The sequence below is a fragment of the Sphingobium sp. TA15 genome, from assembly GCF_037101235.1.
Classification (GTDB): domain Bacteria; phylum Pseudomonadota; class Alphaproteobacteria; order Sphingomonadales; family Sphingomonadaceae; genus Sphingobium; species Sphingobium indicum.
Genome location: NZ_AP025356.1, coordinates 543,187 through 653,819, shown reverse-complemented (window position 1 = coordinate 653,819; position 110,633 = coordinate 543,187). Strand labels below are relative to the sequence as shown.

At 65.4% G+C, this 110,633-nt stretch carries 112 protein-coding genes (2 of these 112 only partly in view); 40 read left to right on the top strand and 72 right to left on the bottom strand.

Features of this window, described 5'->3' with window-relative positions; all coding sequences use genetic code 11:
* Positions 1-1,269 carry the 3' portion of an ATP-binding protein gene (locus Sj15T_RS20120; RefSeq protein WP_013054102.1) on the top strand. Its footprint begins 441 nt before the window's first position, so the window shows 1,269 of its 1,710 coding nt (coding positions 442-1,710); its start codon lies off the left edge, out of view; the stop codon is at positions 1,267-1,269.
* Positions 1,270-1,462: 193 nt separating this feature from the next.
* Here Sj15T_RS20120 and Sj15T_RS20115 read toward each other — a convergent pair whose 3' ends face one another.
* The 6 genes from Sj15T_RS20115 to Sj15T_RS20090 form a co-directional block, all read right to left on the bottom strand.
* A complete protein-coding gene (locus Sj15T_RS20115) occupies positions 1,463-2,074 on the bottom strand; it encodes a hypothetical protein (RefSeq protein ID WP_013054101.1) in 612 nt (203 codons plus the stop codon).
* A 173-nt stretch (positions 2,075-2,247) separates the two neighbouring features.
* Complete coding sequence (locus tag Sj15T_RS20110; protein ID WP_013054100.1) at positions 2,248-4,050, bottom strand: fatty acyl-AMP ligase; 1,803 nt, start codon at positions 4,048-4,050, stop codon at positions 2,248-2,250.
* 121 nt (positions 4,051-4,171) lie between these two features.
* Positions 4,172-5,038, bottom strand: a complete 867-nt coding sequence (locus Sj15T_RS20105) for a cyclopropane-fatty-acyl-phospholipid synthase family protein (protein ID WP_013054099.1) — start codon at positions 5,036-5,038, stop codon at positions 4,172-4,174.
* A complete protein-coding gene (locus Sj15T_RS20100; RefSeq protein ID WP_007684547.1) occupies positions 5,035-5,337 on the bottom strand; it encodes an acyl carrier protein in 303 nt (100 codons plus the stop codon). Before Sj15T_RS20100 ends, Sj15T_RS20105 begins: the two co-directional genes overlap by 4 nt.
* Complete coding sequence (locus Sj15T_RS20095; RefSeq protein ID WP_041386865.1) at positions 5,337-6,128, bottom strand: acyl-homoserine-lactone synthase; 792 nt, start codon at positions 6,126-6,128, stop codon at positions 5,337-5,339. Before Sj15T_RS20095 ends, Sj15T_RS20100 begins: the two co-directional genes overlap by 1 nt.
* 119 nt (positions 6,129-6,247) lie before the next feature.
* Positions 6,248-6,796, bottom strand: coding sequence for a hypothetical protein (locus tag Sj15T_RS20090; protein WP_013054097.1), 549 nt, complete (start codon positions 6,794-6,796; stop codon positions 6,248-6,250).
* A gap of 243 nt (positions 6,797-7,039) precedes the next feature.
* Between Sj15T_RS20090 and Sj15T_RS20085 the strand changes: the two genes are divergently transcribed.
* Complete coding sequence (locus tag Sj15T_RS20085; RefSeq protein WP_013054096.1) at positions 7,040-9,232, top strand: TonB-dependent receptor; 2,193 nt, start codon at positions 7,040-7,042, stop codon at positions 9,230-9,232.
* 171 nt (positions 9,233-9,403) lie between these two features.
* Positions 9,404-11,521 (top strand): EAL domain-containing protein, encoded by a 2,118-nt coding sequence (locus tag Sj15T_RS20080; RefSeq protein WP_041386863.1) that lies wholly within the window; start codon positions 9,404-9,406, stop codon positions 11,519-11,521.
* A 119-nt stretch (positions 11,522-11,640) separates the two neighbouring features.
* On the opposite strand, the gene Sj15T_RS20075 is transcribed toward Sj15T_RS20080, so the two are convergent.
* A complete protein-coding gene (locus tag Sj15T_RS20075) occupies positions 11,641-12,492 on the bottom strand; it encodes a glucose 1-dehydrogenase (RefSeq protein WP_013054094.1) in 852 nt (283 codons plus the stop codon).
* Between the two features lie 512 nt (positions 12,493-13,004).
* Between Sj15T_RS20075 and Sj15T_RS20070 the strand changes: the two genes are divergently transcribed.
* Complete coding sequence (locus Sj15T_RS20070; RefSeq protein WP_013054093.1) at positions 13,005-14,294, top strand: MFS transporter; 1,290 nt, start codon at positions 13,005-13,007, stop codon at positions 14,292-14,294.
* A gap of 23 nt (positions 14,295-14,317) precedes the next feature.
* Positions 14,318-15,049 (top strand): SDR family oxidoreductase, encoded by a 732-nt coding sequence (locus tag Sj15T_RS20065; RefSeq protein WP_013054092.1) that lies wholly within the window; start codon positions 14,318-14,320, stop codon positions 15,047-15,049.
* 220 nt (positions 15,050-15,269) lie between these two features.
* On the opposite strand, the gene Sj15T_RS20060 is transcribed toward Sj15T_RS20065, so the two are convergent.
* The 9 genes from Sj15T_RS20060 to Sj15T_RS20020 all read right to left on the bottom strand — a co-directional run bounded on the left by Sj15T_RS20060 (position 15,270) and on the right by Sj15T_RS20020 (position 29,645).
* Complete coding sequence (locus Sj15T_RS20060) at positions 15,270-17,306, bottom strand: M3 family metallopeptidase (protein ID WP_013054091.1); 2,037 nt, start codon at positions 17,304-17,306, stop codon at positions 15,270-15,272.
* Between the two features lie 84 nt (positions 17,307-17,390).
* On the bottom strand, positions 17,391-17,780 hold the full coding sequence (locus Sj15T_RS20055; protein ID WP_013054090.1) for a nuclear transport factor 2 family protein: 390 nt from the start codon (positions 17,778-17,780) through the stop codon (positions 17,391-17,393).
* A gap of 215 nt (positions 17,781-17,995) precedes the next feature.
* A complete protein-coding gene (locus Sj15T_RS20050; RefSeq protein ID WP_013054089.1) occupies positions 17,996-19,021 on the bottom strand; it encodes a glycosyl hydrolase family 8 in 1,026 nt (341 codons plus the stop codon).
* Entirely contained in the window at positions 18,996-19,472 is a 477-nt protein-coding gene (locus Sj15T_RS20045) for a hypothetical protein (RefSeq protein WP_013054088.1), read from the bottom strand. Before Sj15T_RS20045 ends, Sj15T_RS20050 begins: the two co-directional genes overlap by 26 nt.
* Positions 19,472-22,843: a cellulose biosynthesis protein BcsC gene (locus Sj15T_RS20040; protein ID WP_049775255.1), complete on the bottom strand. Its 3,372-nt coding sequence runs from the start codon at positions 22,841-22,843 to the stop codon at positions 19,472-19,474. The genes Sj15T_RS20045 and Sj15T_RS20040 overlap by 1 nt, the downstream gene beginning before the upstream one ends.
* Positions 22,844-22,845: 2 nt before the next feature.
* The gene (gene bcsA, locus Sj15T_RS20035; RefSeq protein WP_013054086.1) at positions 22,846-27,171 is read right to left on the bottom strand and encodes a UDP-forming cellulose synthase catalytic subunit; all 4,326 of its coding nucleotides are present in this window, start codon (positions 27,169-27,171) and stop codon (positions 22,846-22,848) included.
* Complete coding sequence (locus Sj15T_RS20030; protein WP_013054085.1) at positions 27,171-27,908, bottom strand: cellulose synthase operon protein YhjQ/BcsQ; 738 nt, start codon at positions 27,906-27,908, stop codon at positions 27,171-27,173. Before Sj15T_RS20030 ends, bcsA begins: the two co-directional genes overlap by 1 nt.
* Positions 27,908-28,234 (bottom strand): hypothetical protein, encoded by a 327-nt coding sequence (locus Sj15T_RS20025; protein WP_007686416.1) that lies wholly within the window; start codon positions 28,232-28,234, stop codon positions 27,908-27,910. The genes Sj15T_RS20030 and Sj15T_RS20025 overlap by 1 nt, the downstream gene beginning before the upstream one ends.
* 653 nt (positions 28,235-28,887) lie before the next feature.
* A protein-coding gene (locus tag Sj15T_RS20020) for an IS5 family transposase (protein ID WP_115288555.1) occupies positions 28,888-29,645 on the bottom strand; the annotation gives its coding sequence in 2 pieces (ribosomal slippage) (positions 28,888-29,309 and positions 29,309-29,645; 759 coding nt in all).
* A 154-nt stretch (positions 29,646-29,799) separates the two neighbouring features.
* Here Sj15T_RS20020 and yaaA point away from each other — a divergent pair.
* The gene (gene yaaA, locus Sj15T_RS20015; RefSeq protein WP_013054084.1) at positions 29,800-30,552 is read left to right on the top strand and encodes a peroxide stress protein YaaA; all 753 of its coding nucleotides are present in this window, start codon (positions 29,800-29,802) and stop codon (positions 30,550-30,552) included.
* Positions 30,553-30,618: 66 nt separating this feature from the next.
* Here the strand turns inward: yaaA and Sj15T_RS20010 are convergent, their stop codons facing one another.
* From Sj15T_RS20010 to Sj15T_RS19985, 6 genes are all read right to left on the bottom strand, one after another.
* Positions 30,619-31,335 carry a MucR family transcriptional regulator gene (locus Sj15T_RS20010; RefSeq protein ID WP_013054083.1) on the bottom strand — a complete coding sequence of 239 codons (717 nt, stop codon included), beginning with the start codon at positions 31,333-31,335 and terminating at the stop codon, positions 30,619-30,621.
* Between the two features lie 85 nt (positions 31,336-31,420).
* Entirely contained in the window at positions 31,421-31,768 is a 348-nt protein-coding gene (locus tag Sj15T_RS20005) for a hypothetical protein (RefSeq protein WP_013054082.1), read from the bottom strand.
* Between the two features lie 31 nt (positions 31,769-31,799).
* Positions 31,800-31,973, bottom strand: a complete 174-nt coding sequence (locus Sj15T_RS20000; RefSeq protein WP_253720735.1) for a hypothetical protein — start codon at positions 31,971-31,973, stop codon at positions 31,800-31,802.
* A gap of 106 nt (positions 31,974-32,079) precedes the next feature.
* Positions 32,080-32,619: a pseudouridine synthase gene (locus Sj15T_RS19995; protein WP_013054080.1), complete on the bottom strand. Its 540-nt coding sequence runs from the start codon at positions 32,617-32,619 to the stop codon at positions 32,080-32,082.
* Between the two features lie 6 nt (positions 32,620-32,625).
* On the bottom strand, positions 32,626-33,771 hold the full coding sequence (locus Sj15T_RS19990) for a cupin domain-containing protein (RefSeq protein WP_013054079.1): 1,146 nt from the start codon (positions 33,769-33,771) through the stop codon (positions 32,626-32,628).
* A gap of 65 nt (positions 33,772-33,836) precedes the next feature.
* Entirely contained in the window at positions 33,837-34,289 is a 453-nt protein-coding gene (locus Sj15T_RS19985) for a hypothetical protein (protein WP_007686433.1), read from the bottom strand.
* A 70-nt stretch (positions 34,290-34,359) separates the two neighbouring features.
* On the opposite strand from Sj15T_RS19985, the gene Sj15T_RS19980 reads away from it, so the two are divergent.
* Positions 34,360-35,040, top strand: coding sequence for a hypothetical protein (locus Sj15T_RS19980; protein ID WP_013054078.1), 681 nt, complete (start codon positions 34,360-34,362; stop codon positions 35,038-35,040).
* 67 nt (positions 35,041-35,107) lie between these two features.
* Here the strand turns inward: Sj15T_RS19980 and Sj15T_RS19975 are convergent, their stop codons facing one another.
* The 5 genes from Sj15T_RS19975 to Sj15T_RS19955 form a co-directional block, all read right to left on the bottom strand.
* Complete coding sequence (locus Sj15T_RS19975) at positions 35,108-35,308, bottom strand: hypothetical protein (protein WP_253720734.1); 201 nt, start codon at positions 35,306-35,308, stop codon at positions 35,108-35,110.
* Between the two features lie 74 nt (positions 35,309-35,382).
* Positions 35,383-35,559 (bottom strand): hypothetical protein, encoded by a 177-nt coding sequence (locus Sj15T_RS19970; protein ID WP_013054076.1) that lies wholly within the window; start codon positions 35,557-35,559, stop codon positions 35,383-35,385.
* Positions 35,556-35,729, bottom strand: coding sequence for a hypothetical protein (locus Sj15T_RS19965; protein WP_233431815.1), 174 nt, complete (start codon positions 35,727-35,729; stop codon positions 35,556-35,558). The genes Sj15T_RS19970 and Sj15T_RS19965 overlap by 4 nt, the downstream gene beginning before the upstream one ends.
* Positions 35,730-35,854: 125 nt before the next feature.
* The gene (locus tag Sj15T_RS19960) at positions 35,855-36,505 is read right to left on the bottom strand and encodes a TetR-like C-terminal domain-containing protein (protein WP_013054075.1); all 651 of its coding nucleotides are present in this window, start codon (positions 36,503-36,505) and stop codon (positions 35,855-35,857) included.
* A complete protein-coding gene (locus Sj15T_RS19955) occupies positions 36,502-37,341 on the bottom strand; it encodes a LytTR family DNA-binding domain-containing protein (protein ID WP_007686444.1) in 840 nt (279 codons plus the stop codon). Before Sj15T_RS19955 ends, Sj15T_RS19960 begins: the two co-directional genes overlap by 4 nt.
* A 143-nt stretch (positions 37,342-37,484) precedes the next feature.
* On the opposite strand from Sj15T_RS19955, the gene Sj15T_RS19950 reads away from it, so the two are divergent.
* From Sj15T_RS19950 to Sj15T_RS19930, 5 genes are all read left to right on the top strand, one after another.
* The gene (locus Sj15T_RS19950; protein ID WP_013054074.1) at positions 37,485-38,330 is read left to right on the top strand and encodes a MipA/OmpV family protein; all 846 of its coding nucleotides are present in this window, start codon (positions 37,485-37,487) and stop codon (positions 38,328-38,330) included.
* Between the two features lie 46 nt (positions 38,331-38,376).
* Positions 38,377-39,459 carry an efflux RND transporter periplasmic adaptor subunit gene (locus Sj15T_RS19945; protein WP_013054073.1) on the top strand — a complete coding sequence of 361 codons (1,083 nt, stop codon included), beginning with the start codon at positions 38,377-38,379 and terminating at the stop codon, positions 39,457-39,459.
* Between the two features lie 3 nt (positions 39,460-39,462).
* Entirely contained in the window at positions 39,463-42,513 is a 3,051-nt protein-coding gene (locus Sj15T_RS19940) for an efflux RND transporter permease subunit (RefSeq protein WP_013054072.1), read from the top strand.
* Positions 42,510-43,907 (top strand): efflux transporter outer membrane subunit, encoded by a 1,398-nt coding sequence (locus Sj15T_RS19935; protein WP_013054071.1) that lies wholly within the window; start codon positions 42,510-42,512, stop codon positions 43,905-43,907. The genes Sj15T_RS19940 and Sj15T_RS19935 overlap by 4 nt, the downstream gene beginning before the upstream one ends.
* 207 nt (positions 43,908-44,114) lie before the next feature.
* Positions 44,115-45,311 (top strand): cation:proton antiporter, encoded by a 1,197-nt coding sequence (locus tag Sj15T_RS19930; RefSeq protein ID WP_269076465.1) that lies wholly within the window; start codon positions 44,115-44,117, stop codon positions 45,309-45,311.
* Positions 45,312-45,426: 115 nt separating this feature from the next.
* Here the strand turns inward: Sj15T_RS19930 and Sj15T_RS19925 are convergent, their stop codons facing one another.
* Both Sj15T_RS19925 and Sj15T_RS19920 read right to left on the bottom strand, forming a co-directional pair.
* A complete protein-coding gene (locus tag Sj15T_RS19925; RefSeq protein WP_007686450.1) occupies positions 45,427-46,065 on the bottom strand; it encodes a 3-oxoacid CoA-transferase subunit B in 639 nt (212 codons plus the stop codon).
* Positions 46,065-46,784, bottom strand: a complete 720-nt coding sequence (locus Sj15T_RS19920) for a CoA transferase subunit A (protein ID WP_007684919.1) — start codon at positions 46,782-46,784, stop codon at positions 46,065-46,067. Before Sj15T_RS19920 ends, Sj15T_RS19925 begins: the two co-directional genes overlap by 1 nt.
* 70 nt (positions 46,785-46,854) lie before the next feature.
* Between Sj15T_RS19920 and Sj15T_RS19915 the strand changes: the two genes are divergently transcribed.
* The 5 genes from Sj15T_RS19915 (at position 46,855) to Sj15T_RS19895 (ending at position 51,756) form a co-directional block, all read left to right on the top strand.
* The gene (locus Sj15T_RS19915) at positions 46,855-47,652 is read left to right on the top strand and encodes an IclR family transcriptional regulator C-terminal domain-containing protein (protein ID WP_007684916.1); all 798 of its coding nucleotides are present in this window, start codon (positions 46,855-46,857) and stop codon (positions 47,650-47,652) included.
* A gap of 35 nt (positions 47,653-47,687) precedes the next feature.
* Positions 47,688-48,899, top strand: coding sequence for an acetyl-CoA C-acetyltransferase (locus Sj15T_RS19910; RefSeq protein ID WP_013054067.1), 1,212 nt, complete (start codon positions 47,688-47,690; stop codon positions 48,897-48,899).
* Positions 48,900-49,267: 368 nt separating this feature from the next.
* Complete coding sequence (locus Sj15T_RS19905; RefSeq protein WP_013054066.1) at positions 49,268-49,987, top strand: hypothetical protein; 720 nt, start codon at positions 49,268-49,270, stop codon at positions 49,985-49,987.
* A gap of 150 nt (positions 49,988-50,137) precedes the next feature.
* Entirely contained in the window at positions 50,138-51,148 is a 1,011-nt protein-coding gene (locus tag Sj15T_RS19900; protein WP_013054065.1) for an NADP-dependent oxidoreductase, read from the top strand.
* 143 nt (positions 51,149-51,291) lie between these two features.
* Positions 51,292-51,756, top strand: a complete 465-nt coding sequence (locus tag Sj15T_RS19895) for a helix-turn-helix domain-containing protein (protein WP_025161107.1) — start codon at positions 51,292-51,294, stop codon at positions 51,754-51,756.
* An 18-nt stretch (positions 51,757-51,774) separates the two neighbouring features.
* Here the strand turns inward: Sj15T_RS19895 and Sj15T_RS19890 are convergent, their stop codons facing one another.
* The 3 genes from Sj15T_RS19890 to Sj15T_RS19880 all read right to left on the bottom strand — a co-directional run bounded on the left by Sj15T_RS19890 (position 51,775) and on the right by Sj15T_RS19880 (position 53,877).
* Positions 51,775-52,410 (bottom strand): TetR-like C-terminal domain-containing protein, encoded by a 636-nt coding sequence (locus Sj15T_RS19890; protein WP_007684910.1) that lies wholly within the window; start codon positions 52,408-52,410, stop codon positions 51,775-51,777.
* Between the two features lie 4 nt (positions 52,411-52,414).
* Positions 52,415-53,419, bottom strand: coding sequence for a nitronate monooxygenase family protein (locus Sj15T_RS19885; protein ID WP_013054063.1), 1,005 nt, complete (start codon positions 53,417-53,419; stop codon positions 52,415-52,417).
* A gap of 83 nt (positions 53,420-53,502) precedes the next feature.
* A complete protein-coding gene (locus tag Sj15T_RS19880; protein ID WP_148225618.1) occupies positions 53,503-53,877 on the bottom strand; it encodes a hypothetical protein in 375 nt (124 codons plus the stop codon).
* Here Sj15T_RS19880 and Sj15T_RS19875 point away from each other — a divergent pair.
* From Sj15T_RS19875 to Sj15T_RS19845, 7 genes are all read left to right on the top strand, one after another.
* Entirely contained in the window at positions 53,861-56,182 is a 2,322-nt protein-coding gene (locus Sj15T_RS19875) for a TonB-dependent receptor (RefSeq protein ID WP_338756238.1), read from the top strand. The genes Sj15T_RS19880 and Sj15T_RS19875 overlap by 17 nt on opposite strands.
* Before the next feature lie 148 nt (positions 56,183-56,330).
* A complete protein-coding gene (locus Sj15T_RS19870; protein ID WP_013054060.1) occupies positions 56,331-57,080 on the top strand; it encodes an SDR family NAD(P)-dependent oxidoreductase in 750 nt (249 codons plus the stop codon).
* Between the two features lie 25 nt (positions 57,081-57,105).
* Entirely contained in the window at positions 57,106-58,239 is a 1,134-nt protein-coding gene (locus Sj15T_RS19865) for an alcohol dehydrogenase catalytic domain-containing protein (RefSeq protein WP_013054059.1), read from the top strand.
* Positions 58,240-58,303: 64 nt separating this feature from the next.
* Positions 58,304-60,283, top strand: a complete 1,980-nt coding sequence (locus tag Sj15T_RS19860) for an NAD(P)/FAD-dependent oxidoreductase (RefSeq protein ID WP_013054058.1) — start codon at positions 58,304-58,306, stop codon at positions 60,281-60,283.
* Positions 60,280-61,017, top strand: a complete 738-nt coding sequence (locus Sj15T_RS19855; protein ID WP_013054057.1) for an SDR family oxidoreductase — start codon at positions 60,280-60,282, stop codon at positions 61,015-61,017. The genes Sj15T_RS19860 and Sj15T_RS19855 overlap by 4 nt, the downstream gene beginning before the upstream one ends.
* Complete coding sequence (locus Sj15T_RS19850; RefSeq protein ID WP_013054056.1) at positions 61,014-62,003, top strand: alpha/beta hydrolase; 990 nt, start codon at positions 61,014-61,016, stop codon at positions 62,001-62,003. Before Sj15T_RS19855 ends, Sj15T_RS19850 begins: the two co-directional genes overlap by 4 nt.
* A complete protein-coding gene (locus tag Sj15T_RS19845) occupies positions 62,000-63,499 on the top strand; it encodes an NAD-dependent succinate-semialdehyde dehydrogenase (protein WP_013054055.1) in 1,500 nt (499 codons plus the stop codon). The genes Sj15T_RS19850 and Sj15T_RS19845 overlap by 4 nt, the downstream gene beginning before the upstream one ends.
* Before the next feature lie 171 nt (positions 63,500-63,670).
* On the opposite strand, the gene Sj15T_RS19840 is transcribed toward Sj15T_RS19845, so the two are convergent.
* The 11 genes from Sj15T_RS19840 to Sj15T_RS19790 all read right to left on the bottom strand — a co-directional run bounded on the left by Sj15T_RS19840 (position 63,671) and on the right by Sj15T_RS19790 (position 76,014).
* Positions 63,671-65,965 carry a TonB-dependent receptor gene (locus Sj15T_RS19840; protein ID WP_013054054.1) on the bottom strand — a complete coding sequence of 765 codons (2,295 nt, stop codon included), beginning with the start codon at positions 65,963-65,965 and terminating at the stop codon, positions 63,671-63,673.
* An 82-nt stretch (positions 65,966-66,047) separates the two neighbouring features.
* Positions 66,048-67,211, bottom strand: coding sequence for a thiolase (locus Sj15T_RS19835; RefSeq protein ID WP_013054053.1), 1,164 nt, complete (start codon positions 67,209-67,211; stop codon positions 66,048-66,050).
* A 2-nt stretch (positions 67,212-67,213) separates the two neighbouring features.
* On the bottom strand, positions 67,214-67,621 hold the full coding sequence (locus tag Sj15T_RS19830; RefSeq protein WP_041386938.1) for an OB-fold domain-containing protein: 408 nt from the start codon (positions 67,619-67,621) through the stop codon (positions 67,214-67,216).
* 28 nt (positions 67,622-67,649) lie between these two features.
* Positions 67,650-68,564, bottom strand: coding sequence for an SDR family NAD(P)-dependent oxidoreductase (locus Sj15T_RS19825; RefSeq protein ID WP_013054051.1), 915 nt, complete (start codon positions 68,562-68,564; stop codon positions 67,650-67,652).
* A gap of 46 nt (positions 68,565-68,610) precedes the next feature.
* The gene (locus tag Sj15T_RS19820; protein WP_013054050.1) at positions 68,611-70,032 is read right to left on the bottom strand and encodes an aldehyde dehydrogenase family protein; all 1,422 of its coding nucleotides are present in this window, start codon (positions 70,030-70,032) and stop codon (positions 68,611-68,613) included.
* 33 nt (positions 70,033-70,065) lie between these two features.
* Positions 70,066-72,372, bottom strand: coding sequence for a CoA transferase (locus Sj15T_RS19815; RefSeq protein WP_013054049.1), 2,307 nt, complete (start codon positions 72,370-72,372; stop codon positions 70,066-70,068).
* A gap of 44 nt (positions 72,373-72,416) precedes the next feature.
* Entirely contained in the window at positions 72,417-72,845 is a 429-nt protein-coding gene (locus Sj15T_RS19810) for a MaoC/PaaZ C-terminal domain-containing protein (protein ID WP_007687822.1), read from the bottom strand.
* A 10-nt stretch (positions 72,846-72,855) separates the two neighbouring features.
* A complete protein-coding gene (locus Sj15T_RS19805) occupies positions 72,856-73,362 on the bottom strand; it encodes a MaoC family dehydratase N-terminal domain-containing protein (protein ID WP_013054048.1) in 507 nt (168 codons plus the stop codon).
* A 20-nt stretch (positions 73,363-73,382) separates the two neighbouring features.
* Positions 73,383-74,615 carry a cytochrome P450 gene (locus Sj15T_RS19800; protein ID WP_013054047.1) on the bottom strand — a complete coding sequence of 411 codons (1,233 nt, stop codon included), beginning with the start codon at positions 74,613-74,615 and terminating at the stop codon, positions 73,383-73,385.
* Between the two features lie 43 nt (positions 74,616-74,658).
* Complete coding sequence (locus Sj15T_RS19795) at positions 74,659-75,759, bottom strand: NAD(P)-dependent alcohol dehydrogenase (protein ID WP_013054046.1); 1,101 nt, start codon at positions 75,757-75,759, stop codon at positions 74,659-74,661.
* 42 nt (positions 75,760-75,801) lie between these two features.
* Positions 75,802-76,014, bottom strand: coding sequence for a ferredoxin (locus Sj15T_RS19790; protein ID WP_025160874.1), 213 nt, complete (start codon positions 76,012-76,014; stop codon positions 75,802-75,804).
* A 434-nt stretch (positions 76,015-76,448) separates the two neighbouring features.
* Here Sj15T_RS19790 and Sj15T_RS19785 point away from each other — a divergent pair, with 434 nt between their 5' ends.
* The 7 genes from Sj15T_RS19785 to Sj15T_RS19755 all read left to right on the top strand — a co-directional run bounded on the left by Sj15T_RS19785 (position 76,449) and on the right by Sj15T_RS19755 (position 83,395).
* Positions 76,449-77,099, top strand: a complete 651-nt coding sequence (locus Sj15T_RS19785; protein ID WP_013054044.1) for a TetR/AcrR family transcriptional regulator — start codon at positions 76,449-76,451, stop codon at positions 77,097-77,099.
* Between the two features lie 439 nt (positions 77,100-77,538).
* Positions 77,539-78,654: an alkene reductase gene (locus tag Sj15T_RS19780; protein ID WP_007687833.1), complete on the top strand. Its 1,116-nt coding sequence runs from the start codon at positions 77,539-77,541 to the stop codon at positions 78,652-78,654.
* An 83-nt stretch (positions 78,655-78,737) separates the two neighbouring features.
* Positions 78,738-79,025, top strand: a complete 288-nt coding sequence (locus Sj15T_RS19775; protein WP_007687835.1) for a DUF1330 domain-containing protein — start codon at positions 78,738-78,740, stop codon at positions 79,023-79,025.
* Between the two features lie 145 nt (positions 79,026-79,170).
* Positions 79,171-79,659, top strand: a complete 489-nt coding sequence (locus Sj15T_RS19770; RefSeq protein ID WP_007687838.1) for a MarR family winged helix-turn-helix transcriptional regulator — start codon at positions 79,171-79,173, stop codon at positions 79,657-79,659.
* A gap of 369 nt (positions 79,660-80,028) precedes the next feature.
* On the top strand, positions 80,029-80,991 hold the full coding sequence (locus Sj15T_RS19765; RefSeq protein WP_007687840.1) for a glutathione S-transferase family protein: 963 nt from the start codon (positions 80,029-80,031) through the stop codon (positions 80,989-80,991).
* A 68-nt stretch (positions 80,992-81,059) separates the two neighbouring features.
* Entirely contained in the window at positions 81,060-82,040 is a 981-nt protein-coding gene (locus Sj15T_RS19760) for an MBL fold metallo-hydrolase (protein WP_013054041.1), read from the top strand.
* 158 nt (positions 82,041-82,198) lie between these two features.
* Entirely contained in the window at positions 82,199-83,395 is a 1,197-nt protein-coding gene (locus tag Sj15T_RS19755; protein ID WP_013054040.1) for a cation:proton antiporter, read from the top strand.
* 534 nt (positions 83,396-83,929) lie between these two features.
* Here Sj15T_RS19755 and Sj15T_RS19750 read toward each other — a convergent pair.
* The gene (locus Sj15T_RS19750; protein ID WP_013054038.1) at positions 83,930-84,892 is read right to left on the bottom strand and encodes a ring-cleaving dioxygenase; all 963 of its coding nucleotides are present in this window, start codon (positions 84,890-84,892) and stop codon (positions 83,930-83,932) included.
* Positions 84,893-85,125: 233 nt separating this feature from the next.
* Here Sj15T_RS19750 and Sj15T_RS19745 point away from each other — a divergent pair, with 233 nt between their 5' ends.
* Both Sj15T_RS19745 and Sj15T_RS19740 read left to right on the top strand, forming a co-directional pair.
* Complete coding sequence (locus tag Sj15T_RS19745) at positions 85,126-86,103, top strand: LysR family transcriptional regulator (protein WP_253720732.1); 978 nt, start codon at positions 85,126-85,128, stop codon at positions 86,101-86,103.
* 326 nt (positions 86,104-86,429) lie between these two features.
* Positions 86,430-87,488: a maleylacetate reductase gene (locus Sj15T_RS19740; protein ID WP_007687859.1), complete on the top strand. Its 1,059-nt coding sequence runs from the start codon at positions 86,430-86,432 to the stop codon at positions 87,486-87,488.
* A gap of 111 nt (positions 87,489-87,599) precedes the next feature.
* Here Sj15T_RS19740 and Sj15T_RS19735 read toward each other — a convergent pair whose 3' ends face one another.
* Positions 87,600-88,217, bottom strand: coding sequence for an esterase (locus tag Sj15T_RS19735; RefSeq protein WP_013054035.1), 618 nt, complete (start codon positions 88,215-88,217; stop codon positions 87,600-87,602).
* 965 nt (positions 88,218-89,182) lie between these two features.
* On the opposite strand from Sj15T_RS19735, the gene Sj15T_RS19730 reads away from it, so the two are divergent.
* The gene (locus tag Sj15T_RS19730; RefSeq protein WP_013054033.1) at positions 89,183-89,809 is read left to right on the top strand and encodes a glutathione binding-like protein; all 627 of its coding nucleotides are present in this window, start codon (positions 89,183-89,185) and stop codon (positions 89,807-89,809) included.
* Between the two features lie 488 nt (positions 89,810-90,297).
* Here the strand turns inward: Sj15T_RS19730 and Sj15T_RS19725 are convergent, their stop codons facing one another.
* Positions 90,298-91,062, bottom strand: coding sequence for an IS6-like element IS6100 family transposase (locus Sj15T_RS19725; RefSeq protein ID WP_013054031.1), 765 nt, complete (start codon positions 91,060-91,062; stop codon positions 90,298-90,300).
* A 107-nt stretch (positions 91,063-91,169) separates the two neighbouring features.
* Here Sj15T_RS19725 and Sj15T_RS19720 point away from each other — a divergent pair, with 107 nt between their 5' ends.
* Together Sj15T_RS19720 and Sj15T_RS19715 are read left to right on the top strand one after the other, a co-directional pair.
* A complete protein-coding gene (locus Sj15T_RS19720; RefSeq protein WP_013054032.1) occupies positions 91,170-91,730 on the top strand; it encodes a relaxase/mobilization nuclease domain-containing protein in 561 nt (186 codons plus the stop codon).
* A 39-nt stretch (positions 91,731-91,769) separates the two neighbouring features.
* A complete protein-coding gene (locus Sj15T_RS19715; protein WP_013054031.1) occupies positions 91,770-92,534 on the top strand; it encodes an IS6-like element IS6100 family transposase in 765 nt (254 codons plus the stop codon).
* 188 nt (positions 92,535-92,722) lie between these two features.
* On the opposite strand, the gene mobC is transcribed toward Sj15T_RS19715, so the two are convergent.
* The 8 genes from mobC to Sj15T_RS19675 form a co-directional block, all read right to left on the bottom strand.
* Positions 92,723-93,274, bottom strand: a complete 552-nt coding sequence (gene mobC, locus Sj15T_RS19710; RefSeq protein ID WP_004213273.1) for a plasmid mobilization relaxosome protein MobC — start codon at positions 93,272-93,274, stop codon at positions 92,723-92,725.
* 190 nt (positions 93,275-93,464) lie between these two features.
* Positions 93,465-94,490, bottom strand: coding sequence for a ParB/RepB/Spo0J family partition protein (locus Sj15T_RS19705; RefSeq protein WP_013054030.1), 1,026 nt, complete (start codon positions 94,488-94,490; stop codon positions 93,465-93,467).
* Positions 94,487-95,245, bottom strand: a complete 759-nt coding sequence (locus Sj15T_RS19700; protein WP_004213275.1) for an AAA family ATPase — start codon at positions 95,243-95,245, stop codon at positions 94,487-94,489. Before Sj15T_RS19700 ends, Sj15T_RS19705 begins: the two co-directional genes overlap by 4 nt.
* Positions 95,246-95,275: 30 nt before the next feature.
* A complete protein-coding gene (locus tag Sj15T_RS19695) occupies positions 95,276-95,623 on the bottom strand; it encodes a hypothetical protein (RefSeq protein WP_004213276.1) in 348 nt (115 codons plus the stop codon).
* Positions 95,624-95,632: 9 nt separating this feature from the next.
* Complete coding sequence (locus Sj15T_RS19690) at positions 95,633-95,884, bottom strand: helix-turn-helix domain-containing protein (RefSeq protein WP_007016081.1); 252 nt, start codon at positions 95,882-95,884, stop codon at positions 95,633-95,635.
* Positions 95,885-95,991: 107 nt separating this feature from the next.
* A complete protein-coding gene (locus Sj15T_RS19685; protein WP_004213277.1) occupies positions 95,992-96,306 on the bottom strand; it encodes a single-stranded DNA-binding protein in 315 nt (104 codons plus the stop codon).
* Positions 96,307-96,699: 393 nt separating this feature from the next.
* Positions 96,700-97,398, bottom strand: a complete 699-nt coding sequence (locus tag Sj15T_RS19680) for a recombinase family protein (protein WP_004213279.1) — start codon at positions 97,396-97,398, stop codon at positions 96,700-96,702.
* Complete coding sequence (locus tag Sj15T_RS19675) at positions 97,388-98,122, bottom strand: sigma factor-like helix-turn-helix DNA-binding protein (protein ID WP_006953917.1); 735 nt, start codon at positions 98,120-98,122, stop codon at positions 97,388-97,390. The genes Sj15T_RS19680 and Sj15T_RS19675 overlap by 11 nt, the downstream gene beginning before the upstream one ends.
* Positions 98,123-98,277: 155 nt before the next feature.
* On the opposite strand from Sj15T_RS19675, the gene Sj15T_RS19670 reads away from it, so the two are divergent.
* Both Sj15T_RS19670 and Sj15T_RS19665 read left to right on the top strand, forming a co-directional pair.
* The gene (locus Sj15T_RS19670; RefSeq protein WP_013054029.1) at positions 98,278-98,535 is read left to right on the top strand and encodes a helix-turn-helix transcriptional regulator; all 258 of its coding nucleotides are present in this window, start codon (positions 98,278-98,280) and stop codon (positions 98,533-98,535) included.
* 32 nt (positions 98,536-98,567) lie between these two features.
* Complete coding sequence (locus Sj15T_RS19665) at positions 98,568-98,828, top strand: hypothetical protein (RefSeq protein ID WP_230463539.1); 261 nt, start codon at positions 98,568-98,570, stop codon at positions 98,826-98,828.
* Here Sj15T_RS19665 and Sj15T_RS19660 read toward each other — a convergent pair.
* A complete protein-coding gene (locus tag Sj15T_RS19660) occupies positions 98,825-99,085 on the bottom strand; it encodes a hypothetical protein (RefSeq protein ID WP_021225591.1) in 261 nt (86 codons plus the stop codon). The two genes, Sj15T_RS19665 and Sj15T_RS19660, sit on opposite strands and share 4 nt — an antisense overlap.
* 129 nt (positions 99,086-99,214) lie before the next feature.
* Between Sj15T_RS19660 and Sj15T_RS19655 the strand changes: the two genes are divergently transcribed.
* Entirely contained in the window at positions 99,215-100,039 is an 825-nt protein-coding gene (locus Sj15T_RS19655; protein ID WP_081440725.1) for an IS5 family transposase, read from the top strand.
* Positions 100,040-100,055: 16 nt separating this feature from the next.
* On the opposite strand, the gene Sj15T_RS19650 is transcribed toward Sj15T_RS19655, so the two are convergent.
* The 9 genes from Sj15T_RS19650 to Sj15T_RS19610 form a co-directional block, all read right to left on the bottom strand.
* On the bottom strand, positions 100,056-100,277 hold the full coding sequence (locus tag Sj15T_RS19650) for a hypothetical protein (protein ID WP_004213291.1): 222 nt from the start codon (positions 100,275-100,277) through the stop codon (positions 100,056-100,058).
* A 297-nt stretch (positions 100,278-100,574) separates the two neighbouring features.
* On the bottom strand, positions 100,575-100,892 hold the full coding sequence (locus tag Sj15T_RS19645; RefSeq protein ID WP_020819825.1) for a hypothetical protein: 318 nt from the start codon (positions 100,890-100,892) through the stop codon (positions 100,575-100,577).
* Positions 100,893-101,113: 221 nt separating this feature from the next.
* A complete protein-coding gene (locus Sj15T_RS19640; protein ID WP_021225590.1) occupies positions 101,114-101,392 on the bottom strand; it encodes a hypothetical protein in 279 nt (92 codons plus the stop codon).
* A gap of 52 nt (positions 101,393-101,444) precedes the next feature.
* Positions 101,445-102,068, bottom strand: a complete 624-nt coding sequence (locus Sj15T_RS19635; RefSeq protein ID WP_013054023.1) for a DUF6884 domain-containing protein — start codon at positions 102,066-102,068, stop codon at positions 101,445-101,447.
* Between the two features lie 11 nt (positions 102,069-102,079).
* A complete protein-coding gene (locus tag Sj15T_RS19630; RefSeq protein WP_013054022.1) occupies positions 102,080-102,889 on the bottom strand; it encodes a hypothetical protein in 810 nt (269 codons plus the stop codon).
* Positions 102,886-103,134, bottom strand: a complete 249-nt coding sequence (locus Sj15T_RS19625; RefSeq protein WP_013054021.1) for a hypothetical protein — start codon at positions 103,132-103,134, stop codon at positions 102,886-102,888. The genes Sj15T_RS19630 and Sj15T_RS19625 overlap by 4 nt, the downstream gene beginning before the upstream one ends.
* A gap of 317 nt (positions 103,135-103,451) precedes the next feature.
* On the bottom strand, positions 103,452-104,903 hold the full coding sequence (locus Sj15T_RS19620; RefSeq protein ID WP_230463538.1) for a DUF4942 domain-containing protein: 1,452 nt from the start codon (positions 104,901-104,903) through the stop codon (positions 103,452-103,454).
* Between the two features lie 2 nt (positions 104,904-104,905).
* Positions 104,906-105,166 (bottom strand): hypothetical protein, encoded by a 261-nt coding sequence (locus Sj15T_RS19615; protein ID WP_006953895.1) that lies wholly within the window; start codon positions 105,164-105,166, stop codon positions 104,906-104,908.
* A 399-nt stretch (positions 105,167-105,565) separates the two neighbouring features.
* Positions 105,566-105,802, bottom strand: coding sequence for a hypothetical protein (locus Sj15T_RS19610; protein ID WP_006953891.1), 237 nt, complete (start codon positions 105,800-105,802; stop codon positions 105,566-105,568).
* Between the two features lie 465 nt (positions 105,803-106,267).
* Here Sj15T_RS19610 and Sj15T_RS19605 point away from each other — a divergent pair, with 465 nt between their 5' ends.
* Positions 106,268-106,558, top strand: coding sequence for a hypothetical protein (locus tag Sj15T_RS19605; protein ID WP_006953889.1), 291 nt, complete (start codon positions 106,268-106,270; stop codon positions 106,556-106,558).
* Positions 106,559-106,599: 41 nt separating this feature from the next.
* Here Sj15T_RS19605 and Sj15T_RS19600 read toward each other — a convergent pair whose 3' ends face one another.
* The 8 genes from Sj15T_RS19600 to Sj15T_RS19565 form a co-directional block, all read right to left on the bottom strand.
* Positions 106,600-107,133 (bottom strand): hypothetical protein, encoded by a 534-nt coding sequence (locus Sj15T_RS19600; RefSeq protein WP_013054019.1) that lies wholly within the window; start codon positions 107,131-107,133, stop codon positions 106,600-106,602.
* A complete protein-coding gene (locus Sj15T_RS19595) occupies positions 107,130-107,339 on the bottom strand; it encodes a hypothetical protein (protein WP_004213310.1) in 210 nt (69 codons plus the stop codon). The genes Sj15T_RS19600 and Sj15T_RS19595 overlap by 4 nt, the downstream gene beginning before the upstream one ends.
* 12 nt (positions 107,340-107,351) lie before the next feature.
* Positions 107,352-107,618 carry a hypothetical protein gene (locus tag Sj15T_RS19590; RefSeq protein WP_004213311.1) on the bottom strand — a complete coding sequence of 89 codons (267 nt, stop codon included), beginning with the start codon at positions 107,616-107,618 and terminating at the stop codon, positions 107,352-107,354.
* Positions 107,615-107,902 (bottom strand): hypothetical protein, encoded by a 288-nt coding sequence (locus tag Sj15T_RS19585; RefSeq protein ID WP_006953883.1) that lies wholly within the window; start codon positions 107,900-107,902, stop codon positions 107,615-107,617. Before Sj15T_RS19585 ends, Sj15T_RS19590 begins: the two co-directional genes overlap by 4 nt.
* An 11-nt stretch (positions 107,903-107,913) precedes the next feature.
* Positions 107,914-108,303: a DUF3768 domain-containing protein gene (locus Sj15T_RS19580; protein WP_013054018.1), complete on the bottom strand. Its 390-nt coding sequence runs from the start codon at positions 108,301-108,303 to the stop codon at positions 107,914-107,916.
* 327 nt (positions 108,304-108,630) lie between these two features.
* A complete protein-coding gene (locus Sj15T_RS19575; protein ID WP_013054017.1) occupies positions 108,631-109,911 on the bottom strand; it encodes a Fic family protein in 1,281 nt (426 codons plus the stop codon).
* A 3-nt stretch (positions 109,912-109,914) separates the two neighbouring features.
* Entirely contained in the window at positions 109,915-110,175 is a 261-nt protein-coding gene (locus tag Sj15T_RS19570) for a hypothetical protein (protein WP_006968047.1), read from the bottom strand.
* Between the two features lie 147 nt (positions 110,176-110,322).
* Positions 110,323-110,633, bottom strand: the 3' end of a protein-coding gene (locus Sj15T_RS19565) for a zincin-like metallopeptidase domain-containing protein (RefSeq protein ID WP_004213405.1). It continues 562 nt past the right edge of the window; 311 of the gene's 873 nt are visible here — the last part of the coding sequence; its start codon lies off the right edge, out of view — the gene reads right to left on this strand; it ends in the stop codon at positions 110,323-110,325.

Below are 110,633 nucleotides of genomic sequence, written 5' to 3'. Positions count from 1 at the left end.
CCCACCGACAATGAGATCGCGCTGCTGGAGGCGCTGGCCCGCGCCGCGTCCACCGCGCTGGAAAACGGGCGGTTGTTCGCGTCGCTCGAAGCGCTGAACGAACAGCTTGAACGCCGCGTCCGGGAACGGACCGCGGAACTGGAACGGTCGCAGGACAGCCTGCGCCAGGTCCAGAAGCTGGACATGCTGGGCCAGTTGACCGGCCATGTCGCCCATGATTTCAACAATCTGCTGATGCCGATCGTCGGCGGGCTGGACCTGATCCTGTCGGGCAAGCGGACGCCGGAATCGATCGAGCGGCATGCGACCATCGCGATGCAGGCGGCGGAGAGCGCCCAGACGCTGGTGCAGCGGCTCCTGACCTTCGCCCGCCGGCAGCCGCTGACCGCAACGGCGGTGGACCTGCCGGACCTGCTGGGCGGAATGGGGGCCTTGCTGGCCAGCACGCTGGGGCCGCGGATCGCGCTGTCGGTCGACCTCCAGCCGTTGCTGCCCCCGGTGCGGGCCGATGCCCATCAGTTGGAGGTGGCGCTGCTCAACCTGGCCGTCAACGGCCGCGACGCCATGCCCGACGGCGGCGCGCTCAGCATCCGGGCGGAGGCGCGGCAGAGCCGCCTGCCCTCCGCGCTGGCGCCGGGCCGCTATGTCTGCCTGACCGTCAGCGACACGGGCGCCGGCATGACCCCGGCGGTCAGGGCAGCGGCGATGGAACCCTTCTTCACGACCAAGCCGTCCGGCCATGGCACGGGGCTGGGCCTTTCCATGGTCCACGGCCTTGCCGCGCAGCTTGGCGGCACGGTGGAGATCGACAGCGTCGTGGGGCAGGGCACCAGCGTGCGGCTGTGGCTGCCGGTCGAGCGGACGCCCGCCGAGAGGCCCGATCCCCCCGTCGTCGAGGAAGGGGCGAAGGCGCGTTCGGGCAGGGTGTTGCTGGTGGACGACAACGATCTCGTCCGGAACAGCACGCGGGAAATGCTGGTCGAAATGGGCTATGAGGTGGTCGATACCGACCGGGCGGAACGCGCGCTCGGCATGATCGAATCGGGCGACCGGCCCGACATATTGATCACCGACCATATCATGCCGGGCATGACCGGGGTGGAACTGGCGCTGCGCCTGAGGGCCGATCATCCGCAGATCGCGCTGCTGATCATATCGGGCTATGAGGGGGTGGACCTGATCGCGCCCGACATCACGCGCCTGTCAAAGCCGTTCCGGCAAAATCATTTGCAGGCCTGCATAGCCGCGGCGCGGGCGCAGGCGGCCTGATCCGGACGCTGTTTCCGGGGAGGGGGGCGCTTGCTTCTGCGCAGGCGGGGGTCCAGTTTTTGAAATTGCGCGGTCATGCAAGGGCGGGACTGGGCTCTCACCAGCCACGCGTCTCATTCGCGTGCCTGCGCAGGAGCACGTGGTGAGATGCGGGGGACGATGTCTCCATCCTCATGAGCGGCGAGGCTTCGCCTCAGGAACCGAGCGCCTGGTTGGGATCGACCGTCCTGATGCCGCCGGGCGCTTCCCGGCCTTCGGGCGGGGCGGCGACGGCGGGTTCTGGCGGGGCGGTAGGCCCCAGGGAAACCTCCCTGTCGACATAGACCTCGAACAGCGTGCCGGCGGGCAGCTTGACGTCCTTTCCGCGCACGATGACCGCCAGCGGCAGGAAGACGATGCCCGCGCCGACCGCGCCCAGGGTGCCGGACTTGCCCTGGGAACTGCGCTGGCCGCGCACCGGCACGTCCATTCCCCCCGTCCTGACGGTGCTGACCTTGATGTCGAGCTTGCCGGAACGGCCGAGCAGGCCATTGTCCCTGACCCGGCTGACCTCCCCCACCGCCGGGCTGCCGGCGGGGATGAGCGTCACGCCGCCGATGGTCACGGGCCTGGCCACCGCCAGTTCGATCCTGTCGCCGACGCGGGCGGACTTGGAGGAGATGTCCTGGCGCGTCTCCAGTTGGATCGCCATGCCTTCGGGAAGGATCGTCGATTGGGCGAGGGCGGCGGGACCGGCGGCGGCCAGCATCAGGGGGATGGCGGCGATCCATGAGCCGCTCCGGCGGCTCGGCGACATGCCAGTCATCGGCTCATCCTCTTCGCTGCGGGCCGTGGCCGCCCGGTCCAGCGCAATTTACGCCTGCCGGGCCGGGGCTTCAAGGAATGAGTCCGCTTTTTCGCGCATGGACCTTCAGGCTGTATCGGCATTCAGCCCTGGCGGCCATTTTCGGCTCGCCATCTTCTGAATGTCGATACAGCCTAGCGGGCGGCGGACATCCCCTGCCCGGACGGCCCGAACGCCTGGGCGAGCGGCCCCGCCATGCCCAGGACGGTGAGTTCCCCGTCCATCAGCATCCTGCCCGCCTGCTTGCGCTGCACCTTGCCGCTGGTCGTCCGGGGGATGGCGCTGGCGGGCACCATCGCCAGATCGGTGATCGCCAGTTCCAGCCGTTCCATGGCCAGGGCGCGCAGCCGGGCGGCGATGTCCTGGAGCTTCTCTTCGGACAGGGACCGGGCCTCGTCCCGCTTCATCTCCGCGATCAGGACGATATGCTGCGTGTCGCCCACCTCGATCTCCACGGCGGCGGCGCTGGCCTGGCCGACCGTTCCGGACAGTTCCGACCAGATCTGCTCGACATCGCTGGGCGCATGGTTGCGGCCGCGCACGATGATCACGTCCTTGAGGCGGCTGACGATGTAAAATCCGTCCGCCGTGGAAAAGCCGAGGTCGCCGGTCCGCAGGAACGGGCCGCCTTCGTCCAGCCGGCCGAAGCTCGCCTGCGTCGCGGCGGGATTGTCGACATAGCCGGCGGTGATGTGCGGGCCGCGCAGCCAGATTTCGCCCACCGCGCCGTCGGGCAGCGGATCGCCGGTTTCGGGATCGACGATCCGCGCCTCTCCCCCCGCCATGGCCGGGCCGCAGCAGGCGAGGTCCAGCACGGCGTCGCCGCCGGCGCTTTCCTCCGCCCGTCCGGCGGCCAGGGCGCGGCTGTCATAGCTTTTGACGATGGGGTCGCTCCGCGGCGGGACCGCGATGGTCACGAGGGTGGATTCGGCCAGGCCATAGCAGGGCAGGAAGGCGCGCCTGTCGAAGCCCGCATCGGCGAAGCATTCGGCAAAGCGGTCGAGCGTGGCGGGCCGCACCCGCTCCGCCCCGTTGAACGCCACGCGCCAGCCCGACAGGTCCAGCTCGTCCGGCATGCCCCGCCGCGTTGCGTAGTCGACGCAGAGGTCGTAGCCGAAATTGGGGCCGCCGCTGGTATGCGCGCGATGGCGGGAGATGAGTTGCAGCCAGGACATCGGCCTGTTGATGAACGCGGCGGGCGAGGTGATCACGCAGGTCGAGCCCAGGAACAGCGGTTGCAGGATGTTACCGAACAGCCCCTGGTCGTGATAATGCGGCACCCAGCCGACGAAATGGGAATCGCGGTCGTGGCCGAAGGCGGCGCGGATCATCGTCTCATTGGCGATGATGTTGCCATGGCTGATCATCACCCCCTTCGGGTTCGACGTGGTGCCGGAGGTGAACTGGAGCACGGCGAGCCGGTCGGGCGCGAGCGCCAGCGGCGAGAAGGCGTGCGATTCGGCCGCGAGCGCGGCAAATTCCAGATAGCGCACCGGGCCGGCGGACAGGGCGGCGGACAGTTCCTGCCCGAACAGGCCCGCCATGCCGTCGTCCAGCAGGATGCAGTCGGGCCGGATGTCGCCCAGCATGTTCAGGATGTTCTGAAGCCGCGCCTTGCGCCGACCGACCGGGGCGAGCGGAATGGCGACGCCGCCGACCGCGAGGCAGGCGAGCAGCGCGAGCGCGAAGTCGGTGCCCGCCGAGAAGAGGAGGGCGACCCTTGGACCGGCCTGCCCCTCGGCCGCCAACCCCCGTGCCGCCAACCCCCGCGCCTCCAGCGCGCCGGCAAGCTGCCTGACCCGCGCCGCCGCCTCTGCATAGGTCAGGCTGCTCTGCGGGCCGTCGCCCTGGTCGAATATCAGCGCCGGGCGATCCGGATCGCTGTTTCCATGGTCGAGGACGATGTCGACGATCGACCGGCTGAAGTCCATCTGCATCTTTTTTCTGCGAACCCGATGCTTTTAGAGCGTTTTCACATGGAGCGGAAAACGCCCTGTCTTTTTGATGCCGGGATTTTCCCGTCATTGACCCTCGACGGTCAACCGGAAAATGCCCTGGTCATTCCGTCGCGAAGGCTATCCGAAGCAGGCCGATCTTCCGCATGCGGAAACCGGCGGCCGACATGCGCAGATAGCGGGAATATTTCTCGACCGGATGGATCGCCGGATCGACCACCCCGCCGCGCACCGCGCCGCGCAGCCGGTTGCTCCACATCTCGCAGGTGCGCGCATAGTCCAGCCCGTCGTCGCGCAACCGCTCGATGCGGAACAGGCCCTTGGACGCGACCACGATGTCCTCCAGCGTCGGCAGTTCCGCCGCCGGGAAGATCTCGTTCGCGATGAAGGGATTGGCGTCCTCCGGCGACATCCTGCCATAGGCGATGGTCTGGAGCGACAGGCGGCCCTTGCCCGCCATCCAGTCGCGGCAGGCCTGGAAGAATTCGCGATAGACGCCGCGGCGTTCCTCCACGCTCTGCTGCGGATGGGCGAAATGTTCGAACGCGCCGACGGAGATGATCGCGTCGAACGGCCTGTCGGGACGATAGTCGTGCCAGTTGGAGAGGACGGCGCCGATGCCGGGATCGCCCAGTTGCCGGATATAGGCGAGCTGTTCCTCGCTCAGCGTCAGGCCGACGCATTCGGCGACGCCATGCGTTCGCCGCAGGTTGCGCATCATGCCGCCCCAGCCGCAGCCGACGTCCAATATCCGCATGCCTTCGCCCGCGCCGACCGATTGCGCATGATAGTCGAGCTTGCGCTGCTGCGCCTCCTCCAGCGGGGCGTCCTTGGACAGGCCGTCCCACATCGCGCTGGAATAGGTCATGCTGGGGTCGAGCCATGCCGAATAGAAGTCGTTGCCGACATCATAATGGTGGCGGATGGCGGCGGCCGAGCCGCCAAATTCGATCTGTTCGTCCTGGATCATGGCTGGACGCCGCCCTGCTGCGCCGCCATGTCGCTGACCGCCGCGGCGATGCCCGCCGCCGCGTCGCGGATCGCCTCCGCCTCGAACAGCAGTTCCAGCGGCAGTTCGTCGGGCAGGTTGAGCCAATTCTCCAGCTCCACCATCAGCGAGATCGCCTTGGCCGAATCGATCCCGAAACTGTCGAACGGCGCATCGGGCGAGACGGCGGCGGGCGCCACGTTCACGATTTCCGCGATGCGGGCAATGATCCAGCTTTCGATTTCCCCTGCCGATGCCTGTCGAATAAGGTCGGAATTCATCAATGTCCCCCTGAAGCCGAACGAGTTGTCCCGAATCTGCCATAATAGACGTCCGCCCCTGTGGTGGCGGACGGGTGCGTGGCGGAACCGATCTCCGGCTGGGCGGCGATCTTTTGCAGTTCCGGATGCTCCCGCGCCAGCCGGGCCGCGGCGACATGCGCATTCTCCTCCCCTGGAAGAAGCCGGTCGACGGTGACGTGCGAAGGCCTGGGCAGGCCCCACATCTGACGCATCTCGTCCAGCGCGGCCTGCGACACCTCCACCTCATAGGCGACGGCCTCCCCCTGGCCATAGTCCATGGCGGAGCCGAGCAGGGTCAGTTTCCAGCCGACGCCGTAGCAGAAGCTGAGCATGCGGACGTCGGTGAAGCCCACGCAACGGTCGATCCCCGCCTCATAGGCCAGTTCCAGCGGCGCGATCATGCACGCGGCCTTCCGTCGCAGATTGTGGCGGCGCATGCCCCGCTCAATGCAGAATCCCCGGCTCAGTTCCCAGGTGCGCCCGTCGTCGATGGGACGGATGCCGGCCGGCAGCACATGCGAAAAATGGTCGAGCAGCATCGAACAGTCGTCCGTGGGGCGGAAACGCAGCCCCATGACGACCCGGTTCTCGGTCGAAAAGCCGATGATGTTGCTCGCGCGCGCATCATCATATTCGTCATGTTCCAACCCGTCCCTGACCCTGAGATCCCAGCCGAGCTGGTTGACGAACACCTCCGCGCGGACTTGGTGCAAATCTCTGATCTCGTCCTGGTAAAGTGCGGAATTGTTCTTCGAAATCAGATGAATCAAATCCGTTCGCCCCCCGCATGCAGCGGCAGCGCCTGTAACATATTATACGGGGCAGGTCATCGGAAAGTTGCAGCGCGAAAGGCCGTGCGCGCCGTAAGGGAACCCTCGATGCAGGGCGCTCAGGCGGCCTGCTTCCGCCGGGCGCGCTGGACATGCACCTTCACCGCCTGGACGGATCGGTCGAGCGCCTCGGCAATGTCGAGGTCGCACAATCCGGCCTGCCGCTGGTCGAGGCAGAACTGCTCGGTCTCCGTCAGGGAAGAGGCGGTCAGATCGTCCCGCGCATCGAGCAGGGCGATGCCCCGGCAGAGGTAGAGCGTCGCCATGGCGTGCAGGTTTGCGCGTTCCTCCGGGCTTTCGAGCATGCTGATCAGGCGGATCTCCACCTCATAGGACCGTTCGTCCCAGCCGGTGATCGGAAAGCAGATCTGCGGCAGGACTTCCGGCTGTGCGATCGGGCCGCACCAGCCGGTCTCGCCGAACAGGAAGCGCCGTTCCCCATCGCCGACAGCGTAGCAGGCATGGCTCGCCGCCTGGAGGCCCAGCGCCTGGCTGAAGCGCGTCACGAGGCTGTCGATGCCGAGCGTGTCGTCGATCCCCGCGATGAAGTCGGCCGCGGTGGTCGAACTTCCGGCGCGAAGCTGGGTGCTGGGGATATATTCGCTCATGGTTCCTCACGCGGCATATGCCTGCCGTCATGCCGCGTCAGGTCTTAAAAGCGGGTTAAGCCTGCCTCCCTGCCGCCCGCTTCCTGTTTGCGGCGGAACGGGCGTTCGCCGGGGTGCGAGGCCGCCGGCCGCAGGCCGCAAGCTCGTCCGATCCGGAGCCGGACGCAGGAAGAGTTTAACCAGCGGTTTACCAAGTCCGCCTATTATCGGCGGATTGAAAAAATATAGCGGGTTTCGTGGGCGATGACGAATTTTGGGTACAGGCGGCGATGGAAGTGGGCACTTCTGGTTTCCGCGACGATCGAACTGGCAGCTTCCGGCACGGCCTGGGCGCAGGCCCCGGCCGATGCGGACATGCGCGCCGACATCACGGTGACGGCGCGCAAGGTGCCGGAACCGCTGCTGAAGGCGCCGCTGGCGGTCACCAGCATTTCGGGCGATTCGATCGTGGCGGCGGGGTTGCAGACCATCACCGACCTGACCCGCATGGCCCCCAATGTCGACATCAGCGGGGGTATTGCAGGCCAGTTGCAGGGGCAGATCTCGATCCGCGGCATCTCCACCCTGGTCCGTAATATCGGGCTGGAAACCGGCGTCGGCATCTATGTGGACGATGTCTATGTCGGCCGGCCGGAAAATTTCGTCCAGCATCTTCTGGATGTCGACCGGGTGGAAATCGTGCGCGGCCCGCAAGGGACGGAATATGGCAAGAACACCATTGCGGGCGTCGTCAACGTCCAGACGAAGCAGCCCGACGCCGATCCCGGCGCCTCCATCCGCCTGGACGCGGGCAATTACGATTACAGGCGGGGTGAGGCGGTGCTGGGCACGCGCCTCAACGAACGGCTTTCGGTGCGCGGCGCGGTCGCCTATGCCCGGCAGGACGGCTTCTACAAGCATCTGTCCGGCGGCAAGGATGCGGGATCGACCGACCTGCTGACCTGGCGGCTGTCGGCCAAATATGCGCCGACCGACCAACTGTCCTTCATCGCCCGTTGGGAGGGGCTGCGCGACCGCGGCACGCCCGCCTTCTTCCAGGCGGACGCGCTGGCCGGTTATCCGGCGGATTTCCCTTCGCGGGAGCCGCTGCACATCAACAACAACCGGCCCAACCGGCTGCACCGCGACAGCCAGGGCATTTCGATGAGGACGGAATGGGCATCGGACGCGATCACGCTGACGGCCATCACCGCCTATCGCGATTCCTCCTATCATGCTTCGCTGGACGACGATCAGGAGCAGGTCGACTTCGTCTCCGCGGACAATTTTAGCGACGATTCCCATTTCTTCAGCCAGGAACTGCGGCTGGCGGGCGGCACCGGCAAGCTGCGCTATCTGCTGGGCGCCTATTATTTCGACCAGATGGTGCGCACCGACCGGGGCCTGGGTCTGGGCGCCGATACCGGCGTGCCGGGCGAACCGATGCTGACCACCAAGGGCAGCGTCAAGACGGAGAGCGGGGCGCTGTTCGGGCGGCTCGACTATGAACTGACCGATCGCCTGTCGCTTTCCGCCGGCCTGCGCTACACCAGGGAGAAGAAGCGCGCCCATTTCGTCCAGGATGACGCCAGCGGGACGGGTATCTTCACCTATCTGGGCTTCCCGAACCTCACCTTCGACGGCCGGTCGACCGATGACGACCTGTCGCCCAGCGCGACCATTTCCTATGAGGTCGTGCCGGACGCCAATGTCTATGCGCGCTTCTCCCGCGGTTTCAAGAGCGCGGCTTACAATGTCGACCTCGCCTCCTCGCTGGGCGGGCTGACCGCCAGCCCGGAAAAGGCGACCAGCTATGAGGTCGGCTTAAAGATGCTGACGCTGGACCGGCGGATGCGGCTGAACCTTGCCGCGTTCCACACCGATTACGACCGGTTGCAGGTGTCGCAGGTGCTGGGCAGCGGGCTGGCGCTCACCAATGCCGGCCGCGCGCAGGTGGAGGGCGTGGAAGGCGAGCTGTCGCTGCAGCTGACGTCCCGGCTGCAGCTGGAGGGGAATGCCGCCATTCTGGACGCACATTATAAGAGGTTCGACAATTGCGGCGTTCCCGCATCGGTCATTCCCTCCGTCGGCAGCCCCAGCACCGACTGCACCGGCAACGACCTGGTGCTGGCGCCCCATTTCACCGGCTATGGCGCCGTCAGCTATGAGGTTCCGGTGCGGATCGGCACGATCTTCGTCCGCGCGGATGTGGATCACCGGTCGACCGTCTATTTTGAGCCGACCAATTCGGACGCCTTCAAGGCCGGGCCGCGCACGCTGGTCAACCTGCGTTTCGGCCTGCGTCGCGGGCAGTGGGACATCGCCGCCTGGGTGCAGAACCTGACCGACAGGATCTACAAAACCTATGCCGACGACCGGTCCGGTCTGGGCGTGTACCGAACGGCGGCATACGGGCCGCCGCGCACCTATGGCGTCAGCCTTTCGGCGACATTTTAGAACGTTGCGCTTGGGCGTGCTGGCTATGGCCCATATGGCGGCCATTAAGGAAATCTTAGCCAGCAAATGGTGAAACCTTCTTAAGGGCCGCGGCGCCGGGACAGCAGGAGTAGAATGGCGGACCAGATTTCATCGCGGTCACCTGATGAATTTCAAGGCAGGCAGGACCCGATGGATGGCGACCAGCAGATACTGGCGTCGGCAGGGGTCTTGCGGTGGTCGGTCGACGGGGATGGGCTATGCCATCCCGATGCCGCCACCGCGAGCCGTTTCGGCGTGCGGGACGGCCAGCCGCTGCTCCGCTGGTTCCGCGGCGTGCACCGGATCTTTCGCAAGCCCGTCCTCCAGCTTGCCCGTGCCGTTCTGCGCATGGGCAGGGCCGAAGCGACGCTGACGCTGGAGGATCGTGAAGGCATCATGAGGAATATGCGTGTCGTCGCGCGCATCCGTCGTGACGGGGCGGGCCGGCCGGCGGCCGACCTGGTGATGATCGACGTCACGACCGAACATGCCGAAATCGGACGGCTGCGCCGCAGTACGGAAAATCTGCGCCTGATCGTCGAATATAATCCTCAGCTTCCCTGGCTGGCCGATCCTGACGGCCGGATCATCGACTTCACCGATCGCTGGCTGGAAAGTTCCGGCCTGGACCGGGAGGAGGCGGAGGGCAATGGCTGGCTGGCGGCGACGCATCCGGATGACATCGGCCCGCTGACACAGCGGATCACCCATTCGCTGACCACCGGCGAGTCCTTCGACGTGCGGGTGCGGCTGATGGTCAACGACCAGTATCGCTGGATGCGGGCGCAGGCCTATCCCCGGCGGGACGAGGAAGGCCGGATCATCCGCTGGTACGGCTATACCGAGGACATCCATGAAAGCGTGCTGATCGAGGAGCAGATACGCTGGAACGCCGAGCATGACTCGCTGACCGAGCTGCCCAACCGGGCGATGTTCAACGCCTGCCTGGACAAGGCGCTGGCCAAGGCGCTGACCGAATTCAGGAAGGTCGGCGTGTTCCTGCTGGACATCGACAATTTCAAGGACGTCAACGACCTGATGGGCCATCATGCCGGCGACGATCTGCTGAAAAGCTTTGCCTCTCGCCTGAAGGACATCTTCGCCGGAGAGGGCGTGGTGGCGCGGCTGGGCGGCGACGAATTCGCCATATTGATCGAGAATGTCGAAAGCCGGCAGCAGCTTGCCGACCTGGCCAATCGCGTCCTCACCATCAGGGAGACGCTGTTCGCCGCCGGGCGATCGCTCGAATGCGGGGTCAGCATCGGCGTGGCGGCCTTCCCCGAAGACGGGCGCGTGGCGACGGAACTGCTGCGCCATGCCGACCTGGCGCTCTATCGCGCCAAGTCGCTGGGGCGCGGGCGGATGCAGATGTTCGAGCAGTCGCTGCTGGAGGACATGCAGGAACGCGTGGCCATGATCAACCGGGCGCGGACCGCCGTGCGCGACGGCACGATCATCAGCTATTACCAGCCCAAGGTGTCGTTGCAGACCGGCGAGCTGGTCGGGTTCGAGGCGCTGCTGAGGTGGCGCGACAGTTGCGGCACCATCCGATCGCCGGCGGAGATCTATGCCGCGTTCGACGATCATGACGTGGCCGACATGATCGGGCAGACCATGACCAGCCAGGTGTTCGCCGACATGGCCGCCTGGCGCGCGCGCGGCTTGCCGGTGGGGCATGTCGCCATCAACGTGTCGTCGGCCGAATTGCGGCGGGAGCGCTTCGCCGGCCGGCTGATCGAGACGATGGACCGCTATTCGATCGCGCCCGATTCGATCGAGATCGAGATCACGGAGGGCGTGTTCCTGGGCGCGGCGTCGGATACGGTGCGCCGTTCCATCGACGAACTGCACATGTGCAACATCCCGCTGGCCCTGGACGATTTCGGGACGGGCTTCGCCTCTCTTTCCCATTTGCGGTCGCTGCCGGTCAGCACGCTGAAGATCGACCGATCCTTCGTGAGCGGGGTGACGGCGCGCGAAAGCGACGGCGCCATCGTTTCCGCGCTGGTCACGCTGGGCCGGGCGCTCAACATGAAGGTCGTGGCCGAAGGGGTGGAGGAAGCCGACCAGTCGATCAAGCTGCGGGAGATGGGATGCGACTATGCCCAGGGCTTCTATTTCGGCCGGCCCGCCCCGTCGGAGAATATCCCCGCGCTGATCCAGTCCTGGGGCGAGAACAGCGCCATCGTCACCCTGAACCGGCGGGCCGCGGCCTGGCCCCCGCCCGGCATTCGCGGCGAAAGCCGGACGGGGTCGCGGAGCGCCTGAAGGGGCTCTTCGACGCCGCTTCGCGCTGCCACCTCCCCATCTATCGATGGGGAGGATCAGAAACATCCGCTCCCCACCCGAATCACTCAGTCTGGCGAGGCTTGATTTGTCCGCGCTGCCTAGCCGTTGACGATGGTGCCGCCATTGGGATGCAGCACCTGGCCCGACATGTAGCTGGCGTCGTCGCAGGCCAGGAAGAGGAAGGAGGGGGCGACCTCATTGGGCTGGCCGGGCCTGCCCATGGGCGTGCTCTCCCCGAAATGTTCCAGCTTCTCCGGGCTTGCCCCGCCGCTGGGGTTGAGCGGAGTCCAGATCGGCCCCGGCGCGACGGCGTTCACCCGGATGCCGTCTCCCACCAGATTTTCCGACAGCGACCGGGTGAAGGCGGTGATCGCGCCCTTCGTGCTGGAATAGTCGAGCAGTTCCTTCGACCCCTGGTACATGGTGACGGAAGTGCAGTTGACGATGGCCGCCCCGCGCTTCAGATGCGGGCGCACCGCCTGCGTCAGGAAGAACATGGCGAAGATGTTGGTCTGGAAGGTGCGGCGCAGCTGTTCCTCGCTGATGTCGGTGATGTCGCTGTCGGGATGCTGCTCCCCCGCATTGTTGACGAGTATGTCGATCCGCCCGAATTCCTCCACCACCCGCGCCACGGCGCGATGGCAGAAGTCCCGGTCGCCCAGGTCGCCCGCGATGGTCAGCGCCCGCTGCCCTTCCGCCCGGACGATGTCCGCGGTCTTTTCCGCATCGTCATGTTCGCACAGGTAGAATATCGCGACGTCGGCCCCTTCGCGGGCATAGAGCGCCGCCACCGCCCGCCCGATCCCGCTGTCGGCGCCGGTGACGATGGCCACCTTTCCCGCCAGCCTGCCTGAGCCGGGATAGCGCGGTTCCCATTCGGGCTTGGGTTCCAGCCGGCTTTCATGGCCGGGCAGGCCATCCTCATGGATCATCTCTTCGGTGTCGGGCATCGCACATCTCCTTTCCCGAAGAACTCGCCGCCTGCCGGGGAGTTCATTGGCCAAGGCCCGGTTCGGCGCGCGAATGGGGCGGGTGGAGACATGCGATGGGCCTCGCAGCGCTGGGTCGCGTGGACAAGTTCGAACATGTCGGGAAGTGGCCAATCCAAGACATTCCCCTCCCGCAGGCGGGAGGGGCCAGGGGTGGGCGCGACCCCGGACTTGATCCGGGGAGCTTCTGACTTGGCCGTTGCAAAACAACGCTGATGTTGCGCCAGCCCACCCCCTAACCCCCTCCCGCTTGCGGGAGGGGGAACGTCCGTTCTCCACCCAAATCAACTCAGTCCGGCGGGTCTTGAATTTGTCCCGCTGCCTGGGCTGTATCGACATCAGTTCAGCGCGAGCCGAATGTCGGGACAGCCGGGCGCCCGCCCATCCATGTCCATATTGCGCCAACTGGCCCCTTGACCCTGCGATGACGATCGTCATCTAACGCCGGTCGATCCATCGGGAACGGGGCCTTCATGCTGTCAGCGACTCTCGCCCGCCAAATGGGCGCGCGCCACATCCATTATGGCTGGGCCGTGCTGGCCGCGACCTTCCTCACCATGCTGGTCGTCGCGGGGGCCGTGGGCGCGCCCGGCGTGTTCATCATCCCCCTGCAAAGGGAGTTCGGCTGGAGCGCGGCCGACATTTCCGGGGCGCTGGCCATACGCTTCCTCCTCTTCGGCGGGATGGGGCCGTTCGCCGCCGCCTTCATGAACCGTTTTGGCGTGCGGCGGATGATGCTGGTCTCGCTGGCGATCATCGTCGTCGGGCTGTTGCTGTCCATGGGCATGACCCGGTTGTGGCAGCTCGTCCTGCTGTGGGGCGTCGTCATCGGCATCGGCACGGGCCTGACCGCCATGGTGCTGGGCGCCACCGTCGCCACGCGCTGGTTCACGCACAGGCGGGGCCTGGTCATGGGGTTGCTGTCGGCCAGCACCGCCACGGGCCAACTGGCCTTCCTGCCGCTGCTCGCCGCCTTGACGGAGCGGTTCGGCTGGCGCGCATCGGTCCTGCTGGTGTGCGGCGCGGTCCTGCTGGCGGCGCTGGTCGTGCTGCTGCTGATGCGCGACCGTCCCGCCGACCTCGGCCTGCCGCCCTATGGCGAGAGCGCGGTGCATCCCGCCCCCCCGCAGCCGGCCGGCCTGGGCGCCCTGCTGATGAGTCCGCTGCGCATATTGGCCGATGCGGCGCGGGTGCCCAGCTTCTGGATATTGTTCTTCTCCTTCTACATCTGCGGGGCCAGCACCAACGGGCTGGTCCAGACGCATTTCATCGCCCTGTGCGGCGATTACGGGCTGGCGGCGGTGGGCGCGGCGTCGATGCTGGCGATGATGGGGCTGTTCGATTTCGCGGGCACGCTGGGGTCGGGCTGGCTGTCGGATCGGTTCGACAATCGCTGGCTGCTGTTCTGCTATTATGGCCTGCGCGGGCTGTCGCTGCTCTACCTGCCGTTCAGCGACTTCTCTCTCTACAGCCTGACGGTTTTCGCGATGTTCTATGGCCTGGACTGGGTCGCGACCGTGCCGCCGACGGTCAAGCTGACGGCGCAGCGCTTCGGGCCGGAGCGGGCCAATGTGGTGTTCGGCTGGATCTTCGCCGGGCATCAGCTCGGCGCGGCGAGCGCGGCGCTGGCGGGCGGCCTTTCCCGCACCGTCTGGCAAAGCTATATGCCCGCCTTCGTCGCGGCGGGGATATTGTGCCTGATCGGGGCGGGAATGGTGCTGCTGATCAATCGCGGGCGGAGCAAGACCTTCGCCCTCGCCTGAGCGGCCGGGTGGAGGAGGCATGGATGCTGCAAGGGAAGATCGCCCTCGTCACCGGAGCCGGGCGCGGCCTGGGACGCGAAATCGCGCTGGGCCTTGCCGGGGCGGGGGCGCATGTGCTGCTCCATGGGCGAAGGGGGGAGCCGCTCCAGGCGACGGCCGCCGCCATCGCCGCGCTGGGCGGGACGAGCGCGCCGTTGATCTTCGACCTGGAGGATGGCGAGGCGCTTCGGGCGGCGCTCGGCGCATGCGGGCCGGTCGACATATTGGTGAACAATGCCGGCCATCGCGACCGCAGGCCGATCGGAGAGCTGGACCGGCCGGCGGCGCGGCGGATGTTGGAGATCAATCTGGTCGCGCCCTTCGACCTGGCCCGGACGGTCGCGGCCGGGATGGAGGCGGGCGGGCGGATCGTCAACATCACCTCCATCGCCGGGCAGATCGCCCGGTCGGGCGATGCGGCCTACACCATGGCGAAGGGCGGGCTGGACGCGCTGACGCGCGCGCTGGCGGCGGAACTGGGCGGCCGGGGGATCACCGTCAATGCCGTCGCGCCCGGCTATTTCGCGACCGAGGCCAATGAGGAGATGACCGCGGACCCCGCCGTCGCCGATCATCTGGCCCGGCGCACCTCGCTGGGGCGATGGGGACGGCCGGAGGAGATTGTCGGGCCGGTCCTGTTCCTGGCTTCGGACGCGGCGTCCTATGTGACGGGGCAGGTGCTGGCGGTGGACGGCGGCTACACCGCCCACTTTTAATCCAAGCCGTTCCCGCGAAAGCAAGAACCAAAATTCCTCCCTACGCGCAGCGTGGGGAGGGTCGAAGAGAGGCACGCGACTCTCTTCGACGCCGCCAAAGGCGGCGGTGGAGGGGGAATGGCGTGACCTGCGCATCTTCCCCTCCACCACGCTTCGCGCGGTCCCCCTCCATCTCCCGATGGGGAGAACAGGATAGGTCCGCTCTCGACCCACCCGCCACTCAGGCCGCCAATCCCCGCATGCGCAGCAGCGCATCGACCTCCGGCGCGCGCCCGGCGAAGGCGCGGAAATTCTCTGCGGCGGGGCGGCTGGCCCCGGCAGCCAGGATTTCGCGCCGGAAGGCGGTCGCGCCCCCGCCCGGAATGTCGGCATGCGCGAAAATCTCGAAGGCGTCGGCCGACAGCAGTTCGGCCCAGAGATAGGAATAATAGCCCGCCGCATAGCCGCCCGCGAAGATATGGCTGAACGCATGGGCAAAGCGGTTCCATTCCGGCGGATGGACCACGGCCACCGCCTTGCGCACCTGGTCCAGCATGGCGTTCACCCGCGCGCCCCGCGCCGGGTCGTAGTCGCGGTGGAGCAGCAGGTCGAAGGTCGCGAACTCGATCTGGCGCAAAATGGCCAGGCCCGCCTGGAACTGCCGCGCCGCCAGCAGCCGGTCGAACATCGCCCGCGGCAGCGGCTCGCCGCTGTCGACATGGCCTGACAGGCCGATCAGCGTGTCCCCGTCCCAGGCGAAATTCTCCATGAACTGGCTGGGCAGTTCCACCGCGTCCCACTCCACGCCGCTGATGCCGCCGATGGAGGGCAGGTCCACCTCGGTCAGCAGGTGATGCAGCACATGGCCGAATTCGTGGAACAGCGTCACCACGTCATTATGCGTCACCAGCGAGGGCCGGTCCGCGGCGGGCGGCGCGAAATTGGTGGTGAGATAGGCGATGGGCAGATGCAGCCGGTCGGCATCGCGGAAGCGCGAGCGGCAGACGTCCATCCACGCCCCGCCCCGCTTGCCCGCCCGCGCAAACAGGTCCAGATAGACGCCCGCCACCACGGCGCCGTCCGCGTCCAGCAGGTCGTAGAACAGCACGTCGGGATGCCAGGTCGACACGTCCTGCCGGGCGACGAGGCGAAGGTTGAACAGGCGCTCTATCAACGCCTGCGTCCCGGCAAGCACGCGGGGCAGGGGGAAATAGGCCTTCAGCGCCTCCTGATCGACGCCGTGCAGCGTGCGGCGCATCGCTTCGGCGACATAGGAAAGATCCCAGGGCCGCACATCGTCCAGCCCCAGATGCTCGGCGGCGAAGGCGCGGGCTTCGGCCAGTTCGCGCTCCCCCACCGGCCGCGCCCGCCGGGCGAGGTCGGCGAGGAATGCCAGCGCCTCGCCGGCGTCGGCCGCCATCTTGGTTTCCAGCGAATGGGCGGCGGAATCGGCAAAGCCCAAAATCTGCGCGGCCTCATGGCGCAGCGCCATGACCGCGTCGATCCTCTCGCTGTTGTCGTGGCTCTTGTCGTCCGCCTGGTCGGAGGCGCGGGTGTTGTAGGCGCGATAGACCCGCTCCCGCAGCGCCCGATCCCTGGCGTGGTAGAGGATCGCCAGCACGCTGGGCTGGCGCAGGGTGATCAGCCAGCCCGGCAGCCCCTTTTCCCGCGCATAGGCGGCCAGGATCGCCCTGTCGCTGTCCGGCACTCCTTCCAGCGCCGCTTCGTCGGTGACATGCTCGCTCCAGGCTTCGGTCGCGTCGAGCACCGCATTGCCGAATTTGGTGCTGAGGTCGCTCAACTCCACCCCGATGTCGAGGAAGCGTTGCCGCGCCTCCCCCTCCAGCGCGACGCCCGCCAGGCGGAAGCCGCGCAGGGCGAGATCGACGGCGCGCCGGGCGGCGGGCGGCAGGCTGGCGAAATCGGGGCGGGCGGCCAGCCGGGCGACGGCGTCGTGATGGGCGCGGTTCTGCCCCGCCTCCATCAGATAGGCGGTCATCAGCGCCTGGGCGGCGGCATGCGCCTCCCGCAATTCGGGCGTGTCGGCGACGGAGGCGAGATGCCCGACCGGCGACCAGACCCGCGACAGCAGGAAATCGGCGCGCTCGGCGGTCAGGATGACCGCGTCGAAATCGTCCTTCCCGCCGGCGGCGATCCCTTCGATGGCGGCGCGGTGGGCCGCGATCGCCGTCTCCATGGCGGGGACGACATGGGCGGGCCGGATGGCGGCGAAATCGGGCAGGTCGCTATCGGCAAGGAGGGGATTGTCGGCGGTCATGGCTACTCGCGGCTGGCTGGCCTCTGCGGGATGAGGAACAGCCTTTAATTGGGCGCTGGCGGGCGGCGGTTCAAGCGTTTCCGGTCAAGCGAGCGTCAGGTATATTTCCGCTTCGATGACCCAATCCGCGCCGACCTGCCGCCATTTGGCGCTGTAGCTTCCCGATGCCGGCGGGTGGCCCGAACCGGCGGTCACCCCCTGCCACCGGCCATGTTCCATCGCGATGGGTTCGACCGACGAGGCGACGATATTTTCCGGCGTGCGGGTGTAGACGGTCCGCCGCGCCGCCGCGAATTCCCGCTTCCAGGCCTGGAGCTGCGCCTTGCGGCCGGAGATGACCGCGCTGTCCGATCCGGTGACGAGCACGGCCTGGGGCGCGAGCAGGGGACCGATGGCGTTCAGGTCCGCCTCCGCCAGGGCGCGGTTGAAATCGGCGCGGCGCATGCGGATGGCGAGGTCGGGGGATGTGATCATCGGGCTTCTTTAGGATTTTTGGCGGGGAATGGCCAATCCAAGACATTCCCCCTCCCGCCTGCGGGAGGGGCTAGGGGTGGGCGCGACCCCGGACTTGATCCGGGGGAGCTTCCGGCTTGGCCGATGGAAATAGCCGCTTATGTCGCGCTAGCCCACCCCCTAACCCCCTCCCGCCTGCGGGAGGGGGAATGACGGGAAACCACCTGGAAAGCCGGTCAAATCCGCATCTGGTTCATCAGTCCCAGCGTTGCGGCATAATAGTCCTGATCGACGCCGCCGGCCGGCAGGTTGCGGTTCAGCAGGCGTCCGGCGATGGCGGTGGCGCCGGCGGAAAGCGCATAGGGCGCGGTTTCGCCCGTGACCACATTCACCCAGGCGGGCAGCGGCTTGCCGGCGCGGACGAGGGCGAGCCAATAGCGCGCGATCGCGTCGCATGCGCCGCGCCGTCCGCTCATCAGGCAGTAGAGCGGGACGCGGATGCCCTCGAAGCCGAAGACGGGATCGCGTCCCTCCGCCGGTTCGACCACGCCCTTGCCCTTGATGTCGAGCCAGTCGGCGGGCAGGCCCGATGGGCCGAAGCGCGCCGCCTTCAGGATCTTCATCCCATCGGCCGCCAACGGACCCCAGATGCGCGGTTCCAGCCGGGCGAAGGCGTCTATCGCCGGCCAGACATAATAGGATGGGTTGACGATCACCCTGTCCGCCTTGGCGAAGCCGACCAGGCCCGGCAGCAGCAGGGTGAAGCCGTGGCGCTGCACGATCAGCTTCTGCGCGACAGCGCCCCGGATCGCCGCCGATTGCTGGAGATAGTCCGGCTTGCCCCAGCGGCGGCCCGCCATCAGCAGCGCCCAGGCGATCAGCAGGTCGCCGTCGGTCGCATTATTGGGATCGGCCACCGGATCGGCGCGGCCGGGCGTGTAGCGCCAGCTATGCAGCGCCACGTCCTTGCGCAACAGGGTCTGGGCGGTCCAGCGCGCCATGCCCTCGAAGGCCGCGCCGTCGCCCGCCGCCTGCGCCAGCGCCATGCCATATCCCTGGCCCTCGCTATGGCTGACGCCGCCATTGCCATTGTCGACGATCCTGCCCTCCGGCGTCAGGAAGCGGGTCTTGTAGCCCTGCCAGAGCGTGGGATCGAGCATCAGGCCGTCCGAGGGTCTGGCGCGGGCGCAGCCGGTCGTGAGAGCAAAGGCGAGGGCGGTCAGGATCGCCCGCCGTTCAAATCCCATGACGCAGTTCGACATGCCCGCCCTGGCTGCGCGAAATCCGGGTGCTGAGCCGTTCGCCGCTGCCCATCTGCCGGAACCAGGCGTCATAGGCGCCCTCAAGGATGAAGGGCGCGACCCCGGCCCATATGCCGTCGGCATCGCCCTCCAGCCTTTCGGGCAGGCCGTCATGGAAGATGTCGATGCCTTCATCGTCCAGTTCGAATCGGACGCTGCCCCAATGCAGCCTGTCCCAGACCATGTTGCCGTGCTGGGTCAGCCTGTCCATATCCTTGGCATTGACGATCGGATGGCTTTTGGCAAGTCGCGCACCGACCGCCCGGAAAAAGCCCTGCATCTGTTCCGCCGTGGCGGCGGAGGCGATTTCGGCCAGGATCAGGCTGACGAAGCGCTGTGCGGCCTCCGCGCCGGATGCGAGCATGGCGATGTCCTGATCGCCCGCCACCGGGAAATCCTTCACGAACAACATCAATTGCCTCCGATATTCTGCTTGAGTCCGATCAGCGTCTTGAACTCCTTATATTCACCGAAAGTGTTGATATTCAGTTCCCCGCCCAGCCGCGTATTCGGGCTGACCCGATAGGAAATCGCGCCGCTCGCCGACAGGCCGAAGCCGGTCTTGCTGATGCTGTCATAGCTGGAACGCACGTCGCTGTTCTGGCTCTTGAGGAAATCCAGCACGCCCTGCGCGCCCGGCTCCGTCGGATAGACCGGCTCGCCCTGCTGGTCATAGCTTTGATAGCCGGGCGCGACGCTGGCCTGGATGCTCATCGGGCCGTCATTCGTCCAGTAGCGGATCGGGAAATTGACGCTGAGGAAGCTCTGCGGGCTGAAATAGCCGCCATGGCCATAGGTAAAATAGTTCTGGTTGTTGTCGTAATTCTGGTAATTGACGTTGAAGCCGACCGAAACGCCGGAACGCGCATTCTGCCACGCCCGCAAATAGCCGCCGGCATTGATTTCCACGCTGTCATTGTCGCGCACCGCCGTGCCGTCATAATGATAGAAGGAACCGTCGGCATAGACGCCGTTGCCGTTGCGGTCATAGGACAGGGACAGGCCGCCGCCGCTTTTCATCACCGCGCCCCAGAAGGCGCCGCTGCGCGGATCTTCGGTGCCCGCATAGGCGATGATGCTGTCGGTCACCGGCTTTCGGTCGGCCCAGATGCGGGCGGTGGCGTTGGTCGACAGGCGGGGGGTCAGTTCGATCCTGCCGGTGACATGCTCCTTGGGGAAGCCCAGCGGCGTGACGCCCGCCTCCAGCTTCAGCAGCTTGCTGACATAGCTGGCGGTGACCGCGACGCCGGACTGATGCTGGGTTTCGGCATCGGCGAGCTGGGACGGCTGCTCGTCCACGATCCCCTGCGCTTCGGGCGTGGCGTTGGTGCCGAAGCGGGCGAGCCCCGATCCGGTCGGGCGGCCGGAATCCAGCACGACCGCCGTTGCCTTGATGCCCGCCCGCCCGCCCGCGACAGGGGCGGAGAGGGAGGCGCCGCCGGTCATTTCGCGCAATTTGCTGAGGCCCGTTTCGCCGGAGCGGGAGCGGTATCCGGTGTCGACGTCCACGCGGGGGCCGCTTTCCTCGGCGGATTGCTGCAATTGCCGGTCGATCTCCGCCAGCACCGGATCGGCGGGGAGGTTCGCCATGCCGACGGCCGGATCGCCATAATAGGGCGCAGGAGCCGCCATGCCCGGAAGACCGGCGGCGGCATAGCCCGGCGCGGGCGGGTAGGCGGGCATGGCAGCCGGGGCGGGCGGGGCATAGGCTGATCCCGCCGGCTGCTGCGGGGCGAAGCCCATGGGCGGCGCGTAGGGCGCCGGCAGGGCCGCTGGATTGCTGCCCAGCGCGAAGGGATTGACAGGCTGCGGCGCGGCCATGGCGCGGAAGGGATTGGCCGATTGGGGCGCCGCCGCGAACGGGTTGCCGTTCGCCATGACCGCTCCGGGCGCCATGCCGGTTTCGCGCATGTAGAGCGCCCTGGCGGTCTTGAGGTAACGCGCCGCGTCGCCGTCGCTGCCGCGGGTCTGGGCCATGCGGGCCGCCGCCATATAGACGCGGTAATCGGCCGGGTGCGTCTGGATCGCCTGCTGGGCGACGGCGCGCGCCGTTTCCATGTCGCCCGATGCGCTGGCCGTGTCGATCAGGCCGACCATGGCGTCGCGATCCGCCGGCTTCTGCGCCAGCAGCATGCGGAAGGTCTGCGCCGCCTGCGCGTTGAGGCCGCCCGACTGGTACAGCCGCGCCAGGGCCGAAAGGATTTCCTCATTGCCCGGCGCATCGTTCCATGCCGCCTGCAACAGGTCGAAGGCGGGGGCGAACTGGCCCGCCTGCCGCATCCGGTCCGCCTGCGCGGCGGCCAGCGTCGCCTTCAGATTGCCGAGGCTGCGTTGGCCCTGGAGCGAGGGGCCGGCCAGCGCCGAGGCCTTCTGCACGGCGCTCATGGCCATGCCATCCTGCCCGGTCTGCGCCAGCACCCGCACCGCCGCGTCATAGGCGCCCGCGTCATTGGCGGGGGCGTCCAGCGCCTGCGCCGCCAGCTGGCCCGCGCCACGCGCATCGCCCAGTTCCAGCATGCCCTGCGCCAGCGCGCCCATGCGGTCGGCGGACAGGCCGCGCATCTCCGACGCCTGGCGCAACATGGCGAGCCCCTGGCCCTGCGCGCCCCGCGCCCCTGCGGCCTTCGCCTGCGCGATGGTGGCGGATATGCCGAGGCCGGCGATGAAATTGCGCATCTCCGCCGTGCGCTGCCCTTCCGGGATGCGCGCTGCGACGGCCTGCGCATCGCCGGTGCGGCCCGCCCGGTCGAGGATCAGCGCGGCGGCGTAGAGCGGTTCGGCCTTTTCCGAATAGGAAAGCTGGCGGACGAGCGCGTCCTGCTCCGCCACGCGGCCCTGCTGCTGGAGCAGCCCGGCAAGGTCGTAGGCGACCCAGGGGTCGTCGGGCGCATTGCCCATGGCGGCGCGCAGCAACTGTTCGGCGCGGGCGGCGTCGCCCGCGTCCAGGGCGGCGCGCGCCTCGTTGCGGGTGGCGCTGGCCTGGGCGGTGGCGGCTCCAGCGCCGGCCTTGCCCAATTGGCGATAGAGTTCGGCCGCCTCATTATAGCGGCCCTGCCGTTCATAGACGCTGGCCAGCACCGACACGGCAGGCCCCTTGTCGCGGAAGTCCGACTGGGTGAGCGCCGTGGCGATCCGCTCCGCCTGCGCCAGATCGCCCTTGTCGAGCGCCGTCCGGGCAGAGTCGAGATCGGCATAGAAGCGGGCGGACTGCAACGCCTCCGCCCATTTGCCCGCGCCGCCGATGCGCGAGGCGCGGGTCAGCAGGTCGCGGGCCTGCGCGAATTCGGACTTGCGCAGCCGCACGATCCCCATGCCGCCCAGCGCGTCCGCGTCGTTGGGATTGGCGGAAAGCGCTGCGCGGAATCGGGCGGCCGCGCTGTCGAGCTGTCCGGCCTCCAGCGCGCGGAAGCCGGCGGCGCGGGCATCGCCGCCCCGGTCGGTGCGCGCCGGGCGCGCGGACGCGGTGCGTGCCGGGGCGGATGCCGCCTGGGCGGGCGCGGGTGACGCCTTGGGCGCGGCTTTCGGCTGAGGCGCGGGCCTGGCCTGGGGGGCGGGCCTGGCCTGGGGCGCATTGCCGGCAAGGCCGCGCCGCGCCTCCGCATTGGAAGGGTCGATGGCCAGCACCCGGTTATAGGCCTGCCGCGCCAGGTCGCCGCGTCCCTTGGACTGCCAGTAGCGCGCCTGCTTGAGCAGCGGGGCGACGCCCTGCACCTCCGCCTGCGCCATGGGCATCGTCGCGATGGCCAGCAGGGGCAGGCCGAGGAGGGAGATCGTCTTCTTCATGTTCATTTCACCGCTTCGAGGCGCTGGGTTTCCTGCCGCTTGAACAGCAGATAGACCGGGGCGGAGATGAGGAAGGCGACCAGCAGGCCGCCGAGCGCGATCAGGAACGGCCGCTGGCTCATCCAATAGGCGATCTTCATCCAGACCGGCAGCGATCCGACCCAATAGCCGTCGCCCACCGCAAAGCTCGCCATGCCTTCGCCGTCCACCACCGAAAGGTCGCCCTGGACCTGCGCGTTGATCCGGGTGTCGTTGAGGCCGTTGACCAGCGTGGGCAGCGCTTCGGGATCGCTGGCCAGCAGCGCGACGACGCTGCGCTCCGCGTCGAAGGGCGACTGGAAGCCGACGATGCCGCTGAAACTGTCGGACCCGGAGAAGAAGCCGTCGACGGTGGCGCTGTCGCTGCGCTCATAGGGGGAGAAGAGGTCGAAGGCGCGCTCCACCGGCGTGCGTTCGGTGACGCGCAGCCGGCCGTCCTGGTAGAAGACGGGCGCGCCGGAAAAGAGCGATTCCGACTGGGCGATCTGTATGGGGCCGATGACCAATATGTCCTTGCCCGCCATCCGCGCGGCGTCGACCGACCGGGTGACGCTGGCCCGGATCGCGGGCGCGCCGGTGGCGTCCCCGAAGCGGCCCATGACGTTCAGGAACGCCTCGACCACGGCGGGCGTCGGGTCGCCGGGCAGCAGGACGACCGTCTCCGCCATGTCGGGGCGCACGGTGAAGGGATAGCCGCCGCCCGCGAAGCTCGCCAGGTCGGGCATGTGCAGCGCGTGATAGGCGTGGCTGAGGTCGATCGAGCTTTCCGGCAGGATGCTCACCCGCACATTGTCGGGCAGCATTCCCTCGCAGCGCTGCTTGGACTGGACCAGCAGATTATAGTCGAACACCAGCGAGTTCTGGCCGAACAGGTCGTAGCGCGGCAGCACGACGTCGGCGCGGGACGTATATGCCGCGGGCCGTCCGCCGCCGAACCATTTGTCCCACCAATGCTCGCCGGTCAGGGGCAGGGTGGTCAGATATTGGCCGTTCATCGACAGGTCGAGGCGCGAGCGGGACTTGTCGAGCCAGGGGGCGGAGGGATAGCGGTAGCGCAGGTCGAGCTTGGCGCCCTGGCGCGGCCAGAAGAACAGGTCGGGCGCGACATGGAAACCGGCGCTGAGCGGGCCGGGCGGCAGGCCGATGCCCTGAAGGGCGTAGCGCGGCACGATCTCGCCCAGGCGCACCGGCCGGTCGGTCCGCAGCCAGCGCGGCGCGGAATAGCGGGGGAAGGAGGGCAGGCGCACGCCGTCCAGCGACGCGCTCGCCCCGCCCAGCATGCCCCGTCCGATGGCGAGCGCCGCGGCGGCCTGCTTCAACTGCTTCTCGTCGCTGCCGCTGACGACCAGCAACTGGCCCTCGCTATCCACGGGATTGGCGATGACCGTGGCGGCGGGGCCGGCGGGCAGATCGATGCCGGGGATGCGGCGGCCCGGCGTCACGAACAGCACGGCGTTGCCGGCGGGGATCTGGCCGAAGCTGGGCTTGAAGGAATAGCCGCGATAGCTGGCCATGCCGCCGAACCAGGATGCGGTGCTGGCGGCCGCCTCCAGCTCGCCATTGGTGGGCTTGCCCGCGAAGACGAAGGGCAGTTTCAGCGCCACATTGTCGTTGCGGTCGAAAAAGGGCGCGGGCAGGCGCGCCAGGTCAGGCTTCAGCGGCAGCGACTGGGTGGTGATGTTCAGCACCGACCGGGTGTTGCTGACATTGGCCCAGAGCGAGCTGTGGAAGGGGTCTTCGCAGTCGCGGGTGTAATGGCCGATGAAGCGCAGGTTCAGCGAATTGTCGCCCGGCAGGAACAGCGCCGGGTTGATCGGCACGTTGACCGTCTGCGTCGTGCCGTCCGAAGGCCGAAGCGGCAGGGCGTTGACCACTTCTCCGTTCAGCAGGACGACGATCTGGCTGAGGTCGCCCAGCAGCGAGGGCGAGAAGTTGAAGGCCAGGGTCAGCGATGCGGCGGTCACGACCTGGTTGCTGCGCAGGCCGAAGGGAATGCCATATTCGCCCCGCGTTCCGGCGAGGCGGATGGGATTCCTGACCTGCAGGTCCTTGAGCGGCAGCCGCTGCGGCCTGCCCGTCGAAGCCGGGACCGGCGCGGCCGCCACGGGGCTGATCGCCGGCACGGCCGGAACCGCGTTGGCGGAGGTGGTGGCGAGCGCCCCGGCGGCCGCTGCGGCGGCCATGGCGCGCATCGCCTTCTTCCGGCGGCGCGGCAGGCGCCATATGTCGATGATGGTGTCGATGCCCACGCTGAAAATATCCCTGATGGATTTGAGGCCGGCGACCGGCGCCAGCGGCTTGTCCGATTGCCACGCGTCGGCGCGGCCCATGACGGCGCGCACCAGATGACGGGCGCGCACCATGTCGAGCGGCTGGAAGCGCAGCTTCGCCCGGCCATTGTCCAGGCGGACCGTGTCGACCGGAATGGTCAGCGTCTCGTCCCCCATCGGCAGCGAGATGTCCGTGACCTTGCGCCCCTGGAGCGCGAAACCGTCCGGCAGCTCCGCCGCCAGCCCGCCCAATGAAATGTCCACGGTCGTCCCGTCGACGACATAGCCGTCGTCGAAATAGAGCGTGACCGGCATTTGCGCGGTGATGCGGATATTCTCGCGCACCTGGCGCTGTTCCCGCGCGACCGAAATCGCGGCGATCAGGATCAGCAGGCTGAAGCTGGCCCATGCGGTGTTCAGCAGCACCGTGTCCCACTGCGCGTCGAACAGCAGGGGGAAGTTCAGCTTCATGAAGCCGAAGACGACGCCGAACACCAGCAGCAGCGCGGTGATGACATGCGGGCGCACCGTGGTGCCGTCGAAATAGGTCTGGTCCAGCAGGCCGCCCTTGTCGGTCACGTTGAACTTGCCCTTGCGCGGGTTCAGCAGCGTGAACAGCGTCGGCTTCACCAGATGGAAGGCGAGCAGCGTTTCGTAGATCTCGCCCCAGAAGGGCCGCCGGTCGCCGCCCTGGATGCGCTCGCTCGACATGGTGGAGATGAACAGGTGCGGCAGCGCATAGGCGAAGATCAGCGCGGCCGACGCATGGATGATGTTCTGTCCGCCGATCAGATAGGCGAGCGGCGATGTCAGGAACACGATGCGCGGCAGCGGAAACTGGAAATGCAGCATCGCGTTCAGGTAGCAAAGCCGCTGGTGCCAGTTCAGGCCCGGCCCGAACAGCGGATTGTCGATCCGCATGATCTGCGTCATGCCGCGCGCCCAGCGGATGCGCTGGCCGACATGCAGCACCAGCCGCTCGGTCGCGAGGCCCGCCGACAGGCGGATGCCGATATAGGCGGTGTTCCAGCCCATGCGCTGCAGTTTCAGCGCGGTATGCGCGTCCTCCGTCACCGTCTCGCCGGCAAAGCCGTTGGTCTGCTCCAGCGCGGATCGGCGGATGACCGCGCACGACCCGCAGAAGAAGGTCGCGTTCCACAGGTCGTTGCCCTTCTGCACCGCGCCGTAGAACAGGTCGCCTTCGCCCGGCAGTTCCTTCACATTGCCCAGGTTGCGCTGCACCGGGTCGGGCGAATAGAAATGGTGCGGCGTCTGCATCAGCGCCAGCCGCGCGTCCTTCTGGAACCAGCCGACCGTCATCTGCAGGAAGGCGCGGGTGGGGACATGGTCGCAGTCGAAGATCGCGATCAGTTCGCCGTCGGTCTTCTTCATCGCGGCGTTCAGATTGCCCGCCTTGGCGTGCAGATTGTCGGCCCGCGTCAGGTAGCCGCAGCCCGCCTGCCGCGCGAAGGCCCGGAATTCGGGTCGGCGGCCGTCGTCCAGGATATAGACGTGGAACCGATCGCGCGGATAATCCATGTCCATCGCCGCGAAGACCGTGTTCTGCACGATCGCCAGGCTCTCATTATAGGTCGGGATATAGACGTCGATGACCGGCCACTGGTCCGGTTCGCCCTCGATCTCCACCACCGGGCGGTCCAGCGGCCAGCTGGTCTGCAACAGGCCCAGGACCAGGATGACCCAGGCGTAGAGTTCCGCCAGATAGAGGCCCGTGCCCAGCAGGGCCGCGGGCAGGCTGTCGAAGTCCAGCGTGTGGGTCGTGCGCCAGAACAGGTAGCGGGTGGACACCAGCAGCGACAGCAGGCCGATGGCGATGGTCGACCGCTTGCCGGGCGAACGGTTGAACAGGATCACGCCCGCCATGGTGGTCAGCGCGAAGATCCATTGCGATTCCAGGTCGAGCGGCACCGTCACCACGACGATGACGACGGCCGCCACCAGGAGCCCTGCCGCAAGCCTGAGCAGGGCCTGCGGCGCGAAACGGGAAGGAAGGGACATCAGGCGTCCCCCGTGACCTGTATGCTTGCGTCTTCCGGGACGGGTCGCAGCCCGATGCGCTCCTCCACGGCGTCGGCGAACAGGCGCAGATCCTGCAACGCGGCGCTGGTCGGCGCATATTTGCCGATGAGTTCGAACCGGGCGAGCGCTTCATTGACAGCCTCGTCGCGGCGGATGGTGGCCAGCAACTGGTCTCCGAACAGGTCGCGGACGAAGCTGTGGCTGTGGCGGGACAGCTTCTGCCGGTCGTCGAGCTGGTTGAGGACGAAGACGGTGCGGTCGAGCTTCATCGCCGGGGCCGTCTCGCTGAGGCGGTTGAGCGTGGCGAGCGAGGCGGCGGTGGGCAGCAGCGGGCAGATGTGCAGCGCGCAGCGCGGCATCAGCAGCTCCAGCAGGCGCCGGTCCTCCGACGCGACGTCGACGACCCAGATATGGCCGGGGTCGAACATCCGCTCATATTCCCGGTCGGCCCGCGCCGCGAAGGCGGCGGAGCGGCTCTGGCCATGGCCCTGCATGACGCTGACGCCGAAGGCCACCAGCGGCTCCCCGCCGGCCGCGCCCCATTCCGGCACGGCCTGCGCCGGCATGAAGCCGAAATGCATCTTCAGCGAATCCTGGAAGGTGCAGTCGAGCGCGTTGACCTCATAGCCCTTGCCCGCCAGGTGCAGGGCAAGCTGGGCCGCCAGAAACGTCGCGCCGGTGCCCCCCTTGGGCGATTGAACCAGGACGACCGCCATCAATCCAGCTCCGAGAAGCGGTTGAAGAATTCCTTGAGGTCGACATTGGCCTTCGGCGCGGCCCGGCGCGGTTGCGCGTCATATCGGGCGAAGATCTGGCCGGGCGCGGCCGGGGGTTGCGGCGCCCTGGGGGCGGGCCGTTCGTCCTGCTGCCGCACCTGCGGGACGGGAAGCCGCGCCGCGTCGTCGCCCACCACCTTCTGGTCGCCCAGAACAGCCGCGAAAATGGGCCATAATTCCGTTTCCGAAAACCTGTCCTCGAATTCGCGATAGGCGAAATCCCTGCGGTTCAGCTTCTCCAGCAATTTGCGAGCGTCGCGGCGCATCGGCCCCCCATATGCGTGAACGAATGGTATATTGTTGATTACAGCTAATTTACTATATCTTTCTTAATAGAAAGACAGGTCAATGCGACAAAAATCTGAATGTTGATGTAGATCAGGATAAGACGGAATTTGTTTCGCTAGGCGATTGATTCGAAAAGATTGTGTCCTGTGATATGTGCATGCGAACCCTTTTCGTCATTCCCAATACGGAACAATATGCGGGCGACCAGAGGATAGGTCGGTCGATGCAAGGATGCGGATGGAAAGCGGTGGAAAAGCCTTCGAAATCTTGAACCAGGTAAATTCCAGGCAAGGATTTCAATGCATTGGCGAATAATGAATGGATAATGGCGGCCAGCTATTAGATCCGATCCGGCGAGAATCGTCGCCTGGGCAGCGCGCCCGGCCGGAATCGCGCGGCGAAGTCGTTTCGGTTCCGCAGAAGAAGATGGATTTTATTGGGCGGTATCGACTTCGGCCCTGACGACGCTGTCTAGGGTGTGTGGGGATTCAGTTCAGGGCGAGGCGAAAATAGTGGATTTCGAGAACTGGCGCGCAGCGTACTTCAGTACGTGAGCACCGGAAGCGCAGAAAGCCGCTATTTGCAGCCCGCCATGGGCTGAATCCCCACACACCCTAAGGCTTGTTGAGATTCATCGAGAGTTGATGACGGCACTGGCGAGATAGATCATGGCTGAGAAGCTCTGATCGGTCTTGTCGGAACGCATGGCGATTCGTTTGAACTCCTTGAGTTTGCAGAAGAAGTTCTCGATGAGGTGACGCCATTTGTAGAGTTCTGCGTCGATCCGGCGCTTGCTGGCCCGTCCGGGATGCTGTGAGATCACGACCCTTGCGCCCCGCGCGTCGAGTTCAGCAATGATGGCGTTGGTGTCGAACGCCTTGTCGGCCATGAAGCCAGCGAAGGCGAGGTTCTCGATGAGGGGCGGGACACCTATGATGTCGCAGCGCTGACCCGGTAGCAGCACGAAGCGAACGAGATTGCCCAAGGCATCCGTGAGTGCGACGATCTTGGTGGTCATGCCGCCCTTCGACCGCCCTATGGCCTGGCTTTGAGTCCCCCTTTTGCGCCCTGGCCGTGGCGGTGGACCTTGACGATCGTGCCATCGACCATTGCAAACTCCATGTCTGGATCATCCGACGCGGCGTCGAAAAGCCGTTGGAAAACATCGGCTTTCACCCAATCCCGATAGCGCTTGAAGATCGTGTTCCACTTCCCGAATGCAGCCGGAAGATCACGCCATGGACTGCCCGTGCGCGCAATCCACAACACCGCCTCCAGAAATAGCCGATTGTCGTGGCCGCTCCGACCCGGATCGCTTGCCTTGCCAAGACAATATGGCGCCATCTTTGCCCACTGATCGTCCCGAAGGACAAGTCGTTCAGCTTCCATCACAAACTCCTTCAAGGAGCTTGAATCAGATCAAAGCCTAAAGGGGAATCCTGAATCTCAACAAGCCTTAGGCCACTTCCCGGCTGCGGCGGCGCACGGGACGTGATGGCGCAGGCTTTTGACGCAGGGGCGGGTGGCCGCTACGGAGGCTGCGATGATCGTGCTGCTATCCCCCGCCAAGACGCTGGATTTCGAAAGCGCGCCGCCGCCCCTTCCGGTCACGGCGCCGCATTTCCTTGAAGAGGCGCATAGCCTGGCGAGATCGGCGGCGAACCTGTCGCAGAAGCGGCTGTCGGAGCTGATGCATATCTCGCCGCGCCTGGCGAAGCTCAATGCGGGCCGCTTTCGCGATTTTCCCCACCTGCCGGAGCGGCAGGCCCTGTTCGCCTTCGCCGGCGACGTCTATGCCGGTTTCGAAGCGCAGACGCTGGACGAAGCGGGCATCGCCTTCGCCCAGGACCATGTCCGGATGCTGTCGGGCCTTTATGGCCTGTTGCGGCCGCTGGATGCGATCCGGCCCTATCGGCTGGAGATGGGAACGCGCTGGGCGCCGCGCCACAGCAAGCTGACCGACTGGTGGGGCGATCGCATCGCCGCCCTGTTGCGCGGGCAGGTCGCGCAGGAAGGGTCGGGCGTGATCCTCAACCTTGCCAGCCAGGAATATTTCGCGGCGGTGGAAGGCAAGCTGGCGGGCATCCGCGTCATCGACGTCGATTTTCGCGAACCCGGCCCCGACGGACCGCGTTTCGTCAGCTTCAACGCCAAGCGGGCGCGCGGCATGATGGCCCGATGGATGTGCGAACATCACATAACCGATGTCGAGGCGATGCGCGGCTTCGACAGCGACGGTTATCGCTTCGACGCCGGGGAGAGCGAGCCGGACCGCTGGCGCTTCACCCGCGCCTGATCGAATCCGGCGCCGGGACCGCCGGGATGGGAAGCGGGGCCGCGGTCGCTCGCTTCCCGCCCATGATCAGGATTTGGCGGTCGCGGCTTCGGGGGCCTTTTCCCCGCCGCCCAGATGCGAACCGGCCGCCTGCAATGCCGCCTTGGGCGATTTGGGCCTGGCGGTTCCATTGGCCTTGGGCGCGGCCTTCTTCACCGGGGCCTTTTCCTGCGCGGGCGCCTTTTTGGCGGAGGCCGACGTCGCGGCGCGATTGCCGCGGTTCGATATGATGGGGGCGGGCGCGTCCTTCGCCTTGTCCTTCTTCGGAGCCGCAGCCTTTGCGGGTGCCTTGGGCGCCGCCGCCTTGGCCTGCGGCGCGGCGGTCGGGCTTGCGGCGGCGACCGGCTTCTTGCCCAGTCCCGCCTTTTCCGCCACGGCGCGGCGCGCCTCCGAATAGCTTTGCGCCACCAGCGGATAGCTGCTGGGCAGCTTGTAGCGTTCCCGATATTGTTCCGGCGTCAGGCCGTGAGCGGCCAGATGGCGCTTCAGCGTCTTGTAGGGCCTGCCGTCGATCAGGCTGAGGATGCGATCGGGCGAGGCGAGGCTCCTGCGCACCGAAACCGCCGGCGTGAAGGTTTCGGCGGCGGGTTCCGCAACGGCCGCGGCGGCATTTTCCGTCAGCGCCGCGCGGGTCGTCCTGATCAGGTCGGCCAGGCTGTCGCTCGGCACGCTGTTCCTGGAAACATAGGCGCTGAGCAACTGGACGGTGAGGGCGGTGATGTCGTTCTTGTCTTCGTCGGCCATGTCAGCGAACCCGTTTCAGGAGGATGTTAGCGCTATTGCGCAAAGGAATGCGGATTGTAAACGGCGGATTGAACCGCCGGGATGATCAGTTGCGCTCCACGGCATCGGTCCGGGGCAGGAGGCGGCAGTCGCGCCAGTTCCGGTCGCCCCTGGGCACGAAAGAAACATAGTCGCCATCGATGATGAGCGCCGCCCTGGGGCTGCGATAATATAGGCCGAGCGGCAATGCCCCGCGTTCCAGCGTGAGTTGTCCGTCCTTCCAGACGATCGTGGCGCGGTCTGCATCGGCGCGGAGGAAAAAGCGCCGTCCGGCGGCGCACCGCACCTCCATGTCGGTGGCCGGTCCCTGCGCGCCGGCTGGCGCCGGGGTCGCGGCGGCCGCCCATAGGGCCGCCGCCGGCAAGAGGGCGCCGAAAAAGGGGCGGCATGTCATTGCTGGAGCCTTGCCTGAAGGAACTCGGTCCCTAACTCGCCGTGGACTCGTCGGTTCCCGTGGCGAGGGCATTGGCGATCATGGCGGCCAGCGTTTCCTCCGCCCGTTGCTTGACGCCCGCATCCTTCGACAGCAGGTCGTGCCTGATCCATTGCGGCGCCCGGCTGAGAATGGTCATGATCAGAGTCGTCGTGTTCGCGTCCATGCCATCGCTATGCGGACCGCGCCCGTTCCGGGCAACCGCAAAAGGAATCACCCAGATCAAGCCGCGCCCCGGCCAATCCTGCGCGGCGGTCCTGCGCGCCATATCTTCATGCGTCGCGCCATTGCCCCTGGGGGATGCCGTCCAGCGTCCAGTCGCCGATCCGCCAGCGCACCAGCCGCAGGGTCGGATGGCCGATGGCGGCCGTCATGCGCCTGACCTGCCGGTTGCGTCCTTCGCGGATCGTCAGCCGCAGCCAGCGGTCCGGCACGCTCTTGCGGAACCGGACCGGCGGGTCGCGGGGCCAGAGCGCGGGCGCCTCGATGCGTTCGACCTGCGCGGGCAGGGTCGGACCGTCCTTCAGCCGCACGCCATGCCGCAGCGCCGCCAGCGCGGCCTCGTCCGGATCGCCCTCCACCTGGACCAGATAGGTCTTGGGCATCTTGAAGCGGGGGTCGGCTATCCGCGCCTGCAGGCGGCCATCGTCGGTCAGCAGCAGCAATCCCTCGCTGTCGAGGTCGAGCCGGCCCGCCGGATAGAAGCCGGGACGGTCGATATAGGCGGCCAGGGTCGGGCGGGGCGGCCCCGTCCGTTCATCGCTGAACTGGCAGAGCACGCCATAAGGCTTGTTGAACAGGATGAGCGCCATGACGGATCAGTCCGCGTCGAACGCCAGGCTGCCCTGGTCGATCAACGCGGCCACCAGCGCGACCACGGCCGGGGAAGCGGCGAGTTTCGCGTCCACGACCGTCATCGGTTCCCGGCACAGCGCTTCGGCCAGCAGGGCGGCGTCGCCGTCGCAATCGAAGCCATGGCCGTCCACGAACAGCAGCAGTTCCGGTTCGCCCGGCCGGATGAAGGCAAAGCGGCTGGCCGGATTGCGGCCGAGCGGAACGCCCTGGGCCAGCATGGCGCGCACCGTCCGCCGGTCCGCCGGTTCATCCGGCCGCCAGTCCATGTCCGCATATTTGGGCAGGCTGTTGTGCAGGCCGAACCAGCGGGCGAAGGCGTTGCGGTCGGACAGGGCCTCCATCGCCATGGCATGCATCCGGTCGATGGCCGACGCCGAGATCTCGCCGGCATTGGACTGGCGGATGAGGTCGGGATCGGCATAGCGATCCTCGTCCGTCATGGCGTCGGCCTGATGGCGGCACCAGTTTTCGACCAGTTCGGCGCGGGACGGCGCGCGGAAGCCGATGGAATAGGTCATGCAGTCGCCGCCCACCGCCACGCCGTCATGGGCGAAGCAGGGCGGGACATAGAGAATGTCGCCGGGTTCGAGGATATGATCCTCCGTCGCCTCGAAATCCGGGATCAGGCGCAGGTCGTCATGCGGCAGCAGCGGCGTCGCGGAATCGCATCGCGGGCCGACGCGCCAGCGCCTTCTGCCCAGGCCCTGCACCAGGAACACGTCATATTGGTCGAAATGCGGCCCGACGCCGCCCCCGTCGGTCGCATAGCTGACCATCACGTCGTCGATGCGCCAGTCGGGTATGAAGCGGAAGGGTGGGATCAGCGCCGCGACATCGGGCGCATGATGGTCGACCGCCTGCACCAGCAGCGTCCAGGCGTCGCGAAGTTCGGTGAAGCGATCCTCCGGCAGCGGGCCGCTTTCCATGGCGAGCCGATCCGCCTGCCGGGTGATGAGGCGCGATTCGACGCCCTCCTCGCAGGCGAGGCCGGCCAGATCGTCGGGCGCCAGCGGATTGCGCCATGCGCTCCACGGGTTGCGGATCAGCAGCGGGCGCTTCTGCCAATGGTCGCGCAGGAACAGGTCGATGTCGAAACGGGCGAGGTGCATGCCCCGCCCATGCGCCGTCCCGCGCCCGCTGTCAAAAGATCGGTCGAACCCTTCGGCCCGCCCGGTCAGACGGCCCAGTTGAGATAGAAGTCCTTGAGCGCATGGGCGTCATGCAGGGCGTTGTGCGGCATCCGGCTGTTGGACGCGGCGCTGAACCCCGCGCCGTTGATGAGTTCCAGGCGCAGCCCGTCCAGCCTGATCATCTCGGCCGGGCCGGTCACGAGCAGGGCGCAGAAATGGGCCAGGTCGTCGGGCCAGTCGGCGATGATCAGCGGATCGCGGTCATGCGCCAGATAGGCCTCCAGATGCTGGGCGGCCTCCACCCGGTTCAACTGATGGTCGACGCCCGGCGGCACGAAGCGCAGATAGGGGATCACATTCTTTTCCACCCAGGGGTGGATTTCGGCCGGCAGGGGGAGGGAGACGTAGAAATCCTGGTCCCCGATTTCGGGGACGAGCGCCAGGCTGATGAGGTCGCCGCCGAAGCCGTTGAATTCTGTATCGAGGAAATATCGCATCTCGCTCCTTTGACGCCGCGCCGCATTGCCGTAAAGCCCCCGGCGGCGGACCCCGCCGGGAGAAAGTGGCATGCAGGCACGCGAATTCATCGGATCGGCGCAGGTTCCCGGCGGAGAGGAACTGACCCTCTATCGGCGGGGCGGGGATTTCATGATCGTGCTGGACCGCAACGAGTTGATGAGCAGCCGGATGAGCGGATCGGAGGAGGCGCTCGCCAATCTCAGTTGCGAAAGGCTGCGCGGCCGGGCGCGCCCGCATCTGCTGATCGGCGGTTACGGCATGGGTTTCACGCTGCGGGCGGCGCTGGCGGCGCTCGACGGCACCGCAACCGTCACCGTGGCGGAACTGGTGCCGGAGATCATCCAATGGGCGCGCGGACCGATGGCGGAACTGGCCGCGGGGTGCCTGGACGATCCGCGCGTGCGCCTGGTCCAGGCGGACGTGGCCGATGTGATCGGCGCGGCGCGGGGGCTGTACGACGCCATATTGCTGGACGTCGACAACGGGCCGGACGGGCTGGTGCGCCAGGCGAACGACCGCCTCTATTCGGCGCAGGGGATCGCGGCGGCCATCGCCGCGCTCAGGCCCGGCGGCATATTGGCGATCTGGTCCGCCGCGCCCGACGCGAGCTTCGCCCGCCGCCTGTCCCGCGCCGGCCTGGCCGTGGAGGAGGTCGCCGTGCGCGCCCGCAGCAACGGCAAGGGGCCAAGGCACGTCATCTGGTTCGCCGCGAAAAGGGCGTCCCGATAGCGGGCGCGGCGTCCGGATTGCGGCTCCAACGGACGTTCGGCTTCGGCCATCCCGCCCCGTCGGTCGTTCATGGGGAATTGTTCGCGCCGGGCGCATTGGGCGGCACGGCGCCCGATCCGCTGGTCGGCGGCGGAACGGCCGCGCCATTGCCCGGCGCGTCGTCCGCCCGGTTGATGGCCGCGCCGTCGAGGGCGTTCCGGTCGGAAGCCGGCTCGCCCGAACAGGCGGCGGCGAGCAGGCTGCCCGCCACCAGGAACATGCGGATCATCTTTTCCTCCTCCACAAGCATGCACTACCTTATCGCACGACCGGCCTTCGCGAGATGGCGAGCCGCAATGCCGCCTAATCCGCGGGGCGCATCGGTTCCCCCTCCGGCGGCATGGCGCCCTTGGGGGTGCGCGATGCGGGGTCGGGCGCCTCGATGCTGGAATGGACCATCAGGCCGACGATGGCGGCAAGGATCAACAGCATCGCCGCCAGCAGCAGGCAAAGGCCGAGCCTTCTTGGCCGCCCGTTCACCGCTTGCCATCGGCGCGCGGGTCCGGCCGTGCCGGCAGCTCGTCCAGCTTGGCCAGCAGATCCTTGAACAGGTCGTCATCCCTGATGGGAAAGTGCCGGCGGAATCCCTGGCCCAGAAGCTCAAGATCCCTCGCGGTCAGCAGGCCAATGGAAACGATCTTGTCCGACACGGCATCCTCCTTGCGGCAGGGAACTGCGGGGGAGCGCGCAAGTGCCAAGGATTCCGCCTCCGACATGAAATCTCTCGCCTGGGGCCATTTCCGACGCGGCGGCCATGACGGAGCGGACGTCCCGGCTATGGAAGCGGCGCGACCGGGGACGCGCGCCCGCCGGCGCTTTGCCGCAAGGCCTGGAGGTGGGCCTCGATCACCTTCGCGGCCAATTGGTCGAGCGACCGCCCCAGCATCAGCCGGCCGGAAAGATGCAGCATCGTCATTCCGTGCAGGCTCGCCCAGATCCAGTGCGCCTGCTCCAGAACCTCGTCCCGGTCCGCGTCGGGCATCAGTTGCCTGACCAGCCCGGTCAGCAGGGTCCAGGACGCGGCGTCGCTCGACCCCTCCGGCCTGGCGGCCGTTTCCTGCTTGTCGGTTTCGAACAGCAGGCGGAATTCATGTTCCCGGTCGAGCGCGAAGCGCACATAGGCGTCGCAGGCGCGCCGGAACCGATCCTCCGCGCCGGAAATGCTGGCCGTCGCACGATCGAGACAGGCCGCGAATTGCCGCCACACCTCCTCGCGCACATCGGCGATCAGGGCATGCTTGTCGGGATAGTAGCGATAGGCGGTCATGGCGCTGGCCCCGACCGCCGCCGCAAGGCCGCGCATGGACAGGGTCGACAGGCTGCCGGCCCGGATCATGGCATGGGCGGCGTTTCGAAAGATCGCCTGGGAGGAGGCGAACGCCTCCCCCCCCTGCCAGCGCGGGTGGCGCCCGTCCCCGGCGGTCATGCCGCGACCGTGCCGTGGGTCGGACCCCAGAGCCTTTTCGCAAGCGCGAGATAGGGTTGGGACACCGGCACGGTCAGGCCGTTGCGCAATTGCAGCCGCGCCGTGCGGCCGAAACGGTCGATCCGGACGACCGCGCTTCGCGACACCCACCAGGACCGATGGACCCGCTGGCCCTCCATGGCCGACAGGCTGTCCAGCGCGTCGGCGAAGCGCATGAGGATGAGGGCGTTGCCCAGGGTCGTGTGCACGCGGACATAATGATCCTCATTGCCCAGGCATATGACGTCCCGCCCCAGTTCGGGCGGCAACCGTTCGAACAGCAGGCCGTCCGTCGCGGGGGCGTGCCGGGACGCGGCCTCTGCCGGCGGGTTCGGGATTGGCGGCGTCGCCGCTTCGACGGACCGTCCCGCCGGGAAGGGCGCGGAAGACAGTTTTTCCCAGAGGAACAGATAGGCCCCGCCGATGATCCATATCGCCAGGATCAGTTCGAACACTTCGCTGGGAACCGGGGTCCACGTCCCCTCCGACATCGAGGCGGCGGCGGTGACGAAGAACATCGGCACGGAGGTGATCGCCGTTCCCAGCGCCACGCGATGGACCATGGAACCGGCGGCGAGCGGGGGCCAGGCCCGCAGAAGAGGCATCGTCACGGCGGCCAGCCCATATTGGACGAGGAAGATGACGGTCCAATAGCCGACCCGCGCGAACGGTTCGAAATCATGGGAACCGAAGGCGCCGAGCCAGGCGAGCGTGGCCGCGAACAACAGCGCGATTCCCGCCAGCAGGCCGTGCCGCTTCGCCCAATCCTCGACATGCAATTTCGCGAAATCGTGCATCGTGAATATCCATTTGCCGTGCGTACAGTGTAAATTTACGAAGTAAATTGTGCAAGTGCGAATATCGCTTTGCCCGCAAATCCCTTCCCCCATTAGCCGGGTGGGGCACCGGCGGCATCGTGCCGTCGCCTTGGAGATTGCGCATGAAACGACTTGTCATCCGGCCCCTCCTGGCCCTGTTCACCATCGCCTCCGCCCCCGCGGCCGCGCAGGAGGCGCTCGGCGATACGGCGGAGAGCGGCCGCAAGATGGAGGACGGGCGGGAAGGGAAGGGGCCTTCGGGCTTCATCGCGCTCGGCCCCGGCACCACGCCCGCCTATGACGGCGCCAAAAGCTATCAGCTCATTCCCTTCGGCATAGCCGACCTGCGCTGGAAGGGGATGGAGTTCGAACTGCGCGGGCTGCGCGCCCGCCTAGACCTGCTGGGCGACAGCCCGGTGCAGTTCGGCCCGGCGATCAACCTGCGGTTCAAGCGCAACAGTTCGAGCGACGGCGACGGACGAGTGAAGCTGCTGGACGATGTGGGACAGGCTGTCGAGCTGGGCGGGTTCGTCGGCTATCGCTTCGGCGGCGATGAAAAGGGGCAGGGGGAGGTCGCCGTCGACCTGACCGTGCTCAAGGACGTCAATGACGGCCATGACGGCCTGGTGGCGACCGCGCAGCTTTCCTACGCCGCCTATCGCGGCGGTCGGGTTTTCGTGAATGTCGACGCGCAGGCCAATTATAGCGACGGCAAATATATGCGCAGCTATTTCGGCCTCACGGCGGAGGAGTCGCTGCGGTCCGGCCTTGCCGCCTATCGGCCCGGCGGCGGCCTTCGCGACGTCGGCGCGGGCGCGACCCTGGGCTATCGGCTTAGTCGGCGCTGGGGGCTGATCGCGCGGGCCGGCGCCAACCATTATCTTGGAGACGCCGGGGACAGCCCGATCGTCGAGGAGGGATCGAAGGTGCAGGCCATTGCCGGTCTCGCCCTCTCCTTCAGCTTCTGATCCCTGGGATCGCAAGCGCCGCCTTCATTCCTGCCGAAGTGGCCCGATGACCGATCATTCCCCCGCAGGCCTGCCCGCCATGGATGTGCGGGCGGGCCGTCTCATGGCCGTCGCGGCGGCCCTCGCCGCCTTGCTGCTGCCCGGCTGCGGCGCGGCGCGGCGCGACGAGGCGGAACCGGGCCCCACGGCCGTCCGCGTCGCTCTCGCCGCGCCAGCTTCCGCGCGACAGGGGGTCAGCGCCTCCGGCACGGCGGCCTATGAGCGGCAATCCACCCTGTCCTTTCGCGTCGGCGGCGTGATTTCCCGCCTGACGGTCGACATGGGGAGCCGCATCCGCGTGGGTCAGCCGCTGGCCCGGATCGCCGGCACCGACATCCAGCAACAGCTCGCTTCGCGGGATGCGGAGCTGGCCCGCGCCACGCGCACCCTGGCTCGGCTGGAGGCGCTCGCGCAGAGCGGGTCGGTCGCGTCGGCGGCGGTTCAGGACCAGCGCGACACGGTGGAACAGGCGAGGGCGGCGGCGGCCGCGGCGCGTTACGACCAGCAATCGGCAACGCTCGTCTCGCCCTTTTCCGGCGTGGTGCTGGAACGCCTGTCGCAGCTTGGCGAAACGGTCGGCGCGGGACAGGCGATCCTGCGGGTCGCGGACTATGACAGCCCGCTCGTCATCAGGGTGCCGCTGGCGGAACGGGATGCTGACGGCATCGCCATCGGCACGCCTGCGGAAGTCCGTTTCGAAGGGCGGCAGGCGCTTGCCGGACGGGTCGCGAAAAGCCAGCCGCTGGTCGACGGCGCGACGGGCACGCGCATGGTCGAGGTCCGGTTGCCGTCGGGCGGCCATGGGCAAAGCGGCGCCATCGCCTCCGTCCGGTTCCCGTCCTCCGCCGCCCCCGCGCAACCTTCGCTGGCGGCCGTCCCCGCCGAAGCCTTCGTCCCCCGATCGGGCCGGGAGGGGGGCGTCTTCACCGTCGGCGCGAACGGCCGGGCCAGGTTCGTCCGCCTGCGGCTGGTCCGGTTCGAGGCCGACGATGCGGTCGTGGCCGGCCTGTCCCCCGGCACGCGCGTCGTCACGGCGGGAGCGGGCTATCTGAAAGACGGCGATCCTGTCCTTGTGGCGGGCGGGAACTGAGCGATGGGCTTCAACCCCGCCGCCTTCCTCATCCGGCGCAGCCGCCTGACCCTGGTCCTGACAGGCCTGGCGCTGGCGGTCGGGATTGCCTCCTGGATCAGCGTCGCGCGGTCCGAAGACCCCCAATTCCCGGTTCCGGGCATGAGCATCCGCATCGCGATGCCGGGGGCCACGCCCGCCGATCTGGAGCAGCTGGTGATCAAGCCGGTCGAAAATGCCCTCTACGGCATTGACGACCTGAAGGACGTGCAGGCCAGCGCGACCGACGGCGCGGCGACGATCCAGGCCGAATTCGACTGGTCCAGCAGCGCCGAGCGCAAATATGAGGAGGTCGTCCGCGAGGTCACGGCCCTGCGGCCGACGCTGCCCGACGGCGTCACGCGGCTGGACGTCGTCCGCAACCGGACCAGCGAGACGGCGATCTTCCAGGCCGCCCTGGTCAGCGACCGGCTGCCGATGCGGCGGCTGGAGAAATTCGCCGACGACATGGGGGAGGATATTGCCCGCATTCCCGGCGTGCGCCGGGCGGAATATTGGGGCGCGCCGCCGATGGAGGTGCGCGTCGCGATCGATCCGGGCCGCCTCGCCGAACTGCGCCTGCCCGCCTCGCTGGTCGTCGACGCGTTGAAGCGGGCCAGCGACGAGGCGCCCGTCGGATCGGTCAATGCGGGGCAGCGCCGCCTGATCGTCCGGACCGGCGGCGCCTTTCGCTCGCTCGACGATGTGCGGCGGGTTCCGGTCCTTTCCCGCGAGGGGGCGGTGGCGCGCATAGGCGACCTGGCGCGGGTCGAATGGGCGAACGGGGAGCCGGAGCATGTCGTCCGCTTCAACGGCCGGCGCGCCCTGCTGCTTACCGCCACGGCCAAGGAGGGCGTGGACATCGGCGTCCTGACCCAGGCGATCCGGACGGAACTGGCCCGTTTCGAGCGGATGGTCCCCGGCGGCGTCAAGCTCGAATATGGCTTCTTCCAGGCCAGCAATGTGGAGCGGCGGCTGAACGGCCTCTACCGGGATTTCCTGCTGGCGCTGGCCATCGTCTCCATCACGCTGCTTCCGCTGGGGCTGCGCGCCGCCGGGGTGGTGATGTTCGCCATCCCGCTGTCGCTGCTTGCCGGCCTTGCCATCCTGCAGGCGCTGGGGTTCGGGCTGAACCAGCTTTCGATCAGCGGTTTCGTGCTTTCGCTGGGGCTGCTCGTCGACGACAGCGTCGTGGTGGTCGAGAACATCACGCGCCGCCAGCGATCCGGCGAGGACCGCGTCACCGCCGCCATGGAGGGTTCGCGGCAGATATTGCTGGCGGTCGCGGGGTGCACGGCCTGCCTGCTGCTCGCCTTCCTGCCGCTGCTGGCGCTGCCGGAAGGGTCGGGCGCGTTCATCCGCTCCCTTCCCGTCAGCGTGATCGCTACGGTTTCCGCATCCTTCGTCATCGCGCTTACGATCATTCCCTTCGTCGCCAGCCGGGTGCTGCCCGCGCGCGAGGATGAGAAGGGCAATCGCATGCTGGCGATGATCGAGCGGGGCATCCATCGCTTCTACGCGCCCGTGCTGCATCGCGCGCTCGACCGGCCCGGGCTGGCGCTGGCGCTGCTGGGCGGGCTCTGCCTGTTCATCGCGCCGCTGATCGCGGCCATCGGGACCAGCCTTTTCCCGCCGGCCGACACGCCGCAATTCCTGGTCCGCATCGAACTGCCGCAGGGGGCTTCGCTGCCCGCGACCGACGCGGTCCTGCGCCAGGTCGAACGGCGGCTCGCGCGGGCGTCGGAGGTGGAATGGTTCGCCGCCAATCTGGGCCGGGGCAATCCCCAGATCTATTATAATGTCCGCCAGCATGATCCCGACCCTGCCTTCGCGGAGGTCGCGGTGTCTTTGCGCGACGGCCGGCCCGCCCATTCCGCCCGGCTTCTTTCGGACCTGCGGCGGGAGTTCGCCGCCTTTCCGGGGGCGCGCATCACCGTCCTGGGCTTCGTTCAGGGTCCGCCGATCGCCGCCCCCATAGAAATCCGCATCGCCGGCGAGGATCTCGCTACCCTGAGCGCCCTTGCCCGGCAGGCGGAGGCGGCCATGGCCGGCACGCCGGGCATCCGCGACGTCGACAATCCGGTCCGCCAGGACCGCGCCGACCTGGCGCTGGAGATCGACGAGGCGAAGGCGGCTGCGCTGGGCGTCCCGGCGGGCGCCGCCCGACAGGCCGCCCGGCTGGCGCTGGACGGCGAATTTTCCGGCCGCCTTCGCGATGCGGAAGGGGACGACTATCCCGTCCGCGTCAGGCTGCCCATGGCGCAGCGCAACAGGGTCGAGGCGCTCGACCGGATCCATGTTCCGTCCGTCGACGGCCGGGCGGTGCCGCTTCGCGCCCTTGCCGATCCCGGCATGGAAACGGGACCGGCGCGCATCGAACGCCATGATCGCGAACGATCCGTCACCCTGACGGCCTATGTCGGGGCAGGCCATCTGACGGGGGCGGTGACGCAAGCCGCGCTCGACCGGGTGCGCGGGGCCGTGCGCCTGCCGGCGGGCTACACCATCGCGCTTGGCGGCGAAGCGGAGGAGCAGGAAAGCGGCAATGCGGGGATGACGGCGGCGGCGATCGTCGCCTGCCTTGGCATATTGGCCGTGCTGGTCATGGAATTCGGGCGCTTCAGGCTCGTCGCGGTGGTGGCCAGCATCATACCGCTCGGCCTGCTCGGCGCCGTCCTGGCGCTGTGGCTGACGGGCAATTCGCTGAGCTTCACGGCGATGATCGGCCTGATCGCGCTGATCGGCATAGAGATAAAGAATTCGATCCTTCTCGTCGATTTCACCGAACAGTTGCGGGGGCAGGGGATCGCCATGCGCGAAGCGATCGAGCAGGCGGGCGAGATGCGCTTCCTGCCCGTGCTGCTCACCTCCGTCACGGCGATCGGCGGGCTGCTGCCGCTCGCCATGGGCGGATCGGGGCTGTACGGCCCGATGGCGGTCGCGATCATCGGCGGCCTGATCGCCTCCACCCTGCTGTCGCGGGTGGCGACGCCGGTCGTCTATCTCCTGCTCGCCCGGACGGGAGAAGCGTCGTGACGACGAATCGGTCTCTGGCCGCCCTGATCGGCCTTGCCCTGCTGGGCGGCTGCGCCGCGGGCACGGAGTATCGACGGCCGGCCTTGCCGCTGCCGGCCGCCTTTCACAATGCTCCCCTGATCGTGGAGCCGGGCGGCAGGCCGTGGTGGCGGGATTTCGCCGACCCCATGCTGGACGATCTGGTCGCGCGCGGCCTCAAGGGCGGCTTCGACGTGGAGGCGGCGATGGCGCGGGTCGACCAGGCAAGGGCGGCCGCCGGGTCGGCGCGGGCGGCGCGGATGCCGTCGGGATCGCTGGACGGTTCCGCGGTCCGGACGCGCCAGTCGCTGAGGGCCGGGCTGGGGCAGATCGCCGATTATGTCCCGGATTTCGACCGGACGCAGGACAGTTTCGAACTGGTCGGCGGGGCAAGCTGGGAACTGGACCTTGCCGGCGGGCTGAAGCGCGGGCGGGAAGCGGCCGTCGCGGAACTGGAGGCGGCCGTCGCCGACAGCCAGGCCGTCCGCCTCACCGTGGCGGCGGAGATTGGCGATGCCTATATCCTCCTTCGTTCCGCGCAGCGCAGGCGCTCCATCGCCGTCGATCAGGCGGCGGCGGCGCAGAAGCTGGAAAATATCGTCCGCGCCCGCTTCGTCCATGGCGCGGCTGCCCGTTTCGAACTGGACCAGTCCCGCGCCTCCACCGCCGCGATCCGCGCCGGGATCGCCGAGTTCGACCAGGCGGCGCAGGCGCAGTTGGCGCGGCTGGCGGTGCTGGCCGGCGGCCTGCCGGATTCGGTTGTCCAGGCGCTGGAGAGGCCGGAGCCGGTGCCGGTCGCCGGTTTCGCGGCCATGGGGCTGCCCGCCGATCTGATGCGGCGCAGGCCGGATCTGGTCGCTGCCGAGCGGCGCGTTGCTGCCGGCCATGCGCGGCTGGGCGTCGCCCTTGCCGAATATTATCCCAAATTCACCCTGTCGGGCCTGCTGGGTTTTCAGGGCAATGACGCGGGCAGGCTCTTTTCCGGCCCGGCAAGCGTGGTGCAGGGCGGGTTGGGCCTGCGCTGGCGGCTTTTCGACTTCGGCCGGGTCGATGCGGAGGTCGCACGGGCGAAGGGCGCGGAGCGGGAGGCCATCGCCCAGTTCCGCAATGCCGCGCTGCGCGCCGCCGAGGATGTCGAACGCGCCGTCGTCGCCTGGCGGACCGCCAGAGAGCGCGAAGCCGTCCATGCCGAAGAGGTCCGGGCCGCGACCGCCGCCTGCGACGCGCTGGATCGCGCCTATCGGGCGGGCCATGTTTCGCTGGCCGAACTGGTCGAGGCGCAGCGCCGTGTTCTCCAGGCGGCCGACGCGCTTGCGCTGGCGCAGGGAGACGCCGCGCGCGCGACGGTTGCCGGATGGCGGGCGTTCGGCGGCTGACGCGGCGGGTCCGGCGGACATCGCGGTGGGCTTCCCCGCAACTCGTCCCATCCGTCCGGAACCAACGGTTGAGTGCCGGTCGTTCATGGGATAAGGGCTTGCCGTCCGCGCACCAACGGATCGACCCTCAGGCGCCGCCGGAGAGAAGGTCGGCAATCAGGAAGCGGGCATCCGCCGCCGCGCCATGATGAGGACATAGAGGGACAAGTGATAGTTTCCATATTGGCCCTGGCTTGTGCCGGCAGCGCACTGGCCGCCGTCGTCGCCCAATGGATGCCCAAGGCCCTCTTGCCCGCGCTGGTGCTGGAAATCGCGTTCGGGATACTGGTCGGCCCGCATGGCCTGGGATTCCTGTCGCCCGGTCCCTCGATGGAGCTGTTCGCCCAGATCGGGCTTGCCATACCCATGGTGATCGCGGGGCTGGAAGTGGATTTCGGCGCGTTGCTGGCCCGGCCGCAGGGGGCGCAGCGGGCGAGGCCGCTCATCCTGGCCATCCTCATATCGCTGCTGACCCTCGCCATGGCCGGCCTTGGCGCCTGGCTGCTGCTCGACCCGGGGACGCCCCTGGTGCACCTGGCGATCTATGCCGCGATCCTTTCGACCAGCTCGGTTGGCATCGTCGTGCCGATGATACAGGAAAAGGGCATCGCCAGCGACATATACGGGCAGACGATCCTCTCGGCCGCGCTGCTCGTCGACTTCTTCGCGATGATCGCCATTTCCGCCCTGGCCGGGATCGTCGTCAGCGGCAGCGCGCAGGGCGCCTTGGGCAGCCTGGCGCTTGTCGCCATCGCCGTCCCGGCGATCCGGCTGCTGCCCAGGCTGCTGGCGCGGGTGCCCGCGGCGCGGCTGGACAACCGGACCAGCCTGCCCTTCGTCAGGCTCAGCCTGGCGCTGCTGTTCCTGACGGCCTGGCTGGCGGAGATGCTGAATTCGCAACTGGTGCTGGCGGCGTTCCTCGCGGGATTGCTGCTGGGGCAGATCGTTCCGCGCGGCAGCCACCGGCGCGAGCGGCTGGAGGTCATCGGCTATGGCTTCATCGTGCCCTTCTTCTTCATCAATGTCGGCCTGAAATTCGATATTCCCGCGCTGCTGGGATCGCCCAAGACCCTGTGGCTGGTGCCGGGCTTCGTGGCGGTCGCCTTCGCCAACAAGATTATCCCGTCGCTGCTGCTGGTCCCGATCCACGGCCGCAGAAAGGCGATGGCCGCCGGCATATTGCTGAGCGCGCGCATCAGCCTGATCGTCGCGGCGTCCGACATCGCGACCCGGATCGGCGTGCTCGACACCGCGACCAACGCGGCCATGGTGCTGGTCGCGATCATCAGCGCGGCGCTCGCCCCCATCCTGTTCAACATCCTCGCCGCGCCGCACAGGCAGCCGCCGATGCGCGTCCAGGCCTGAACGGGCCTTTTCCCCTTCGGCGCGGACGGGGCAGAGGCAAAAGAAAAGAGAGCGTCTCCGCTTCCTGCGAAAACGCTCTCCCCCCGCCGTTTGGCGGCGCTTGTCTGATTTCGGATCAGGCCGACCGGATCGGGATTCCCGTCCGGGCGCGAACGAAATCGATGTCGAGATCCGACGCCAGTTCCTGCACGATCAATTCGCCGCGGTCCCGATCCAGCACGAACCGGCCGAAGTCGGAAATGATGGCGTCGACGACGCCCGTGCCGGTGAGCGGCAGGGTGCAGCGTTCGACGATCTTGGAATTGCCCGCCTTGTCGCTGTGGCTCATCACCACGACGACGCGCTTCACGCCCGCGACCAGGTCCATCGCGCCGCCCATGCCCTTGATCATCTTGCCCGGCACGGTCCAGTTGGCCAGGTCGCCATTGCCGGCAACCTCCATGGCGCCCAATATGGCAAGGTCGATATGCCCCCCGCGGATCATGGCGAAGCTGTCGGCCGAGCTGAAGAAGCTCGACGTGGGCAAAGTGGTCACCGTCTGCTTGCCCGCGTTGATGAGGTCCGGGTCGACTTCATCCTCATAGGGAAAGGGACCGATGCCCAGCAGGCCGTTCTCCGACTGGAGGACGACCTCTATGTCGGCGGGCACATAATTGGCGACCAGCGTCGGAATGCCGATGCCCAGGTTCACATAAAAGCCGTCCTGCAGCTCGCCGGCGGCGCGGGCCGCCATTTCCTCACGTGTCCAGGGCATCAGGCCTTCTCCTCCGTGCGGGGACGCGTGGTCCGGAATTCGATTCGCTTCTCATAGGACGGTCCCTGGATCACGCGATCGACATAGATGCCCGGCGTGTGGACCTGGTCGGGGTCGAGCGCGCCGGCCGGGACGATCTCCTCCACCTCGGCGATGGTGATCTTGCCGGCGGTCGCCATGTTCGGATTGAAGTTCCGCGCCGTCTTGCGATAGACGAGATTGCCCTCCGGATCGGCTTTCCAGGCCTTCACGATGGAAACGTCGGCCCGCAGCCACGTTTCGCGCACATAGAGCGACCCTTCGAATTCCTCGACGGGCTTGCCCTCCGCGACGACGGTTCCCACGCCGGTCTTCGTGTAGAAGGCCGGAATGCCCGCGCCGCCCGCGCGTATGCGTTCCGCCAGCGTGCCCTGCGGATTGAGCTCCAGTTCGAGCTGGCCCGACAGATAGAGTTCCGCGAACAGCTTGTTCTCCCCGATATAGGAGGAGACCATCTTGCGGATCTGGCCGTTGTTGAGCAGCGTCCAGAGGCCGAAGCCGTCCGCGCCGCAATTGTTGGAGATGACGGTGAGTTCCTTGACGCCGTTCCGCAGCAGGCCGGCGATCAGATGTTCCGGATTGCCCGAAAGCCCGAACCCGCCGGACATGATGGTCATCCCGTCGAAGAGAACGCCCTCAAGCGCTGCATCAGCGTCGGGAAATATCTTGCGCTTTGCCATAATAATCCCTATTTGTCCGATTATCGGATAAAAACGCCAATATTCGTTTAAGCGCAAAAGGTCAATGCCCATGGCTGACGACAGCCAAGCCGCCGATCCCAACTTCATGCTTTCGCTGGCGCGGGGCCTTGGCGTGCTGCGCGCTTTCGAGGGGCAGTCCTCGCTCAGCATCACGGAAGCGGCGCGGCTGAGCGGGCTGAACCGGCCCAGCGCCGGCCGCTGCCTGCACACGCTGACATGCCTTGGCTATGTTCGCGAGCGGGACGGGCGCTATTCGCTCACGCCCAAATTGCTGCCGCTGGCCGCCGGGTTCCTGACGTCCACGCCCCTGGCCAGCGCCAGCCAGGCGGTCGCCAACGCCTTGCGCGACAGCCTTCAGGAAACGGTGTCGGTCGGCGCGCTCGATCCGTCGGACCCGGGCCGCATCATCTACATCGCCCGCGCCGAGCGGAACCAGGTGATCGCCGCGCCGCTGATGGTCGGCAGCACCCTGCCCAGCCATTGCACGTCGATGGGCCGCGTCCTCCTCGCCTCGCTCGCGCCGTGCGAGACCGAACGGTGGCTGGCGCGCGCCGCCCTGGAGCCGAGGACCGAACGCACCATCGTTTCCCCCGATGCGCTCCGCACCGAACTGGTCGCCGTGGGCGAGCGGCGCTGGAGCCTGGTCGAGGAGGAACTGGAGGTCGGGCTGCGATCCCTGGCCGTTCCCGTCCGCGACCGCGAGGGGCAGGTCCTGGCGGCGCTCAATGTCGCCACCTTTTCCGACGCCCACAGCCGCGAGGATCTGATCGAGCGCTATCTTCCCGACCTGAGGGCGGCCGCCGGTCAGCTGGAGCGCGCCATCCAGAGCCATCGCCCCAATCCATAAACCCGCAATCCGTTGAATCTACAGGAGTTGACATCATGACATTGCGTCGAGCCGCCATCGTTTCGCCTCTTCGGACCGCCGTCGGGAAATTCGGCGGCGGCCTTTCCGCGCTGACGGCGGGGCAATTGGGCGCCACGATCATCAAGGCGCTGGTCGAACGCAGCGGGATCGATCCCGAACGCGTCGACGACGTCGTCTTCGGACATGGCTATCCCAGCGGGGAGGCGCCCAGCATCGGCCGCTGGTCCTGGCTGGCCGCCGGCATGCCCCAGAATGTGCCGGGCTTCCAGCTCGACCGCCGCTGCGGCTCCGGCCTTCAGGCGATCATCGAAGCGGCCATGATGGTTCAGACCGGCGCGGCCGACGTCGTGGTCGCGGGCGGCGCGGAAAGCATGTCCAATGTCGAACATTATTCGACCGCGCTGCGCAAGGGCGCGCGCATGGGCAGCCTCGAACTGCACGACCGGCTGACCCGCGCCCGCCTGATGTCGCAGCCGATCGAACGCTATGGCGTGATCACGGGCATGATCGAGACCGCCGAAAATCTCGCCCGCGACTATGGCATCACGCGGGAGCAGTCGGACGCCTATGCCGTCCGATCGCACCAGCGCGCCGCCGCCGCCTGGCGCGAGGGCAAGTTCGCTGACGAGATCGTGCCCGTCGCCGTGCCGCAGAAGCGCGGCGAACCCGTGATTTTCGATCGGGACGAGGGGTTCCGCGAGGATGCCTCGCTGGAGACGCTCGGCGGGTTGAAGCCGATCGAGGGCGGCGTGGTGACCGCCGGCAACGCCAGCCAGCAGAATGACGCCGCCGCGGCCTGCCTGGTCGTTGCCGAAGACCAGCTCGCGAAGCTCGGCCTGGAGCCGAGCGGCTGGTTCGTCGGCTGGGCGGCGGCGGGTTGCGATCCATCCCGCATGGGCATCGGCCCCGTGGGCGCCGTCCAGCGGCTGTTCGCGCGCACGGGCCTGGGCTGGGACGACATGGACCTCATCGAAATCAACGAGGCTTTTGCGGCCCAGGTGCTCGCGCTGCTCAAGGCGTGGGAATGGGGCGAGGACGACAGCCGCCTGGACAAGCTCAACGTCAACGGCTCGGGCATTTCCCTGGGGCACCCGATCGGCGTCACCGGGGCGCGAATCGCCGCGACGATGCTGAACGAGATGCGCCGCCGCGATGCGCGCTACGGTCTGGAGACCATGTGCATCGGCGGCGGCCAGGGTCTCGCCGCCATCTTCGAGCGGTCCTAAGCGGGTTTCAAGCGGCAGGCTGGCTCCCGCCCCTTCGACAGGCGTGGGACAGGCCTTTCCGCACGATGCCCCAGGCTGTGAACCGACGCGGCCGGCGAAACCCGCCGGCCGCGGCTCGGGAATGGATGATCTGAAGGCGCGGCCTTGGGCGCCCTGCGCCGGCCGTCCCACCGCGCCGCATCCTGTCGCGCCGCGCTTTTCCGCGCCCGCCGACGCTCCCATCCCCTTAGCGAACGCCCTGCCGGCGACCTCTCCGGGAATCCATCGCACGAATTTAGGTTGCAAATTTAAACCATAAGGGCCTATGGGCTGCATGGTTGCAAAGTTAAACCTATCCGGCATTGGCCGGGGAGCGATGGAGAATAGGTGTGAGCGAATTGTTGGACCTGGCGATCGGGGCGCATGGCGGTTGGGACCGCTGGGAGCAGATCAATGAACTGAAAGCCCATTTCCATGCGGAGGGCACGGTCTGGCATGTGAAGCAGTGGCCCGGCGCCTATGCGGACATGCATTGCTCGATCTCCACGCGGAAGCCGCACACCGAATTCACGCCCTTCCTCAAGGAAGGGCAGCATTGCGTCTGGGAGCCGGACAGCACCGCCATCGTCGCCGACAGCGGCGAACTGATCGATAAGCGGGAAAATCCGCGCTCCTTCTTCGAAGGGCACAGCATTCCAACGCCGTGGGACGAACAGCATCTCGTCTATTTCACCGGCTATGCGATGTGGACCTATCTGACCACGCCGTTCCTGTTCAGGCTGCCCGGCTTCACGTCGGAAGAGGTCGAACCCTGGGACGAGAATGGCGAAACCTGGCGTCGCCTGAAGGTGACATTCCCCGAAGGCGTGCCCAGCCATTCCACCCAGCAGACCTTCTATTTCGATCAATCGGGCCTGCTGCGGCGCCACGACTACAGCGTGGAGATCATGGGCGGCACGACCAGCGCCAACTATGCGACCGATCACAAGGCGTTCGACGGCCTCATCTTCCCGACGAAGCGGCGCGTCTATGCCGCCGGCGCGGACAACCGCCCGATCCTCGACCGGATCGCCATCGCCATCGACATATGGGACGTCCAGGCGGCCTGACCCGCATTCGAACCGGCCGCGTCCTCGCGGCCGGCAGAGCGGAATCGGGTCGAGCGCAGCGCAGGCCCCATGCCGCCACGCAATCCCGTTCGGAACGCCCATCCATTCGCAACGGCACGCGGACCGAACAGAAGAAAAAGGAAATATGCCATGGTGACCACCCACCGGATCGTCCTTGCCGAACGTCCGCAGGGCGCGGTGACGCCCGCCAATTTCAGGGCAGAGGACGCGGCCCTGCCGCCCATCGGGGATGGACAGTTCCTGGTCGGGGCGAATTATCTGTCGCTCGACCCCTATATGCGCGGCCGCATGGATGACCGGAAATCCTATGCCGCGCCGACGCCGGTCGGCGGGGTGATGGAAGGCGAGATCATCGGGACCGTGCTGGAATCCCGCCATCCGGGCTTTTCGGTCGGGGAACGCGTGGCCGGACGTCTGGGATGGCAGACGCACGCCATTTCGGACGGCACTGGCCTTGTGAAGCTGGACGACCGCTTCAAGCCGATCACCACCGCCGTGGGCGTGCTCGGCATGCCCGGTCTTACCGCTTATTCGGGGCTGCTGACCCTGGGCAAACCCCAGCCCGGCGAAACGGTCGTCGTCGCGGCGGCGACCGGCCCGGTCGGATCGCTGGTCGGCCAGATCGCCAGGCTCTATGGCGCCAGGGCCGTCGGAATCGCGGGCGGCGCGGAAAAATGCGCCTATGCCAAGCAGGAACTGGGCTTCGATGCGGTGGTCGACCATCGGTCCCCGACCTTCGCCGACGATCTGGCCGCGGCGTGCCCGGACGGCATCGACATCAATTTCGAACTGGTCGGCGGCGCCGTCTGGCAGGCCGTGCTGCCGCTGCTCAACAATTTCGCCAGGGTGCCGGTCTGCGGCCTGATCGCCCAGTATAACGGATCGTCCGGCGAACAGGTCGATCATCTGCCCGCCGCGATGCGGATCATCCTGTCGCGCAGCGTCATGATGCGGGGTTTCATCGTCGGCGAATTCTGGGACCAGCGCCCGAAGTTCCTGGACGAGGTCAGCCAGTGGATTTCCGAAGGGAAGATCCGGTTCCGCGAAGACATTGTCGAAGGACTGGACAACGCTCCGGCGGCGTTCATGGGCCTGTTGGAGGGACGGAATTTCGGCAAGCTCGTCGTGAAGATCGACTGACGCCGTCCCCTGCGGTTCGGGAAGGCGGCGACGACCAGGGCCTTCCCCGCCAATGGCTCACGGCGGCGTCGCGGGGAGGAACGCTCGACAAATCGGCGGAGTTGGTTTAACTTCAAAACCTTCCTGTGATGTTGGAGATGGCGATGAAGGGAAAGCGGACCAATCTCGGCAACGCCGATTGCGGCATTGCCCGTTCCCTTGAAGTGGTCGGCGACTGGTGGTCGCTGCTGATCGTGCGCGAAGCCTTCAAGGGAAGGGAGCGCTTCGGCGAGTTCCAGAAGGCGATCGGGCTGGCCAAGAACATATTGTCCGCGCGGCTGAAGAAGCTGGTCGAACATGACATCTTCCGGATCGAGCCGGACGCCGACAACGGCGTCGGCCACCGCTATGTCCTCACCGCAAAGGGAGAGGGGTTGTACGTCGTTCTCATGGCGCTGTGGCAGTGGGGCGAAAGCACATGCTTCAAGCCGGACGAGGCCCGATATGCGATGGTCGACCGCCAGAATGGCGAACCGCTGGCCAGGATCGAGCTGAAGGCCAGAGACGGGCGGGTCCTGGGGCCGCGCGACTTCGTGGCCTCGCGCATGGACGACAAGGCGGCCGCCTGACGCGGTTGCTGACGCCGGTCAGGAGGGGATCAGGCCGCTTCCCTGGAGGAAGAGTTCGCTCGTCCTGTCATACAGATCGCCGGCATCCGTCTTTTCGCCGAGCAGGCCCCTCAGTTCCAGACTGACGACGCCGTGCAGCGTCGCCCAGAGCATCTGGGAGAGTTGCCGGGCTTCGTCCCGCCGATCTTCCGGAAGGCAGGCCGCGACCGCCTCCCGCATGGCGCGGAATGTCGACCAGGCGCGCCGCCGGCTTTCCAGCGGCGCTTCATAGGCCCGGCCGAGGTCGCCGAACATGACATTGTAGAATGCCGGTTCCGCCAGCGCATAGGCGCGATAGGCCTTGCATATCGCCCGCAATCGGGCGACCGGCGCAGGTTCTGCCAGGCATTTTCCGAATTCGCGGCCCAAGCCATCGAAACTGTGGATATACAGCGCGTCCAGCAGCCCCGCCTTGCCCGAAAAGCAGGTATAGATCATCTTCGTCGAAGCGTTGACGACCTCCGCGACGCGCCGGACCGTCAGCGCGGCCGGCCCTTCCTCGCTCAAAATGCGCGCGGCGGCGGCGAGGATGGCGGACCGCGTCTCGTCCCGATAGGTGGCGCGGACCTGTTGCAGGTCGACGCCACCTTCCCATCTGGCCGTGCCGGACGGCATGCGCCTATGCCGTTTCGAGCGCGTTCTGGACCGTTGCGCCCAGGGAGCGGCCCAGCCGGTCGGTGATGATCTGCTCGGCTTCGTTCATGATGCGGTCGACAAGTTCCTTCACGGTCGGCACGTCCCGGATCAATCCGACGACCAGCCCGCAACTCCATGCACCGACATCGACCTCGCCTTCAACCATTACCTTGGGATAGACGCCCGCGACCTGCTCGAAAATATCGTCGATCTTGATCGCGTCGCCCTTTTCCCGTTCGATCTGGCGGATCCTCTCCACGCCGGGATTGTTGAGCACGCGCTCGGTATTGCGCAGCGGCCGCATCACCAGCCGCGTATCGAGTTCCGTCGCCTCGACCAGCGCCCGTTTCACATTTTCATGGACCGGCGCGTCCTGGGTCGCGACGAAACGGGTTCCCATGTTGACGCCGTCGGCGCCCAGCGCCAGCGCCGCCACCAGGCTGCGGCCGTCGGCCATGCCGCCCGACGCGACGAACGGCACGGAAAGCGCCTCCGCCGCCAGCGGCAGCAGGATCATGTTGGGAATGTCGTCTTCGCCCGGATGCCCGCCGCATTCGAAGCCGTCGACGCTAACCGCGTCGCAGCCGATCCGTTCGGCCTTCAGGGCGTGGCGCACGGAGGTGCATTTGTGGATGACCTTGATGCCGGCCTGCTTGAACAGCGGCATATATTCTTCCGGGCTGCGCCCCGCCGTTTCCACGATCCGGATGCCGTTTTCGGCGATGACCTGGATATATTCGGCATAGGGCGGCGCGTTGAAGGTCGGCAGGAAGGTCAGGTTCACGCCGAACGGCTTGTCGGTCAGTTCCCGTGCCTTCGCGATTTCCTGCCCCAGCAGTTCAGGGGTGCGCTGGGTCAGGCCGGTGATCAGGCCCAGGCCGCCCGCATTGGAAACCGCGGCGGCGAGGGAGGCGAAGCCGACATAGTGCATCCCGCCCTGTATGATCGGATGTTCGATCCCGAACAGTTCCGTGATCCGCGTGCGCATTCCTAAGCTCCTTCGTCGTCTGCCCAATCCGGTAACAGTGTTACCAATGAAAACATCGTTGTTCAAGCGCGGACGGCAGGATTTTAAAATTTCCTGAAAACAGTGCCTTGCGAGGAATCGATATGTCTGGCGGCGGCGGGGCGGTTCTGGTCGCCGCCCTGCTGCGCATCGCCGATTCGGCCTGCCCAGGGCTTTTCCGCGCCTTGGCAGGAGCGCGGCGGAACATGATTGACATTGCAGAATGTGTAGATACACATAACGCAACGAGTCGGGATGCCGGAGTGGATCGAGTCCGGTTGCGTCGCTTCGTGAAAGGCAGTCAGCGGGAACCCCGTCGCTCCCTGCCGGGCCGTGTCGCCCGGCGGCGGTCGACGGGCCGTGCCGTTCAAGCCTGTGATTTCAAGGCAACCCATCGGTCGAATGGGCCCAGGAGGGGGATTGATGATGAAAATGCTCAAGACGGCGCTTTATCTGGCTGGGGCGGCTATTCTGCCCCATGCCGCCCATGGCCAGGCGGCCCCCGCCGACCAGGGCAATGGCCTGAACAGCGTCAGCGACATCGTCGTGACGGCGCAGAAGCGCGCCCAGAGCCTCAGCACCGTGCCGATGTCGGTGACGGCGCTGACCGGGGAGCAGCTTGCGGCGCGGGGGATCAACGACGTCCAGGATCTGGCGAAGGTCACGCCCGGCCTCAATTTCGTGCAGAGCGGCAGCGGCGTGCCGGTCTATTCGCTGCGCGGCGTGGGCTTCTACGACACGGCGGTGGGCGCGCGCCCGACCGTCAGCGTCTATGTCGACGAGGCGCCCTTGCCCTTTTCCGTGATGACGACCGGCGCCGCCTTCGACCTGGAGCGGGTCGAGGTGCTCAAGGGGCCGCAGGGAACCCTGTTCGGCCAGAACGCCACGGGCGGCGCGATCAACTATATCGCCGCGAAGCCCAGGGATGAGCTGGGCGCGGGCGTGACGGCGAGTTTTGCGCGCTTCAACACGCTGGACGCGCAGGGCTATGTCACCGGCCCGCTTGCGCCGGGCCTCAACGCCCGCCTGGCGGTTCGCGGGGTGCGCGGGGACGGCTGGCAGCAAAGCTATACCCGCAACGACAGCCTGGGCCGCCAGCGCATGCTCCAGGGCCGGTTCCTTCTGGACTGGCAGGCGTCCGACCGCCTCAGGCTCTCGCTCAACCTCAACGGTTTCATCGACGATGGGGATATGCAGGCGGGCCAGCTCCTCGCCGTGGTTCCCTTGTTCGGCGCATTTGCCGGCACCATTCCGCTCGTCACCAACTATCCGCGCGCGCCCCAGACGCCGCGCGCGGCGGACTGGAACGCCAACACACCCTACCGCAAGGACAACAGCTTCTACCAGGCGGTGCTGCGCGGGGATTACGAACTGACCGACGACATCACGCTGGTCTCGCTCAATTCCTACGCGCATATGAGCATGGACCAGCGGATCGACCTGGACGGCACGTCGCTGACGAACGGCGACCAGAGCATTCGCGGCCGCATCTCGTCCTTCTCGACCGAGGAGCGGCTGACCGGCAATTTCGGGCCAGCGACCATCATCCTGGGCGTCAACTATGCGCATGACAAGACGCGGGAGAATGCGATCTGGGCGACCTACTATTCCACCCAGAACAGCTTTTTCACGCCGCTGACCAACGACGTCGCCGCCGCGCCCTACGGCTATCAGGACTTCAACACCTATGCCGCGTTCGGCAATGTCGACTATGACATCGGCCGCCTGGTCACGCTGCACGCCGGCGCCCGCTATACCAAGGCGGACCTGGACTATGAGGGGTGCGGGCTTCCGGCCAACCAGAATTCGGCGGTCGGGCTGACGCGGCTGTTCAACAATATCCGCGCCGCGGCCGGGCTGGGGCCGATACCCGTCATTCCGATGGACGGTTGCTCGACGCTGGACGCCAATCTCAACTATGCCAGCCATATCGAAGGGACGTTCAACGAGGACAGCCTGTCCTGGCGCTTCGGCGTCGACGTGAAGCCCGCCGACCGGGTGCTGCTCTATTTCAACGCGAGCCGGGGTTACAAGGCGGGCAGCGTGCCCGTCCTTTCGGGCACCAGCGTCGACCAATATGTTCCGGTGAAGCAGGAAAGCGTGGTCGCGCTGGAGGCGGGGTTCAAGGCGTCGCTTTTCGGGCGGCTGGTCGACGTGACCGGCGCGGCCTTCAACTATGACTATTCGGACAAGCAGCTTCAGGGGCGCATCATCACGCTGATGGGGCCGCTGATCGCGCTGGTCAACGTGCCCAAGTCCCGCGTTCGCGGCTTTGAGGGGCAGGTGACGGTCTATCCGACCAACGGCCTGTCGCTGACCGCCGCGGCGACCTACCTGGACTCGAAGGTCACGTCCGACTTCATCAACTACACGATCATCGGCACGCGCCAGAACTTCAAGGGGAATGATTTTCCCTATACGCCCAAATGGCAGGTCAATCTGGACGGCGCATACCGCTTTCCGATTTCATCGCGGCTGGATGCCAATCTGGGCGTCAACTACAGCTACCGGACCAAGACCAATGCGGGTTTCGGCAACGAACCGCTGCTCTACATGAAGGATTATGGCGTGCTCGACCTACGCGCCGGCTTCGGCGGCAGCGACGGCAATTGGCAGGTCAGCGTCTTCGGCCGCAACGTGACCAACAGCTATTACTGGACCAACGTCGCCAAGCTCTATGACGTGGTCCGCAGGCTCGCGGGGCAGCCCGCGACCTACGGCATCCAGTTCAACTGGCGCTTCTAGGCCATGCGGAGCGGAACAGGCGTGCAGGCTTGCAAGGCCGCTCCGACCAAGGCGGGGGACGGGCGCGCCCGTTTCCCCGCCGCCATTTCCGGCACGCAGTCGGCGACCGCGTGCCGTCCGTTTTCAGCCAAGGGTCTTCGAGGGTTCGATGCAGGATAAATCCGTTCTCGTAACCGGCGCCGCGGGGGGCGTCGGAAAAGCCATTGCCAGGCGCTTCGCGGAGCAGGGCGCGTCCGTCCTCGTCACCGACATCGATGCGCGGGCCGCCGGCCAGGTCGCCGAGGCGATTGGCGGACAGGGCAGGGCGCGGGCGGCCACCCTGGACGTCGGCGACGCCGCCTCGATCGAATTCGCCGTCGCCTCCATCGTCGGATGGACCGGGCGGCTGGACGTGGTCGTGCATGCGGCGGGCATGTGGGCGGGCGGCACCGTGCTCGACATCGACGAAGCGCGGTGGACGCGGGTGCTGGAAGTGAACACGACCAGCGCCTATCTGATCGCCCGGCATTGCGTGCCCCACCTTCGGCAGACCAGGGGATCGATCATCAACATCGCCTCCGTCGCGGGGCTGAAGGGCACGCCGGGCGCGGTCGCCTACAACAGTTCCAAGAGCGCGGTCGTCGGAATGACGAAGTGCATGGCGCTCGATTTCGCGGCATCGGGAGTCCGGGTGAACTGCATCTGCCCGGGCGTGATCGACACGCCGATGGTGGATGCGGTGCTGGCGCATCATGGCGAGGCGTTCACGCGGGAGGATCTTGCCCGGCGTCATCCGCTCGGTCGGCTGGGCACGCCGGAGGACATTGCCGGCGCGGCCAGTTTCCTGGCGTCCGACGACGCGTCCTGGATCACCGGAACCGCCCTTGTCGTGGACGGCGGCTCCATGGCCGGGGTCTGATCGCATGAGCGCAGCATCCCCCGCCATGGATGGACGGAGCGACGGGTCGATGACGATCCGGGGCGCGATCCTGGAAACGTCGGACGCGCCGCGCCCCTATGCCGACAGCCGGCCGATCCGGATCGGCACGCTGGACCTGACGCCGCCCGGCCCCGGCGAGATATTGGTCAAGGTCGAGGCGGCGAGCCTCTGCCATTCGGACCTGTCCGTCATCAACGGAAACCGCAGGCGCCCGCTGCCCATGCTGCTGGGACATGAATCCAGCGGGCGCGTCGTCGCCCTGGGGCCGGATGTCGACGACCTCGCCCTGGGACAGCGCGTCGTCCTCACCTTCATGCCCCGCTGCGGCGCCTGCGACGCATGCCGGACTGAAGGGCGCATTCCCTGCACCCGCGGCACCGCCGCCAACGGGGCGGGGACGCTGCTCGACGGCGACGTGCACCTCAGCGAATGCGGCCACCCCGTCCTCCACCATCTGGGGGTCTCCGCCTTCGCGGATCACCTGGTCGCGCATCGCAGTTCCGCCGTCCCGGTGGGCGACGACGTTCCGCCGGACGTGGCGGCGCTGCTGGGCTGCGCCGTGCTCACCGGCGGCGGCGCGCTCCTCAACGAGGCGCGGCCGACCGAGGCGGACGTGGTGGCGATCATCGGCCTGGGCGGCGTCGGCATGGCCGCGCTCATCACCGCGAAGGCGCTGCGTCCGCGCCGGATCGTCGCGATCGACGCGCTTCCGGACAAGCTCGCCCTCGCCCGTTCGCTGGGCGCCGACGAGGCGCTGTCGCCGCAGGACGCCGTCGACCGGGGGATCAGGGCCGACATCGTCATGGAATGCGCCGGCCATCCCAAGGCGTTCGAAACCGCCTTCGCCATCACCGCGCCCGGCGGCACGACCGTGACGGTCGGCCTGCCCGCGCCCGGCGCCATGGCGCAGATATCGCCCTTGCAGGTGACCGCCGAGGCGCGCCGCATCGTCGGCAGCTATCTTGGTTCGTCGGTTCCCCGGCGCGACATTCCGTTCCTGGAAAGGCTGTGGCGCGAAGGCCGGCTGCCGGTCGAGCGGCTGATTTCGCGCCGCATCGGGCTGGAGGACATCAACGCCGCCTTCGACGCCCTGGCATCGGGCGACCAGCTTCGCCAGGTCATCATGTTCGATGCCTAGTTCACGGCCCGGTTCACGCGCCGCCACGCATATGCCGCAGGTTCGCGGCCAGAGAGGAAAGACCATGTCCGCCAACCCCATCGACCATGCAGATGCGTTCGACACCTATCTTCCGATCGACATCGACGATGCCGAACTGGAGCGTATATTGGAGAAGGCGGAACTGCCCGCCCTGCTGGCCGCGCTGGCGAAGCTGACGGGCGACACGTCGCTGGTTCCCCCATCGCTCAAGCCGCCGCATACGCGCAAATCCTTCATCCCGATGCCGCAGGGCGGCCTTGACGAAGCGCAGCAGAAGGAAGCGAGGCGGCTCGCCTTCGACGCGATCAGGCGGTATCGCGACGGCGAGATCCAGACGCCCGGCCACACCGACGATGCGGAGCTGCGGGCGATCGTCAGCTTCCTCATCACCCGCGATTTCGACGATTACCGGGATCTTCTGATCCATGAGGTGGCCGACCATGACGTGGGCGCCCCACAGTGGACCCTGTCCGAACTCGATCCCGACCGGCCGTTCAAGGTGCTGATCATCGGCGCGGGCATCACCGGCGTCGTCGCCGCCTATCGCCTCAAGCAGGCCGGGGTGGAGCATGTCGTGCTGGAAAAGAATCCAGAGATCGGCGGGACATGGTGGGAAAACACCTATCCGGGCTGCCGTCTCGACACGTCGAACTATGCCTATAGCTTCAGCTTCGCGCAGAAGACCGACTGGCCGCAGAAATTCTCGCGCCAGTCGGAGATCCAGGACTATGTCCTGAAAGTGGCGCATGACTATGGCGTGCGCGACCGCATCGTCTTCAATACCCTCGTCCGATCGGTGATCTATGACGAGGAAGCGGGCGAGTGGGAGGTGACGGCCGTCACCGACGGAGAGGTCAGGGTCCACCGCGCCAATGTCGTCATCAGCGGCACCGGCCAGCTCAACTCGCCCAAGCTGCCCAATATCGAGGGCATGGACAGCTTCGCGGGCGCAAGCATGCATTCAGCCCGTTGGAACCATGACGTAAGCCTGAAGGGCAAGCGGGTGGCGATCATCGGGACCGGCGCCAGCGCCTATCAGATCGCGCCGGCGATCGCCGACGAGGTCGGCAAGCTGGAGGTGTTCCAGCGCAGCGCGCCCTGGCTGTTGCCCACGGCCGACTATCTGGACGACATCAGCCCGGAACTGATGTGGCTGTTCCGGCACATTCCGGGCTATGCGCGCTGGTATCGCTTCTGGCAGTTCTGGCTGGCGACGGAAGGCCGGATGCCCACCGTCACCGCCGATGAAGGCTGGAGCGAAGAGGGTTCCATCGGCGCCATCAACCATGCCTTCCGCCAGGAACTGGAGGCCGAATTCCGCCGCCAGCTCGCCGACAGGCCGGACCTGATCGACAAGGTCATTCCCACCTATCCGGCGGGGGCCAAGCGCCTGTTGCGCGACAATGGCCAATGGTCGGCCACGCTGCGCAAGCCGCATGTCGACCTGGTGACCGAAGGAATAGAGCGGATCGTGCCCGAAGGCGTCGTCACGGCGGACGGCGTGCTGCATGAGGTGGACGTCATCGCCTATGCCACCGGCTTCCGCGCGGACGAGTTCCTGGCCGACATGGAGGTGCGCGGGCGCGACGGCGTGGAGGTGCACGAATATTGGGACGGCGATCCGCGGGCCTATGCCACCATGACGGTGCCGGGCTTCCCCAATTTCTTCATCTGCGGCGGTCCCAATTCGGCCGTGGCGGCGAACGGCAGCGCGATCTTCATCGTCGAATGCAGCATCGAATATATATTGGAGTGCATCCGCACCCTGGTCGTGAAGCGGCTGAAGGACATGGAACCCACCGACGCCGCGACCGATGCCTTCGTGGGGAAGATCGACCGCGCCAACCGGGCGCGGGCATGGGGCGCGGAAGGCGTCACGAGCTGGTACAGGAACAAGACCGGCCGCGTTTCCGCCGTCTGGCCGTTCGAACTGCTGGAGTTCTGGAACATGACGCGCGGGCCGGCCGAGGGCGATTATCGCTTCACCCCCTTGGGCGAGCTGACGACGCAGGCGGCGGAATGAGCCGTCTGACGGGGAAGACCGCGCTGATCACGGGCGCCGCCCGCGGCCTGGGCGCGGCCTATGTCCGCCGCTTCGTCGCCGAGGGCGCCAGGGTTCTGGTCACCGACGTGATCGACGAGGAGGGCCGGCTGCTGGCCGAGGAGATGGGCGCCGATGCCGCCGACTATCTCCGCCTGGACGTGTCCTGCGGCGAAAGCTGGGGGACGGCGGCGGACCGATGCGTCGAACGGTTCGGCAGGATCGACATATTGGTGAACAATGCGGGCGTGGGCGGGGGCGGCGCGCTGGAAACCACGTCCGACGACCAATGGGAAAGGCAGATCGCCGTCAATCTGGGCGGCGTCTTCTACGGCATGCGCGCCTGCATTCCGCGCATGGCGGCCGCCGGCGGGGGATCGGTGATCAACATCTCCTCGATCAACGGCGTCAGGGGCAATCGCGAACGTTACGGCTATGTCGCCTCCAAATTCGGGGTCATCGGCCTCACCAAGGCGGCCGCCCTCGACTTCGCGGCGGCGGGCGTCCGGGTGAACGCGGTGCTGCCCGGCATGATCAGCACGCCCATGACCGCGGGATTGAAGGTCGACACGTCGCTTATCCCGCTGGGACGGCCGGGGGGCATGGACGAAGTGGCCCAGGTCGTCGCGTTCCTCGCTTCGGATGAAGCATCCTATGTCACCGGCGCCGAATTCCTGGTCGATGGCGGCGTCGTGCAGAAAGTGGTTGGACAATGACAGAGGCAATCGAACTTCGCGTCCCCCTGGAACCGGGGGCGCAGGGCGTCGTCGATCAATATCGCGCGGCGGCCCTGCCTCCGCTCGAACAGGGCACGGCGCAACAGGCGCGGGAAGGCTATCGCGCCACGTCGCTGCGCGCAGGCTTCGAACCGGAACGCGATGTCCGCGCCAGGGATCTGACGATCGGGGCGGGCGGCAATCCGCTGCGGACGCGGATATACGAGCCGGAAGCGGCGATCGGGCCGCGCCCGCTGATCGTCTACCTGCATGGCGGCGGCTGGGTCATGGGGGATCTGGACACCCATGATTCCACCTGCCGGCTGCTGGCCAGGCAGGCGGGCGCGATTCTGGTCGCGGTCGATTACCGGCTGGCGCCCGAACATCCCTTTCCCGCGGCGGTGGAGGACGCCGTCGCCGCGCTGCGCCATGTGCCTGAGGCGGTGGCCGGGCTGGGCATCGAAACGGCGGGGCTGGCCGTTGCGGGCGACAGCGCGGGCGCGACGCTGGCATTGGTCGCGGCGCTCGCGCTGAGGGACGAAGCGACGCCATCCGCGCTGGCTCTCTTCTACCCCGCCGGCGACATGGGCCGCAGAACCGCGTCGATGGACGAATTCAGCAGCGGCTATCCGCTCACATCCTCGACGCTTCGCTGGTTCCGCGACCTCTATCTGGACGATGTGGCGCTGGCGGGCGACTGGCGCGCATCGCCGGCGCGCCATCCGGATTTCGGCGCCCTGCCGCCCACGCTCATCCTGTCGGTCGGCCACGATCCCTTGCGCGACGACACGATCGCGCTGGCCGGGCGGCTGAAGCGCGAGGTGCGGGGCAGCGAGCACCGACACCTGCCTGACCAGATGCACGGCTTCCTGACGCTGGGCGGGGTCATCGCTCCGGCGCGGGGCGAACTGGACCATGCGGCGCGCTTCCTTCGCCAGGCTATGGGCCTTGGCCCCCTGCTGGAGCGGGAGGGAGAAAGCGCATGACGGCCGCGACCATGCAGCAGCAGGCTCTGGCGGAGGCGGCCGACATGGTTTCGTCCGTCCCCACGGGACTTTTCATCGACGGCGCCTGGCGCGCGGCGGCCGACGGGCAGCAATTTAGCGTCCACGATCCGGCGACCGGGGATGTCGTCGCCCGGCTGGCGAATGCGACGCCGTCGGACGCCATGGATGCGCTCGACGCCGCCGACCGCGCCTTCCCGTCATGGTCGCGCACGCCGCCGCGCGAGCGCGCCGAGTTGCTGCGCCGGACGTTCGACCTCGTCATGCGCGACAGGGAGCGGATCGCCCGCATCATCACGCTCGAAATGGGAAAGCCGCTGCGGGAATCCCATGCCGAGGTGAGCTATGGCGCGGAATTCCTCCGCTGGTTCGGCGAGGAGGCGGTTCGCATATCCGGACGCTTCGGCTCGTCGCCGGAGGGCACCGGGGACATGATCGTCTCGCGCCATGCGCTTGGCCCGGCGCTGCTCATCACGCCCTGGAACTTTCCCCTCGCCATGGCGACGCGCAAGATCGCGCCCGCGCTGGCCGCCGGATGCACCGTCGTGATCAAGCCCGCCGCGCTGACGCCGCTCACCACCCTGTATCTCGTGAAATTGCTTGAAGAGGCGGGCCTGCCGGCGGGCGTCGTCAACGTCATTCCCACGACGAATTCGGGCGGCGCCACCGGACCGATCATCGCCGACAGCCGCTTGCGCAAGATCAGCTTCACCGGGTCGACGCAAGTGGGGCGGGTGCTGCTGGAGAAGGCCTCCGCCAACATCCTGCGATCCTCCATGGAACTGGGCGGAAACGCGCCCTTCCTGGTCTTCGACGATGCCGATCTCTCCCGCGCCGTGGAAGGCGCGCTCGTCGCGAAGTTCAGGAATATCGGCCAGGCCTGCACGGCGGCCAACAGGTTCATCGTTCATGCAAGCGTGGCCCAGGAATTCAGCCGGCGGGTGGCGGAGAAGGTGGCGCAGTTCAAGCTCGGCTCAGGCTTCGATCCGGACGTCGCGATCGGCCCTCTGATCGACGAGGCGGCGGTCGCGGGGGTGGACGAGCTGGTCCAGGATGCCCTGTCCCGCGGCGCGACCCTCGTCACGGGCGGCAAGCGGCGGGGCGGCGCGGGCACCTTCTTCGAACCCACGGTGCTCACCGATGTCGCAAGGGACAGCCGACTCCTGCGGGAGGAGATTTTCGGCCCCGTCCTGCCGATCGTCACTTTCGACACGGACGACGAAGCCATCGCCATTGCGAACGACACCGAATATGGCCTGGTCGGCTATGCCTTCACCGCCAGCATCGAGCGGGGGCAGCGGCTGATCAATGAACTCCAGACCGGCATGATGGGATGGAATGTCGGCGTCCTTTCCAATGCCGCCGCACCCTTTGGCGGGGTGAAGATGTCAGGCCTGGGGCGCGAGGGCGGCGCTGAAGGGATCGATGAATATCTGACCACCAAATATACGCTGCTGCCGTCCGTTTTCCGCCCGTGAAGCATTTTCCAGGCAGGCGCGGCCGCCTGCGAAAGGGATCGGCAGGGATGCGGGGATGCCATTGCCGGACGTTCTGCCCATCTCGTCCGGCAAAGGGAGCGTGCCGCGCCTGATGGACGCGGCACGCTCCCGAATTGGGCCGCTGGCAGGAACCCGGGTCCGCCGTCTGCTTTAGAATTTCGCGTCGAAGCTGATCCCGTAGGTGCGCGGGTCGGCGAGATGGGTATAATCGAACCCGTTGCCGGACAGGTCCAGCGAATAACGCGCATAATATTTGTTGAAGATATTTTTGCCCCACAGGCTGACGCCGTAGCGATCGTCGGCAAATCGATAGCTGAGCTGGCTGTTGACCAGCGCATATCCCTTCTGCGCGGTGCGTTCCGTGTTGAACAGGTCGAAATATTGCTTGGACGTGAAACTGCCGTTCACGCCCCAGCTCAGCTTTCCGCCGCCGGTCTCCACTATATCCCAATCGAAACCAGCCGATGCGCTGAGCTTCGGCGCGTTGGGCAACTGGTTCCCCCGCAGGGACGTGCCGTTGAGCGATCCTTCCTTGATCTTCGTGTCCAATATGCCGACCCCGACATTGATCCGAAGCGCCTGGACCGGGTGGACCGTCAGTTCGAATTCCGCGCCCAGGATGCGGGACTTGGGAATATTGATCAGCGTCTGGATATGGGTGACCGAATTGACGCTGATCGCCTGCTGGTCGCGATAATCATAATAGAATGCCGCCCCGTTGAAGGTCACGGCGCGGTCCAGGAACTGGCTCTTGAAACCCAGTTCATAGGCGTTGACGGTTTCCGGTTCCGCCACGTTCAATTCGGCCGGGGAAAAATAGGCCTGCGCGTTGAAGGCGTTGGCGCGATAGCCGCGGCTGAAGCTGGCGTAGATCAGGTCGTTGTCGGCGGTCTTGAAATCGACGCCGACCTTGCCGGTGACCGTGCCTTTCTTGAAACGGGCGCTGGTCGACGCATCGAAATCGAACGGATCGTCGCCCGGGATGGTATTGACGATGGGAACGCCGTCCGGCCCCTCGATCTGCGCGCGATATCCGACGACCTTGCCCCGATCCTGCGTATAGCGGATGCCGCCGCGCAGGATGAGCCGGTCCGACAGCTTGTAGTTCATGTCGGTATAGACGGCGGCGCTTTTCCTGACCTGCTTATAATTGTTGCGGTAGATGCAGGAGACCGCGAAGCCGCTGTCGACGCAATCTTCCCAGGTGAGCGCGCCGTCTCCGTTCACGTCGATGTCGCTGTAGAATCCCGCCGACGTCTCGTTCCACAATTTCTCGATATTATAATAGGCGCCGAAGATGAAGTTGAACGGTCCGTCGAAGTCCGAAGACAGGCGAAGATCCTGCGACAACTGCTTGCCGCGTCCTTTCAGGTCGGCCTCCAGCACCCGCAGCGGCGTGCCGTCCGCCTCGTCGATGACGCGCAGGCGCCCATAGTCGTAGGACGTCACCGACGTGACGGTCAGCGCGTCCGCGACATGCCAGTTTCCGGTCAGGGACGCGCCATAGGTGCGGTGCCGATGCCGGCCGATATTGTCCGCCTCCATTTCCCGCCGTCCAAGGCCGGTCCTGAAATAGCTGGATGCGCCGAACATCTCATAGACCCCGTTTCCGATGCCCAGAGACCCGACCGGCTCGCCCAGGACGCCATATTCGATCGGATTTTGCAGGCTGGTCGTCAGCCGCAGGATGAAGTCCAGCTTGTCGTTCGGTTCGAACAGCAGGGACGCCCGGACGCCATATTGGCGCACGGCGCTGCCGTCGGGCCTGCCCGGCATCAGATTCTTGAACCAGCCGTCGGCGCGGGAGAATGTGAAGGCGATGCGCGCCGCCAGCGTGTCGCCCAGGCCCGCCTGCACCGCTCCGTCGGCGTCGTATCGGTTGTAATTGCCGTAGCCCAGTTTCAGATAGGCTTCGGAATCATGCCCCGGCCTCTTGCTGATGAAGTTGATGGCGCCGCCGGTCGTATTCTTTCCATATAGGGTTCCCTGCGGTCCCCGCAGCACTTCGACCCGTTCCAGGTCGAACATGCCCAATCCCAGCAGGGGAAAGCTGCCCTTGTAGACTTCGTCGAAATAGGTCGCGACCGGACCCTGCTGGTTGAAGCTGAAGTCCGACATGGAAACGCCGCGCAGCGAGAAGATCGGCAGCCCGTCCCCGGCGACGGTCGACGCCTGAAGATTGGGAACCGACCCGGCGAGATCGCTGACCTGCTGAAGCCGCTGCTGCGACAGCGCCGCGCTGCCCAGCGCCGTCACCGACACGGGCACGTCCTGCAACCTTTCGGACCGGCGGAGCGCGGTCACGACGATGTCGCTGGTGCTGACCGGTCCAGACGCGCTTCTTTCCGCCGCGGCCTGATCCGGACCGCTATCCTGCGCCAGGGCGGGTTGCGCAAATGCGAAAGCGCAGACGCCGCCTAACAGCTTGTACCCCAATCCGTTCATTTTCTCTCTCCTTGATTGGCCGTCGAGGAGTTTGCCTCCTTCTTGGCAGCGCTTTTGATGGATCGAAACCGTCATTGCCTCCCTAGGGCGCCTGGTTGGACAGGATCAGGGAGGCCGCCGACCAGAAAAGCCCGCCGACCCCCTGGACGAAGCTGAGTTTCATGTCGGGCACCTGCACCACGGCCTCGCCGCGCAACTGGCGCACCGCTTCCTGGATGGCGTACATCCCGTACATGCCGGAATGGGTGTAGGACATGCCGCCGCCATTTGTGTTGATGGGCAGGCGTCCGCCCGGCCGCGTGTGCCCTTCGGCATGGAAGGCGCCGGATTCGCCGAAGCCGACGAAGCCCGTATCCTCCAGCATGTAGAGCGGCAGGTGCGCGAACGCGTCGTAGAACATGGCATGGTCGATGTCGGCATGGGTGACGCCGGCCGTTTCGAACGCCTCCGCGCTGGCCCTGCGGAAGGAGCCGAAGGAGGTGAGGTCGTCCATCTGCGACACCAGCACGCTCTCGCAGGATTCCCCGGACCCCATCAGATAGACGGCGCGCTTCGCGCTCGGCAGGTCGCGCGCCCGCTCCGCGCTGACGAGGACGAGCGCGCCGCCGCCGTCGGTCACGACGCAGCACATGTCGCGGGTGAAGGGATAGGCCACGCGCGGTCCCGCCAGAACATCCTCGACCGTCACCGGCGTCCGGCGCTGGGCGCGTTCGTTGGGGATCGCCCATTCGCGCTGCGCCACCACCACTTCGGCCAGGTCGCGCTGCCCCATGCCCCGCGCCTTCAGGAAGGCCAGCGCGGGCAGGGTGAACAGGGAATAGGGGGCGATGGCGCCATAGGGCTGCTCGAACTGACCGTCCGGCCCCCTGGGGTTCATCGAATAGTTGGGCATGCCCACCCAAGACCGGCCGGATTCGCCATGGGTGATCAGCACGACGCTGGCCTGACCCGTGGCGATGGCGGCGGCGGCGTGGCGGACATGCGCCATGAAGCTGCATCCGCCGATGGTCGTGCCGTCCATCCAGCGCGGGCGGATGCCCAGCATGGCGGCGACTTCGATGACCTGCGTCTCCGCCGTGGCGATGCCGTCCACGTCGGCGGGCGTCAGTCCGGCATCCTTCAGCGCCCGCCGGGCGGCGTCGGCGTGCAACTGGATCATCGACATATCGGGAACGACGCCGACGCGTTCCGTCTCCGACGCGCCGACGATGGCGATATTGCCGCCATTGGGGGAAGATAGGGGCATGCTCATATCCTGACGGGCTTGAAGACGGGCAGGAACTGGTCGCCGCGCGGTTCGAACGCGACCTGCAATTCCATCCCCAGCGGCAGATTGTCCGGTTCCGGTTCGACCCCGACGATATTGGTGCAGAGGCGCGGGCCTTCCTCCAGCGTCACCAGCGCGATGATCTGCGGATCCTTGCTCTCGAATTCCGGCGAAGGGCGATAGTTGATGATGTAGGAGGCCAGCCGCGCCCGCCCCGACACCGGCTTCCATTCGACCTCGTCCGAATTGCATTTCGGGCAGAAGGGACGCGGATAGAAATAGAAGCTCCCGCAACGGACGCAGCGCTGGATGCGCAACTCTCCTTCGGCCGCGCCCTGCCAGAAGGGCGCGGTTTCCGGGGTGAGTTCGGGGATAGGCCCGATCGACATCATGAATCTCCGTCAGTCATGGCCCGGTTCACATCTGCGAATCGAAATAGATGCTGGGCGCCAGCCCGTCCGCGAGCGGGCGGAACTCCCTTTCCACCATCGCGGCGAAGGTCGCTGCATCCAGATCGGCCATGCCGTTCAGGGTCTTGATCATCTCCGGCACATTGTAGAGCATCAGCTCGCCCCCCGCCGCGCCGATGGTCCGCCCGGACATCCAGCCCGATTCCTTCGAACCCAGGAACACCGCGATGGGCGCGACGCGGTCGGGCGTATAGGGGTCGTCCGCCCGCGCCGGGCCGTCCACATTCTTGTCTTCGGGCGCGGTTTCGGTGAGCCGCGTCGTCGCGCCCGGCGCGATGGCGTTGACCGTGACGCCATAGCGGGCAAGGCCGTTCGCCAGCGACATGGTCAGGCCGACGACGCCCATCTTGGCGGCGGCGTAATTGGGCTGGCCGGGCGACCCGTGCAGGCCCGAAGCGGAGGTGAAGTTGACGATCCGGAAATCGCCCTGCGGATTGCGCAGCGAACGCCAATAGGCCGCGGCGGGCTTGATGGTCGAATAATGCCCCTTCAGGTGGACGCGGATGACCGCATCCCAATCCTTCTCGTCCAGGTTGAAGATCATCCGGTCGCGCAATATGCCCGCCACGTTGACCACGATGTCCAGCCCGCCGAACTTCTCTATGGCCAGGCCGACCAGCCGTTCGCCGGTCGCGACGTCGGCAATGTCGCCGCCGTCGGCAATGGCCTGCCCCCCGGCGGCGATGATGTCGCTGGCGACGGCGGCGGCCGGCCCCAGATCGCTGCCTTCGCCCGTCGTGTCGCCGCCCAGGTCGTTGATGACGACCTTCGCGCCCTCCGCCGCGTAGCGCCGCGCTATCGCCGCCCCGATGCCGCGCCCGGCCCCGGTGATGATGGCGACCCGTCCTTCCAATGCACCCATGACATATCCTCGACTTGTTGCTTGTGGTTTCGTTGTTCCGCTTTCCTCAGGCCGCCGCCCGCCTGGGGGGCGCGTAGAGAAGCTGGATGTCGGTGAAGCCGTGCAGGCCCCATGGTCCGTTTTCGACGCCGATGCCGCTCGACTTCAGCCCGCCGAAGGGAAGATGGGGCTGCAGGCCCATGGCATGGCCGTTGACCTGCACCTGCCCCGCCTCGATCCCCAGCCCGACATTGGCGGCGCGGATCGGGTCGGACGACCAGACCGACGCGGTCAGGCCGAACGGACCCGCATTGGCGCGGGCGACCGCATCGTCGACATCGCTGTAGGACAGGATCGGCAGCGCCGGGCCGAACTGCTCTTCGCTCACGATCCGCGCTTTTTCGTCCAGATCGGCGAGGATGGTGGGCTGGAAGAAGAAGCCGGGCCGGTCCATCGGCGCGCCGCCTGCCGCCACCCGCGCTCCCATGCCGATCGCCTCGGCGACCAGTTCCTTCACCCGCTCGAACTGCGGCCGGTTGCATAGCGGCCCCAGCAGCGCGCCTTCCTCGTTCCAGGCGCCGACCGCCACGGAACGGGCGCGCTCCGCCAGCGCCTCGACCAGTTCGTCATGGCGGCTTTCATGGACATAGATGCGCTTGATCGCGACGCAGACCTGCCCATTATTGGCGAAGGCGCCCCAGAACAGCTCGTCCGCGATGGCGGATATGTCGGCATCGTCCAATATCACCGCCGGATCGTTGCCGCCCAGTTCCAGCGTCACCCGCTTCAGGTCGTTGGCCCCCGACGCCATCACCTTCCTGCCGGTCGCGGTCGACCCTGTGAAGGTCAGCTTGCGCGGTATGGCATGGGCGGTCATCGCCGCACCCAGCGGGTCAGGGCCTGAAATGACGTTCAGCACGCCGGGCGGCAGGACCGATTGCAGCGCCTGCCCCACCGCCAGCGTGGAAAGCGGCGTATAGGGCGAGGGCTTCAGCACCAGCGTGTTCCCGGCGCGCAGGGCGGGCGCGATCTTCCAGAAGGCGAGGGCGATGGGATAATTCCACGGCGTGATGCCCGCCACCACGCCCAGCGGCCTGCGGACAATCTCCGCATAGGCCGCCGCATCGTCCTGCACGATCTCCCGCGGCAGTTCGAGATCGGCATAATAGCGGAGCCATTCCGCCGACGCCTCAAACTCTATGCCGGTGTCCGCCAGCGGCTTGCCCTGTTCCTGGGCCAGTATCGGCCCCAGGTCGGCGGCCATCTCCATCACCAGCCCGGCGGCTTCCTTCAGCGCCCTGCGGCGCAACCCCTCGTCGCGGCTCCACGAAGCGAAGGCGCCCTGCGCGGTCGCCATCGCCTCCTCCAACTGTTCGGGGCTGGCGGCAGGGGCCTCGGCAAAGGCTTCGCCCGTCGATGGATCGATCACCGGGAAGGTGGCCCCTGTCCCGACGGATCGACCGTTGATGGTCATTGCGATGGCGTTCACGGCTGCGTGTTCCTTATGCTTGCGATCCGAGGCTCAACGATAGGCGTGCGGCAATATCTGCGGCATGGGTCCGCCGACCGCGACGGCGCGGCGTTCGATCAACTGGTCGATGGTCGCGGGATCGATCCCCGCATCCTCCAATATCCGGACGCTGTGCTCGCCGATCCCCGGCGGCTTCAGCACGCCGCGCCATTCGGTCCTGCTGAAGGATGCGATGCGCCCCGGCGTGGCGATGAAGCCGCCATTGTCGGAGGGATAGACATGGGCGAACCCAGCCTCGCACAGCCGGGGATCGCGCAGCACCTCCGTCACCTTCCTGACGGATGCCGACGGCACGCCCGCCCGGTTCAGGCGGCGCGTCGCCTCCTCGCGGCTGAGATCGATGATGGCGGCGGCGATGGCGGCGATGGCTCCGTCCTTGTCCGCCAGCTTTTCCTCCGGAATTTCCAGGGCGCTGGCGATCTTCGCCGGAGCGTCGGGCGCGGCGATCCGGACCCAGCCGTCCGCCGCCCGGTACATGCGGTCGAACGCGCCGTCCCCCTGGAAGTCGACGCCGCCGACGATGGCGGGCGGGCGGCCTTCGAACCGGATGATTTCCGCCGACTGGAGGTAGGTTGCGGTGCCCAGCAGCGTGTCCCACGTCCGCTGGCCTTCCCCGGTCCGCAGCCTGTGGAACAGGGCAAGCGCGATGGTGAGCGAGGACATGGACGCGGTGCTGATGTCGCAGACGGATATGGTGTTGACGATGGGCTCGCCGTCGCCGCCCTCCGCCGACATCATCCCGACCATGCCCTGCAGCACCATGTCCACGCCGCCGCGCCCGCCCAGCGGGCCGGTCTGGCCGAAGGCGGAAAGCGACATGGTGACGATGCCGGGGTTGATCGCCTTCAGCGAATCATAGTCGATGCCCAGGCTCTTCGTCACGCCCGGCCGCAGCCCGTCGATGAAGACGTCAGCGCCCTCGATGATCTTGTGGAAGGCCCGGATGCTGTCGGGATGCTTCAGGTCGATGGCGATGCTGCGCATGCCCCGGTTCGCGCCATAGGCGGGCTTGCGGAAGGGGTCCCCCTCTCGCGGTTCCACCTTGATCACGTCCGCGCCCAGCGCCGAAAGCAGGCATCCGGCATAGGGGCTGGCGAGGAACGGCCCGCTGTTGACGACCCTGATGCCCGACAGCGGGCCGGATCGCACGAGCGGACGCGCATCGGCGGCCGGGCGGGGCTGTGCGGGCCATGGCGCGACCCTGTCGTTATGCTCGCCAAGGGCAGGGGCGGGGCCGCGAACGGCGCCCGGCGTCGCGGTCAGGTTGATCGGGACGCCCGGCATGACGACAGGACCACGGTCGGGATCGTCGACCTCGACCCGCATGCCCATGGCGGCGACCTGCGGATGATCCAGCCATCCCTCGCGCCCGTCTATCGGTCCGGAGGGGATGCCGACGGCGTCGAGGCGGTCCAGCCAATATTGGCGAGGCTGCTTCAGCACCGCTTCCTCGACTGCTTTCTGGACCCAGCCGATATTCTCCGGCGCGACCATGTTCGCCAGGCTGCCACCCAGCCGCTCATCCTCGACAATGGAGCCAAGCCCGATCACCTCCATGAACATGGCTTCGAACCGGGGGCCGAGCGCGCCGCTGGTGAACCATTTGCCGTCGCCCGCGATCATGCGGGAATAGGTCGGATGGCGCCCCGCGCCCCCCACCGCCGTGCTGGGGTCCGGCGCGTTGGGATCGACCACCAGCGATATCATGGTAAGCTGCTGCAGCGCGTTGATCCCGGACACGGTGACGCGCTGCCCGAAACCCGAACCCTCGCGCTCGATCAAGGCCGCCACCGCGCAGACCGACGCCCACAGGCCATGCGCATAGAGCAAAGTCTGATAGACGGACTCGACCGGCTCCCCCGATACGGAGGACTGGCGGGCGAACTGGCCGCCAAAAGCGCCCAGCAGCGCGGCGGACTCGACCCCGTCCGCCCAGGGGACGTGGCCCGGCAGATAGACGGGCATCTCCAGCAGGATCAGCCGGGGATGGCTGGCCAGCAGTTCGTCGCCGTCCAGCCCGAAGGCCGCCAGTTCCTCGCCGTCCCTGGTGATCAGCATGTCGGCCCCGCCGATCCGGTTCCGCAGCCATGCGCGCCCCTCGGCCGATCCGGGATCGATCACCACGCTGCGCTTGCCGCGATTCCACATCGGAAAGCCGGGACGGCCGCGTTCCGGGTCGCCGTCCGGCGTCTCGACCTTCACCACGTCGGCGCCGAAGTCGGCGCAGAACATGCCGACTATGGGGCCGGCGACGCCGGTCGCGAGTTCGATCACCCGAATATCGCCAAGAGCATCCATTGGTCGTCAAAGCTCCCGAAAAATTATCGTTCTTGCGGCCATGGTCAGGCGCGGGACGGAACCGCCACGATGGCGCGCCCCGGCGAAGTGCCCTTGCCGTCCTGATTTTCCACGTCGATCTGAAGGTGGATGAGGGCCGCGCCGTCATCCGCGACGGACTTTTCCACGACCACCGCCCTGGTCGACAATATGTCGTTCTTCTGGTTGATGGCGCGGAACTGCATGGCCAGTTCCCTGATCTCGCTCTCGTCGCCCGCCCAGTCGCGCAGGGCGTTCAGCATATAGGCCCAGCGCAGATTGCCCATGCCGAACGCGCCCGGCTGTCCCGCCGCCTGTCCCGCCTCATCGTCCATATGGACATAGACGAACTCCTCGTTCACCGCGGCGAAGCGGCTCCATTCCATCATGGTCGTCTTGCGGGTGAAGGCCGGAATCTGGTCGCCCACGGCGATGTCTTCGAAGAAAATGGACAAGGCGAAGCTCCTAATAATGAATGAGGGTCATGACGCGGGACTTCACCCATTCGCCGCGCTGGTTCGTCCATTCAGTCTCGTTATAGGTGTAGAGCGTCAGGCCGTTGCGGCCCTCCCGCTCCTCCCAATGGGTCAGGCGGGAACGGCTGGAGATGACGTCGCCCGGCCGCATGCGCGCGCTGAACCTGTCGACCTGGCCGCCGTTCAGGATATTGTCGCCCTTCTTCGTTTCCTGGCCGGGGATCGCGCCCTGAAGCCGCAATTCCTCCTCGGTCAGTTCGCGGGGCAACTGCCAGGCGAAGGGGTTGAAATCCTCCGGCGCGACGATGCCGCCCCAGCGGGTCGTCCGGGCATATTCCTCGTCCCAGAAGAGACGCGGCGGCATCTGCCCCCAATAGGTCGCTATCGCCCAGCGCCGTATGTCGGTGGCCGTGATCGGAAAGCTGGTCTCGAACGAATGCCAGACGCCTTTCGACGCCTCCATCTGCGGCGTGACGAGGGTGGTCGCCTCTTCCATGGTCGGTCCTCCCATCGGTCCTAGAGCGCCACCGGCAGCCGGGCGATGCCGTTGATGCTCGCATGGCTCTTGAACTGGATGTCGGCCGGATCGGTCGCCAGCCGCACGTTCGGAATGCGCCGCAGCAGCGTTTCGAACACGATCTGCAATTCGATGCGGGCCAGCGCCTGGCCGATGCACTGGTGCACGCCATAGCCGAAGGCGACATGGTCGCGCGGGCGGCGGCGTATGTCGAACTTCGCCGCATCCGGGAAATGCCCGTCGTCGCGGTTCGCCGCGAAGTTGAGCGGGATGATCCCTTCGCCCGCAGGGATCGTCACCCCGCCAATCTCTATATCCTCCGTCGCGATGCGCAGGATGATGAGGTGCACGACCGTCAGATAGCGCAGCAGTTCCTCTATGGCGTCCGGGATCAGGGCCGGTTCCGCCTGAAGCTGCGCCAGTTGATCCGGATGCTCCAGCAGCGTCAGCATGCCCAGGCCGATCATGTTCGCGGTCGTGTCATGACCCGCGACCAGCAGCAGCCATGCGGTGTTCAGCACGTCCCGCCGCTCGATCTGGCCCTCCCGGCTGGCGCGCACCAGGTCGCCCAATATGTCGTCGCCCGGATCGTCCAGCTTCTCCCGCTCGGCGATCAGCCGGTCGACATAGTCGTTGATGTTCGCATAGGCCTCCGTGGCGCGCTCTATGGCTTCCTCCGTCCCCAGGCTGGCGGCCAGCAGCGCCTCCGTCTCCCGGTTGAAGAAGGGATGGTCCGACGGCGGCACGCCCAGCAGCCAGGCGATCACCGTGGAGGGGACGGGCAGGGCGATCTCCTCCACGAAATCGAACGGCTCCGAACGATCGATGATATGGTCGATATGCTCGTCGACCAGCGCCTGGATGCGCGGCCGCATGACCTCCAGCTTCTTCACGATGAAATGCTTGGAGATGAGCCGCCGGAACAGCGTGTGGCGCGGCGCGTCCATGTTGAGGAAGGTGCTTTCCTCCTCGCTGGGGCGGGGCACCAGTTCGATCTGGGGGAAGCCGGGCAGATTCTGGTTCGAACTGACCCTGGGATCGGCCAGGATGCTCCGGACATCGTTATAGCGGGTGACGAGCCAGGCCGGCGTGCCGTCGTGCAGGACGACGCGCCGGACCGGCTCGTGCTCGCGCAGCCAGGCATAGGCCGGCGGCGGATCGTAAGTGCCGCGCTCCCAGGGGAAGGTGGTTTCGGGGACGGGCTTTTCCTGGATTTGGGTTTCTGTCGTCACTGGCTCGTGCCTTCTTCGTGGTGGGTGTCAGCGGTTCGTCGCGTCATCGGCCCGGCAGCAGGACCGGCTTGATGACCGAACCGGATGCAAGGTCGCGCTCGGCATCGTTGATCTTCTCCAGCGGATATCGGGCGATCAGCCGGTCGAAGGGAAAAAGCCCCTCCGACCAGAGTTCGATCAGTTGCGGGATCAGCAATTGGGGGACCGAATTGCCTTCGATGATGAAGGAAATTTGCTGCCCCTTCATCAGGGCTTCCTGCGGCAGGTCCAGCGGCGCGCCCCCGCCGCCCACCAGCCCCAGCTTCCCCCGCGCGCGCAGGGACGCCAAGGCGGCGGCGATGACGGCGGGCGCGGCGGTCGTGTCCAGCGCATGGGTCGCGCCGCCCCCGGTGATGGACATGATCTGCTCGACCAGTTCGGGATCGCGGCCGGAGATGCGATGCGTCGCCCCCAGTTCCTGCGCGAGTTGCAGGCGGTTTTCATGCAGGTCGACCGCGATCACCTTTCGCGCCCCGGCGATGCGTGCCGCCATGATCGCCGCCATGCCGACCGCGCCTGTCCCGAATATCACGACGCTGCTGTCGAAACGCACCTGCAGGGCGTTGAGGACAGCGCCCGCGCCGGTCTGGATGCCGCAGCCCAGCGGCCCCAGCAGTTCGATGGGCAGGTCCGGCGAGACCTTGACCGCATTGCGCTCGGTCGCCAGCGAATGGGTGGCGAAGGACGACTGGCCGAACCAGCGCGTCTGCAATTCGACCCCGTCTGAATCCCGGCCCGACCGATGCGATCCGGGCCGCAGCCCCAGTTCGTTCCGCTCGCTGAATTCGGAGCAGAAGGATGGCGTGCCGCCATGGCAATTGTCGCACCAGCCGCATGAATCATAGGTCAGGACCACATGGTCCCCGACGGCGAAGCGCGTGACGGAGGGGCCGACCGCCTCGACGATGCCGGACCCTTCATGGCCCAGCACGGCGGGCAGGGGCGCCCATTCGGCCGGGATATGCCTGACCACCAGATCGGTGTGGCACATGCCGACACCGGCCACGCGGACGAGGATCTCGTTCCCGCTGGGTTCGGGCAGGTCCAATGGCTCGATGGCGAAAGGGGCTTGCGCATGGCGCAGGATCGCGGCGCTGGCGTGCATGTCTTCGACACTCCTCCTGGAAGCGGAAAGCGGACCTGGAGGTCAGGCCTTCGGGGTCGCCGAAAGCCGGATCGCCGCCGCCGGGCAGACATTGGCGGAGGATCGGACCGCGGCGACGCTGGCTTCGTCGCCATCGTCCACCGTGTCGCGCAGCAGGAGGACGACGCCATCATCGTCCTGATCGAAAACCCCGGGCGCCAGCATCACGCATTGGCCCGACGAAACGCACCTCTCCGGCAAGGTTTTTACTTGCATCATCCACGCCTTGTTTTTTGTTGTTTATGGTCGAATAGAATCGACAATGAACAGGCTAAATATTCAAATTTTAAAATAAATAATAATAATTATCACCTATTGTCTCTTCAGTTCCGGGTGATTTGCAAAGTTGGCGCATATGCCCGGCGTGATACGCCATGTCTTTGGTTATGACCTGTAACTTTCGCCATGGATGTTCGCTGGACGCCGAAGCCAATTTGCCGGCCGGCGCGGCGCGACATCGACAGGGCCATGGCGATCTGATATGCGGCTGAATCCACGCTTGGCCGATGGTCGGCAACAGATCGAACGCGCTTGGAGGACAGCAAACGCCCCCAGCGCCGCCGAATGCCGGAACAGGGCCCAAGCGCCATAAGGCCGAGCGCCACAAGAAAATGTCGGGAGAGGAGATGACCCAGATAAGAGCCTTCCCCATGAGCGAGTCCCCTGTCATCCCGTTGCGGGAGCGTCGCCGGCAGGAAACGATGAACGAGATCCTCGATCTGTCGATCGAGGTCATAAGGCAGCAAGGCGTCGCCGGACTGAATCTCACGACGGTGGCGCGGCTTCTGGGCGTGCAGCCGACCGCGCTGTACAAATATTTCCCATCCTTGATGGCAGTCTATGACGCGCTCTACCGCCGCGCCGAAAACGATGTCCTGCATGAAGTCGAAAATGCCGTCGCGAGCGCCGAACCAGGCATGGCGGCGATAAGGGACGCGATGCTGGCCGTGGATCGATGGGCGACGGTGAACCCGGAAATGGCCCAGCTGCTCATCGGCCGGCCGATCCCCGGCTATATTCCCGCGCCCGACGCGCTGGACCCCAGCATCCGGATATTGGGCATTTTCCGCCAGTCGCTGGACCAAGCCGTGGCGCGGCGGCAACTGGACGCCGGCGCGGCCGGATCGCGGCATGTGCTGATGCTGGCCGCGCTGCTGACCGGGGCCTCCACCCTCCGGATGCTGCATGCCGAAGAACCGCCCTGCCAGGCGGATATGGAGGGGTTGATTCCCGATCTGGTCAGCATGTTCTTCAGGGCGTTTCCGCCCCAGGACGCGCCTGTCCCCGCCACCGACCTCTGATCCGGCGCATTCCCTTTCCGCCGGGTCCGTCGAGGACCGATAGCCGCCCGCGCAGCGCTGCGGTTCGGCCTGGACAGGACGAGCTGTAAGGCGGGCGCGCCGGCCTGCCCGCGCTATTTCCATGCCGTCGGGAGGCGGCGGCGGCAGTCGCCAGCCTTGAAAATATTATGGTTGCAATTTTAAACCACAGGCGGCACTATCCGCATGGTTGCAAAATTAAACCGTAACGAGGCGCCGGGCGCGCCTGGTCGAAAGAAGCGGCCATGCCGTCCTGGAGTAGGGTGTCGGATGATCGATTTGCGCGGACAAGCACGTCAGCCATGGCCCGGCCCCTTCGGATCGTCCGCGCCCGGCTCCCTTGCGGAGAGAGCCGAACGACAGGGATGAAGTCCCGCGGCCCTCGCCCCCTTTCCTCAGCCAGCATTGCCAGGAGTTGCCAATGACCCAATCCGCCTTGTTCCAGCCGCTCAGGATCGGTCGGCTCGAACTGTCCCACCGCGTGGTGATGGCTCCGCTGACGCGGATGCGCGCCGGTCCGGGCATGGTGCCGCGCGACATCGCCGTCGAATATTATCGCCAGCGGGCGACGCCGGGCGGCCTCATCGTCGCGGAAGCATCCCAGGTGATGCCGACCGGCCAGGGCTATCCGCAAACCCCCGGCATCCATACGGCGGAACAGATCGCCGGCTGGAAAAGGGTCACCGACGCGGTGCATGAAGCGGGTGGCCACATCTTCCTCCAGCTCTGGCATGTGGGGCGCATTTCCCATTCCTCCTACCATGGCGAAACGCCGGTCGCGCCGTCCGCCGTCGCCGCCGCGGGCGATCATTTCACCGCGAGCTGGAAGCTGGAGCCGTTCCAGACGCCCCGCGCCCTTGAGCTTGAGGACATCGCCGCGATCGTCGAGGCCTATCGCACCGGCGCCCGCAACGCGCTCGCCGCAGGATTCGACGGGGTCGAGATCCATGGCGCGAACGGCTATCTGATCGAGCAGTTCCTCCAGTCCCGCTCCAACAGGCGGCAGGATATTTACGGCGGATCGATCGCGAATCGCACCCGCTTCCTGCTCGACGTCACGCGCGCCGTGGTGGAGGAGGCGGGGGCCGACCGCGTCGCCGTGCGCCTGTCGCCCTTCGGCACCACCAACGATTCCGGCGAGGACGATCCGCTGCCGCTGTACCGGCATGCGATCGCCGCGCTTTCCGGCTTCCAACTGGCCTATCTGCACCTGATCGAACCGCGGATAGCCGGGACCGGCAAGGCGGACGTCCTCAATGATAGCGCGCCCTCCGCCGCTGAACTCTTCCGCGACTCCTGGCCCGGCGTCCTGATCGCCGCCGGCGGTTATGAGGGGGCTTCCGCCCAGGAGGAAGTGGGCAAGGGGCTGGCGGACGCGATCGCCTTCGGGCGTCCGTTCATCGCCAATCCCGACCTGGTCGAACGAATCCGCCTGGGCGCTCCGCTCAACCCCTGGGACCGTCCGACCTTCTACGGCGGCGATGCCAAGGGCTATACCGATTATCCGACGCTGGAAACGCTGAACGCAGCGGCCTGAACGAGGGTCGGACCGGGCCGCCTCCGCCCGCGGAAGGCGGCCCCCTTGAAGAGAAGTCAGAGAATTCGGGAAGGGTGCAGGGAATGGCGGTCTACACAGTGGCTCAGGTCAAGATCAACGACGGCGAGAGATATGAGAAATATCGGGAGCGCTTCGGCGCGGTGCTCCAGCAATATGATGGCCGGCTCGTCGCCGCCGACGACAATCCGGTCGTCCAGGAAGGCCAATGGTCCTATGAGAAGATCGTGATCCTGGAATTCGCCGATCTGGACGCCTTCAACGCGTTCGCCGACAGCGAAAGCTATCGCGAGATCGCGGCCCATCGCCATGCCGGGGCGGACAGCCTGATCCTCGTCGCGAAAGGACGCTGAACCAGCGCGCAGGCGCTCCATCCGGGGGAAAACGCCGGCGGAATCCCTATTTCGACGCCCGGCCGGCACCGTACGGCCGGCTTCCCCGGCGCGGCAATGCGCCTGGGGGGTCGACAGGCGCGCGCCATAAGTGTATGCTCACCCAATGAGCGCGCTACGACCCATCGCCTTCCTGGAGGAAGTCAGGAACACGCCCCACATCTGCCTCGCGGAAGGTCTGCGGGCGGCCAATCGCGCCGTAATGAAGCATTATGTCGACAGCATGGCGGGATCGCCGGTCAATCCGGTGCAGATGTCGCTGCTCATGCGCGTCTATTATCTGCGCAACGCGACCATGCAGACGCTTGCCCAGCATATGGAGACCGATCGCACCACGACGACGCGCAACGTCGATGTGCTGGTGCGGGACGGATTCCTGGAGATCGGGGAGGGCAAGGACAGGCGCCAGCGGCTGGTGCGCTTGACGGAGCGCGGGCATGAGGCGCTGGAGGTGTCGATCCCCAAATGGCGCAAGGCCCAGGATGAGCTGAAAAATGCGCTGGGCGACGAATTGTGGAACAATATCCTGCGCGAAGCCCGGACGTTGATCGAGCTTGGCGGCATCGCCTGCGATCGCACTGCCCAAGCGGCCTGAGGCATTCCCGACCGATCGGGCCGACATGGCCACCGCGCATGCGTTCGGGCGGCGCCGCAATGCCGCGGCCTGTCTACATCCAGAAAATGGATAAGGGGTTTTCATAATCCGCGCTTGAAAGCGGGGGCGCCACATCCTTTGTGGTTCCGCATAATATGCGCGTGGAGAGAGAGAATGGCCTCATCGTCCGTCCTGCCGGAATCCTGTGGCCCTGTCGTCCTTCCCCGTTCTGACGGATTTCGATCCCATGACGCGCCGGCGCAGCATCCCGGATGCGCGGGATGAGCGCCGTCTCTCGCCGATCATGCGCGAACCTGCCCGGCATCATGCGAAGCGGATCGGCCGGGCCGAAGATGGAGATACCGATATATGGGCCTGTTGGTTGACGGCGTCTGGCGCGACGCCTGGTATGACACGAAATCGAGCGGCGGCAGATTCGTGCGCAAGGAATCGCAATATCGCGACGGGCTGGACGGCCGTTTCCAGGCCGAGCCGGGCCGCTATCATATCTATGCCGGCTTCGCCTGTCCCTGGGCGCACCGCGTCCTCATCATGCGCGCGCTCAAGGGGCTGGAGGGGTTGATCTCCGTCTCCATGGTCAATGCGTTCATGGGCGAGAAGGGCTGGACGTTCCTGCCGGGCGAGGGCGTCGTGCCGGACAGCGTCAACGGCGCGCAATATCTCTATCAGGTCTATCTGGCGGGCGATCCGACCTATACCGGCCGCGTGACCATCCCGATCCTGTGGGACAAGTTCGAGAAGAGGATCGTCAACAACGAATCGTCGGAAATCATCCGGATCCTGAATTCGGCGTTCGATCATGTGGGGGCGCTTCCCGGCGATTATTATCCGCAGGAATTGCGCGCCGAAATCGACGCGATCAACGCGCGCGTCTACGAAACGCTCAACAACGGCGTGTACCGTTCGGGTTTCGCGACGACGCAGGAAGCCTATGAGGAGGCGGTCCATCCGCTGTTCGAAACGCTCGACTGGCTGGAGGAGCATCTGACGGGCAGGGAATGGCTTGTCGGAGACAGGCTGACGGAAGCGGACATCCGCCTGTTCACCACGCTGGTCCGCTTCGATGCGATCTACCACGGGCATTTCAAATGCAATCTGCGCCGCATCGCCGACTATCCCAATCTTTCGCGGCTGACCTGGAAGCTGGCGTCCCATGAGCGCGTGGCGCCGACCATCGATCTGCGCCATGCCAAGGCGCATTATTACCGCAGCCACACCAGCGTGAATCCCACGGGCATCGTGCCCGTCGGCCCGGCCGAACCATTGGGGCCGGGCCATTCGCTGACCGGAATCCAGCCTCTTCCGGCTTGATCCTGCCGGTCCGCCCAGGGCGGCGGCCCGGCCGCAAAAGCGCCAATAGTCGAACAGGGGTCGTCCCGATGAAGCATCTGCTCCCAATATTGATATTCGCACTGGCCGGAACCGTGGCTGCGCGGGCGGAAACGCCGCCCGCGCAGCCGCCGCGCCTCATCCTGCTGGGCACGGCCGGCGGGCCGATAGCGCGGCTGGAACGCTCCCAGCCCGCCAATGCGATCGTCGTCGGCGGGCAAACCTATCTCATCGATGCGGGCGACGGCCTTTTGAGGCAGATGGCGGCCAGCAAGCTGGGGCTGGGGTCGGTCAAGGCCCTGTTCCTAACCCACCATCATATCGATCACGTCGCCGATGTTCCCGTGCTGATGATCGACCGCTGGCTTCTCGCCAACGCGCCTCCGCTGGAGATATACGGACCGCCGGGATCGGCGCAGCTCGTCGCGGGAACGCTCGCCGCCTTTCGGCCGGTGGAGCTGGCCCCGGTGACGGTCGGCGGCCCGGTCAAGCCGCCCCTTACCGGATCGGCGGTCGGCCATGACCTGCCGCTCGACCTCAACGAACCGCGGCTGGTCTACAAGGACGATCGGGTGCGGGTGTTCGCCATCGGCGTCGATCACTATCATTATCCGGCCGGATCGATCGAGGCGCGGTCGTCCCGTTCCTACGCCTATCGCGTGGAGGCGGGAGGCAAGGTCTATGTCTTCAGCGGCGACACCGGACCGTCCGAACGCCTGAAGATCCTGGCGAAGGATGCCGATTATCTTGTCTGCGAGGTGATCGACATTGCCCGGATGGAAAAATTGCTGCGAAGCTATCCGGGCTTCTCCGCCGATCAGATTCCGCCGCTGATGGAACATATGCGCGAAGACCACCTGACCGGGGAGCAGATCGGCGAAATCGCCGCCGCCGCGGGCGTCAAGAAGGTCATCCTCACGCATTTCGCGCCTGGCAATGACGGGGAAACCGATGTCGAATCCTATGCCGCGGGAATATCCCGGCATTTCCACGGCGAAGTCGCCCATGGCCGCGACCTGGACCAATATTGAGGAGCGGACAGTAACGGCCGGATTCGCCGACCCGACATAATCCGAATAATGATTATTCATCCTGAGAGATACTCGACGGGATTGGGAGCCAGTAGGGGAATTTCCCCATATTCACTGTTGAGCGGTGTCGACATCGCGATCTGAAAGCAGGCGGGCGAGTGATCATTTCCGTAATAGCCTTGGCATGTGCCGGCAGCGCGATAGCTGCCATCCTCGCCCGATGGATGCCCAGGGCATTGTTGCCGGCCCTGGTGCTGGAAATCGCCTTCGGCATCCTGATCGGTCCCAACGGCATGGCGCTGCTGGCGCCGGGACCGGCCATGGAAATGCTCGCCAAGCTGGGATTCGGCGTGCTGATGCTGATCGCCGGACTGGAAATCGATCTCGGCATGCTGCTGGCGCGCGGGCAGAAGGCGAAGCAGGCGAGTCCGCTCATGCTCGCGGTGATGATGTCGCTGATGACCGTGGTCATGGCCGCGTTCGGCGCCTGGCTGTTGCTCGACTCCTCGACGCCGCTGCTGCATCTGGCGATCTATGCCGTGATCCTGTCGACGACGTCGGTCGGGATCGTCGTGCCGACCATACAGGAACGACGCCTGGCCGACGGCGCCTATGGCCAGACCATCCTCTCCACCGCGTTGCTCGCGGATTTTTTCACGATGATCGCCATCTCGTCCCTGGCCGGCATCGTCGTCAGCGGCCGCGCCGAGGGCGCATTGGGCAGCCTGGCGCTCGTCGGCATCGCCGGGCTGGCGATCTGGCTGCTGCCCAAGCTGCTGGCGCGGGTGCCGGCCGCGCAGTTGGACAGCCGGACCAGCCTGCCGTTGGTCAGGCTCAGCCTGGCGCTGCTGTTCATGGTCGCCTGGCTCGCGGAGCGGCTGGAATCCGAACTGGTGCTGGCGGCCTTCCTCGCCGGATTGCTGCTGGGGCAGATCATCCCCCGCAACAGCCATCGGCGCGAGACGCTGGAAGCGATCGGCTACGGCTTCATCGTTCCCTTCTTCTTCATCAATGTCGGCCTGAAATTCGACATTCCCGCCCTCTTCGCCTCGCCCAAGGCCTTGCTGCTGGTGCCGGGCTTCGTGGCGGTCGCCTTCGCCAACAAGATCATTCCCGCATTGCTGCTGGTTCCGGCGCATGGTCGGAAGATGGCCGTCGCGGCCGGCCTGCTGCTGAGCGCCCGCCTCAGCCTGATCGTCGCCGCGTCCGACATTGCGACGCGGATCGGCGTGCTCGATACGGCGACCAATGCGGCCATGGTGCTGGTTGCCATCATCAGCGCAGCCCTGGCGCCCCTTCTGTTCAACATATTGGTCGATCGGAAAGCGCCCATATTGGCGAATGCCGAAGCGTAAGGGGCAGGGGCAAGTGCCCCCCCTATCCCCCCTGCCGGACAGGCGGGCGCCCTGAGACCGGCCCGGCGCGGGTTCGTTCCAGGGTGGGGCATCCCATCCATCACCGGAGGGCCGGAGAGCAGTCGTCAAATTTTCGCCGGAGTTGCTGTTCCGTGCGGGCAGATGTTGCCCGGATCAGGCGGCTTATCGGCATCGAAGCCCCTGCGCTTGGGCAACGTCATCCTCCTCTTGGAGCGGTTTCGATTGCTTGGAAATCGCTCCAAAGAACCCCTGCGTTAAATCACCGGAGTAGCCGTCAAGTCATTCGACAGGCTTAGGGCCTGTCGAATGACCGATCCTGGCGCGGATGCTTCGATATGGGCCTTCGACTTCGCTCGGTTCCTGCTCGGCACGAACGGTTCCGAGTTATTGCTCGATGCTGCAAGGACATTCCGGCAATAGCCGTCCTCTCCTTTCCCAGGACTTCAAGGTTCCAGGACGCAAAAAAAGAGGCCCGACATTTGCCGGGCCTCCCTTTCTTTCCTGCGTCAGCGATCAGACGACGATCGGATCGTCTTCCATCGCCTGCTGGATGAGGTGCTTCTTGTCGTCGAACTGCGGCGAAACCTTCAGGTCCATGCCAAGGGTGTTTTCGTCCTCGTCATGGGTGAAGCCCAGGCTGTGGGTCGCTTCGAACATCACGCCGCCCGGGGTACGGACATAGGTGGATTCGAAATAGCCGCGGTTCTTGCGGTCCGAGAAGTCGGTGAAGCCGACGCCCTCGGTGTCGAACTTGATCCGGGCCTGGACGTCCATGTCGGGCACGGCGAAGGCGCCGTGGTGGATGATGCCTTCCGCGATCGTCCAGCTACCCTGGCGCACGTCGGGTTCATGAAGCAGGTCGATGATCGTGCCTGCTTCCGTCGAACCCTTCACGCGGTAGCGGTGACGATTGCCTTCCTCGCCGATCTTCTCGAAATTCCAGCAATTCTCCATGAAGAAGTCCATGTCCTCCAGCTCGCGCACGGAGGCCGTCCAGCTATGGAAACCGCGCTGGGCATATTCGAGCGGCACATAGGGCGAATCATAGGGCGCCCGCGTGTCGGCCTCGTCCTCCAGCACCTCGAATTCGATGCCGCAGTCGGGATGCTGGAAGCTCACGAAGCGCTGACCGAAGCGGGTGCCCGGCGCGCTGGTCTCGATGCCATGCTTGTTGAGGTGGCCGATCCACCATTCCAGCGACCCCTTGGGGATCGAATAGGTGCAGACGGTGAACTGGTTGGAACCCTTGCGGCCCTTCAGGCCCGTGCGACGGGTGGGGAAGGTCGTCATGACGGTGCCGGGCGTGCCCAGTTCGTCCGCGAAGTAAAGGTGATAGATGGGAATGCTGCCATCATAGAACAGGGTCCGCTTCACGAAGCGCTGGCCCAAGACCTTCACGAAAAAGTCGATGTCGCCCTGGGCTGTGCCGGTGCAGATGGTGATATGATGCAGGCTGGTGATATGGTTCGTATCCACGATCGCTCTCCAAGATCAAAATATAGTCCGAAAATCGCGCCTCTGCTTTTCGCCTGGCGGCGAGGAGCGGGACCTCCATTGAAATAGCACTCCAAAGCCGTTTACTCCACGCGGGTTCACGAATATCCGGCATTCGAAAAGCGAATGTTCCTGGCCATGCAGCGCTTTACGCAATAGCAGGGTTTCCGGTGCTTTCTCATTCGGAAACCGGAAATGGCGCAATGATTTCCTTCATGCATTTGACTGTGTTTCAGGCCCTGATGCGGGCGAAAAGCGTGGGGGTGGCGGCGGAGATGCTGGATATGCCGCAGCCCACGCTCAGCCGTCATCTCAAACAGCTCAGGGAGCATTTCGGGAACCAGCTTTTCGTGCGGACCAGCCGGGGCCTGGAGCCCACGTCCCTGGCCATCACCGCCGCGCCCGCCGTGTCGCAGACATTGGAACTCTATCATTCCCGCCTGAGCGGCGAGCCGACATTCGATCCCGCGACTTCGAACCGCGATTTCCACATCGCGGCTTCGGATGTCGGGCATCTGCTCGTCCTTCCCCGCGTCCTGCAATGGGTGCGCGATCTGGCGCCGGGCGTGCGGTTCAAGGCCATTCCCCTGGGAGGGGAAAAGCTGATCGCCCGGCTCGAGACCGGCGAGGTCGACATCGCGATCGGCAGTTTCCCGGCGCTCTATGCCGGCGTCGTCGAACAGACGCTTTTCCCGGAGGAATATGTCTGCGTCGTGCCGCGAAGCTATCTGCCCGCCGGGCGCCTGACCATGAACAGGTTTAAGGCCGCCCGGCACGTCCTGGTCGACGGCCGCCACCTTGGCCACATCCATGAGGATGTGGAAAAGCTGCTTCGCAAGATCGTGGGTCCATCGAACATCACCGTCATGGCGGAGAGCTTCCTCCTGAGCGCCCATATAGCCGAGCAGTCGGAACTGATACTGACCACGCCCTCCCGCCTTACCGGCTTGCTGAACACCAAGAGCGTCCGCATTCTCAAGCCGCCCGTCGCCCTTCCAGGCTTCACCGTGAAGCAATATTGGCATGAGAGATTCCATGACGATCCCGGCAATCGCTGGCTGCGCGGAATTCTGTCCCGCATGCGCGGCCTTTCGGAGGAGGGCGAAGGCCCGTCCTTGCCCGAATTCGCCGGCGGCGCGGCAGAGGGCGATGGCGCTTCGAATCCGGATATTCGCAATTCGCCCCATGAATAAATGCCGCGCCGCGCCCCGCCGGAAGGGGAGCCATGCGGCCGGCGAGCCAAGGATGGGGCGGGTCGGGAAAAGGAAAAACACTATAAAATCCATATGCTTGCGGGAATTTTCTTCATGTCGGGACCGGCCCGTTCCGGCCGTTGCGACAGCCCTGCCGAACAGGGGGCGGGCGGCTCCCGCACCGGCATGGGCGGGCCTGGCCCCTTGTGCGTCTGCCCGATTTCCCCTTTTATCGGTCGACTTGGCTCATGGCGAAGCGCTGGCAGCAGGCAAAGATCCTCTGCCCCGGATATTCGCCAATTCTAATGAGATAGAGAGGAAGCGTGATGCAATTCGTTTATGATCCCCTACCCTATAGGGTCATCTTCGGCGCGGGTTCGGTGCGGCGGGTGGCTGACGAGCTTTCGCATGTCGGCAGCCGCGCGCTGGTGCTTTCGACGCCGGAGCAGGCCGGCAGCGCGCAGGAGCTTGCCGCCACCCTGGGCGACAAGGCCGTGGGCCTGTTCAGCAAGGCGGTCATGCACGTCCCGGTGGCGACGGTCGACGCGGCGGCCGCCGTCGCCAGGGAACTTGACGCCGATTGCACGGTCGCCATCGGCGGCGGGTCCACAGTCGGGCTGGCCAAGGCGCTCTCGCTTCGGCTCGACCTGCCTTCGCTCGTCGTTCCGACCACCTATGCGGGTTCGGAAGTCACCCCGATCTGGGGCCTGACTGAAGATGGGATCAAGACCACGGGTCGCGACAAGAAGGTGCTGCCCAAGGTGGTCGTTTACGACCCCGATCTCACCCTGTCGCTGCCCGCCGAAATGTCGATCGCAAGCGGCCTCAACGCCATCGCCCATGCGATGGAGGGGCTTTACGCCTTCGACGGCAATCCCATCGTCTCCCTGATGGCGGAGGAAAGCATCAGGGCGCTCGCCAGGAGCCTGCCGCTGATCAAGGCCGATCCCACCGATGCGAAGGCGCGGGGCGACGCGCTCTATGGCTGCTGGCTCGCCGGCAGCGTCCTGGGCGCGGCGAGCGTCGCGCTGCACCACAAGCTCTGCCACACGCTGGGCGGCACTTTCGACATGCCGCATGCGCAGACCCACACCGCCGTGCTGCCCCACGCGATCGCCTATAATGCGCCGTCGGTGCCGGAGGCGATGGAACGGGCCAGCCGCGCACTGGGCGGCGGCGACCCCGCGACCAAGCTGTACGAACTGGCGGTGGGCCTGGGCGCGGAAATGTCGCTGGCGAAGCTCGGCATGCCCAAGGACGGCATCGCGAAGGCCGCAGCGCTGGCGGTCGCCAACCCCTATCCCAACCCCCGTCCGATCACGGAGGAGGGCATCGTGCAGCTTCTGAGCCGCGCGGTGGAGGGGCTTCCGCCGATCACCGCATAAGCCAAGGCCTGATCCTGGAACAGTGCCGGCCGCATCCGATCATTTCCGGATGCGGCCGGTTCTCGATCATCCGGCGCTCCCGTTCGGCCAAGGCCAAGGACGGGACGAAATTCAGCGGCTTTCCGCGCCGAGCCAGCCCTGCACCGCCGCCTTGATCGGCAACGGCAGTTCATGCCCGCCTTCATAAGGGATGAAAGTCGCCCGCGCGCCGCTGGGGCCGGAGAGATAGGCTTCCGCCTGCTCGAACTTGTGGCGCGGTATCACATCGTCGAATTGGCCCCGGCAGAAGAGGACCGGCTTGTCGAGCAGGCCGTTGTCCGGCAGGTCGCCGTCCTCCACCGCGAAGCAGCCGCCGATCATGATGAGGCCGCTATAGGCCCCCGGATTGCTGAGCAGAAGACTGGCGGCCATCGCGGCGCCGTTGCTGAAACCGCATAGCCAGGGCCGTTGGCGGCCGGTATCTGCGGCGATCCAGTCGCCGACCTTCGACGTTTCGCCCGACAGGCTGGAGGGCAGGGCGACGCCGATCCCGGCATTTTCGAACCAGGCGAACCCCGGCCCCTGGGGAAGCGGCCCGCGATAGGAGCGAACATTCGCGCGGCCGAAAAGGGGCAGCGCGAACCCCGCTTCCCTTTCGGTGCTGCCGCGGCCGTGAAGATATACGATGTCGCGGCCGGACGGAATGTCGGGATTGTCGTATCGCATGACGATGGCATTGTCTCGAGACATGTTCGCTTCCAATTCCTGGCGATGCGAAGCCGAAGCGGCGTCCGGTCCGACGGCGTCGGCCCGGCTGCTCCGGCTTCCTGTTTTAGCGGGCTTTCCGGTCGGCGGATATTCCGCCTGCCGGGAAATGCTCAAGGCGACCATAGCATGCGATGGCTGCTTTCAAAGCGCGGTCGCTCAATCCCCATGACCGATTTGTGGGCAGTTGGCCCCGTTTCGATCAAATCCGTATCGCGAATATTCCTAATTCATTTGCAGCAATTTCCTCCGCAGGCGAAAGCTGCGATCCTTTCCGGACGGCCCGATAAGCATAATAATCACCGACGTGCCGGATAAGACAGGCGCTGATCCATAACGGCGCATGGAGAGGATATTCCTATGCTTCGATCTCCGGGCAATGCGCGGCGCGTCCGTCGCAATCCGCTCCCGGCCTCGACGTCCGCTGGCCCGCTCGCTGCGTGTCCGGCCCATGCGCAACATGGTCCAGGGGGAAACCCCGCCGCCTGTTTTCCGGAACGGCGGGAATGGCCCGATGAACTGCGCGGGCAGGCAAGTTGCGACCGTGCACCGGCTGGAATTCGTCAGTAGGGGAAGATCGAATGCCTAATGGAATGCGCTGTTTGGATCCCTCGATCGCCGATCGGATCACATCATTGTCGACGATGAGAAATAATGAGGAGATATTCGAAACATTCGGCTTCAGCTATAACACGCTGAGGAAAGTCTCGAACGGCATGCCGCTTCGCAGGTCACTTGCGGATCGGATTGAGGAACGTGCCAGAAAGGTTTTCGAAGCCGATGGATTTTTGAACATTTCGGCCTGATCGCATCGGATGGAATGCTCCGGCCTGTCGTTTCGGAGCGTTTTCCGACCGGGCGGATGATTGCTTCCGTTCGGGGCGACGCTCCGGTGCCGAACATATGCATTAAGCCATTTTTTGCCCAGTCCGCAGGAGAATTGCAGGGACATGTTGAAGCTCTACTACAATCCAGGTTCATGCTCATTGGCGTCCCATGCCGCATTGGAGGAAGCCGGCCTTCCTTATGAGGCGGAGCTGATCGACCTGACGCAAAACGCCCAGTTTTCAGACGCCTATCGTCAGAAGAACCCGTGGGCGCGGGTGCCCGCGCTCCAGATCGGCGATGATGTCCTGACCGAAAATATCGCCATCCTCAACCATATCGCGGAACTCGTGCCCGAAAAGGCCTTGCTGCCCACGGAAGGCCTCGCCCGCGCCCGGGCCCTGGAATGGCTCGCGCTGCTGTCCAGCACCGTCCATGTCGCCTTCCGCCCGATCTTCCGGCCCGGCCGCTTGGCAGAAACCGCGGAGGGCCAGAAGGATGTCGCCGCCACGGGGCTGAACAGCCTGAAAAGCGTGCTTGCCCTGCTGGACGAACGCCTCGGCAAGGGGCCTTATGTGCTGGGCGACACGTTCAGCCTGTGCGACCCCTATCTTTTCGTCTTCGTCTTTTGGGCGCGTCGCCCGATCCTCGAAGGCAAGCTCGACCCGCTTCCGAATCTGGATGCCTTCGCGGAACGGATGAGGGCCCGTCCGTCGATCAGTGCCGCCCTGGCGCAAGAGGGTCTTGCCTGACCGACGGAAATCCAGTGCGGCTTGAGGGCGGGCGGCATGTCCGCCTGATAGCCTTGCGGCATCGGAGAGGGCCGGCGGAATGTCCGCCGGCCCTCAAATGTTTAAGCCATGAATTTACGGCCCGTTCGGCAACGTTGAATCCCGGCGCAGGCATCGGCCGCCCCGGCATTGCAAGAGATGGCGGCTATTTCATCGTCCCTTGAGGGGATTTGGAACGCCATTCACGACACGGGAAGGGGATCCTTCAGGCCGTCACGGCTTCATCGGAAATGAAGACATCGTCGCGGCGCGCAATGCCCGCCGATGAGAATTCGACGAAACCTCAATCAAAGTGAATGAACAGAATTCACAAACTGGAATTGCGTCTTTCCTACGGATTACCATACGATCTCAATCAAGCCGGCGCCGAAATCGGAGACCGGGGGAATCGCGGCGGCTCTGTTGCAAAGATTGGCGGCAGTCACAGGTAGGCTGTCGCTCTGCGCCGATCAGGCGGCTGCTGCGAAATGGTGGTTGAGCATGTCCATGGCCTCCGTCAGTGCCGAGGGCCCAATGCCGAAAGCTCTCTCCACAAGGCGCACCTCTCCCCTGATGCCGGGCTGCAGGCACCAGGGACGAGCCTGTCCTTTGCGCAGGGCTCGCATGACTTCGAATCCCTTGATCGTGGCATAGGCCGTGGGGATCGATTTGAAACCGCGCACCGGCTTGATCAGCATCTTGAGCTTTCCGTGATCGGCCTCGATCACGTTATTGAGATACTTCACCTGCCGGTGGGCCGTCTCCTGGTCCAGCTTTCCTTCGCGCTTCAATTCGGTGATCGCTGCACCATAGCTCGGCGCTTTGTCAGTATTGAGCGTGGCCGGCTTTTCCCAGTGCTTCAGGCCTCGCAGGGCCTTGCCCAGGAACCGCTTCGCTGCCTTGGCGCTGCGGGTCGGCGACAGGTAGAAATCGATCGTGTCGCCCCGCTTGTCGACTGCCCGGTACAGGTAGGTCCACTTGCCCCGCACCTTGACGTAGGTTTCATCCAGGCGCCAGCTCGGATCAAAGCCACGCCGCCAGAACCAGCGCAGCCGCTTCTCCATCTCCGGGGCGTAGCGCTGGACCCAGCGATAGATCGTCGTATGGTCGACCGAAATGCCGCGTTCCGCCAGCATTTCCTCAAGGTCGCGATAGCTGATCGGATAGCGACAATACCAGCGCACCGCCCACAGGATCACATCACCCTGGAAATGGCGCCACTTGAAATCCGTCATCGCTCCATCCGTTCAATCTCCGCCAAGCATGCTCAAGCTTCACGATTTTTGCAACAGAGCCCACGCGGGCGCGGCTTGCTCGCGTTGTCAGCCGTGCCCCGGAGGTCATGGTCAAGGTTACGGGCAGGCCGAAGGGCAAGAACCACGCGGCTGCGCATTTCGACTATATCGGCCGGAAAGGCGATGTGCCGCTTGAAACGCGTGATGGCGACATACTGACTGACAAGGAAGCTCGGGCGGAGCTGGCGCGCGATTGGGGCGATCCTGTCTATTGGCGTGACAATTCTACCGTAGCCGCCGTGAGCATGGTTTTTTCGATGCCGGCAGGGACAGACCCCGACAAGGTTCTTTCAGCGGTGCGCGAGGTCGCGCGCAGCGAGATCGGGCATGAGTGGGATTACGTCCTGGCGCTGCATACGGACACACCGCGGCCCCACGTGCATGTGACGGTTGCCGCGCGCGGCGACACAGGGCAACGCTTCAACCCGCGACCTCAAACGCTGCATCATTACCGGGAGCGCTTTGCAGAGGAATTGCGGGCGAGGGGGGTTACTGCCGAGGCAACGCCTCGCGCAGCGCGTGGTGTCGGCCGAGCCGGTCAGAGCATGGCCCTGAATCGGATGAGGCAGCGCTACATGGCCGGCACGGCTCTGTTGCAAAAATCGTGAAGCTTGAGCATGCTTGGCGGAGATTGAACGGATGGAGCGATGACGGATTTCAAGTGGCGCCATTTCCAGGGTGATGTGATCCTGTGGGCGGTGCGCTGGTATTGTCGCTATCCGATCAGCTATCGCGACCTTGAGGAAATGCTGGCGGAACGCGGCATTTCGGTCGACCATACGACGATCTATCGCTGGGTCCAGCGCTACGCCCCGGAGATGGAGAAGCGGCTGCGCTGGTTCTGGCGGCGTGGCTTTGATCCGAGCTGGCGCCTGGATGAAACCTACGTCAAGGTGCGGGGCAAGTGGACCTACCTGTACCGGGCAGTCGACAAGCGGGGCGACACGATCGATTTCTACCTGTCGCCGACCCGCAGCGCCAAGGCAGCGAAGCGGTTCCTGGGCAAGGCCCTGCGAGGCCTGAAGCACTGGGAAAAGCCGGCCACGCTCAATACTGACAAAGCGCCGAGCTATGGTGCAGCGATCACCGAATTGAAGCGCGAAGGAAAGCTGGACCAGGAGACGGCCCACCGGCAGGTGAAGTATCTCAATAACGTGATCGAGGCCGATCACGGAAAGCTCAAGATGCTGATCAAGCCGGTGCGCGGTTTCAAATCGATCCCCACGGCCTATGCCACGATCAAGGGATTCGAAGTCATGCGAGCCCTGCGCAAAGGACAGGCTCGTCCCTGGTGCCTGCAGCCCGGCATCAGGGGAGAGGTGCGCCTTGTGGAGAGAGCTTTCGGCATTGGGCCCTCGGCACTGACGGAGGCCATGGACATGCTCAACCACCATTTCGCAGCAGCCGCCTGATCGGCGCAGAGCGACAGCCTACCTGTGACTGCCGCCAATCTTTGCAACAGAGCCCCCGCGTGCTCCCGCCCTGGCCTGCCCGCCTCGAACTCAGCGAGCGCAGCAACATATCGGCCCCGCGCCTGTTCGGGTCGCTGGTCAGCTTTGGTTTGAACAGCGCGGCAAGCTGTCCCGCCTCAAAGCTGCTATCAAAGTCGCTCACTGGAAACCTCCCAATAGGACAGGTCAGCTTTCGTAGCGGCGCCGATACCTTCGACGGCCGCGCCGATCGCCGCGCGCAGGTCGTTGACCTTTTGCAGCTCGCCGGCGATCTCCGCTGCATTGTCCGCCAGCGCCATCTTGTTAGCGGCTCGGGCGATCTGATTCACGTTGCGCCCAATGCGCTGCAACGCCTGACGGCAATTCAACAGCTCTTCGCGCAATTCGCGATCGACAGGCGCGGCAATGCCGATGTGTCGCCGCACAAGAGCCATGGCCCAGGTCGCCGGGGTCATGCGGCGCTCTTTTGCGCGATGGCGGATCACGGCCAGTTCGGTTTCGGTCGGCCGAAGATAAAGGCGATGCTCGCCAGCGGCCTCGCGGTCAACAAGAGGTGCGGCCTCGCTGGCCGCCCCGGACTGCCGGAGCACGGCGTCAACCAGTTGACGCATGAAGGGGCCGCGCCCTCCCCTCGTCTGCGCAAGCGCGTCAATCTTTGCGAGCTTGGTTGCCTCGATCTTGAAGCCCAGCGTCTTTTCCATGTGGGGTAGGTATCTCCCAACCGTGAAGCGCGATCCGATAGGATTGAGCGTATCGGTTAACATTAGCCGCCGCAAGGCTTATCCTGCCATACAGTAGATACCTACCCCACAAACAAAAAGCGGTGGCAACTGCCACCGCTCTAAATTCCACGTCGCCTCGATGCTGAGAGAACGTGGACGGTAAAAGCTATCAGAAGTCGAAGGTTTGGGGCGCGGCCTCGCCGTCGAACCGAACCGTGACCTGGCCACTTAGAACAATCCCGCGACGGCCCTGAATGATGATAGCCGGTGCGTCGGTAGCCTCTTTCGGCTGACGGGGGGCGCGCGGCTTGTGATCGGAAGGATCGGCAAGCACGGCCCCGTCCCCTTCCCGCTCGTCGTCGTGAGCGTCCAGTTCAGGCCGCTCCCGACGATCGTCCGTCGCACTGGTAGCAGCTGCCACCAAGGCGCGCGATTCTTGGGGCGACGCTGGATCGTCGATCGCTTTAGCGGCACCGGCCTGCGCGGTCTCTTCCTCGGGGCTGCCTTGGAGCGTAGCAAGAAACTGCTCACAGGCGGCGGCTGTCGGATTTTCGTTTGCTGCCACGAAATTGCGCGTGGCCTGCTCGTCCAGCTCGATCGCGTGTTTGATCGCGACGGCGGCACGCGGAGAACAATTCTTCAACGCGGCAAGAATGTCCTCGGGCAAGGTGCGCAGCGAGTAGAGCCGCTTCACTTCCGAATGCGGCTTGGCGATGCGCGCGGCTAGATCCTTTGTCGAGAGCGTGTCACTGACGCGGCTCGCGATGAAACTGACGCGCTCAGCCAGACTTAGGGCTTGGCGTTGCTCGTTCTCAAGAAACTGGTCGAGGCCAATATCGCGCTCGGCGTCCGCCTGATCCAGAACGGTGTCGATCTGGTCGAAACCAAGCTGGCGGCACGCGCGATAGCGCCGCTCTCCGTAGCGGATGATGTAGCGACCGTTCGATGTTGGCGCGACAACGATGGGTTGCAGCAAGCCGCGGTCCTTGATGGTTGCGGCCAGTGCATCAATCTCGGCCTGGTCGAACTCCCGGCGAACCTGCGTGGGGTCTGGATCAATGTCATCGAGCGGAAGGCGCTGAAACCGTCCAGCTGCCTTGAACTCGGTATTCGCGGGGACGGCCGAAAAGTCCATCGCGTCCATATCGAAGTCGGCAAAGCTCTTCTTCGCCGGTTTGACAGCTGCCTTGCTCATGCGGCTTCCCTCTCAGCTTGATCGACAATGTAGGAGACGACTTCGCGCACGATCGGCGCGCTACGCCGCGTGTCCTTTGCCAAGCGCCAAACGGGAATTTCGAGTAAAGCCGCCTCGCGCATGTGCTCGCGGTGCGGAATGGTGTGCGGCACCACATTGGCAGGAAGCGCCTGCCCAATGCGGTCCATCAGCATTTTTGAAACTTCGCTCGTTGTCTGAACGCGGTTGAACACGATCCCGAACCGGGTCGCGTTACCCTCCCCGCGCACCTTGTTTGCAAGGCTGATGCTTTGCGAGATTTCGTTGAGCGACTGACGCGCGGTTTTGTCGGGGTCCAGTGGGACCGCGACATAATCGGACGCAATCAGCGCCATGAGGTTCCGGCCATCCCACGCGGGCGCAGTGTCGATCACGCAGTAGTCGTAGTGCTTGGCAAGGCCGGCACGAATGGCGCGGACATAAGCGCCGATGTGCTGGCCTTGCTGCGGGCTGTCAGTCGTCAACTCGACGATCTGCCGTGTGTTCTTGAAACAGGCCAGCGCCGGAGGTTCTTCGTTCGGGTCGAAGTCAAGAATCGACTGAACCGGGCCGATCTGCTCGAACTCGGCTTTCAGCATCCCGGCACTGTGGCATTGCTTGTCCAGGTCCAGGACCACGACACGCTTGCCCTGCTCGGCCAGATGCCACGCAATATGACAGGTAAGCGTGGTCTTGCCGATGCCGCCGCGCTCATTGGTCACTACGATTGTTCGCATTGAGAATCCCTTCAATGGCTGCGCCACGGGCTACTTGTGCCAGCGGTTATGAGCGGCGCTGTTTCCCGATCCGAAGCGATACTGCGACTGCATATACCATGGGTTCGGATCGTCGTTCAGGTTGAGGCCCTTGCCCTTGCGGCGCGGGCCGGTCTGTTCGGTTGGTGGGTCTTTGCCGAAGAAAACGATCAGCACGAAGACGGCGACGGCTCCCACTCCTAGCCAGCCAAAAGCGAAATAGGCCGCGAGTCCGACTGCAAGGACGACGATCAGCGCGGTTGCCGCGATCGCAAGCCACAGGGCAAGCGATGCCCAAAGCATGACAGTCCGTAGCACGCTGGCTGCGCGCCGAAGTTTGCTGGCAATCTCACGGCGCATAGCGGCCTCCTAAGCTGTTCGGCTCTCGCCTCGCTCGGAGCCGATCAGCTTAGGGAAAGGCTGCTCCCTGAAGATGTTCGGCACCTCGGTTCGCAGGGCACGCGACATACGTAGCGCCGTCAGCAAAGTGGCGTCCTGTCTGCCGTTCTCGATGGCCGCGACTGTTTCAGGGGAGACTTGAATCCTCGCTGCCAGCTCGGATTGCGTAAGTCCGGAAGCGACGCGCAAGCTCGCTACACGATTGAACAGTTTGGCTGCCACACATGCCTCACGTAGTTAAACCCTATTCTTGTTAGGGTCTGTGAAAAGCATTGTCCACAAAAAAGGGCGGCCACCAGGCCGCCCGTTTTAGGTGAAAGGGGGGGGGCTTAGTCAGCCCCGCCCCGAACCAAGATACCCAGCCCCTCAGCGATCAGGTCCACCGAGTAGCGGGTTTCGCCATTGCTCTCGTAGCTGTTCTGGCGGACCCGTCCGGTGATGTGAACCAGGTCGCCCTTGCCCAAGTCAGCGGCGCGCTCTGCCAGCTGGCGGAAGAACGTCACGCGGTTCCAGTGCGTATCGGTCTTCCATTCATCGCCATCCTTGCGGTTGTAGTTCGCGGCGACGGAAACATGGGTGACTTTATCGGTCGTATCGACACTGCCAACGCGGCCGATGATCCGAAATTCAGCGATGTTCTGCATGGTAGTCTCCTTTGGATAAGCGTTGCTGACGGATTTTTTGCGGCGGAGCTGAGCTACGCGGGCAAGCTGAAAATGGGAGGGTCCGCTTGCGGAAACCCAAGGCCGAAGGCCGGTTTTCTGCTTGCCCGCATTAGTGGCGATGTGGAGTTCGTATCCGTCAGACAGCAACGCCCAAAGGAAACGGCCCGAGTAGATGCAGCAATTTGGACTGGCGGCGGTGGCAGCTGCCACTGGCCATTGGCACCCATAGGTCGCTGCGCTCGATCGGCACGGCGGGGATTGGAAAACCCTGTCGCGGCTCCGCCGCTCTTTCCGTAGCTGGCAGTCCGTTGACGCGGGCAGGGGACTGCCGGTGGCAGCTGCCACCGGCTTGAAGCCGAACAGAAAGGGCAATCAGCGGTTCCGCTCACGATGATTTCGCTGAGGGCTGGGTTCTTGCACCTGGGCGGCACGATGGGCCGCCCACACCCGCTTGACGGTGCTGCGGTCGCAATCGGCCAGCTCTGCCGTTTTGGCAATGCTCTTGCCCGCTTCGCGCAATGCCACAATGCGGGCGTGCGTTGCCCGATCGCCTTTGCGCCCTCCGCTGCGCCCTGCGGCCTTTGCCAAGGCGATACCTTGGCGCTGTCGCTCGCGGCGATCGGTGTAATCGTCGTGAGCCATCTGCAGGGCGATCTTCAAGAGCATCGCCTGAACAGATTCGAGCACGATGCGGGCGATGCCCTCGGCGTCGGCCGCGAGGTCGGACAGGTCCACGACGCCGGGAATGGCAAGTCGCGCGCCTCGCGCACGAATTGTCTCAACCAGCTGCTCGGCCTCGGCCAAGGGAAGACGACTAATCCGGTCAATCTTCTCGGCAATCACCACTTCACCGGGTTGAAGATCGGCAATCATACGCAGCAACTCGGGGCGGTCGGCACGGGCACCCGATGCCTTCTCCCGATAGACTGCCGCGACATAATAGCCCGCTGCCTTCGCCTCGGCTACGATGGCATCCTGTCGGCGTAAGTCTTGTGCATCGGTGCTGACGCGCAAATAAACGCGGCCGATCTGCGGCGCGAAGGCGGGGGACGGCTCAATATCAGTGGCCATCGTTTGTTGAAGCTTCCTTGCCTAGCTGGGGACCATCCGGGGGCGAGGCCAGCATGTTGGATATGCTGGCTTCTGCGCTCGCGATCGCATCGCGGATTTCATCGGCCTGTTCGCGCAGCGCCGCCAATTGGCGGTCGCGCGGCAAAATTGCCCTCAGCCAATTAGCGCGCTGCTCGATTTGAGCGATCTGTTCGGCAAAAAACTGAGCGTCGGATCTCATCCGATCAAGCTCAGCCTGCGCCACGCGTAGTTTGCGGTTCCAAGCGGAATCGCGCGCCTTCGCTCGCCTGACCTCGTCCCGGTCTTGCTTGGCTTTGCGCTTCCGCTCCTGATCTAGCGCCTTTTGCAAGGCATCGCGTTTCCTGATCCGCTCGGCCTCAGCCGCTTCATCACGCCTGCGCGCGATCAAAGCATCCAGCGCCGAACGATCGTGAATGTCTATGTTGTTGCAGACCCATCTGATCCTTCGGAATGCCTTGTCCTCGATTTGGCCGATGCGGCTTGGCGACACACCGACGATCTTTGCAGTCGCGGCAAGAGTGAGCGCGGGAGAGGGGCCAAGCCCGATCCGCAAGCGGACAACCTGTTGCTCATGCGGTTCCAGCATCGCGATCAACCGCTCGACGGTTCGATGGTCGGTGATCGGCCTCTCTACATCGCGCTTTGCAAGCCGAGCTGCGAACAGCTCCATGGCCGATTTCATCGCGTCGTCCTGACCGTCCATGCAGGGTTTGAACCTCGCTCGTCCAAATATGGCGCACAATCTATACCATCTGCGCTAGGCGCGAAAGCCATGGCGCAATTAGTTGCTTGAGCAACCCTATTGCGCCATGCTGCCTGTGCCGACATTCTGCGCCTAGCGAGAAGGACGCGAACACGATGCCAACCATATACCTGAAACGAACATCGCCGTTGATGACCCAGCTCGGGGCCAACATTGCGCGCGAACTAAAGAAGCTAGGCATAACTCAAGGGGAGTTGTCCGAACGCTCGGGCGTTGCGGCGTCGCATATTTCATACATGGTTCGGGGACAAGGCAATCCCACGCTTGATACCTTGGAGAGCCTTGCCGGTGTTTTCAGATTATCGGTTGTCGAATTATTGGCAGAGGATAGCATTTCAGACGATCAGTCCTGAAAGGCTGTCGCTTTTTTTGATTGGAATGATCTATGTCCAGTAACCCGCCCCCCGAATTTGACCGTCTGCCACAAGATGCGCCACTGGTGCGGGCAATGGGTGGAGCGCTCTCGATCTTTGCCACCCTGCTTGCGCGCCAAGGCATTGTCGAGACGGAAGAGGTCGCAAACTTGCTGGGTATCTATGCGGTCGCGACAAGCGAAGTCGATAATGAAGAGGGCATGATTTTGGGATGCTGGGCAGCTATGATCCGCGACGTAGCGGAGCAACAGCGCAAAGCTGCTCGCGGCTAACCCTGGCGCGTATGGCGCCCCCCGTGCGTCGCCTCGATCTGCTGGGCCAGCTCGGCCAGGTGATCGGAATCAAGTAGATCCTCTGCGGCAAGATCGACCGCGAAAAACTCGCGTTCGCTGGGAGGTGCTCGATCGGCAGCGAAAGCGGCCAGATAGGGCCGCGCCTCGACCGTGGCGATCCAGCGCCAGAAAGCATTGCCCTGGCCGAATACACCGCTCTCGAACATATCCAACCGTGCTTGTGCGAAGTCGATCAATTTGCGCCTCCTGACAATCGGGCGGTTCGGCAAAAAAAGGGAGGCCGAAGCCTCCCTTTGTCTTAGAGGCCGTTTGGAAAATCGTTAGCGGGGGTTGTCGCGAGGCTCTGCGTCTGATTCAGGCTCTGGATGTGGACCCATCAGAGCCGAGGGCGAATGGCCCAGATTGCCAAGAAGACGAAGCGCTATCCCAGTGATCTGACCGATGAGGAATGGGATCGCCTGGCGCCCCTGATGCCCAAGCCTGGGCGCCGTGGCCGTCCACGCGAGGTGGATTTTCGCGAGGTAATCAACGCCGTGCGCTACCTTGTTCGGTCGGGCTGTGGCTGGCGGATGCTGCCGATCCATTTCGGTGCATGGCAGACGGTTTATGGCTGGTTCCGGGAACTGGCTCGCAGGTTCCTGTTCCAGACAATCCACGACATCGAACTGATGCTCGATCGCGAGCGCCAAGGGCGGGAGGCCAGTCCGAGCGCAGCAGTGATCGATAGCCAGTCGGTTAAGGCACCATCCGCAGAAAAGCGTGGGTTCGACGCAGGCAAGAAGGTTGTCGGGCGCAAGCGGCATATCGCCGTCGATACCGATGGACGGCTACTGATGGTCAACCTGACCACTGCGGACATTTCGGACAGCGCAGGTGCCCAGACCATCCTTGATGGCATCCGCAAACGCTGGCCTTGGATCAAACATCTCTTCGCCGATGGCGCCTATGACCGCCTCAAGCTCATGGACAAGGCAAGCTATCTGGATTTCGTCATCGAGGTCATTCGACGCAGCGATCAGCAGCAGGGCTTCAAGGTTCTGCCCCGACGATGGGTCGTCGAGCGGACCTTTGGCTGGATGATCCGATGGCGCCGATTGGTCCGCGATTACGAGAAGCGCATCGACGTCTCGCAGGCCATGATCCTCGTCGCCATGGGCGGTAATCTCCTACGCCGAAATGCTCATCCCTGATTTTCCAAACGGACTCTTACTGGAACAGTTTGATGAAAGCGGGCGCAAGGCCGATGACTGCGAGGACGAAACCGACGCTGCCGATGACCCAAGTTTGTGCCGTCAGCTTGCTTTCGATTCCCTTGTTCGCCTCCTGAACCTTCACGGCGATATACTCCTCAATAGCCTCTACAACTTCCGCTGCGGCGTCGTCGGACAGATTAGCCGCTTTCAGTGCTCTAAACAATTTGATGTGCATCCGGTTCTCCTTCTCGTTGGTGACGGGAGACACCCGGCATGGGCACCGGCGCCGGCTGTCAGGGACCGCGAAGCGGCCGCGTCAGCGGGCGGTGGGGGAGCCGATTTGCGCAGCAAATTGGGGGAACCGCCGATCCTTGAAAGCTGGCGCGCACCCATGCCAAAATGCCTCGACACACAGAGAGAAGAGATTGCGGGGGGCGGGGTTCGATGCCCCGCCCCCCGCTCCATGTAGCACCGAGATCATCGGTTTTGCCCAACGGGCGAAAAGGGGCGGGCCATGCCCGCCCCTCCGGCGTCAGCCGGACTGACCGCGCTTCGCCTTGGCCTCAAGGACAAGGGCGACAAGCTGCGGGTCGAAACACTCGCCGCGCTCAATGTTGCGGATGCCGGGACCGTCCAGCACATCATTGATGCGATCCGCAATGATCTGCGCCAGCTCGTCGGACACAGCCTCAATGTCGGCGCTCGTTTTGCCGATGAACATCGGATCTTTCGGCCACATGCTTTCGGCCTCAAAATGGTCCTTATCGTTGACCGCATTTCTCAGGGCGTCGATCGCAGCATTTCCAAGCGCGCGCTCGAAAGCCAGCTGGGCGAACAGACGATGAGACATAACAACCTCCTTGTTGCCGGAATTGGCAAGGCCAAGGGGAGGGTCGCGCCGGGTCGGGTCAGGGACCGCGAAGCGGCCGCGCTAGCGGGCGGTGGGGGAGCCGATTTGCGTAGCAAATTGGGGGGACCGCCGATCCTTGATGCGGCCTGGTGCGTCCCTCATGCTAGGAAGACACTGACGGGGGGATTTAACAAATCAACGCCTGCCCGAAGGGCAGACCGCTACCTTGGGGCTTCCCTCGCCCGCACCATGGCGCTGTATTCCAGCAGTGCTTGCCGGACATTCTCATCATCGGTGACGGTAAGGGCATGGCTGGTTGCGGACGCATGATCCGTCCGCATTTCAAGCCACGAGATACGCGCTGCATCTGGCTTCTGACGGTCCTGTTCCAGTGCGATTTGTTCGCTGTAACCGGCGATCACGTCATTGATCGCCTCAAGCGCTGCCTCATAGGCAATGGCCTGATCTTGCGTCCACAAGGGTTCTTTGGGGGCGTCCATAGTCACAGGTCGATTTACGGTCTCAAACCGCCTGACGGCAAGCTGCACTCCATCACCATTTTTGAGCGAGCCAAGCGAGTTGCTGGCCGATTCCAAGCCCTTCCATCGGCGCGGATGCGCGCCGCTCGATTTGCGGCCACAAAGGATCGCGATAGTGCCGGCCTGCGAGAACGATCAGCGGCGCGGCGGCATCAATCTGATCGGCCATCGCCTCGATCACGCGCACGCCCCAAAGGCGGCGCGCGCTTGCCTTCATCGCGCCTAGCGTCTCGTCATAAGGCGCGATCACGGTTTCCGGCGCGATCAGGCCATGCTTTGCGGACAGGATGAACCATTGCCCTTCCTGCCGTTCGACATAGGCGCGAGCCTTCCGAAACCATGGCGATGCGTAAAGATCGCGAGCCGGGGCGGGGCGGTCCAGCTTCGCGGCAACGCAAGCGACAAGGAAAACCGGAGCCGGGGACGGGGCCGGGTTGATGGCAGGCAAAGGGGCGGACTCAAGATCAGCAATGACGGTGCAGCGGCCCCATTTCTGCAACTGGCGCTGCCAGCCTTTCGGTGGTCCCTTGCGCTCGGCAACATGGGAAAGGGTCGGGCCTCCGAACAGGTCGGGTTGTTCCCCGATGCGTTGCACCGGGGGAACGTAGCGGGGTTCTCGGATGCAATGGCGCGCCATGCTCGATCCCCTCAAAAGGCGAAAGCGGTCTGGCCGCTCGCCTCGGTGAAGCTGGCGCTATCGCCTGCGGCGTAGCGGTCGCGGCCCTTGGGGGACCATTGCAGGAAACCGGCACGGTCATAGGAAAACCAACCGTCCTCGATCCCGACGATGAAGGCCCATGCCTCATCCTCGGCGCAGATGCCGTGAGCGTTGATCGCCCAATATTCGGCGCTGCGGTCTTGCTTGCACGGGGACGGGGCGGAAAGGCTTAGGATCAGCGCGGCGCGGTCGGTCGGCTCGGTGGCATCCATCGCGCGCATGATCTGGCGGGCCTCGGCGGTGTTGATATGACCGCTCGCCCTCTTGTCCTCATGGTGCGAGTAGCGAAGGCCATAGGCAACGGCCTTGAAGATGTTGCGTGGTTCGGTGAACTCCTGCGTTTCGAGCAATTCGCGCCATTTCCCGGCGCTGATAAGGTCCACCGCATGATGCCAGAGCGAATGAGCGCGGTTGCTGTAGCCGTGGCGGTTCGTCACGCCATCGCGGGCGATCTCGATCCCTAGCGCGCGCTCGACGTGCTGCACGAAAGGATGGGCGGCAAGCAAAGGATGGCGAAGGCCGATCTTGCGCGGCTCGTCCTGCTCTGCGCGGATAACCTCGATGGGGAATTGGAACAGGCGCGACGGCAGATTCCACGGTGCGGAAAGGGGAAAGTCGCGGGGCACATCAAGCGCCCCGTTAATGTCCAGCAGAAAGCCGCTTGTCGCGAAGCCTGCGGCAATGATCTGGTCGCCCAGCTCGTCGGCCTGCGCCGTGCGGATCGCGGGGGCAGCGCTCATGCGCTCAACTCCGCATAGGTGGCGCTGCATTCGTAGCGGATCGCATCGCCATCCCACATAGGACCGCAAATGCCCTTGAATTTCGGTGCGCCCTGCAACTCAAGCCGCTGGCTCGGATTGCTGTTGTAACCGCTGCATTGAAACCCCTCGACCGCTGCCCGGTTGACGATGGTTTCAAAGGTCGCGCCCTCGATCTCGATCCGGTCAAAGTCCTGCTCGGTCTGGCGGTAGATACGGATTTTCATGGGCTTTCCCTTCCTAATTGAGCCGAAGGCGATGACGGGTCATCGACTTCTGCCGAAAGCGGGCGACGCTGGGCCGGGGAATGCCGCAAACGGGGCCGATCAGGGGGGAGGGGGATCACCCGTCCTGCACGGAGCGTAGCGAAGGAAGGGCGGGGAAACCCGCCTGATCGCCAAGCGGAGCCGCGCAGCGGCGGAGACGGTCTAGCCCTTGCGGCAGGGGGCAGGAACAGGCCCCAAAACGCGCCAGATCAGCGCGGCGGCTTGCCGCCTCAATCTGCGCCAGGACAGGCGGTGGCAGCTGCCACCGCCTGCACCGATCAACCCGGCTTGCGGATCGCAAGCAAAACGGTGTTCACGTTGGTTCCAGCGTGGGCGAAAGAACCGGGGGGAAGGTCGATCCATTTACGACCGTGAAAATAGATCGCCTCGCAACCGGCGATCATGCGGTGTAGCGCCTTGTGGCGCTGATCCTCGCCATACTCTGCCCGCGCGCTCATGATCGCCACCAGCACGCCTCCCGGTTTGAGAAAGGCGAGGGCATGGCGCACATGGTCACAGTCGCGGCCTCGATCAAAAGGCGGGTTCATTATCACTGCGTCGAACGGTGCATAATGGGCCGGGTCCAGTGCGAGAAAGTCGCCCTCGATCGCATCGGCAAAGCCATGGATTACCCGTAGCTCATGGGCGAAGCCGGGTTGCAGCTCCACGCAAGTTACATCGGCACCGGCGTTGCGTGCGGCCGAAGCGAGCGCGGCCTTTCCCGCGCTAGGCTCTAGAACGCGCTGGCCTTTGCTGATTCTCGCATGTTCGATGACCTGGGCGGCGATCTCCGGAGAAGTCATGAACGCGCCGAAATTCTTGGCGGGCGTGATATGATAGGCCGGGGCCGCTTCTGCCTCGGTCGTCTCATAGCCGTCACCGATAGCCTCGCCGTAATATTCCGCGAGCAACAGATTCACACTCTGCAAAAGGTCGTCACGCTCGAACCATATGTGCAGATTGCCATTCTTGAAGACGCGAACTCGGAAATAGTCGCCCTCGATCACCGTTGGCAGCGATCCGCGCACGCGCGCAGCATCGGCAACTTGTGAGGCGATGCTGTGGCCCTCTGAAACAGGGGGCTTTTCGTCCAGTTCCAGAAAGACGCGCTCCACGTCCCGCAACGTGTCGCGGCGCTCGTATCGGTCCCATGATCCCCATTCGTTCAAGGCGCGGTCGATGATGAGACGCGCGCCGATCTTGAAACCGTTGTGCGAGCGAAAGCGGCGATCCAGCTTGGCGAAGACGTTGGCGATGCCGCGCAAATAGAGGTCGCGCCGGTTGGTCCAGATATTTCCGAAAGTCGCGGCGCAGTTGTCGGGCGTGAACGGCACGGGATCATCGCGCAAGCCGTCATGAAACTCCTTTCGGGCCTGCTGGTCTAGCAGCTGGTCGAAACCCAGCTGCTCCATGAGGGCCGCCCAGCACCGGCGGTCCATCGTGTGCGTCAAGACGCGCTCGAAATTGTCGCGTGCGTCGATGGTCTGGCGCGCTCCCGTCTCCTTGTCGCGCTGGTCGATAGGCTGCGACTGGATGAAAGCGCGAGTCAACGTGTCCTCGGTCCAGTCGCGGCCACATGACAGCGATAGTGGGCCGCCAAGGGTCAGGCGCGCCGCCTCGTCGCGGGTTGCATGGTAGGTGTCATAGAGGCCGAGCCAAAGGGCTATGGCCTTGTCTCGGCCGTCGCAAATATCCGCAATCTGCGCGGGCGTCATAAGCTCCTGGCCCATGCTCACGCCCCCCCGAGGATAAGAGCACCAAAGCCGAAGCCCTCGGCGGCGTCCTCGATGGTGGTCACAAGGCCGTCAAAATCTTCATCCGGTCCTAGTAGGTCGGCAATCTCGATGACGGCGGGAAGGTCAGCGCCATGATTTTCGGCAAGGTCTTTGATGTAGCCGAAGCGGTCAAAATTGCCCTCTTCCTCATAGCGAGCGAGCGGAATGGTGCGTGCGGCGTTGATCCGAAGAATCGTTGCCAACGGAATGTCGGTCATGTGCTGTTTTCCCTGCCTAGAATGGAGCCGAAGGCGATGACGGGTCATCGACTTCTGCCCAGCGGCGAGCAGGGCCGGGGAATGCCGCAAATCAGGGCCGATCAGGGGGGAGGGGGATCACCCGTCCTGCACGGAGCGTAGCGAAGGAAGGGCGGGGAAACCCGCCTGATCGCCAAGCGAGGCCGCACAGCGGCCGAGACGGTCCAGCCCTTGCGGCAGGGGGCAGGAACAGGCCCCAAAGTCGAACAGCGGACGCGGCGGCATTGCCGCCTCAATCTAGGGAAAAGCGCCCGCCAGGTCATAGCATAGCGGTGACCTAGAGGACGCTGCGGCATGTCGCCGGCGACATGCCCAACGGATAGCGCCGGAAGCATCCGAGCAATCGGATCCTCCGTCATTTTAATTGCCCGAGCGGTTGCGCGACACGTCCGCATAAGGCTTGCGGCGGCACTGGCTGCACCGAAGCCGCGCGATCAGCTCGTAAATGCGGGTATCGAAAGAAATGCGGCGCGAGCGGGCGAAGTCGCCCAGCGGGGCGACAACGCGGCGACCGCAAGCGCAATAGATGCGCAGATAGCAGCCTTGCCGATACCAGATAGGATCAATGGGCTTGGGGCGGTTGTAGTTCGCGGCCATTGGGCGCTTATGCGCCAAAGGGAACAGACGGGGAACACCTCGCGCGCGCGTCGGTTATTGGATTGGCAAGGGAAAAGGGCTATATAGGCAATGCTTCGTGTGCTGATTCATTTCACGCACCTACCTGAACCCGCCGTGCTGTCACACGGCGGGTTCAAACATTTAGGGCGGGCGGCCCTGTCAGACCACCCGCCCCGCTAGATCAGCCCTTATCGGACTTCCCCAGCTTCACAATTGCGATCACGAGCGCGACGGCTGCGATCGTCAATTGAGCTGCTTCATATGCTGTCAAATCACATCACCTCCTTTGAGCGAGAGGATTTGCGAAGGGCCGCTGTCACAGTCCCTCGCCCTCGCTCGATGGGGGCTATACAACGGATTGGCGAGAATGCGCGCGAAACGCGCTTCACATTTTCGTGAAGCCGTTGGATGATCGCCGGCGACCGTTGATGAAAAGGGGAAGCTATGGGCCTCGTATCGCAGGTTAGCGCCGATGACCGGGAAAGTGCATGGCGAATAATCCGTCATCGCGAAATCATGGAACGACTGATTCCGCTTTGGGCTGTGCTTGGCGTTGCGCTGGTGCTGATGGGCGTGGACCTGGGCGGGCGTCTGCTGTGGACGCTGCCAATGATCGGATATGTCTTTGGGGTGATGGCGGTCGATCACGGCCCTGATTACCGCGCCGCGAATTATTGGGTGCCGGTCCTGGGAAGCCAAGCGGCGGCGCTGCTGCCTCTCATCGCCAGATTCTAGATCTCTCTGGAGCGGTGGCAGCTGCCACCGCTCCACGCGCGTCAAGCTCTGGCCTCGAAGCGGGCGATCAGCTGTTCCGCTACGGAAGTAATTTCGGCGGGGTCGGCGGTTTGAGTGCAATCGCCGCCTACAACAGCGCCGAGCGTGCCGCCGTCCAGTTGGACAACGTGGACACGCCACACGTCGCGCCGGAGTTCGTATTGATCGGGAAGCGGCCTCTGCATGATTTCATGAAACACCAGGTCAACCCATTGGCGCGCGTCCGGATCAGAAGACGCATCGGCGTAGTCGGTGCGGCTCGCTATGACGCTGTATCGGTCGCCTAGCATGAATTGGCGTTCGCGCGCGCGTCGGTCCTGCTCGATCCGCGTCACGCGATCTTTTTCCGCCCGCTTCATGGCCTGTTTCATCCGAACATCGTCGGCGCTGCGCGTCAGCGCCGCCATGATGTTGAGGACGCGCGCGGGCATATAATGCCCCGCGCGCTCGGCCGCCTCGATCACAAATTGCAAATCGCTGATCTCGGTGGGGGAGAGGGTGACGCGAACGGCGCTCGCCGTGTTGCTGATTTTCATGGCTGCGGCTCCGGCTCTTCCTTCGCCTTGTAGGCGGCAAGGCCGATCCACGATCCGTTATCGCCGCGAAACTGGCGCACAACATCGCCACCGTCCCAATGGCCGGTGAAGATGCCGCGCCGGTTGATGCCGCCGACGGGGCGCGTGCGCGCCGCCAGAAGGCGGGCGCGGCGCGTGTCTCGATCTAGGTGGCGCATGGGTTGCATGGTCAATCCTTCCTATTCGCTGGCGGTGTCGAGTTGCGTGCCGATCTCGTCGGCGTCGAAGTCTTCAAGGGCTGAAATCGCGCTTTCCAGTTCGGAAACTGCGGCGTCCATCGCCTGCGCGCGTTCGCTGTCCTCAAGACTGGGTGGCAGATTTTCGCGGGCGGCCTGCTCGTCATCCTTGACGGTTTCGAGCATGTCGCGCGCCTCATCCAACAGGGCCTTGCCCTTGTCGATCAGCACGCGGGCGGCGGCGATCTGCTTGCGGCGTTCGCGGTTCATGCCTCTGCCCTCACGTCGCCGCTGTCGATCTGGAAGCCTGCGCGGGCCAGCTCGTCACAAAGGGCGCGCTGCCGATCCTCGCGGGTGCCGCTGGTGGCGATGTAGCTGCACCGGCCATCGTGGAAGGCGAAGCCTGCGCGTTTCAGGCATCCGCGAAACCGCTGGTGGGTGCGGTCGCTCCAATCCAGTGTGCCCGCATAGTTGCGGAAGGCGGCGACAGCGCAGACGGAACCGTAATTCTCATCACGCCAGCTAAGCTCGATCACGGGGGGCGATTTGGTCATGGTGGCCTCCCTCAATATTCGCTGGTTAGGAGAATGGTGAGCACGCGGGTTGTGGCATCGGGATTCCATGGTTCGGCGCTGCCAAATTCAAGATCGCGGTCGTAATAGTCGAACTTCCACATGACCGAGAGGGCTGGGCGCGTGCTGTCGTCAGTCCAGCGGGTATGCCATTGGCCGATCACATCGCGATAAAGGAAACCGGCGTCATGCTCGCCGTGAGGATCGTTGTCGGGTGTGAAATCCTCAAAGCCCTCGATCATCTTGAGAATGTCGGACTGCGTATTCTCGTCCAGCGCCGCGATGCCTTGCGTAATCACGGTGCGACAAGTCACGCCCATCGTTCGCCGCGCAATGTCGTTCAGCGCCGCAACGGTGGCGATCTGGTCAGTTGTCGCTTCCATTTTCCTCACTCCTTTAGGCGAAGCCGCTGCCTGCGGCCTGCGGCTCTGACCCGCTGGCGAAGCGCGGGATGGGGAGGGGGGAGCAAAATCGATGGGAGTGGTGCGGGCGGCGCGACTAGGGAGGCCCCGGCGCGCGCGAGCGCGCCGGAACTGGCCGAACTTGTCGGGCAACCCGGTCCTGTCGATTATGCTTCGGGAACGAAAGGGCGGGTGCCCTTGGTGTTCCCCCGGTGGCAGCTGCCACCACTGACGGAGCGCGGCCCTGGGCCGCTCGATCCTATGTGGCAGCTGACAGACTACGAAGCGTGCGGCCCTGGCCGCTCATTTTCAGCGCTCGCGGTCCTTTGATTTCTCGGCGGCCGGCGTCGGTGATTTGCCTTCGCGCAATGTTGCGGCGACATGGGCCTTTGCGCTTTCGACGATCTGCGCCAGCTGTTCCTTCGATGCGCCGCGCTCGGTAGCTGTCGCGACGCGCTTATCAATGGCGAGCTGGAATTGCGCGAACCTGGCATCGGCGCGGTTCTGCTCAGGCGAGTTTTTCTCGAATTGCGCAGCAAGGCGTAGATCAACCTGACTGACGCCGGGAGGCATGACTTGCAGACGTAGCGCGCGATCGGCGGCCTGAATGTCGCGGTCGGTCATTTTCGAAAGGAAATCTGCGGCGCCCGCGCTGATGGCGCGGACTCTTTGCAGCGGGTCCATACCCTCGGACCAATTGACTTCGATCTGATGATAGCGGCGTTGCTCAATCAGCTGAAGGTGGTGCATCGGCCCTTTGGGATCGCGGAAAAAGGCAAGCTCCTGCGCTGAACGCGCGGCCAGCTGGCGCATGTCAGCGGACGTTTCCGCGATCCGATTAAGCTGCTCATGCTGCCGCGACGCAACGGTTTGCGCAGTAGGTAGGTAACGGCTGATTTGATCCTTGGCCTGCTCGATACTCATTGCGCGTCGTTCGCCAACTGGCATGAGAGATTCCATCGAGGGTGGAAACGCGATGCCCGCTGGCCCACGCGCTGGCTCGACGCGGTTCTGTTCGAGGGGCATGGCATCACGGATGACTTTGGCGAGGGAGGCATGATTTCCGGTATGGAAGCTGTCGCGGCTCGCCTCCATCCAGTCCTTCGGCCCCATTGCCTGGATCGAGACGAATTTTTCGGCCGCAAGGGAATGTAGCTGCAAGTGCAGCCGCATGGTGCGACCATTGCCCTCACGGAACGGATGAACGGCATTTAATTCGGAAATATGCCGCCCCATGGTATCGGCAAAGCGATCACGATCCATCGACTTGAGGGTTTGGAGGTCGGGCAGCTGCTTAAATTCGTGCTCCATGCTGCGGGCAATGAAGTGCGCTCGGGCAAAAGTGCTGCCGGGTTTGCTTATGTCCACAGTCCGAAAGCGCCCCGCCCAATCATATACGTCCTGAAACAGATGATTGTGCAGTTCGCGATACTCGCGCGCGTTCGTCGCCGGCGCGGCGCGCTGCACGACCAGCTCGCCATGTCGGACAACCGAGAAGAAAGCTTCTCGCTCCTTGAGGATATTATCGTCGCGGATTCCCAGCTTGTTCCGAAGAACGTCGCTGTTACGCCAGGTGTAAGGGTCGCTCACCTGTCATGCAGCGAGTTTCTGGCGGGACAGAACATCACGGTTGTAGTCCTGCGCCAGACCAATCGCCACATCGACGGGAATTTGGGTTTCGACCAACAGCAAACAAAAAGAGTGGTCATCCGAAACCAATTCAAGTCCTTCAATCTTGCAATTTGCGATTGCTTCGCAATAAGCTGCCATCACGTCAGGAATCTCTTCCTGCCGACGCGGCTCATACCCCATCGCCTTGATGCGATTCCTGTAGGTGTCGATGATATTTTCCATTTTGCACCTAAAAACGACCTGCTCCCGCCCATAGTTAACATGTCGGGATTTGTATATAAACCACATTGAGTAGCCCCCATATTTCACTTTCCTGAAATGGGACGCCGCGCTTGCGCGGCGTCTCGTGCATTTAGCAGGGCGGGTCATTCAATCCGCTTGGTCGGTCATCATCGCCAACAGGTAGTCGGCGGCGTTCTGAGCCTCACGGGCAGCCTCGAAAATCGCGCGCTTGTCGTTGCGGAGCGCGGTCAACCAGTGCTCGATATACGCGGCATGGTCTTCGCGTTCCTCGACCTTGAAACCGACAATCGCGCCGATGAAGGATGCGCCCAGCTCGGCTACGAGCTCGTCCCTCGCATAGTCGGCGCGGCTCGTTGAAATCAGGGTTTTCCGGTTGAGGCGGCTTTCATGCCCTGCATGATGCACGGCCTCGTGCGCAAGCGTGGCATAGTAGTCGT

Excerpts from the sequence above, each read along its gene's own strand:
- Sj15T_RS20115 (WP_013054101.1), bottom strand. The coding sequence starts at position 2,074 with ATGACTGGCATGTCGCCGAGCCGCCGGAGCGGCTCATGGATCGCCGCC.
- Sj15T_RS20110 (WP_013054100.1), bottom strand. The coding sequence starts at position 4,050 with ATGCAGATGGACTTCAGCCGGTCGATCGTCGACATCGTCCTCGACCAT.
- Sj15T_RS20105 (WP_013054099.1), bottom strand. The coding sequence starts at position 5,038 with ATGATCCAGGACGAACAGATCGAATTTGGCGGCTCGGCCGCCGCCATC.
- Sj15T_RS20100 (WP_007684547.1), bottom strand. The coding sequence starts at position 5,337 with ATGAATTCCGACCTTATTCGACAGGCATCGGCAGGGGAAATCGAAAGC.
- Sj15T_RS20090 (WP_013054097.1), bottom strand. The coding sequence starts at position 6,796 with ATGAGCGAATATATCCCCAGCACCCAGCTTCGCGCCGGAAGTTCGACC.
- Sj15T_RS20085 (WP_013054096.1), top strand. The coding sequence starts at position 7,040 with ATGACGAATTTTGGGTACAGGCGGCGATGGAAGTGGGCACTTCTGGTT.
- Sj15T_RS20080 (WP_041386863.1), top strand. The coding sequence starts at position 9,404 with ATGGATGGCGACCAGCAGATACTGGCGTCGGCAGGGGTCTTGCGGTGG.
- Sj15T_RS20075 (WP_013054094.1), bottom strand. The coding sequence starts at position 12,492 with ATGCCCGACACCGAAGAGATGATCCATGAGGATGGCCTGCCCGGCCAT.
- Sj15T_RS20070 (WP_013054093.1), top strand. The coding sequence starts at position 13,005 with ATGCTGTCAGCGACTCTCGCCCGCCAAATGGGCGCGCGCCACATCCAT.
- Sj15T_RS20065 (WP_013054092.1), top strand. The coding sequence starts at position 14,318 with ATGCTGCAAGGGAAGATCGCCCTCGTCACCGGAGCCGGGCGCGGCCTG.
- Sj15T_RS20060 (WP_013054091.1), bottom strand. The coding sequence starts at position 17,306 with ATGACCGCCGACAATCCCCTCCTTGCCGATAGCGACCTGCCCGATTTC.
- Sj15T_RS20055 (WP_013054090.1), bottom strand. The coding sequence starts at position 17,780 with ATGATCACATCCCCCGACCTCGCCATCCGCATGCGCCGCGCCGATTTC.
- Sj15T_RS20050 (WP_013054089.1), bottom strand. The coding sequence starts at position 19,021 with ATGTCGAACTGCGTCATGGGATTTGAACGGCGGGCGATCCTGACCGCC.
- Sj15T_RS20045 (WP_013054088.1), bottom strand. The coding sequence starts at position 19,472 with ATGTTGTTCGTGAAGGATTTCCCGGTGGCGGGCGATCAGGACATCGCC.
- Sj15T_RS20040 (WP_049775255.1), bottom strand. The coding sequence starts at position 22,843 with ATGAAGAAGACGATCTCCCTCCTCGGCCTGCCCCTGCTGGCCATCGCG.
- bcsA (WP_013054086.1), bottom strand. The coding sequence starts at position 27,171 with ATGTCCCTTCCTTCCCGTTTCGCGCCGCAGGCCCTGCTCAGGCTTGCG.
- Sj15T_RS20030 (WP_013054085.1), bottom strand. The coding sequence starts at position 27,908 with ATGGCGGTCGTCCTGGTTCAATCGCCCAAGGGGGGCACCGGCGCGACG.
- Sj15T_RS20025 (WP_007686416.1), bottom strand. The coding sequence starts at position 28,234 with ATGCGCCGCGACGCTCGCAAATTGCTGGAGAAGCTGAACCGCAGGGAT.
- yaaA (WP_013054084.1), top strand. The coding sequence starts at position 29,800 with ATGATCGTGCTGCTATCCCCCGCCAAGACGCTGGATTTCGAAAGCGCG.
- Sj15T_RS20010 (WP_013054083.1), bottom strand. The coding sequence starts at position 31,335 with ATGGCCGACGAAGACAAGAACGACATCACCGCCCTCACCGTCCAGTTG.
- Sj15T_RS20005 (WP_013054082.1), bottom strand. The coding sequence starts at position 31,768 with ATGACATGCCGCCCCTTTTTCGGCGCCCTCTTGCCGGCGGCGGCCCTA.
- Sj15T_RS20000 (WP_253720735.1), bottom strand. The coding sequence starts at position 31,973 with ATGGACGCGAACACGACGACTCTGATCATGACCATTCTCAGCCGGGCG.
- Sj15T_RS19995 (WP_013054080.1), bottom strand. The coding sequence starts at position 32,619 with ATGGCGCTCATCCTGTTCAACAAGCCTTATGGCGTGCTCTGCCAGTTC.
- Sj15T_RS19990 (WP_013054079.1), bottom strand. The coding sequence starts at position 33,771 with ATGCACCTCGCCCGTTTCGACATCGACCTGTTCCTGCGCGACCATTGG.
- Sj15T_RS19985 (WP_007686433.1), bottom strand. The coding sequence starts at position 34,289 with ATGCGATATTTCCTCGATACAGAATTCAACGGCTTCGGCGGCGACCTC.
- Sj15T_RS19980 (WP_013054078.1), top strand. The coding sequence starts at position 34,360 with ATGCAGGCACGCGAATTCATCGGATCGGCGCAGGTTCCCGGCGGAGAG.
- Sj15T_RS19975 (WP_253720734.1), bottom strand. The coding sequence starts at position 35,308 with ATGATCCGCATGTTCCTGGTGGCGGGCAGCCTGCTCGCCGCCGCCTGT.
- Sj15T_RS19960 (WP_013054075.1), bottom strand. The coding sequence starts at position 36,505 with ATGACCGCCGGGGACGGGCGCCACCCGCGCTGGCAGGGGGGGGAGGCG.
- Sj15T_RS19955 (WP_007686444.1), bottom strand. The coding sequence starts at position 37,341 with ATGCACGATTTCGCGAAATTGCATGTCGAGGATTGGGCGAAGCGGCAC.
- Sj15T_RS19950 (WP_013054074.1), top strand. The coding sequence starts at position 37,485 with ATGAAACGACTTGTCATCCGGCCCCTCCTGGCCCTGTTCACCATCGCC.
- Sj15T_RS19945 (WP_013054073.1), top strand. The coding sequence starts at position 38,377 with ATGACCGATCATTCCCCCGCAGGCCTGCCCGCCATGGATGTGCGGGCG.
- Sj15T_RS19940 (WP_013054072.1), top strand. The coding sequence starts at position 39,463 with ATGGGCTTCAACCCCGCCGCCTTCCTCATCCGGCGCAGCCGCCTGACC.
- Sj15T_RS19925 (WP_007686450.1), bottom strand. The coding sequence starts at position 46,065 with ATGCCCTGGACACGTGAGGAAATGGCGGCCCGCGCCGCCGGCGAGCTG.
- Sj15T_RS19920 (WP_007684919.1), bottom strand. The coding sequence starts at position 46,784 with ATGGCAAAGCGCAAGATATTTCCCGACGCTGATGCAGCGCTTGAGGGC.
- Sj15T_RS19915 (WP_007684916.1), top strand. The coding sequence starts at position 46,855 with ATGGCTGACGACAGCCAAGCCGCCGATCCCAACTTCATGCTTTCGCTG.
- Sj15T_RS19910 (WP_013054067.1), top strand. The coding sequence starts at position 47,688 with ATGACATTGCGTCGAGCCGCCATCGTTTCGCCTCTTCGGACCGCCGTC.
- Sj15T_RS19900 (WP_013054065.1), top strand. The coding sequence starts at position 50,138 with ATGGTGACCACCCACCGGATCGTCCTTGCCGAACGTCCGCAGGGCGCG.
- Sj15T_RS19895 (WP_025161107.1), top strand. The coding sequence starts at position 51,292 with ATGAAGGGAAAGCGGACCAATCTCGGCAACGCCGATTGCGGCATTGCC.
- Sj15T_RS19890 (WP_007684910.1), bottom strand. The coding sequence starts at position 52,410 with ATGCCGTCCGGCACGGCCAGATGGGAAGGTGGCGTCGACCTGCAACAG.
- Sj15T_RS19885 (WP_013054063.1), bottom strand. The coding sequence starts at position 53,419 with ATGCGCACGCGGATCACGGAACTGTTCGGGATCGAACATCCGATCATA.
- Sj15T_RS19875 (WP_338756238.1), top strand. The coding sequence starts at position 53,861 with ATGATGAAAATGCTCAAGACGGCGCTTTATCTGGCTGGGGCGGCTATT.
- Sj15T_RS19870 (WP_013054060.1), top strand. The coding sequence starts at position 56,331 with ATGCAGGATAAATCCGTTCTCGTAACCGGCGCCGCGGGGGGCGTCGGA.
- Sj15T_RS19865 (WP_013054059.1), top strand. The coding sequence starts at position 57,106 with ATGGATGGACGGAGCGACGGGTCGATGACGATCCGGGGCGCGATCCTG.
- Sj15T_RS19860 (WP_013054058.1), top strand. The coding sequence starts at position 58,304 with ATGTCCGCCAACCCCATCGACCATGCAGATGCGTTCGACACCTATCTT.
- Sj15T_RS19855 (WP_013054057.1), top strand. The coding sequence starts at position 60,280 with ATGAGCCGTCTGACGGGGAAGACCGCGCTGATCACGGGCGCCGCCCGC.
- Sj15T_RS19850 (WP_013054056.1), top strand. The coding sequence starts at position 61,014 with ATGACAGAGGCAATCGAACTTCGCGTCCCCCTGGAACCGGGGGCGCAG.
- Sj15T_RS19845 (WP_013054055.1), top strand. The coding sequence starts at position 62,000 with ATGACGGCCGCGACCATGCAGCAGCAGGCTCTGGCGGAGGCGGCCGAC.
- Sj15T_RS19840 (WP_013054054.1), bottom strand. The coding sequence starts at position 65,965 with ATGAACGGATTGGGGTACAAGCTGTTAGGCGGCGTCTGCGCTTTCGCA.
- Sj15T_RS19835 (WP_013054053.1), bottom strand. The coding sequence starts at position 67,211 with ATGCCCCTATCTTCCCCCAATGGCGGCAATATCGCCATCGTCGGCGCG.
- Sj15T_RS19830 (WP_041386938.1), bottom strand. The coding sequence starts at position 67,621 with ATGTCGATCGGGCCTATCCCCGAACTCACCCCGGAAACCGCGCCCTTC.
- Sj15T_RS19825 (WP_013054051.1), bottom strand. The coding sequence starts at position 68,564 with ATGGGTGCATTGGAAGGACGGGTCGCCATCATCACCGGGGCCGGGCGC.
- Sj15T_RS19815 (WP_013054049.1), bottom strand. The coding sequence starts at position 72,372 with ATGGATGCTCTTGGCGATATTCGGGTGATCGAACTCGCGACCGGCGTC.
- Sj15T_RS19805 (WP_013054048.1), bottom strand. The coding sequence starts at position 73,362 with ATGGAAGAGGCGACCACCCTCGTCACGCCGCAGATGGAGGCGTCGAAA.
- Sj15T_RS19795 (WP_013054046.1), bottom strand. The coding sequence starts at position 75,759 with ATGCACGCCAGCGCCGCGATCCTGCGCCATGCGCAAGCCCCTTTCGCC.
- Sj15T_RS19790 (WP_025160874.1), bottom strand. The coding sequence starts at position 76,014 with ATGCAAGTAAAAACCTTGCCGGAGAGGTGCGTTTCGTCGGGCCAATGC.
- Sj15T_RS19785 (WP_013054044.1), top strand. The coding sequence starts at position 76,449 with ATGAGCGAGTCCCCTGTCATCCCGTTGCGGGAGCGTCGCCGGCAGGAA.
- Sj15T_RS19780 (WP_007687833.1), top strand. The coding sequence starts at position 77,539 with ATGACCCAATCCGCCTTGTTCCAGCCGCTCAGGATCGGTCGGCTCGAA.
- Sj15T_RS19775 (WP_007687835.1), top strand. The coding sequence starts at position 78,738 with ATGGCGGTCTACACAGTGGCTCAGGTCAAGATCAACGACGGCGAGAGA.
- Sj15T_RS19770 (WP_007687838.1), top strand. The coding sequence starts at position 79,171 with ATGAGCGCGCTACGACCCATCGCCTTCCTGGAGGAAGTCAGGAACACG.
- Sj15T_RS19765 (WP_007687840.1), top strand. The coding sequence starts at position 80,029 with ATGGGCCTGTTGGTTGACGGCGTCTGGCGCGACGCCTGGTATGACACG.
- Sj15T_RS19760 (WP_013054041.1), top strand. The coding sequence starts at position 81,060 with ATGAAGCATCTGCTCCCAATATTGATATTCGCACTGGCCGGAACCGTG.
- Sj15T_RS19745 (WP_253720732.1), top strand. The coding sequence starts at position 85,126 with ATGCATTTGACTGTGTTTCAGGCCCTGATGCGGGCGAAAAGCGTGGGG.
- Sj15T_RS19740 (WP_007687859.1), top strand. The coding sequence starts at position 86,430 with ATGCAATTCGTTTATGATCCCCTACCCTATAGGGTCATCTTCGGCGCG.
- Sj15T_RS19735 (WP_013054035.1), bottom strand. The coding sequence starts at position 88,217 with ATGTCTCGAGACAATGCCATCGTCATGCGATACGACAATCCCGACATT.
- Sj15T_RS19730 (WP_013054033.1), top strand. The coding sequence starts at position 89,183 with ATGTTGAAGCTCTACTACAATCCAGGTTCATGCTCATTGGCGTCCCAT.
- Sj15T_RS19725 (WP_013054031.1), bottom strand. The coding sequence starts at position 91,062 with ATGACGGATTTCAAGTGGCGCCATTTCCAGGGTGATGTGATCCTGTGG.
- Sj15T_RS19720 (WP_013054032.1), top strand. The coding sequence starts at position 91,170 with ATGGTCAAGGTTACGGGCAGGCCGAAGGGCAAGAACCACGCGGCTGCG.
- Sj15T_RS19715 (WP_013054031.1), top strand. The coding sequence starts at position 91,770 with ATGACGGATTTCAAGTGGCGCCATTTCCAGGGTGATGTGATCCTGTGG.
- mobC (WP_004213273.1), bottom strand. The coding sequence starts at position 93,274 with ATGGAAAAGACGCTGGGCTTCAAGATCGAGGCAACCAAGCTCGCAAAG.
- Sj15T_RS19705 (WP_013054030.1), bottom strand. The coding sequence starts at position 94,490 with ATGAGCAAGGCAGCTGTCAAACCGGCGAAGAAGAGCTTTGCCGACTTC.
- Sj15T_RS19700 (WP_004213275.1), bottom strand. The coding sequence starts at position 95,245 with ATGCGAACAATCGTAGTGACCAATGAGCGCGGCGGCATCGGCAAGACC.
- Sj15T_RS19695 (WP_004213276.1), bottom strand. The coding sequence starts at position 95,623 with ATGCGCCGTGAGATTGCCAGCAAACTTCGGCGCGCAGCCAGCGTGCTA.
- Sj15T_RS19685 (WP_004213277.1), bottom strand. The coding sequence starts at position 96,306 with ATGCAGAACATCGCTGAATTTCGGATCATCGGCCGCGTTGGCAGTGTC.
- Sj15T_RS19680 (WP_004213279.1), bottom strand. The coding sequence starts at position 97,398 with ATGGCCACTGATATTGAGCCGTCCCCCGCCTTCGCGCCGCAGATCGGC.
- Sj15T_RS19675 (WP_006953917.1), bottom strand. The coding sequence starts at position 98,122 with ATGGACGGTCAGGACGACGCGATGAAATCGGCCATGGAGCTGTTCGCA.
- Sj15T_RS19670 (WP_013054029.1), top strand. The coding sequence starts at position 98,278 with ATGCCAACCATATACCTGAAACGAACATCGCCGTTGATGACCCAGCTC.
- Sj15T_RS19665 (WP_230463539.1), top strand. The coding sequence starts at position 98,568 with ATGTCCAGTAACCCGCCCCCCGAATTTGACCGTCTGCCACAAGATGCG.
- Sj15T_RS19655 (WP_081440725.1), top strand. The coding sequence starts at position 99,215 with ATGTGGACCCATCAGAGCCGAGGGCGAATGGCCCAGATTGCCAAGAAG.
- Sj15T_RS19650 (WP_004213291.1), bottom strand. The coding sequence starts at position 100,277 with ATGCACATCAAATTGTTTAGAGCACTGAAAGCGGCTAATCTGTCCGAC.
- Sj15T_RS19645 (WP_020819825.1), bottom strand. The coding sequence starts at position 100,892 with ATGTCTCATCGTCTGTTCGCCCAGCTGGCTTTCGAGCGCGCGCTTGGA.
- Sj15T_RS19640 (WP_021225590.1), bottom strand. The coding sequence starts at position 101,392 with ATGGACGCCCCCAAAGAACCCTTGTGGACGCAAGATCAGGCCATTGCC.
- Sj15T_RS19635 (WP_013054023.1), bottom strand. The coding sequence starts at position 102,068 with ATGGCGCGCCATTGCATCCGAGAACCCCGCTACGTTCCCCCGGTGCAA.
- Sj15T_RS19630 (WP_013054022.1), bottom strand. The coding sequence starts at position 102,889 with ATGAGCGCTGCCCCCGCGATCCGCACGGCGCAGGCCGACGAGCTGGGC.
- Sj15T_RS19625 (WP_013054021.1), bottom strand. The coding sequence starts at position 103,134 with ATGAAAATCCGTATCTACCGCCAGACCGAGCAGGACTTTGACCGGATC.
- Sj15T_RS19620 (WP_230463538.1), bottom strand. The coding sequence starts at position 104,903 with ATGGGCCAGGAGCTTATGACGCCCGCGCAGATTGCGGATATTTGCGAC.
- Sj15T_RS19615 (WP_006953895.1), bottom strand. The coding sequence starts at position 105,166 with ATGACCGACATTCCGTTGGCAACGATTCTTCGGATCAACGCCGCACGC.
- Sj15T_RS19610 (WP_006953891.1), bottom strand. The coding sequence starts at position 105,802 with ATGGCCGCGAACTACAACCGCCCCAAGCCCATTGATCCTATCTGGTAT.
- Sj15T_RS19605 (WP_006953889.1), top strand. The coding sequence starts at position 106,268 with ATGGGCCTCGTATCGCAGGTTAGCGCCGATGACCGGGAAAGTGCATGG.
- Sj15T_RS19600 (WP_013054019.1), bottom strand. The coding sequence starts at position 107,133 with ATGAAAATCAGCAACACGGCGAGCGCCGTTCGCGTCACCCTCTCCCCC.
- Sj15T_RS19595 (WP_004213310.1), bottom strand. The coding sequence starts at position 107,339 with ATGCAACCCATGCGCCACCTAGATCGAGACACGCGCCGCGCCCGCCTT.
- Sj15T_RS19590 (WP_004213311.1), bottom strand. The coding sequence starts at position 107,618 with ATGAACCGCGAACGCCGCAAGCAGATCGCCGCCGCCCGCGTGCTGATC.
- Sj15T_RS19585 (WP_006953883.1), bottom strand. The coding sequence starts at position 107,902 with ATGACCAAATCGCCCCCCGTGATCGAGCTTAGCTGGCGTGATGAGAAT.
- Sj15T_RS19580 (WP_013054018.1), bottom strand. The coding sequence starts at position 108,303 with ATGGAAGCGACAACTGACCAGATCGCCACCGTTGCGGCGCTGAACGAC.
- Sj15T_RS19570 (WP_006968047.1), bottom strand. The coding sequence starts at position 110,175 with ATGGAAAATATCATCGACACCTACAGGAATCGCATCAAGGCGATGGGG.